The following is a 92,183-nucleotide window of genomic DNA, read 5'->3' as shown; positions in this document are numbered from 1 at the left end:
ACGTATAAATCTCAGACGGAGCCTCACATCGAACGCAATCGCTTCACAGCGAAAGGTCCGGTGAGCTCAAAAGGAGATCCAACAGATCAGCGTCTCGTCTCTCACGATCCAGCAAAAGCCAGATCCGCAAGGACAGTCGAGTACGCCGTCCGCGTCTCCCTTCCTCATATCACAATGTCAAAGAGCCGAAGCCTCACACCCGGTGGCGGAGACCTCATCCTTACGAAACTCACGAACCGACCCACACCCGGCTTAAACCACCGCCAGGCACGTCCCGCTCGATTGTTCGGTAAGGTTGCCTACCTCAGCGCCACATCAGCAGCACCAGCGACAGACCGTTCAGCGTCCGGTTCGCGTCCGCCGCCGGCGCCGATGAACAGGAGTATACCCATCGTCCCCGGCGGCGTCAACCGCCTTTTTCGAGGACCGTCGATTTTTCTGCTAGAAGTCAGTGACGGCCGCGTGACGGCCGTTCCAGCCCCTCAGCGGCCCTTCTTGATGTCGGCCAATGCCCGGCTCAAGCCGTCTGCGATCCGCGCGCGTTCTTCGGGGCCAGCATCGCGGGCGACGGCGACCTCCTGCCGGCGCGACACGAGGGTGAGGCGCTGAAGCCCGAACTCGTCGTCATCGACCGAGACGATTTTGGTCCAGAGGGGATTGAAGCGCCATTCCCGCCGCTCGCCCCGGTGGCTAACGCGGGCGAGCAGGATCTCGATCTGCGAGATCATCACCTCCTCGAAGGAGGCGCCGCGCCGGAAGCTGACCTTGAGGGCGAGGTAGATGCCCAGCATGTCGAGGCCGAAGAAGCCGGCGATTGGCCAGAAGCCCATCCGCCACGCCCAAACCGACACGGCGAACGAGACCAGGCACAGCCCGGCCATGACCACGCGGAAGCCGGTTCGGCTCAGGCTCTGGTGCGGCCGGATGGTCGCCGTGAAGACGGGCCGGTCGAAGCTATCCGGATCGAGCCCGTCCGGATGGACTGAAGGATTGTAGCTCGCCATCCCACAGATATAACGCGCGAATGCCCGCCAGAAAGCCGTCCGCCGCCACCGCACGTGGACGGCTCGCGACCCGCCTCCCCACACCGGCCCTCGACGGCCATGCGGTGGCTGCGCCGGAGCCGGTCGATGCGGCGAGCGTGGAGGAGATCTTCCGGCGCCTCAGAGAGGCGAATCCCGAGCCGAAGAGCGATCTGCGCTACACGAACCCCTACACGCTGCTCGTCGCGGTGGTGCTCTCCGCACAGGCGACCGACAAGGGCGTGAACCTCGCGACCGGGCCGCTCTTCACGGTGGCGGATACGCCCCAGGCGATGCTGGCGCTCGGCGAGGAGAATGTGCGCCATTTCATCCGCACCATCGGCCTGTTCAACACCAAGGCGAAGAACGTCATCGCCCTGTCCCGAATCCTCATCGAGGAGCACGGGGGCGAGGTGCCGGCGAGCCTCGAGGCATTGCAGGTCCTGCCCGGCGTCGGGGCGAAGACGGCGAGCGTCGTGCTGAACGTGGCCTTCGGCGTCCCGCGAATCGCGGTCGACACCCATATCTTCCGCGTCGCCAACCGCATTCCCCTCGCGCTGGCCTCCAACACCGACAAGGTCCAGGCGAAGCTGGAAGCCATCGTCCCGGAGCCCTACCTGCTACACGCGCATCACTGGCTGATCCTGCACGGCCGCTACGTGTGCAAAGCGCGCAAGCCCGATTGCCCCTCCTGCCGGATCCGCGATCTCTGCCGCTATCCGGCCAAGACCGCGTGACAGCCCTGCCGCCGCGCGGCGCGGGGGGCTAACGCGTTGTGCTACCAGTCCGCTTCGGGTAGTTTCGATGTGGCCGCCGGACCCCTCCGAGGGGCCTTCGGCTGCACGACCAAACGTCCGGTCGCCGCGCCGTGGATCCCGCTTCACTCGTCGCGCTACCCAGGAGCCCCGGCCATGGACTTCCTCAAACCACGGTATACGCCCATGAACCGCCGCCGTCGCATCTACGAGGGCAAGGCGAAGGTCCTCTACGAGGGGCCGGAGCCGGGCACCCTCATCCAGCACTTCAAGGATGACGCGACCGCGTTCAACGCGAAGAAGCACGAAGTCATCGACGGCAAGGGCGTTCTGAACAACCGAATCTCGGAATTCGTCTTTCAGAACCTCAATGACATCGGGGTGCCCACGCACTTCATCCGGCGGCTGAACATGCGCGAGCAGCTGATCCGGGAAGTCGAGATCATCCCCCTCGAAGTGGTCGTCCGCAACGTCGCGGCCGGTTCGCTGGCAACCCGCCTCGGCCTCGAGGAAGGCACGCAGCTGCCGCGCTCGATCATCGAATTCTATTACAAGAACGACCAGCTCAACGACCCGATGGTATCGGAGGAGCACATCACCGCGTTCGGCTGGGCGACGCCCCAGGAGATCGACGACATCATGGCGCTGGCGATCCGCGTCAACGACTTCCTGTCCGGCCTCTTCCTCGGCGTCGGCATCCGTCTGGTGGACTTCAAGATGGAGACCGGCCGGCTCTGGGAAGGCGACATGATGCGCATCGTCGTGGCTGACGAGATCTCCCCCGATTCCTGCCGCCTCTGGGACATCAAGTCCTCCGACAAGCTCGACAAGGACCGGTTCCGCAAGGACCTGGGTGGGCTCATCGAAGCCTATACCGAGGTCGCCAAGCGCCTCGGCATCATGGCCGAGAACGAGAAGGTGCAGATGGGCGGCCCGCGCCTCGTGCAGTGAAGGTCAGGCGGGTCGGCGGATCGCGCCGGCCCGCGGGAAGTCCCTGGCGAGCCTCGCATGGGTCGACAGGTAGCGCTCGAAGCCTGCGTTGTAATGGGGGTCCTGCACTAGCAGCGGCCCCCATCGCTTTTTGAAGGCCGCGACCTCACGCTCATGGCGGGCGCGCGCCTCCTCCGTCCAGCGCCGGCTCGCCGCCTCGCGGTGATGGAGCACGGCCTCGGGGGCCATCACCGTCTGGTAGCCGGCCGCGTTGAGACGCAGGCACAGGTCAACGTCGTTGAAGTCGACGGCGAAGGTCTCCGCCTCGAAGCCGCCGACCGCCCTGAACTTTTCGGCCTCGACCATCAGGCAGGCGGCCGTCACCGCCGAGACCCGGTGCGCCGCGCGCAGGGTCGAAAGGTAGCCCGGCGCGTCGCCGGGGAAGTGGCGGTGAGCGTGCGTGACGAGGCCGCCCGTGCCGAGGACGATTCCACCGTGCTGGATGCGGCCCCCCCCATCGAGGAGCTTGGCCCCCACCGCGCCGACACCGGGCCGCAGGGCATGGCGGGCCATCGCCACAAGCCAATCCGCGCGGAACGCCTCGACGTCGTTGTTCATGAAGACGAGGAGTTTGCCGCGCGCCCTAGCCGCCGCCGCGTTGTTCATCGCGGCGAAATTGAACGGGCCGGGACAGGGCACGACAACCCCCCTCCCCTCCCCCGTGAGGGTTTCGAGATAGGCCAGGGTCTCCGGCTCGCGGCTGTCGTTGTCGCAAACGAGGATTTCCAGCCTCGGCCAGACGGTGCGGCAGCGCAGGGCGTCGAGGCAGGGTCGGAGGAGATCGAGCCTGTCGCGGGTCGGGACGATGACGCTGACTAGGGGCGTCTCCGCGAGGGGATGGGTGACGCGGACGATCCCATTCGCGTCCATCATCACGGTCGCGTCTTCGCGGCCGGTGCGGTCGAGGTGCTGGCGTGCGGCGGTTAGGCGGTCGGTGGAGGCGCCGTCGCCGGGGCGACGAATGTAGAGCAGGCCCGGCAGAAGGCCGATCGCTTCGACGCCATACCTCTCCGCGATCGCCAGAGCCGCCGCGATGGGGCTGGACACTGGGTCGAGAGCATTACGGCGCAGGGCCAGCGGGCCGAGATAATCGACCGCCATCAGGAGATCCGGGTCGAAGGCCGGCGGCAAGACGGGATGGGCCGGGCCGCCGGCTCGCCTTTGCACCAGACCGTCACCATAGATCGCCTGAAGCGTCGGGTTTTCCGCGAAGGCGCGGGCGATCCGTTCGGAGGCTCCGCGCAGGAGCGTCCCGCTGCCGACGAGGGTGAAACTCCCCTCCCCCGGCGGCTCTTCGGTCGCGCGATTCATCGCGTAAGACGGGAGGGCGAGGCGATGGTCGATCCCGACGAGCGCCGCGAGGCGCTGGCGCGCGCGCAATCGCTTGCCGGTGAGGCGGGCAGCGAGGATGTCGAGGGTCGCGCGAGGCTGGCGCAGCAATTCGGCTGCGAGGGCGCGGAGCGAAGGCTTGGGGCCGTCCCCGAGGAAGGCGCCGCCTGTCGGATCGGGGCGACTCACTCCAAGTCCTCGCCGAACGTCGTGAGCGACAGAACCGGATGGTAGAAGGGATCGTGCCGGATCACGTCGAGCCATCGGGCGGTGAACAGCGCCGCCTCGCGTTCGAAGCGCTCGCGCTTGACGCCGACCGACGGGCCTCGGCTCACGGACTCGAAGTGGAAGAGCTCCGCCTCCGGCGTCCAGATCGTCTTCCAGCCCTTCGCGCTGAGGCGCAGGCAGAAATCGACGTCATTGAAGTCGATGGGGAAGGCCTCGGCATCGAAGCCGCCCACCGCGAGATACTTGTCGCGGGAGACCACGAGGCAGGCCGCCGTCACCGCCGAGACTTCGTGCGCGACGCGCAGGCGCCCGAGATGCCCCGGCGTGTCGGCCGGACGCCGCCGCAGGATGTGGCCCGCCCGCCCCGCGAGGCCGACTACGACGCCGGCATGTTGCAGCCTGCCGTCGCCGAACAGCAGCTTGGCCCCGACCGCCCCGACCTCCGGCCGGATCGCTTGACGGACCATCGCGTTGAGCCAGCCCGGCCCCCGCACGCCGATGTCGTTGTTGAGCAGCACGACGACCTGTCCCGCGGCAGCCGCCACCCCCGCATTGACCATCGCCGAGAAGTTGAAAGGCTGCGGGAAGCTGACGATCCGCACGCGCGAATCGCGCTTCAGTTCCTCGTAGAAAGCGAGGACGGCGGGATCGGTGGAGCCGTTATCGACCACGATCAGCTCGATGGCGGGATAGTCCGTCGCCTCAAGCAGGCCGCGACTGACCGTGGAGATGAGGTCGAGCCGGTCGCGGGAGGGGATGATCACGCTGGCGAGGGGCGCGGGGTCGGGGAGCGGCCATACCAGTTCGCGCGCGGGATAAGATGGTGAGGCAGCAACGGTCGCTAGAGGGCGTGGGCAATGGACGGCGCGCCGACAGGCTTCAGCCACGAGGCGACCGAGGGTATCCGCTGCCTGCGCGACCGAACCCAGCGGCTCGTTCGGGAGACGTTCGATCAGCGCGCGCGAGACGAGGGCGACGCGACCGACATAGCCCGTCGCCCTGGCAAGGTCGGGGCTCCAATCGGGTTTCAGGCGCGGCGTGCCATCGGCGTCCACCTCGTCGGCGTAGGCGAGATCGGCATCGCCTAAACTCGCAGCAAGAAGGGCGAAGGCCTCCGGTTCGAGGGCGTCGCCGGCATGCAGGACGCAAAGCGCCGCCGCATCCGACAGAAGGTCCGAAGGGCTGCCCACCAACGCATCGGTGAGAACCACCATCTCGGCCGCCAGGGTTTGCGCACGCACCGACGCGAGGGTGCGTTCCACAGCCTCGGGTGCGGCGCCATGCGCGAGAACGATGCAGCGGATCGTGAGACTGGGCACCGGACCTTCGTAGGGCACACGCCGCGTGGCGGCCCAGGCCGCGAAATGCCGTCGCCGGGTCACGGCCACGCCGCCGCGTACAATATCCCGATAACGGCGCGATTGACCCTTCGCCCGGGCCCACAGGGCGGCCAGGGCATTCCCCGGCTTCCTCGCCGCGCAGGCCAGCAGAACGCTCGCCTCGCTGCGACGCTCTACCCGGTCGAGCCTCGCGCCGGGAGCGGCGGCGAGAAGGATTTGCGTCGCGTCCTCCGGGATCAGCCCGATCCACTGCGCGCGGCCCAAGGCCGGGCCGGGACAGACGATCATCTGCTCCTCACCCCCGGCGCAGGTGATGCGCAGCACCGGGCGGCGGGGCGGCGCGAGGGGATCGGCCGAGAAGCTCAAAACGAACCAGCCGCCGGAGCGGCCGGGCAGAATCAGCCGCGAGTCGAAGACAGGATCGCCGCTCGGTTCGAGGCGGAAGGCGACCGGCTGTGCGCGCGGCTCACTGGGCAGCGTCGCCTCCGCCGGCCGGTGCGGCGGCGGCAGCCGGCTTGCGGCGGGGCTTCGCCTTGGCGGTCGTCGCCTTGGCGGCGCCGAGCCCGACCTCGATCTCGTAATCCTGCGACAGGGCGGGCGGAACGACGAGATCGTCGACGACGATCTGCGCGAAGCCCTGCGCCTCACCCTTGCCGATCTCGGCATCGGTGCGGGCGGTGCGGGTCATCACGGTCTTTTCGTCATGCTTGATCGAGAAGCTGACGGGCACGTCGAACCGGCCCGGAGCACCGGCGGGCCCGAGCAACACGCGTGCCTCGACGCCGACCTTCACCACGACCGAGCCGTCTTCCCGGCGGGCGCATTCGCGAGCGAGGCGCCCCAGGCTGATCTGCGTGCGCACGTTGCCGCCGGCCATGATCCGCAGGGCCGCGCCGCCCTCCATCACATCGACGTTCGGGCAATACGCCGCCTCCGTCTCCTTCGGCTGTGACGGGGGAACCGTCGTGCCGCCGTACTTGAAGATGTTCGAGAAGACGTTGCCCTCCTCCTGCGCCGAAGCCGGGGAGACCGCAAAGCCTACCGCGACGAGGAGGCCGAGAAGACGGATCCGATGTCCAACCATGTGTGAGAACCCGGACAGGCGGTTTACTTGAGGCTGTCGAAGCCGGCGGCGAAGCCCTTCATGGAGAGCGGAATGCCGACGCCCTCCTCGGGCGTCTGGAAGACGATGAAGGTCGCCTTCGAGCCGTTCTTGAATTGCTGGATCAGGCCGCCATCCATCACCACCTCGGCGACGCAGCCGGTGGTGAGGCAGCGGACGAAGCCGGCGCGGCCGATATCCGTCTGGTCGATCTTCAGCCCGAGGCCGGAGGGCAGCAGGACGCCGAGCGGCGCCACGACGCGCAGCAGGTAGCCCCTGTTGTCGGCGGTCTTGAGCACGATGACCACCAGGGTCAGGTTCGGACGATCCTCGGCGGCGAGATACTGGACGAGGGCGCATTGCTCGGCCTTGGCGCCAGCCGGCGTCTCGCAGCGCAATTGCCAGTCGTCGAACGTCTTGCGGACGGTCCCCTGCGCGGCGGCGGGCGCGGCGGCCAGGACCGACATCAGGATGAGGAGCCCGGACAGCGCAGCCGCATGCCGGAATCGATCGAGCCTCACGAGGAACGGCACCATCTGACCCTGTCGGAGAGACCGCGCCCTGACGGCGGCGGCCCGGTAAGCGAGGGTGTTCCGACCATGCGGGCACCCGCGCTGTCAAGCGAGCGACCCATGCATGGATGCGGCACCGGCTACCCGGCGGGCCGCTTATGGCCTAGATTGTGGCGAACGCCCCTGCGCCCGCCACAATTCGGAACCCCGTCATGCGTCTTCCCGTCCTCTCGGCCGCCGTCCTCGTCGCCACCCTTGCCCAAGCCGGCGCCCAAAGCCTGCCCGTGGGCGAGACGACCTATGTCGAGCGTTCACTGAATCATTCCGACGCGCTCACCGTCGAGCATCCCCCGGTGGCGGTGAACCCCTATGGCCGTCGCGGCGGCTCGGCCGCCCTGGCGGGCAATTGCCGGGAGGGCGGCATCATCCGGCGTCACGACCAGTTCGGAAACCCGGTGATCCTGCGCCAGCGCGAGATCTGCGACAGCACCGCGCCGCGCACCCTGGATCCCGGCGAGGTCAACCCGCGCCCCGTCTGGCCGGCGGAGGTCGTCACGGCCCGCCGCGTCCTGCGCGTGAAGGGCTGAGCCTCAGCCGAAGCGGTGCAGCTCGGTGCCGTTCCGCTTCAGCCACGCCTCGGCGGCATCGACATGGCCGCAGAGGTGGTGCGCCACGGCCCAGAAGCGCGAGGAATGGTTCATCTCGCGCAGATGCGCCATCTCGTGCGCGACGAGGTAGTCGAGCACCATCGGCGGCGCGAGGATCAAGCGCCACGAGAAGTTCAATTCCCCCCGCGCGGTGCAGGAGCCCCAGCGGCTGCGCGTGTCCCGCAGGGTGATCCGCACGGGGCGCTGGCCGAGGGTCGCGGCATGGCGGTCAATGGCGGCTTCGATGTCGGCGCGGGCCGCGCGCATCAGGGCGTCGCGGACCCGGCGGGGAAAATGGGCCTCGTCGCAGGCGAGGGACAGCACCTTGGCGCCCCCCTCCTCCCCCCAGCGCGCGGTGCCGCCCCGGGCGCCGCGCAGGACGAGCCGGTGCGGCTCGCCCCGGATCGGGATCTCGGCGCCGGGCTCGAAGGAGATGCGCTCCGGCACCCGGGCGAGGCGCGCGGCGATCCAGCCGGCGTGGCTCGCGGCGAAGCGCTGGGCGGTGCTGACCGCCATGCGCGGCGGCAGGGTGATGACGGCCTCCCCGGTCGCGGCGGACACGCGCAGGGTGATGCGGCGGGCGGCGTCCCGCCGACGCAGGGCGACGCGCAGCAGCGCGCCCTCGTGGTGGACGTCGAGGTGATCCGGATCGGGGCGTCGCAGGAATGCGAGGGGCATGGGCCCCTTTTAGCGGTGCCGAGGCGCTGGCTCCAGATCCTTGGCCATTTGCCTCAGGCGCCGGCCAGGGCGGTCCACACCGAGGTCTCGGGCAGGACGAGCAGGGCGGCGGCGGCCAGAGCGATGCCGTAGGGCACACCGGTCTTGCGGTCGTGCAGGTGCAGCGCGAAGGGCAGCCGGGCCAGCGGATTCGGTAGCGGGTGCGAGCGCGCGGCAAGCAAGGCCAGCGTCAGCAAGCCGCCGAGGACGGAGGCCGCCAGGAGATAATCGATCAACCCGTCGAAGCCGAGCCACAGGGCCGTCGCGGCTGCGAGCTTGGCATCCCCGCCGCCGATGATGTTCAGGGCGAAGAGGGTGAAGGTCGCCGTCAGGACGAGGGCGGCGGCGCCGACATGCAGGCCGATCTCGGCGGGGCTCATCAATCCGCTCGCCGCAAGCACGGCGAAGCCGGCGACCAGCGCCAGCGAAATCCGGTTCGGTATGAGCATGGTGAGCAGGTCGCTCGCTGCGGCATAGGCCATCAGGAACGGGAACAGCACCAGCAGGCCGAATTCGGCGATGACGGTTCCGCTCATCATGTACCCCGGTGTCGGTCCGAACGGCTCCGGCACGGTGAGCTCCCGCCCCGTCCCTCTCGGGACGAGACAGTCACTCGCCGTGCCGCGGATCGGAGTAGATCGGTTAACCGATTACTGAAGCTGAGCCGAGATGGAGGTGAACTTCGCGTTCAGCTGCGTGCCGATCACCTTCAGCGTGCCGATGATGACGACGGCGATGAGGGCGGCGATCATGCCGTACTCGATGGCGGTGGCGCCGGATTCGTCGCCGGCGAAGCGCTTGACGATGCTCTTCATGATGAAGGTCCCATTTCGAAAGAAGCGAATTGACCGACGAAGTGTTACGCCTCGATCGGCGGCTCCCTCACACTGGCCAGCACGCCTTGAAATTGAGTTAAACGGATCTCACAACCACGAGAGCAGGTGACACATTTCACACGGCTTCAAGAAAAGTTGATCTGAAAAACAGGCAAAGCTCAGCAGTATAAGCAGGAAGACCGGTATAGCTTTTAGGGAAGTGTTTACCAGTTTCGTGCTTGCTTAAGGGGCTCGGTCTCGCCGCGCGCCTTGTACGGGCATGTTTCTATGCGTCGCACCCCTTCGTCGGCCGGCTTGTTCGGCGTCGCCTTCACCGTGGTGAGCCTTCTGCCGGGCGTCGTCTCCGCCGCCCAGCCCGAGGCGTTGCCGGTGGTGACGGTGATCGTCGACAACGCGAAGGTGATCCGCCTGCCGGAGAAGACGCAGACGGTCGTGGTCGGCAATCCGTTCATCGCCGAGGTGACGCCGCAGAAGAACGGCGTGCTGATCCTCACCGGCAAGAGCTTCGGGTCCACCAACCTCATCGCCCTGGACAGTGCCGGCGCGCTGATCGCCGAAACGATGATCCGCGTCGAGGCGTCCCGCGAGGCGACGATCACCGTCCAGCGCGGGATGGACCGCGAGTCGCTGTCCTGCACGCCGAACTGCCAGCCCTCGGCGCAGCTCGGCGACGCCGCCAAATACTTCGACCCCACCAGCGGGCAGGCCGACAAGCGGCGCGCCCTGGCCTCCAGCGGTGGCGGCGTCGGCGCGACCTCGCAGGGAACCGGCGTGGGCGGCGGCGGCGGCGGCGGCATGGGCGCGATAACGTCCCCCTGAAGCGGACAACTGAGCGCTTCCACCGTCTTGCACAGCGTCCCACGCCCGTGGACAACAGCTGATGCATTCGACGGTTCTCACGTACGCCATCGGCGACATTCACGGGTGTAACGACCTCCTCGACGCGCTTCTCGAACGCATCGAGGCCCATGCGGATGGTCGCGAGCGGCGGCTCGTCTTTCTCGGCGATTACATCGACCGGGGGCCGGACTCGGCGGCGGTGCTGCGCACGATCAGCCGCCTGCAGTGGGCGGAGCCCGATCAGGTCACCTGCCTGATGGGCAATCACGAGCGGATGCTGCTCGACTCCCTCACCACCGAGGACTCCGCGCTGCATTGGCTGGCGAACGGCGGTGAGGCCACGCTCGAATCGTTCGGCGCGCGCGAGGTGGCGGATCTGCCCCGCCCTATCCTGGATTGGATCGAGGGCCTGCCGACCCTGCATTCTGATGCCCGGCACTGGTACGTCCATGCCGGGCTGAGGCCGGGCGTTCCGGCACCGGAGAGCGACCCGCACGACCGCATCTGGATCCGTGACAGCTTCCTCGACGGGGAGCATGATTTCGGCCGGCACGTCGTCCACGGCCACACGCCGCAGCGGAACGGTCGGCCGGAGCAGCGGCGCTACCGCACCAATCTCGACACGGCGGCGGTCTATGGCGGCGCGCTGACGGCTGGCGTCTTCACGGACGCCGCCGGGCCGGCCGAATCCATCCTCCAGGTCCGACCTGATCCCTAGCGCGTCTTCGACCGGAGCGTGTCGAGCATCGTCGCGTCGGCATAGCCATCGGGCGGCAGGCCGGCGGAGGACTGGAAGGCACGCAGGGCCGCCCGCGTGCGGGGCCCGATCTTGCCGTCTACGGTGCCGACCGGGTGGCCCTGCGCCGTCAGGAGCGTCTGGAGATCGCGGCGCTCGTCGGCCCCGAGCATCCTGTCGCCGCGCGGCCAATCACGCCCGAAGCCCGGCAGGCCGCGCAGGCGGTCCGAGAGATGCGCCACCGTGAGCGCGTAGGAGAAGGACGTGTTGTAGCGTAGGATGACCGCGAAGTTCGGCAACAGCAGGAAGGCCGGGCCGCGCGCGCCCGTGGGCAGGAACAGCGTCGCCCTGTTCTCGTCCTTCAGCCCGTCGTCGCGAACCGGGCGCACGCCGAGGTCACGCCATTCCGCCAGGGTGCGGGCCGTGGTCTCGTCCGCCAGGGCAAGATTGAAATCGGGCGGAAGTGTCGCCTCGCTGCCCCAGCGCTCGCCGGTCTTCCAGCCTTCGGCCACCAGGAAGTTCGCCGTCGAGGCCAAGGAATCGGGCACCGAGCCCCAGAGGTCGCGGCGCCCGTCGCCGTCGAAATCCACCGCCCGCGAGAGGAACACGCTCGGCATGAACTGCGTGTTGCCGAGCGCGCCCGCCCAAGAGCCGGTCAGCCGCTCCGGCGTCGCATCGCCGGCCGCGAGGATCTTCAGGGCGGCGATCAACTCGGCCTTCCAATAATCCGGCCGCCCCGGGTCGCCGCAGGCGAGCGTCGCGAGGGAGAGGATCGCCGGGCGGACGACGGTGAGGTCATCGAGCACGGCGCCGTAGCTCGATTCCACGCCCCAGAATGCCACGAGCGTATAGCGATCCACGCCGTAGCGGGCCTCGATGGCATCAAGGGCGCCCGACCATTGCTGCAGCTTGCGCTGGCCCTCGGCGATCTTCTCCGGCGTGACGGAGGCTTCGACATAGGCCCAGACCGGCTTCGTGAACTCGGCCTGGTCTTGCGTCGCCGCCAGCACCGCGGGATCGGGGGTGAGCGTGCCGAGCTGCGCCTGGGCGAGGTCGCGCGGCACGCCGGCCTCCGCCGCCGGCCCGACAAGGGCCTCGATGCAGGGTTCGGCATGGGCCGGGCCCACGAGGAGGAGCGCCGCCAGCAGGGTCGAACGGAACGTCACGGCTGGTCTCATGCCTCTCGTTTGCGCCCGCGCTTCAAACCTGCCGCCGAGCGGGCCAAGTGGGATACGCGCTCGTCCCAGGCCGCGAGCCGCCTGGCGGTTCCGCCCTGCCGCGTCGGGCCGAGGCGGAGGATGCGGACGGGGTGGAAGCCACAGAAGCCGAGGATCTGCCGCCGCCACCGCCGCCCCACCGGATCGCCGTAGACAAGGCGCAGATACCAGGGCGGCGTATCCATCGTGACGATGAGGTCGGCCGACCGCCCGACCATCAGCCGATCCCAGAACGGATCGTCGCGATGGTACCGGAACGCGAAGCCCGGCAACAGCAGCCGGTCGACGAGACCCTTCACCAGGGCTGGCTCGCCGCCCCACCAGAGGGGGAAGGCGACGACCACGTGATCGCATGCGTCCAGCAGCCCGGCGAGCCGCGCCAGATCGGGCTCCCAAGGCTGCTCCTTGGCATAGCCCCGGCGCAGATTCGGCGAGAATGCAAGGTCGCGCAGGGCGACACGCTCGACATGCGCGCCATCGAGGGCGGCTTCGTAGCGATCGAGGAGATGCGTCACCAGTCGCCCGGCGTCCGGGTGCCCGTCGAGGACCAGAACCTGCATCGGCGCAGGGCCCTTCGTCATGGCGAGGGGCGCATGACGCGGAACAGGGCGCCGCCGTCGCCCGTTGAACCGCAAGCTGCGCCGTTTTGGCGCATGATGCGAGAGGACACCCGGATGAGCCTTATCGGACGAATCGTCACCAAGCTCCTCGGCAACGAAGACCGGCAGGTCGTCCGCGATGATCGCAACGCGAGCACCGCGTCGCCCATCGGCCGTCTCGTCACGAAGATCCTGCGGAAGTAAGCCCAGCGCCCGCGCCGGGCACCCTAGCGGTTCAACGTCTGTGCGATCTGCGTCTTCACGATGGGCGCGGCGGGCACGGTGTGTTCCCACAGGTTCCCGGTGCGGGCCTTATCGAACCCGTTCTGGTAGAGGCTGCGCATATAGGCGGTGTTGAAGCCCTGCGCGGTTGGCGCCTTAGGCCCCGACTCATCGACGTAGGTCAGGTTGAAGCCGATGTTGTTGGTGCGGGCCAGGGCATAGGTGGCGGCCAGCGCCGCGCGAGACCGCGCCCGGCTCGCCGTCGTGAAGGACCGGCCGACGATGGCCAGGGTGTTGTCCTGCGTCACCTCGAAATCGGGCTCCAGCCGGCCATTGATCACCACGAAGATCTGGCCCTTACCCGTGGTGGGCAGCTTGCCGTCGCGCAGCAGCAGGCTCTGCGGCAGGGTGAAGACCGGCGTCACCACCGACCCGTCGACATGCATTTCCTTAAACTGCGACGGGCCGGCGCTCACGTCGATGAATTGCGGCGGGAACACCGCCGGGATGCTGGCCGAGGCGGCGAGCACATCGCGGAACAGGTCGAGCCGGTTCGGCACGTTGCTCGATGCGATGGCGCCCATGTTCCAGATCACGGCACGCTGCGAGTCGAGGTTTGTCGTCACCACGAGGAGGCGGCGGCCCTTCGCATGTTCGGCGGCGATGGCGTCGAGCAGGTCGTTCGACACGTAGCGCCCGATCAGGTCGCGCAAGCGCCCGTCACCGAACAGGCCCGAGCCGAACAGTACGCTCGTGATGCTCGGCTGCGCGACCAGGGTCTCGGCCACGCCGCTCGTGTAGAACTCGGTGAGATAGGAATCGTAGGCCGAGCCGAGGAAGGCGAAGGGCGCGATCAGCGCCCCCGTCGACACGCCGGAGACGAGGCTGAACTCGGGCCGGGTGCCGGATGCGGTCCAGCCGTTCAACACACCCGCGCCATAGGCACCGTCCCCACCGCCGCCCGACAGGGCGAGGTAGGTGAAGCGATCCTGCTTCCGCTGCGGAACGCTCGACAGGCGCGCGATCGTGTCGAAGGAGGCATCGGCGAAGACGCGCGCATCGGGGATGCCCGGCACGGTCGCGTCGGCGGCCTCCTGTGCGGTGTAGGCGGTACGTGGCACGGAGCCGCATGCCGCCATCTGCGCCGCCAAACCGAGGGCGGCGGCGATGCGCAGCCCGGTCCGAACCTTACCCATCGTCCTCGTCCCGAACGGCCGGCTCGCTTGCTGAGCGACGCAATCACTATGTGGGAACGAGCTTGGCCGTTTCACGTTCCCGCCGTAAAGGCCAAGTTCGGCTTAAAACACCAATGTTGCAGTGCGGACACGATCCCCCGTGCCCCTGCACTCCGACTGAGTCTTGTCGGTGGACAGCCCCGATGGCGCCCGAAAAGCGTGGGTCCGCCGCCCTTGCAACGGCTGCGAACGGCGTCGTAGGGTCTAGGGGACGGCTCGGAGAGACACGGTGTCGCACTGGCCCGGCTTCCGCTGGCCGGCTCGGACGCGTCGCGTGCGCCGCTGGGCGAGGGGTCGGAGGGGGGACGATGGAAGCGGGCCTTAGCTGGACGGAAGAGCGCGTCGCGCTGCTCCGCCGCCTGTGGGAGGACGGCCAGAGCGCCAGCAAGATCGCTGCGCAGCTTGGCGGGGTGACGCGCAATGCCGTCATCGGAAAAGTCCACCGTCTCGGGCTGGCCGGTCGGGTAAAGTCCGGTGAGGACACGCCCATCGTCGCCCTGAAACCCGCCGAGGCCGAGAAGCCGGCCATCGTGGCGGCCGCGCCCGAGCCAGCCGTCGTCGTCTCGCATCGCCCCGCCCCGGAATTCCCGCAGGCCGCAGCGCCCGTTCCCGTGGCCGCGTCGGCCTCGGAGCCGGCCGCCATCGCCGTGTCCCAGCGGGTCACGATCATGGATCTGCGCGAATCCATGTGCCGCTGGCCGCTCGGCGATCCGACCACGCCGGAATTCCGCTTCTGCGGCGCCCGGTCCATCACCGGCCTGCCCTACTGCACGCACCACGCCGAGATCGCCTACCAGCCGGCGACCGAGCGGAAGCGCGACCGCCGCGCGGCCGGTTTCCGCTAGCGTTCTGACCTCGCCTCGGCGAGGTAGCGGCGCGTCCCCTCGTTGAGCGCGGCCGGCGACACGAGCCCGTCGAGCCCGCGTGGATCGCTCTCGACGCCCTGCGGATGGTGGGAGCGCATCTCGCGGTTGGCCTTCGCCAGGGCGCTGACGATCCGGTAGGCGGTCTCGGGCGGGAAGCCCGGCCGGGCCAGAATGAGACTCCATGACCCGACGGTCGCGACCGGGCTGTCTTGCCCCGGAAAGCTCCCGGCCGGCACGGTGAGGCGACGCAGAGCCGGGTCCTTCGCGATCACTTCCGCCATGGCCTCCTCGGTCGGGCCGATGAAACGCGCGCCGACGGGCGCCTTGGCCACGGCGACGAAGCCCGGCCAGCCGATCCCCCCACCCCAGAGGGCGACACCCGCCCGTCGAGCACCATGGCCGGGCCATCCCCGGCATGGTCGAGGAGGATCGGGCGAATGTCTCGCTCGGGATCGAGGCCGGAGGCGGCGAGTACCGCGCGGCCCATCACCGTAAGCCCCGAATTGTGCGTGCCCAGCGCCACCGGCTTACCCCGCAGGTCGGCGACCGATCGCAACGGGGAATCGGCCCGCAGGACGAACAGGCCGGGGGTCGCGTACATCGGCGCCAGCACGGTTAGGCCGTCGCCCCGGTCGAGGGCGGGATAGGCATAGGCGCCCTGGACCAGGGCGAGATCGACTTCGCCCCGCGAAAGCAGTCCAAGATTCTCGGCCGAGCCGCCACTGGGCCGGGTCTCGATCACGAGGTCGGGCTCCACCGCGTGAAGCGCAGCGGCGAAGGCATCGCCGAAGGCTGGGAAGCCGCCGCCGGGAGTGGCGGTGGCGAGCGTGACGCGCAACACCCCGGCCCGTGCCGGAGACACCGCGAGGGCCGTCAGCAGGGCGAGGCCGGTTCGGCGGGTGGGGTGGATCATGACCAACCTCACAAGAAGGATTTTCTACCGACTCTGCAGCAGCAAAACCGTTTCTTCCATGGCGCCGCGTAATCCGCGGCCAAGATAAAATGATTTGGCGGACAAGACACTTAAGGCGATTGCCCGAACCAAAGCGAGCGTCTATCGCAAGCCCCGGCGCGGATGCGAAAGCTCCTTACCCCTTGGCATGGGGCTTTCGCATCCGACATCGGTAGGAACGCAGACAGGAAGCACGCGATGGCCGATTCCCTCAACGCGCCGGCCAAGGTCGGCCACGGTCGCATCTACGGTTCGATCACCGAGACCATCGGCAACACGCCGCTCGTGAAACTGAACCGCCTGCCCAAGGAGCATGGCGTCGATGCCGAGATTCTCCTGAAGCTCGAATTCTTCAACCCGATCGCGAGCATCAAGGACCGCATCGGGGTCAACATGATCGATGCGCTCGAAGCCTCGGGCAAGCTGCAGCCCGGCGGCACACTAGTGGAGCCGACCTCCGGCAACACCGGCATCGCGCTGGCCTTCACCGCCGCCGCGCGGGGCTACCGGCTGATCCTGGTGATGCCGGAGACGATGTCGATCGAGCGGCGCAAGATGCTCGCCTTCCTCGGCGCCGAGCTCGCCCTCACCCCCGGTGCGCAGGGCATGAAGGGCGCCATCGCCAAGGCCGAGGAGCTTCTGCGCGAGATCCCCGGCGCGGTGATGCCGCAGCAATTCTCGAACCCAGCCAACCCGGACATCCACCGCCGCACCACGGCGGAGGAGATCTGGGTCGACACGAACGGCAAGCTCGATGCCTTCGTGGCCGGCGTCGGCACCGGCGGCACGATCACCGGCGTCTCCGAGGTGCTGAAGCCCCGCCTGCCCGATCTTAAGGTCTTCGCGGTGGAGCCGGTGGATTCGCCGGTCATCTCCGGCGGCCAGCCCGGCCCGCACAAGATCCAGGGCATCGGCGCCGGCTTCATCCCCGAGAACCTGCATATCGACGTCCTCGACGGCGTGCTCAAGGTCTCGAACGACACCGCGTTCGAAACGGCCCGCGCCCTCGCCAAGCTGGAAGGTATCCCCGGCGGCATCTCGACCGGCGGCAACGTCGCGGCGGCCCTCGAACTGGCCAAGCGGCCGGAATTCCGGGGTAAGCGCATCGTGACGATCGCCTGCTCCTTCGCCGAGCGGTACATCTCGTCGGCGCTGTTCGACGGGATCGGCTAGTCCGTCTCTCTGTGGCCCGGTGCTCCGCGCCGGGCCGCAACGATCATCCGCCGGCCCCGTTGTCCCGCATATCAGGAACACGTGAGAGGCCATCATGGCGGACACCAATCAGCGTCAATCGCTCAAGGACTTCGACGCCTACGCCGACCGCAACGGTCAGGATCTGGGGCAGGATTCGCCCCTGGATGTGGGCCTCCCGCAGCGGACGCAGGCCGACCTGAAGAGCGATCCCTCGGGTGAGTCCGAAACCGCCCGCATCGCCTCGGGCACGCCCGGCGAGGACGCCACCGACGCCACCGAAGCGGAGACCCCGCCGGAGAACCTGCGCCGCCTGCGCGGCGAGAGCACGTCCACGTCCGAGGCCATCGACCGGGCGACCGCCTCGGTCGGCCAGGACGACGGGAAGCGTTGATGTCGCGCGAGACCAGCGAGTCCGGCACCGTCACCCGCAAGCCCGACGACAAGGTCGGCTCATCCGGCTCGGCACCGGCCGGTGGCGGCCATCAGGCCGCGCAGCAGGCCGAGATCACCGGCATGGGCAGCGGCGGCAAGGACGAATCGGACCGTCAGAAGGACATGAGCGGCGGCGCGGCGGGTGCGTCCCCGCCGGCCATCGGCGGCTCGTCCGGCGGGCATTCCGATCAGACAGCCTCGCGCGGTCCCGAGGTCGGCGAGAAGGTAGCCGGAGGCCATTCCCGAGCGGAGAGGAGAGACGGCGATGAACAGTGAACGAGAAACGTCGGAAGACCGTCCGAAGAACACCGCCCCCGACGCGGTGAAGGACCCGAACGAGAAGACGAGCGGGAAGCCGGGCGAAGGCCCGAAGGGCCAGAAGGGCGAGACCGACCCCGGCGGCAGCTGATCGAAAAAACCCCCGGAGCGCTCGGCGCTTCGGGGGTTTTTGTCACTCAGGCTTCCTTGGAGCGCTCGGCGCGCTTGCGGTCGTTCGGATCGAGGACCGTCTTGCGCAGACGGATGGACTTCGGCGTGACTTCCATCAGCTCGTCGTCCTGGATCCAGGCGAGCGACTTCTCCAGCGTCATGCGGATCGGCGGGGTCAGGCGCACCGCCTCGTCCTTCGACGTGGTGCGGATGTTGGTGAGCTTCTTGCCCTTGAGCACGTTCACCTCGAGATCGTTCTCGCGGTTGTGCTCGCCGACGATCATGCCCTGATACACCTTGGAGCCGGGCTCGATCATCATCGGGCCGCGATCTTCCAGGTTCCACATGGCGTAGGCAACGGCCTCGCCCTTGTCGTTCGAGATCAGCACGCCGTTGCGGCGGCCGGGGATCTCGCCCTTGAAGGGCTCGTAGGCCTTGAACAGACGGTTCATGATTGCCGTGCCGCGCGTGTCGGTCATCAGCTCGCCCTGGTAGCCGATGAGGCCACGGGTCGGGGCGTGGAAGACGAGGCGCAGGCGATCACCGCCCGACGGCCGCATCTCGATCATCTCGGCCTTCCGCTCGGACATCTTCTGGACGACGACGCCCGAGTGCTCCTCGTCCACGTCGATCACGACTTCCTCGACGGGCTCCAGAAGCTCGCCGGCCTCGTCTTTCTCGAACACCACGCGCGGACGCGACACGGCGATCTCGAAGCCCTCGCGGCGCATGGTCTCGATGAGGATGGCGAGCTGCAATTCGCCGCGGCCGGAGACGTAGAACGAATCCTTGTCGGCGGCTTCCTCGATCTTGAGCGTGACGTTGCCCTCGGCCTCCTTGAACAAGCGGTCGCGGATCATGCGGCTCGTGACCTTGTCACCCTCGGTGCCGGCGAGCGGCGAATCGTTCACGATGAACGACATGGTGACGGTCGGCGGGTCGATCGGCTGGGCCTGGATCGGGTCGCTGATCGACGGATCGCAGAACGTGTCGGCCACGGTGCCCTTCACGAGGCCCGCGATGGAAACGATGTCGCCCGCTTCGCCCACGTCGATGGGGGCGCGCTCCAGGCCGCGGAAGGCCAGGATCTTCGAGACGCGGCCGGTCTCCACGACCTTGCCCTCGCGGTCGAGCACCTTGATCGACTGGTTCGGCTTCACCGTGCCGGAGGCGATGCGTCCGGTGATGATGCGGCCGAGGAACGGGTTGGCTTCGAGCAGGGTGCCGAGCATCCGGAACGGGCCGGGCTCGGTCTTAGCAGGCGGCACATGCTTCAGCACGAGGTCGAACAGCGGGGCGAGGCCCTCGGACGGGTCGGCCTCCGGCGACAGGCCCATCCAGCCGTTGCGGCCGGACCCGTAGAGAATCGGGAAGTCGAGCTGCTCGTCGGTGGCGTCGAGGGCGGCGAAGAGGTCGAACACCTCGTTCACGACCTCGTTGATGCGGGCATCCGGCCGGTCGACCTTGTTCACCGCCACGATGGGGCGCAAGCCGATCTTGAGGGCCTTGCCGACCACGAACTTGGTCTGCGGCATCGGCCCCTCGGCGGCGTCGACCAGCACGATCACGCCGTCGACCATCGAGAGGATGCGCTCCACCTCGCCGCCGAAGTCGGCGTGGCCGGGGGTGTCCACCACGTTGACGCGGGTATCCTTCCAGACGACCGAGGTCGCCTTGGCCAGGATGGTGATGCCCCGTTCCTTCTCCAGGTCGTTCGAATCCATGGCGCGTTCTTCGACGCGCTGGTTTTCGCGGAAGGTGCCGGACTGCTGCAGCAGCTTGTCGACCAGGGTGGTTTTCCCGTGGTCGACGTGGGCGATGATGGCGATGTTGCGCAGGTCCATGGCCGGGTTCACGCTCGGTGGCCCTGGCTGTGACGGAGCACCGGACGACATCATGTCGTCCGCCCCGGGCCATGGGCAGATGTGTGGCGGTTGCGCTGCAATAGAGAGACACACCGCTTACGGCAAGCCCACGCAGCGAAACGGGCGGGTTTTCGCGGGGGAGGCATGCGGTTCGGCACGCGACGACCCGGAGTTGCGCTATAAATAGGGCGCGTCGCGGTCAGCGTACGGGTGTCGCGCAGCCCACCGACGAGAAGGACGTCATGCGCGAGCTCGAGCCGCGGCTGTTCTCCTACATCTGGCGCCATTCGAAGCGGGATCAGATCGCGATCTGCGCGGTCGTGCTGGCGTCGCTGCCGTTCTATTTCGCCTCGCTCGATCTGCCGAAGCGCATCGTCAACGATGCCATCACCGGCCGCGCCTTCGCGCACGGTCAGGACACGGCGACGTTCCTCGAGATCAAGGTCGATTGGCCCGCCATCCTCGGCGGGGGGCGGACGCAGCTGTTCGACGGCTTCCAGGTGGACCGCCTGGAATTGCTGCTCGGCCTGTCGCTGTTGTTCCTCGGCCTCGTGATCGTGAACGGGGCCTTCAAGTTCTGGATCAACCTGCAGAAGGGCATCCTCGGAGAGAGGATGCTGCGCCGACTGCGCTTCCAGCTCTTCGCCCTGATGCTGCGCTTCAGCCCGGAGGCGCAGAGCGAGGTCAAATCCTCCGAGACCGCCACGATCATCCGCGACGAGGTTGAGCCCATCGGCTCCTTCATCGGTGACGCCATCGTGGTGCCGGCCCAACTCGGCACGCAGGCCCTGACCGCGCTGGCCTTCATCCTGATGCAGAACGTCTGGCTCGGCCTCGTGGCCGGGGGGATGGTCGGCGTGCAGATGACGGTGATTCCCCGTCTGCGGCGCCAGATCATCGTGTTGAGCCGCAAGCGGCAGATCGCCTCCCGCGCCTTTGCCGGGCGGGTGGCCGAAGTGCTCGACGGCCTGCCCGCCGTGACGCTGAACAACACTGGCCGGTGGGAGCGGGCCGAGATCGGCGGTCGCCTCTACTCCCTGTACGACCTGCGTCTGCGGATCTACCGGCGCAAGTTCGCGGTGAAGTACCTGAACAACCTGCTCGCGCAGGTGACGCCGTTCCTGTTCTACGCCATCGGCGGCATCTTCGCTTTGAGGGGTGAACTCGACATCGGCCAGCTGGTCGCCGTCCTCGCGGCCTATCGCGATCTGCCCCCTCCCCTGAAGGAGCTGATCGATTGGGATCAGCAGCGCCTGGACGTCGAGGTGAAGTACGAGACGGTCGCCGCGCATTTCGGACCCGACCGCCTCACGCCCTATCAGGACGATGGCGGCCCGAGCCTGACGCTGGGCTCGCCGCTCTCGACCGAAGGTCTCGTCCTGCGCGATCCGCGCGGCGGCCCGGCCGTCGATGTCGGCACCGTCGAGATCGCCCTGCCCGCGAAGGTCGCCCTGGTCCCGCCGGGGCCCATCGCCCAGGAATTCGCCCTGGTGCTCGCGGGGCTCCAGGTCGCGCGCGGGGGGACGATGCGGGTCGGCCCCTACGACCTCGCCACGCTGCCGCGCTCGATCTTTTCGTCGCGGGTCGCCTTCGCCGGCATCACGCCCGTGCTGTTCCCCGGCTCGATCCGCGACAACCTGCTCTACGGGCTGCGCGTGAAACCCCTCTCCAGCCGCCGGCTCGATTTCACGAAGCAGCGGATCCGCGAGGCGATCCAGACCGGCAACCCCCTCGACAGCATCTGCGACCCCTGGATCGACTACGACGCCCTGGGCGTCGGGGATGCGGACGGGCTCGACGCGCGTCTCGTGGACATCCTGACCCGGTTGGGTCTCGGCGACGATCTCTACCGCTACGGGCTCGGCGCCCTGAGTTCGGTGAGCCACGATTCGGAGGTCGGGCAGCGCGTCATCGGCGCCCGCGAGCACCTGCGCGAGCATTTCGAGCGGCAGGGCTTGGCGGGGCTCGTGATCCCGTTTTCGCGCGGCGCCTACAACGAGCAGGCCACCCTCGGCGAGAACCTGCTGTTCGGTGTCCCGCGCGATCCCGCGCTGACCGAGCCGCTGCGGCTGGCGGCGTTGCCGCCCTTCCGCATGGCGCTGGCGCGGGCTCGGCTGCTCGAAGACCTCGACCGGATGGGCGTCGAGATCGCCCGGAACCTCAGCGAGATCTTCAAGGACGTGCCCCCCGGCCATCCGCTGTTCCGGCGCTTCTCCCTCATCACGCCGGAGATGGTGCCGGATTACGACGCCCGGCTCACCCGCCTCGCCGCGACCGGCCGCCTCACCGAGAAGGACAGCGAAGCGTTCCTGGCCCTGGCGCTCGCCTATATCGAGCCGCGCATGCGCTTCGGCCTCCTCGACCCGATCCTCAAGGCGCGGATCGTCGGAGCGCGGGGCATCGTGCAGGACGCGATGAACGGGGAGGAGAATTGCGACATCGAAACCTACGACCCCACCCGCATTAATCCCCGCGCCAGCGTGCTCGACAACGTCCTGTTCGGCCGCATCGACACGGCGCGGATGCACGGCGAGGAGATCATCCAGCGCGAGGTGCTGGCCGTCTGCCGCGAGTTCGACCTTGAGAACGGCATCCGCCGCCGGGGCCTCGAACGGCAGGTCGGCAATCGCGGAATCCTGCTGCCCGAACGGGTGCGGGTGCGCCTCGGCCTGACGCGCGCCTTGCTGCGCCAGCCGGAAATCCTCGTGGTGGACCGCGTTACCGACCATCTCGAAGGCGGGGCCGCCACGCTGTTGAAGGTGGTGGAGGACATCGCGCCGCGCGCGAGCGTCATCGCCTCCGTTTCCGGTGACGCGGAGACGGCCCTGTTCTCCGACACCCTGCGCGTGGAGCAGACGGCCGAGCCGCTGCGAAACGCGGCCGAATGACTCGCGGGCGTTTACTCTCGCGCCCGCCTCAGCCATCACCCTCGCCCTGATGGACACGATGCCGATGGAAGCCGCCCCCACTGGCCGCGAGGCCGCCGAGCGTGCGCCGCGGATGGTGCCACCGCGCCGGGAGCCGCCCGCGCGCGACCTCTCCCTGCCGGCCTATCTGCGCTCGATCCGCGACAACGGCCTGATCGGCTTCCCCAAGGCCGCCTTCGAGGAAACCGTCACCCGTCGCGGGCTGCTCGGCCGCTCCAGCTTCATCTTCAGCGACCCGGATGCGATCCGCCGCGTCCTCGTGGAGAACCAAGCGAATTACGCCCGCACCGTCGGCACCACGCGCATTCTCCGGCCGATCCTCGGCGACGGGCTCCTCATCAGCGAGGGTTCCGCGTGGCGCCACCAGCGGCGGACGCTTGCCCCGGCCTTCACGCCCCGCGCCATCGACGGGCTCGTGCCGCATATCGACCGGGCGGTGATCGACGGGATCGCCGCCCTGCGCCCCCGGGCGGCGGAAGGGCCCATCGACCTGTTCGGTGCCTTCCACAGCCTGGCCCTCGACATCGCCGGCCGCTCGATGTTCTCCGTGGGGATGGACCGGCAGGGGCCGGCCCTGCGCGCCTTCATCGCGGAATACAGCGAGCGGATCGGCCGCCCGCACGTCCTCGACGTGCTGATGCCGCCGGGCTGGCCCGCGCCGCTCGATTGGCCCCGCGCCCGCTTCCGGCGGCGCTGGATCCCGTTCCTCGACTCCCTAATCGCGGCCCGCGCCGAAGAGGCCGCGAACCATAGGGGCGACCTCCTCGACCTGCTGGTCGCCGCGCGCAGCCCGGAGACGGGGGAGCCGTTCACCCTCCGCGAATTGCGCGATCAGGTCGCGACCATGATCCTCGCGGGCCACGAGACCACGGCGGGCACGCTGTTCTGGGCGAGCTACATGCTGGCGCTGTTCCCTGAGGTGCAGGAGCGCGTCGCCGCCGAGGCGCGCGCGGCCGACCTGACCGACCCGACCGGCAGCCATGCGGACGGACGCCTGCAGCTGACCCGCGCGGTGATCGACGAGACGCTGCGGCTCTATCCGGCGGCCTTCGTGGTGGTGCGGCGGGCGCTTGCGGCGGACGTGGCGGCGGGCCATGCGATCCGCAAGGAAGACATCGTCATCGTCAGCCCCTGGGTGCTGCACCGGCACCGCAAGCTCTGGGACGATCCGGATGCGTTCGACCCAAACCGCTTCCTGCCCGGCCGCCCGGCCCCGGCGCGGTTCAGCTACCTGCCGTTCGGCGCGGGTCCGCGCGTCTGCATCGGCGCGCAATTCGCGCTGAGCGAGGCGGTTCTGGCGCTCGCCCGCCTCTGCGCCGCCTTCCGCATCGAGAAGGTCGACGACACGCCGATCCTGCCGGCGGCGGTCGTGACGACGCAGCCCGAAAACCCGGGGGCTTTCAGGCTGCATTCGCGCGATTGACGCCCCTCCCCCGCGAGGGGAGGGGGCGCGGAGGCTTATGCCGCCTTCTTCGTGCTCTGCTTGGCGACTTCGGCGAGCTTGTTCGCGAGCTTCGCGTCGAGCTTGGCCGAGGCACCGAGGGGAAGCTCGATGTCGAGGCCGAGCGTCGAGACACCCGCGCCGCGCTCCAGTGTGACCTTCACCTTGTCGGGCTCCACCGCGACATGGTTGGCGATCACCGCCAGGATCTCCTCGCGGAGCTGGATCACGAGGTCCGGGCGACCGGATTCGGCGCGTTCATGGGCGAGGATCAGCTGGAGCCGGTCGCGAGCGACCGCGCTCGACGTGCGCTTCTGGAAGATCCCAAGGATGCTCATGCCGCCCTCCGCATGAAGAGCTTGTCGAGGAAGGACTTGCGCTCGGTGGGGAGCACCATCGGCACGTCCTCGCCCCGGAGCCGCTTGGCCGCGTCGGCGTAGGCGCGGGCCGGGGCGCAGAGGGGGTTGTTGAGCGTCACAGGGCAGCCGACGTTGGAGGCGCGGAGCACTTCCTGGCTTTCCGGGATGATCGCGAGCAGCGGGATCGAGAGGATCTCGAGCACGTCCTCGGTCTTCAGCATGTCGCCCCGGTCGGCGCGGGTCGGGTCGTAGCGGGTGAGGATCAGGTGCTTCTCCATCTCCTCGCCGCGCTCGGCCTTGGCCGTCTTGGAGTCGAGCAGGCCGATGATCCGGTCGGAGTCGCGCACCGAGGAGACCTCGGGGTTCGTGACGACGATGGCGACGTCGGCATGGTGCATGGCGAGCTGGGCGCCGCGCTCGATGCCGGCCGGCGAGTCGCAGACCACCCAGTCGAACTTCGCGCGAAGCTCGTCCATGACGCGGGCCACGCCCTCGTCGGTCAGGGCATCCTTGTCGCGGGTCTGAGAGGCCGGGAGCAGGTGCAGACCTTCGAGGCGCTTGTCCTTGATGAGGGCCTGCGGGAGCTTGGCGTCCCCGTTCACGACGTTGATGAGATCGTAGACCACCCGGCGCTCGGCCCCCATGACGAGGTCGAGGTTACGCAGGCCGACGTCGAAATCGACGACGCACACGCTCTGGCCACCCTGCGCGAGGGCCGCTCCGAGGGCAGCGGTGGTCGTCGTCTTGCCGACGCCGCCCTTGCCCGATGTGACGACGAGAACCTTTGCCACGCGTCGCTCTCCCTTAATCCAGCTTAGCCAGTTTCATGGTGCCGCCATCGAGCCAGACCTGAGCGGCCATGCCGCGCAGAGCCGATCCCATGTCCTCCGCAGTCCGCACGAGGCGGTCGATCCCCAGCAGCTCGGGCTCGAACTTGCGGCAGTAGATTCGGGCGCGTGGGTTGCGGGCGGCGCCGGCGATGGCGCGCCCCCGCAGGGCGCCGTAAACGTGGATGGAGCCGCCGGCGAGAACCTCGGCCCCGGAGGAGACGTGGCCCATCACGGTCACGTCCCCGGTCGGGTTGACGATGCTCTGCCCGGAGCGGATCGACCCCTCGACGGTGATCGAGGTGACGAGCAGCGGCTCGGGCTCGGCGGGTACGGCCGGAACCTCGATGGAGGCGCCGGGGCGCCCCTGCAGGAGGATTGGCGGCAGGCCCTCGCCCGCTTGGTCCGCCCCCTCGATGCCGAGGACGCGGATGTCGCGACCGCGCAGCTCGTCGAGCAGGCCCTGGAGATCATCCAGGGACGGCTTCAGTTCCGCGAGGTCGAGGATCAGGGCCCGGCCCTTCAACAGGGTCGGCGACCGCTTCAGCGCGAGGTCGAGACCGGCGAGCCAGTCTCCGACCGGGGGCTCCGGCGTCAGCGCCAGAGCCTTGAAGACCCGGCCGCGGAAGCTCAGCGGCCGGAGGGTCACCCGCGGCTCTGCAGCGGCGGGCTCTCGAATGATCGGCTCTGGTGAAGCTGCGCTCATGGCCGCCTGTTAACAGTCCTTACCGGACCATTGACGGCGGGTATGGTTACCGAAGGGTTAAGTTTGTGATCCTCCCGGCAAATTTTGCCGGGATCCTTGGATCGTCCTCCGCCAGCGGCCCATGCCACTTCCTGTTGCATGAACGCGACACGTATTTCCTGCGGCATCCCGTGCCGGAAACGGGCTCGCTCCTTGCTTCGAGGCCGGCGGCGCCTGGCGATCACGGCAGGAGGCGGCCGGTCAGGCCGTCGCTCGGTCACTCCGTCAACGTCGATGGGACCCCGAAGCGCCGCCGATCGCACACGATTTAGTAGGAGACACGATGGCTTACCTGGCACCTTCAGAATTCGCCGTGAAAATGGTCGATGCCGGCGAGGCGAAAGTTTTCATGTCGACGCGCGACACCCTCATCCGCGCGTACATGGCCGGCGCGATCCTGGCGCTCGCCGCCGTCTTCGCCGTGACGATCACCCAGCAGACCGGCCAGCCGATCGTCGGCGCCGCCCTCTTCCCGGTCGGCTTCTGCATGCTCTACCTGCTGGGCTTCGACCTTCTGACCGGCGTGTTCGTGCTGGCGCCGCTGGCTCTCCTCGACAAGCGCCCCGGCGTCACCGTCGGCGGCGTGCTGCGCAACTGGGGTCTCGTCTTCGTCGGCAACTTCCTCGGCGCGCTCACCGTGGCCTTCATGATGGCCTGCGTCTTCACCTACGGCTTCACCAGCCCGCCCGATAAGACCGCCGAGTTTATCTCGAACATCGGCGAGAAGCGCACCCTCGGCTACGCCGCGCACGGCTTCGGCGGCTGGATGACGCTGTTCCTGCGCGGGATGCTCTGCAACTGGATGGTCTCGACCGGCGTCGTCGGCGCGATGATCTCGACCCACGTGAGCGGCAAGGTGATCGCCATGTGGATGCCGATCATGCTGTTCTTCTTCATGACCTTCGAGCACTCGGTCGTGAACATGTTCCTGTTCCCGTCGGGCCTGATGCTCGGCGCGAAGTTTTCCATCATGGACTACTTCCTCTGGAACGAGATCCCGACCGTGCTCGGCAACCTCGTGGGCGGCCTCGCCTTCACCGGCCTGACCCTCTACTCGACCCATGTGCGCACGGCGCCGAAGCGCCCGCTCCCGGCCTCCGCCGAGGGCGTCCGCCGCCTCGCCGCGTAAGGGTTGTCAGCAGTACGGCGCCCCGGACCACTTCCGGGGCGCCGCCTCACGGTCGGGCGATGACGCGGACACTGACGGTCACGATCGGCCAGCACAGCGAGCGCGGCCGCAAGGACGAGAACCAGGACTTCCACGGCGCCCTCGTGCCGGAAGGCCCCGCCCTCAGGCTCAAGGGCATCGCGGCGCTCGTCGCGGACGGCATCAGCAGCAGTGCGCTCGGCGCGATGGCGAGCGAGACCGCCGTCAAGAGCTTCCTCTCCGACTACTACGCCACCCCCGATTCCTGGACCGTGCGCAACGCCGCCAAGCGCGTGCTCGCCGCGACCAATTCCTGGCTCCATGCCGAGACCCGCCGGGCGGCGGCCCCCGGCGATTCCGACCGGGGCTGCGTGACGACGCTCACCGCCCTCGTCCTGCGCTCGCGTACCGCCCACGTCTTCCATTGCGGCGACAGCCGCCTCTGCCGCCTCGCCGGCCGCTCCCTCGAACAGATCACCCAGGACCATAGGGTCGTCATCTCCTCGCAGGAGAGCTACCTCGGCCGGGCGCTCGGGGCCGACGCCCATGTCGAGATCGAGTGCACCACGGTGCCGCTGCAGGCCGGCGACGTCTTCATTCTCACGACCGATGGCGTGCACGAGCACCTTCGGCCGCGCGACATCGCCGAGGCCGTGAACGCGGCCGAAGACGATTTGCAGGGCGCGGCCCGCCGGATCGTGGACGCTGCCTACGAAGCAGGCAGCGGTGACAATCTGACGGCACTGATCGTCCGGGTGGATAGCCTGCCGGACGGAGAGCCCGGTGAGGTCATGGGCGAGGTCGGCGACCTGCCGCCCGCGCCCCTCCTCGACCCGCCGACGCAGTTCGAGGGCTACGACATCCTGCGGCGGCTCCATGCGGGCGGACGGGGCCATGTCTACCTCGCCACCGACCGCGAGAGCGGCGCGCGCGTCGCCCTGAAGGTGCCCGGCCTCGAACTGCGCGGCGACCGCGACTACCTACGCCACTTCATGATGGAGGAGTGGATCGCCCGGCGGCTCGACAGCCCGCACGTCCTCAAGGCACATGAGGGCCGCACCCCGCGCGGGCACCTCTACACGGTGATGCGCTTCGTCGAGGGCAGCACCCTCGCCCAGTGGATGGCCGACCGGAGCGAGCCTGATTTGGAAAGCGTGCGCGGGATCGTGGAGCAGATCGCGCGGGGCCTTCAGGCCTTCCACCGCCGGGAGATGGTCCATGGCGACCTCCGGCCGGAGAACGTGCTGATCGACGCGGCCGGCACGGTGCAGATCATCGATTTCGGCGCGACCCGCGTCGCCGCCCTCGTGGAAGAGGGCGGACGCACGGACGATGCCCTGCCCCAGGGCGCCATCCAATACACCGCGCCGGAATGCTTCCTGGGCTACGCGCCCTCGCCGGGCTCGGACATCTTCGCGCTCGGCATCCTCTCCTACCAGATGCTCACCGGCCGCCTGCCCTATGGTGGCCAAGCCGCCCGCGCCCGCACGGCCGAAAAGCAGAAGCGGTTGCGCTACGTCTCCGCGCGCCACGCCCGGCCCCTCCTGCCGGCCTGGGTCGATGGCGCCTTGCGCCGGGCGACGCATCCCGACCCGCAGCGCCGCTACGAGGTGCTGTCCGAGTTCATCCACGACCTGCGCCACCCGAACCCGGCCTTCACCGAGACGCGGGGCGTGCCGCTGATCGAGCGCGACCCGCTCCTGTTCTGGCGCGGCCTGTCGCTGGTCCTGGGTGTGGCGGTGATCGTGCTGCTGGCTTTGCTGGTCCGCTAGGCCGGATCTAGCGATCGCATCCGACGGGATTAACCGTTCCACCACGGCAATTCAGTTTAACGGCACATATCGTCTCGATATCGTGACCTGAAGGCTGTTCGCCTCGCGTGAAATCAGCTTGAACGAAAGTCCCCGGCACGAGATCAACCGATGAGCCGAACCGGTTCCAGGAACACGACATGAGCAAGCGCCCCGTCCTCGCCGCGATCACTTTGGCTTTCGTGTTCGGAGGATTGACTGCGCCGGCCAGGGCCGGTGAACGCAAGCTCTTCGAGAACGTGCGTGGTTGGGAAATCGAGCGGAATCTCGGCCTGACGGGCCGCGAGACCTGCCAGATGTCGTATTCCTACCGCGACAAGGACGACAACAACGCGGAGAACGCCATCGTCCTCTCGCTGGATGAGGGCAAGGTCAACCTTGTCCTCGGCTACGCGAACTGGACCTGGGACAAGGACGAGGCCGTGAAGGCGTCCTTCTCCATCGACAAGCAGGTGATCTTCCCCAAGCAGGGCTGGACCGGCGAGGCCAACCTCCTGTGGTCGCAGCTGCCGGACAGCGTCCTGCCGAAGCTGGTGAAGGGGAAGCAGATCGTCCTCAAGTTCGATGACGGCGCGGCCGATTTCGCCATTCCCGGTTTCGCTGACGCCTATGACGGCCTGAAGCGCTGCAATGCCGCCGCGTCGCCCGCGCCGCAGGCCTCGGCGGCGCCGGCCGAGAAGCCGAATCAGATCCGCCTCCAGGCCTATTTCATGGGCCTCATCCTGCAGAAGACCGCCGCGAGTTGCGCCGTGAGCACCACCGCCCCGCAGCGGGCGGCGGTCGATGCCAAGGTGACCGCCCTGCGCACTGAATTCGCAGCGATCGACGGGGCGATTCAGGACGAGATCAAGAAGCTGGGCGGGACGCCGGATTGCCCGAAGGACGCGAGCGATGCCGCCACCTTCGACACGGAGTTGAAGTCCTACGTGGATCTCGGGCCGGAGGACTACGTCGCCGCGGCCGACAAGCGCTCCACCGAGCGCGAGGCCGCCAAGAAAGCGGCGGCCGAGGCTCAGGCCAAGGCCGACCTCGAGGCCAAGATGCGCGCTGAGATCGAGTCCAAGATGCGGGCCGAGGCGGACGCCAAGAGCAAGGCCGAAGCCGAAACCAAGGCGCGGGCCGAGATGGAGACCCGGATCCGGGCCGAGGTTGAGGCCAAGCTGAAGGCGGAGGCCGAGGCCAAGGCGGCACAGAAGGTCGAGGCCGACGCCGCGCCGAAGCCGTGAGCGCCTAGCGCGTCTGATCGAACAGCGACAGCCTCAGCGAATCCTCGACCAGCCGCACCTCCACCGGCTGGTTGCGGAAGGCGGGGTCGAGATCGTCGGCGGCCTTGTACAGGCCGTCGATGGCGACGAGCTCCGGCTCGAACCGGCGGCACCAGATCCGCGCGGTGGGGTTGCCCGAGGCGCCCGCCACCGCCCGGCCGCGCAGGGCGCCGTAGACGTGGATCGAGCCCCCGGCGATCACCTCCGAGCCGGAGGCGACCGCGCCGAGCACGGTGACGTCGCCGTCGAGATGCAGGATCGTCTGGCCGGAGCGGACGGGGCTGTCGAGGATGAGCGACCGGGCCGGCATCACGCGGGCGGCGGGCTCCGGCGCGGGGGCGTCGGGCGTCTCCACCTCCCCCGAGGGGCGGCCACCCGAGAGCGAGGGCGGCAGACCGGGACCGAGCATGCCGGGCGGCGCGCCCTCGATGCCATGGATGGGGATGTTGCGGGCGGTGAGGTCCGCCACGAGCCCGTCGAGATCCTCCCGCGTCAGCGACAGGCCGGTGAGATCGAGGATGGTCGGGCGCCCGGCGAAGAAGGCCGGGGCGCGGCGACAGAGGGCGTCGAGGTCGGCGAACCAGTCCGAGACCGGCGGCACGGGAGCCAGCACGGTCGCCATGAAGGAACGGCCGCGAAAGCGGATCGGCGGACGGGCCTCGTTGGAATTGGTCATCGTCACCGGCGGATCGGGTGGTTTCGCAGGCAAACGCCCTCTCCCATCCATGCGGCGGCGCAGGCGCCTCCGCAATCCCGGCGCGTCACGGAGATGGCGCGCGAGGCGAACACCTCGTGTACAAGTCGGGTCTCACGAGGATCGCGCGGACGGACACCTTGGATTCCCCAGCGGGACGGACCCTGCCAGACACTGCCCGGACGATCGTCGTCGATCCGCTGACCCGCGAGAACCAGCGCCGGGCGGCCGATCCGCGCGCCTCGGCCTGGGTCTCGGCCAATGCCGGCGCGGGCAAGACCAAGGTGCTGACCGACCGGGTGGTGCGGCTGCTCCTCGACGGATCGCCCCCCGGCCGCATCCTCTGCCTCACCTTCACCAAGGCCGCCGCCGCCAACATGGCGATCCGCGTGTTCCAGCGCCTCGGCCGCTGGGTGACGCTGGACGATTCCGCCCTCGAGGACGAACTCATCGAACTGACCGGCGAGCGGCCCACGGCCGACCGCCTGCGCATGGCGCGGCGTCTGTTCGCCCGCGCCGTGGAAACGCCGGGCGGCCTGAAGATCGAGACCCTGCACGCTCTCTGCGAGCGGCTGCTGCACATGTTTCCGTTCGAGGCGAATGTCCCGGCCCGCTTCGTGGTGCTGGACGAGACGCAGGCGCAGGAGATGTTCGCCCTGGAGACGGCGAACGTCCTTGCCGACGCGACCCAGGCCGGCGAGAGCCCGTTGGGCGCGGCGCTGGCCCGCGTCACCGCCGAGGCGACGGGCGAGGCCCTGCACGACGCCGTGCGCGCGGCGGTGCGGGCCCATGCCCTGATGGCGAGCCGCAACGGCCTCGACGGCGCCTTCACTCGCCTGCGCGGCGAACTCGGGCTCGCCGTCGGCGAGAGCGCCGAGCGGATCGAGGCCGCGATCCTCGATGACGGGCTCGACGACCTCACCGCCATCTCCGCAGCCCTCCAGACCGGCAAGGCCAGCGACGCCACCCTGGCTGAGACGGTCATGGAGGCCCACGCCGCGCTGAGCCGCCCCGACCGGAGCGAGGCGGTCGAGCTCTACAAGGCGGTCTTCTTCACGCAGAAGGACGAGCCGAAGGCCGACAAGAGCCTCGGCACCAAATCCGTCCCCGAGCCGGTGAAGCTCGCGCTGATCGAGGAGCGGGACCGCCTCGTCCCCCTGTTCGACCGGCTGCGCGCCGCCCGCGCCCATGCGCGGACGGAGGCGCTGTTCACCCTCGCGGCCGAGATCCACCGCCGGGTCGAGGGGCAGAAGGCCCGCCTCGGCGCCCTCGATTTCGACGATCTGATCCGCCGCGCACTCGATCTGTTGTCGCGGGTCGGCGCGGGCTGGGTGCTCTACAAGCTCGACAAGGGCATCGACCACGTTCTCGTGGACGAGGCGCAGGACACGAACCCCGAGCAATGGGCGATCCTGCGCACCCTCACCCAGGAATTCGCCGCCGGGGCCGGCGCGCGGGAGGGCCACCGCACCCGCTTCGCGGTGGGCGACCCGAAGCAGTCGATCTATGGCTTCCAGGGTGCCGACCCGCGCGAGTTCGCGGTGACGCGCAAGGCCTGGATCACCGAATCGCGCGCTGCGAACATCGTCTTCGCGGACGTGCCCCTCACCCTGTCCTTCCGCTCCACCACGATGGTGCTGAAGGCGGTCGATGCGGTCTTCGCCATCGACGCGCACAATGACGGCCTGTCCGAGGAGGACATCCGCAAGCCCGTCCACGCAAGCGCCCGCCCCCAGGCGGCGGGCTCCGTGGAGATGTGGGACATCGCCGAGCCGGAGGCCACCGACGAGGTGAGCGCCTGGACCGCCCCGGTCGATACGCCCGATCCCGGCGCCCCGGCGCTGCGGGTCGCGCGGCGGGTGGCCTCGGCCGTGCAGAGCTGGACCCGCGACGGCGACGCCACCGGCCGGATCTGGCGGCCGGGCGATATCCTGATCCTCGTGCGCAAGCGCGGCCCCGCCTTCGAGGAGGTGATCCGCGCCCTGAAGGGCCTAGGCGTCCCGGTCGCCGGCCAGGACCGGCTGGAGGTCTCGGCCCACATCGCGGTGATGGATCTCGTCGCCATCGGCCGCGCCGGGCTGCTGCCCGCCGACGACCTGACCCTGGCGACCGCCCTCAAGACGCCCCCCGTTGGGCTGACCGACGAAGACCTCGTACGCCTCGCCTCCGGCCGGGACGAATCTGAGACGCTGCAGGACTCCCTCACCCGCCACGCCGAGGCGGGCGACCCCGCAGCGATCACCGCGCGGGACGCCCTCGACACCTGGATCAGCCTCGCCGGTGCGCTGGGGCCGTTCGGCTTCTACGCGCGGCTGCTCGGCCCGATGGAGGGACGGGCAAAGCTCGTGGCGCGGCTCGGCGGCGAGGCGGGCGACGCCATCGACGTGTTCCTGGCGGCGGCGGCGCAATCCGAGGGCAACGACGAGGCGCCGTCGCTCGGCGGGTTCCTGGCGCGCTATGTCGGCGCCGAGGCCGGGCATACGGTGAAGCGCGATCTGGAATCGGGCCGCGACGAGGTGCGCGTGATGACCGTGCACGGCTCGAAGGGGCTGGAAGCGCCAGTCGTCGTCATCCTCGACGGCTGCGAGGCCTTCGCCGGGAAGGACCCGCCGCTGCTGCCGATGCTCGGGCGCGACGTCGTGCTGCCGCCGGTCTGGGCCAGCAAGTCGCAGGATTGCGCGGCGACGGAGCAGGTCCGCGCGGCCCTCTCCGCGCGCTCGCGGCAGGAACACAACCGCCTGCTCTACGTCGCCATGACCCGCGCCGCCGACCGGCTGATCGTCGCCCCCTTCCGGGGCAAGATCCGCGAGACGGACGCGGCGTGGTGCCGGATGATCCGCGCCGGGATGGAAGCCGGCCTCGGCGCGGGCGAGACCGTCGAACTGTCCTACGGCCCGGCGACGCTCTGGCGCGAGGGCGCCACGGCCAGGGGCGAAGCGCCCGCGTCCCACACCCGCGAGGACCGGCCCGAGGCTCCGCCGTGGTTGCGCCGCCGCGTCGAGACGGAGACTGTGGCGGAAGCGCCGCTGCATCCCTCCGGCATGCTCGATGCCGCCGACGGCGCGCGCCTGCCCCCGCCTCGCCTCGCCGACGCCAATGCCCGCCGCCGGGGCCTCCTCGTCCACGCCCTGTTGCAACACCTGCCGCGCGTGGAGCCGCAGACGCGGCGCAAGGCCGGGTTGGCCTATCTGCAATCGCGCGCACCGGGCCTCGGCGAGCCAGCCCTGCGCGGCATCCTCGGGGCGGTGATGCGCCTGATCGAGGATCCCGCCCTCGCGCCGCTCTTCACGGACGACGCCCGCGCGGAGGTGAGCCTGTCCGGCCGCGTCAGCGTCGGCGGGGTGGAGCGCCCGGTGACGGGCCGCATCGACCGGCTTGCCGTCACCGACGACACGGTGACGCTCGCCGACTTCAAGACCGGCCGCCCGCCCGCCGAGGACGCCCCCCTGCCCGAGATGGAGGCGAGCCAGATCGCCCTCTACGCCCGGCTGCTCGCGCGAATCTATCCGGGTAAGCGCATCCTGCCGATGCTGGTCTGGACCTCCGGCCCGGTCATCCGCGAACTGGACGACGCCACCGTCGAGGCCGCGCTGGCGCGGGTGGGGATCGCGGGCTGAGAAAACCGTGCACACAATCGGTTCGGGCATGAATGGCGTGCCCCGCCGTCATGCGTCCCGCGCCGCGCTCCTTGACCACCCGGACGCCCGTCGCCAATTCTGCCTCGACCGTGCGGGCGAGTGTCCGTCCGTGGCCGTCCGGCATCCCCAGCCGGCGGCGTTGCGAAAGGTAGTACGATGGCGACGGTGAAGGTTACCGACGCGAGCTTCGAGCAGGACGTTCTCAAGTCCGCCGAGCCGGTTGTCGTGGATTTCTGGGCCGAATGGTGCGGCCCCTGTCGGCAGATCGGCCCGGCGCTCGAAGAGATCGCAACCGATCTTCAGGGCAAGGTGAAGATCGCCAAGGTCAACGTCGACGAGAACCCGGGGATCGCCTCTCAGTACGGCATCCGCTCGATCCCGACGCTGCTCTTGTTCAAGAACGGTGAGCGGGTCGACCAGAAGGTCGGCGCGGCCCCGAAGGGCGACCTGTCCCGCTGGATCTCGGCTCAGACCGCCTCGGCCTGATCTTGACGAGGCGTCGGGCCCCATGGGCCCGGCGCCCTCACGGCGCGTAGCCAGCGAGGAAGATCCGCACCGCCTCATCGACGCGGTGGTGGAGTTCGCCCTCGTTCTCGATGCCTCCGGCCGAGAACAGCAGCCGCGTGAATAGGCCCGCCTGACACAGGTGCAGGAAGTGCTTGGCGGCGAGCGTCGTGTCCCCCTTGTTCAGGCGCCCCGCCGCGACCTGCGCGTCGAGATAGGCCGCGAGCCGCCCGACCCCGAGCGCCGGCCCCGCCTCGAAGAAGGCCCGCCCCAGATGCGGGAACTTCTCGCAGGCGCCGATCACCATCCGCACCAGCGAGACGTGCTCTGGCTTGCTCATCTCCACGAGATAGATCCGCCCGAGGCGCGTGAGCACGCCGCGCATGTCGGGATCCTCGACATCCAGCGAGAACAAAGCCTCCGCGAGGTCGCGCTTCTGGGCGATGGTCAGCGCTTCGAACAGCGCGTCCTTGCTGTCGAAATAGACGTAGAGCGTCCCCTTCGACACGCCGGCGGCCTTGGCGATCTCGCCCATGCTCGCCCCGTCGAAACCCGACGCCGTGAAGACCTGGCGCGCGCCTTCCAGGATCTGTCGCCGCTTCTCCGTCTCGATCCCGTCGCGCTCGACGGCACTCGTCCCCGCCACCTGCCTTGCCCCCAAGCTTATTGACCGAACGGTTCGGTCAACATATGCTGAGGGAATTCGGGATCGGCGTCAACGTCTGCCCCGCGCATTGACCGAACGGTTCGGTCAAACTGGAGTGTATTCGGATGTCCCTCCGTGAGGATGCCGGGCGGCCGACCGAGGTCGCGGAAGACGAGAGCCTGAGCGCAGCGTCTCCGCCGCGCGCCGATTCCCGTTCGGTGGCCACCGTGCCCGCGCAGGCCCTGGCGCCGGCCGAACTGGTGAAGCGCAAGCGCCCACTCCGCAAGCTCCTGCTCCTCGGCCTGCTGGCGGCGGCTGTCGGCGGGGGCGGCTACGAGGGCTGGCAATGGTGGAGCGTCGGGCGGTTCTTCATCTCGACCGACGACGCCTACGTGCAGGCCGACATCTCGGTGCTGGCCGCCAAGGTCTCTGGCTATCTCGAAGCCGCGCCCGTGGTGAACGGCCAGACCGTCGCGCGCGGCGATGTCATCGCCAAGCTCGATGACGGCGATTACCGCCTCGCCCTGCAATCGGCGCGGGACAAGCTCGCCACCCAGCAGAGCACCATCGAGCGCATCGGCCGGCAGGCGGATGCCGCCGAGGCGCAGGTTGCGCAGGCTTCCGCGCAGGTGGAGGCGAGCCGCGCAGACGCCGTGCGCGCCGATGCCGACTATCGCCGCGCCACGCAGATGCAGGCCGATTACGTCGCCAAGTCGCGCATCGACCAAACGAAGGCCGACCGCGACCGCACCGAGGCGGCGGTGAAGGGCGCCGAAGCCGCCCTGCTCGCCGCCCACGCCAATGTCGACGTGCTCCGCGCCCAGCAGAAGGAGGCCCGGAACCTTTCGGCCGAGCTGAGCACCGCCGTGGACCGCGCCCAGCGCGACCTCGACTTCACGGTGATCCGCGCGCCCTTCGATGGCGTCGTCGGCAACAAGGCGGTGGAGGCAGGCGCCTACGTGGCGCCGGGCACCCGCGTGGCCGCGCTCGTGCCGCTGCAGAGCGTGCGCATCGACGCGAACTTCAAGGAGACGCAGGTCGAGCGGATGCGCCCCGGCCAAGCGGTGATCGTGACCGTCGACGCCTATCCCGACCGGCCGATCCGGGGCGTGGTGGAATCCTTCTCGCCGGCCTCCGGCTCGGTGTTCAGCCTGCTGCCGCCGGACAACGCCACGGGCAACTTCACCAAGATCGTGCAGCGCCTGCCCGTGCGGGTGAAGGTGCCCCTCGACGTCGCCCGCGAGGGCATCCTGCGGCCGGGCCTCTCGGCGGTGGTGAAGGTGGACACCCGCGAGGCGGGCGGGCGCGCGAACGCCCAGGTCGCCGAGGCGCATTGAGCCCCGACGCCATGGCCGCTTCCGCCGCCCTGTCCCCCGCCGCCATCCCGGTGCCGGCCGATCCGCCCCTCGACCGGCGGCGGATGATCGCCTTCCTGTGCATGGTGTTCGGGATGTTCATGGCGATCCTGGATATCCAGATCGTCTCGGCCTCCCTCAACGAGATCCAGGCCGGGCTCTCGGCCTCCGGCGACGAGATCCCCTGGGTCCAGACCAGCTATCTCATCGCGGAGGTCATCTCGATCCCGCTCTCGGGCACCCTCTCGCGGGTGCTCTCGACCCGGTGGATGTTCGCCATCTCGGCGGGCGGCTTCACCGCCATGAGCCTGATGTGCGCCTCCTCCTCGACCATCGGCGAGATGATCGTCTGGCGGGCGCTTCAGGGCTTCATCGGCGGCGGGATGATCCCGACCGTGTTCGCCTCGGCCTTCACGATCTTCCCGCCCTCGAAGCGGACGATCGTCTCGCCGATGATCGGCCTCGTGGCGACGCTCGCGCCGACCATCGGCCCCACGGTCGGCGGCTACCTCACCGACCTCATGTCCTGGCACTGGCTGTTCCTCGTGAACGTCGTGCCCGGCATCCTCGTCACGGTTTCGACCGCGATCCTCGTGGATTTCGACAAGCCGAACCTCTCGCTCCTCGACGATTTCGACTGGTTCGGCCTCGCGGCGATGGCCGCCTTCCTCGGCTGCATGGAATACGTGCTCGAGGAGGGTCCGAACCATGATTGGTTGCAGGACGAGGCCGTCCTCCTCTGCGCCGTCATCTGCGTCGCGAGCGGCCTGCTGTTCTTCTGGCGGGCCTTCACCGCCCGCCAGCCCATCGTGGACCTGCGCGCCTTCTCCGACCGCAACTTTGCCAGCGGCTGCGTGGCGAGCTTCATCATGGGGATCGGCCTCTACGGGCTGACCTACCTCTATCCGGTCTATCTCGCCCGGGTACGCGGCTACTCGGCCCTGATGATCGGCGAGACGATGTTCGTCTCAGGCCTCTGCATGTTCGCCACCGCGCCCATCGCCGGCCGGTTCTCCGGCAAGGTCGATCCGCGCATCCTCATGGCGATCGGCTTCGCCGGCTTCGCGGCAGGCACCTGGATCGTCACCGGCCTGACCAAGGATTGGGACTTCTGGGAACTGCTCTGGCCGCAGGTGCTGCGCGGCTGCTCGCTGATGCTGTGCATGATCCCGATCAACAACATCGCCCTCGGCACCCTGCCCCCGGCGCGGATGAAGAACGCCGCCGGGCTCTACAACCTCACCCGCAACCTCGGCGGCGCGGTGGGGCTCGCGCTCATCAACACCCTGCTGAACGACCGCTGGGACCTGCACCTGACCCGGCTGCACGAGCGCTTCACTTGGTCCCACGCCCCGGCCCTTGAGCGGCTCGACGCCATCCAGCGGGGCTTTTCGGATTACGGCAGCGCCGCCTCGTCCATGGCGCTGAAGGCCATGACCAACACGGTGCGCATCCAGGGACTGGTGATGGCCTTCGAGGACGTGTTCCTCGTCCTCACCGTGCTGTTCCTCGCCATGGCCTGCGCGGTGCCGCTGATCCGCAAGCCGAGGGCCAGCGCGGGCGGGGGCGGCGGCCATTGAGGGGTGGATTGCGGGGTGCGCCGCGGATGCGGCAGGATTGAATAGCCTCCGCCAGTACCGATCTGCTAATGACGGATCACGGGACCGACGGAAGACGGCCCCGCGCCGACGGCCGGGACGGGACGCATGGATTTTCTTAACGCTATGGGCGGCACCGCCGGAAGCTTCTTCGGCGCCGTCATCCCGTTTCTGTTCGTGCTCACGGTCGTCGTATTCGTGCACGAGATGGGCCATTTCCTTGTCGGCCGCTGGTGCGGGGTCGGCGTCCACGCCTTCTCCCTCGGGTTCGGCCCGGAACTGTTCGGCTTCAACGACCGTCGCGGTACCCGCTGGAAGCTCTGCGCCATCCCCCTCGGCGGCTATGTGAAGTTCCACGGCGACGCGAACGGCGCCAGCGTGCCCGCCCCCGAACTGATCGCGCAGATGACCCCGCAGGAGCGGGCGATCAGCTTCCCGACCCAGCCCGTCGCCAAGCGCGCGGCCATCGTCGCCGCCGGGCCGGTGGCGAACTTCATCCTCGCCATCGTGCTCTTCGCCGGGGCGATCTGGCTCGGCGGGCGCTACGAATTGCCGGCCCGCGTCTCCTCCGTAGAGGCGAGCAGCGTCGCCGACCAGGCCGGCTTCAAGCCGGGCGACCTCATCACCGCCATCGACGGCGAGGCGGTCGGCGACTTCAACGCCATGTACCGGACGGTGACGGGCTCGGCCGGCACCCCCCTCACCTTCACCGTCGAGCGGGACGGCCGCACCATCACCATCAACGCGACTCCGGCCACCATCGAGGAGCGCACGCCCTTCGGCCGCCACCGGATCGGCCGGCTCGGCATCCGCTCGCCGAACGGCAGCGAGGCGAAGCTCGTCCAGTACAACATCGCCGACTCCCTCAAGCTCGGGGTGAGCGAAACCTACTTCGTGGTGGAGCGGACCTTCTCCTACCTCGGCAAACTGATCACCGGCCGCGAATCCGCCGACCAGCTCTCCGGCCCCATCGGCATCGCCCGCGTCTCGGGCGAGGTCGCCAAGACCGGCGGCGTCGGCGGGCTGGTCGGGCTCATCGCCCTGCTCTCCGTCTCGATCGGGCTGCTGAACCTCTTCCCCGTGCCGCTGCTCGATGGCGGGCACTTGCTGTTCTACGCCTTCGAGGTGGTGCGCGGCCGCCCCCTCAGCGAGCGCGCGCAGGAGGTCGGCTTCCGCATCGGCCTCGCCCTGGTGCTCATGCTGATGCTGTTCGCCGCCTGGAACGACATCCTCAACCTCGGCGCCTCCCTGCGGAACACCTGATCCGCCCCTGTGGGGGCGGTGGATAGGGTGTAAAAATAAACCCGCCTGCCCCCGCCCCGGCGCCCAGCGAGCGCCACAATCTTGGCCGTACCCTTGCCCCGTGCGCGCTTTCGGGACGGTTCGCAACCGGTGAACGCATCGGCCGGTGCCACCGAAAAGCGGCGCTGGGACAGGCATTTACGCCTCGTTCAGCATGATTGCCGCTTTCGTCGTACGGTGATCGCCGCGTTAAGTGGCGCGAAGGCCACGACGCGGCAAAATCCCCTCCTGAACGGTACGGCCACGTTTGCTTGGCGGGGGAATCCCTTTAAGAGCTTTGCTTGGACCGAAGCCACGCTTGGACCACGGGAATGGGACGATCGACCAACGGTCGCCCGCGCAGGCAAGGCCTGCGACCAGATCAGAAACGGGCGATTGCATGATGTCGTTGACGGGCAAGCATCGGCGTAAGTCGATGCGGAAGACCATCGTCCTGATCTCCGCTGGGGCGGGTATGGTCCTGGGCGGAGCCGCCCAGGCTCAGCAGATTGTCGTGCAGGGCAACCAGCGCGTCGATTCCGACACCATTCGGTCCTACGTCACCGGCACCGCTTCGGGCTCCGCAGAGGAAGCCCGGCGCAACCTGCTCGCCAGCGGCATGTTCTCGGACGTGAAGGTGTCCCAGGGTGGCGGACGCACGGTCGTGACCGTGCGCGAGAACAACCTGATCAACCGGGTGGTCTTCGAGGGCAACAAGAAGGTCGAGAAGGCGACGCTGGAAAGCGTCGTCGAGTCGAAGTCGCGCGGCCCTTACAGCGAGGCCACGATCAACGCCGACCTCGCCCGCATCCGCGACGTCTACAAGCGCTTCGGCCGTGGTCTCGCCAAGGCCACCTACCGCACGGTCACGCTGCCCAACGGCCGCGTCGACGTGATCTACGACATCGACGAAGGCGATAAGACCGGCATCCTGTCCATCAACTTCGTGGGCAATCAGGCCTATTCCGAGCGGACGCTGCGCGGGCTGATGAGCTCGTCGGAGATGAACTTCCTGTCGTTCATCAAGACCTCGGACGTCTACGATCCGGACCGGATCAGCCAGGACCTCGAGCAGGTGCGCCGCTACTACCTGAAGAACGGCTACGCCGACTTCCAGGTGGTGAACGCCGATGCGCGCTACGTCGAGGGTGAGCAGTCCGGCTACGTCATCACCATCACCCTGAACGAAGGCCAGCAATACGCGGTCGGCGCCGTGGCGGTAGATTCGCGCCTGCCCAACCTCGACACCGAGGCCCTGCGCAGCGACATCGCGACGAATGTCGGCGACACCTACAACGCCGACGACGTCGAGCGGACACTCAACACCCTGACCCGCGACGTGAACCGGGCGGGCTACCCCTTCGCCCAGGTCCGCCCGACCGGCCAGCGCGACCCGGCGACCCAGAAGGTCTCCCTCGGCTTCGTGGTCGAGGACGGCCCGCACGTCTACGTCGAGCGCATCAACGTCCGCGGCAACACCCGCACCCGCGATTACGTCATCCGCCGCGAACTCGATTTCTCCGAGGGCGACGCCTACAACCGCGTGCTCACCGACCGCGCCGAGCGCCGCCTGAACGGCCTGGGCTTCTTCAAGAAGGTCCGGTTCTCGAACGAGCCCGGCTCCTCCCCCGACCGCGTCGTCGTGAACATCGACGTTGAGGATCAGCCCACGGGTTCGTTCTCGGTGGCGGGCGGCTACTCCACCCAGGACGGCATCATCGGCGAAGTCTCGGTCTCCGAGTCGAACTTCCTCGGCCGCGGCCAGTACGTGCGCCTCGCCGGTACCGGCGGCCAGTACTCGCGCGGTGTCGATTTCTCGTTCACCGAGCCGTACTTCCTCGGCTACCGCCTCGCGGCCGGCTTCGACGCCTTCTACAAGTACTCGGACCTGACCCGGTACTCGCGCTACGAGACGACCGTCTACGGCGGCCAGCTCCGCATCGGCTTGCCGATCACCGAGGAATTCGGCGTCACCCTTCGCTACTCGCTGTACAATACCGAGCTGAAGGTCCCGAACAGCCTCAAGAAGCCGTACAACGACTGTTCGATCCCGATCCCGGGCTACACGCAGACCTATGCGGCCGGCACGGTCCTGAACGGGCGCGACGTCAGCGGCCAGTCGATCTACCCGAACTGCGCGTATGACGGTGAAGCCTCGATCGCCATCAAGGGCTCGCAGGGCAACACCCTCACCTCGCTGGCCGGTCTGACGCTGGCCTACTCGACCCTCGACGTCATCGGCGCGCCGCATAACGGCATCTACGCCGAGCTGAAGCCGGACGTCGCCGGCCTGGGCGGCGATTCGAAGTTCTTCCGCGTCACGGCGGACGCCCGTTACTACAAGGAACTGTACGAGGACGTCGTCGGCTTCGTCCGCTTCCAGGGTGGTCACGTCGAGGCGCTGGACGGCAAGCCGCTGCGCGTGACCGACGAGTTCTTCCTCGGCCCGTCGCTGGTGCGCGGCTTCGCGCCGAACGGCATCGGCCCCCGCGACGTCGGCATCGCCGACGCCCGGTCCAACGCCATCGGTGGCTCGACCTATGTCGGCGGCACCGTGGAAATCCAGTTCCCGCTCTACGGCGTGCCGCGTGATCTGGGCCTGAAGGGTGCCGTGTTCGCCGATGCCGGTACGCTGTTCGGCTATCACGGCCAGCGCACCTTCGACGTGAACGGCGACCAGTTCATCAACGGCTTCGCCGCCGGTCGATGCAACTTCAACGCCTTCACCATCGGCGTCGAGCCGGAGTGCGTGAACGTCCGCGACAAGGCCGTCATCCGGTCCTCGATCGGCGCGTCCATCCTCTGGAACTCGCCGCTCGGCCCGATCCGGTTCGACTACGCCTACGCCCTGAGCAAGGACGAGGGTGAGAAGGTCATCATCCCGGGCACCGGCAAGATCGGCCATATCGGCCGCGACCAGACCCAGGCGTTCCGCTTCTCCGGCGGCTCGCGCTTCTAAGACCCTGCAGCGATGCTCCGGCCGGGGATGCCCCGGCCGGAGTTTCTCGTTTATAGAGCGCCCTGACGCTCCCCTTCGCCGACCGTCCGCCGCGTGGGGACGTTTCGATTCCGGGAGCCCCCCTCGCCGGACGCGCCGAGCCCGACGACGGGCGTCATCGGCGCGGTTTGGTTCGAGATGTCCGACACAGAGTTCTTCACGCCCTCGGCCGCGATCGCCTACGCCGACATCGCTGCGGCGGCCGGTACCGCCCTTCCCGAGGGTGTCGATCCCGCCCGCACCATCGCCGGGGCCGCCCCGCTGGAAAGCGCCGGACCCTCCGACCTCGCCTACATGGACAATGCCCGCTACGGCGAGGCCCTGGCGCAGACCCGCGCCGGCCTCTGCCTCGTCGGGCCGCGCTTCGCCGCCCGCGTCCCGGCGGAGACGGTCGCCATCGTCTGCCGCGATCCCTACCGGGTCTACGCCGCCCTGCTCGGGCGCCTGCATCCCGACGCCCTGCGCCCGGGGCCGCAATTCGGCGCCAAGGGTCTCGCCTCCGGCGCCCATGTCCATCCGGAGGCGCGGCTTGAGGAAGGCGTGACGGTCGATCCCGGCGCCGTGGTCGGGCCGGGCGCCGAGATCGGGTTGGGCACGGTGATCGGCCCGAACGCGGTGATCGGGCCGGGGGTGCGGATCGGCCGGGATTGCGCCATCGGCGCCGGCACGACGCTAAGCCATGCCCTCGTCGGCAACCGGGTCATCGTCCATCCGGGGGCCCGGATCGGGCAGGACGGGTTCGGTTTCGCCATGGGCGCGACGCACCTGAAGGTACCGCAGGTCGGCCGGGTGATCGTGCAGGACGACGTCGAGATCGGCGCCAACACCACCATCGACCGGGGCGCCTCCCGCGATACCGTGATCGGCGAAGGCACGAAGATCGATAACCTCGTGCAGATTGCCCACAACGTCGTCATCGGGCGCCACTGCGTCATCGTCTCGGGCGTGGGCATCTCCGGCTCCACGACCCTGGAGGATTACGTGGTGCTCGGCGGGCAGGTCGGCGTGGTTGGGCACCTGCGCATCGGGCGCGGCTCGCAGATCGCCGGCTCCTCGAACGTCAACCGCGACGTGCCCCCGGGCTCGCGCTGGGGCGGCACGCCGGCCAAGCCCGTCCGGGCCTGGTTCCGAGAACTGACCACCCTCGCCCGCCTCGCGGAGCGGTCGGGCCAGGATGCCGCCGAGGACGAGAAGTCCTGAGGGGCGCGGGCCCTAAAACGGCGCCCCGCCCTTGCACATCCACGCATTTCTGCAAAAGAGAGGCCGCCGCCGGCACGGCGCCGGCGGACAGCGAGGGCGGCACAACACGATGAGCGAGGCGGATCAGGTTCTCGGGACGGCCGACATCCACAAGTTGCTGGAACTGCTGCCGCACCGCTACCCGTTCCTGATGGTCGACCGCATCGTGGAGATCGACCGGGACGAGTCCTGCGTCGGCATCAAGAACGTGACGGCCAACGAGCCGCAGTTCCAGGGCCATTTCCCCAATCTGCCGGTCTTCCCCGGCGTGCTCATCATCGAGGGCATGGCGCAGACGGCGGGCGCGATCTGCTGCCGCCACATCATGACGGACGAGCTTCGCACGAAGCAGGTGTTCTTCATGACGATCGACAAGTGCAAGTTCCGCAAGCCGGTCATCCCGGGCGACCAGATCCGCTTCGAGATGCGCAAGATCAACCACCGCCGCACCATGTGGTGGTTCCGGGGCGAGGCGAAGGTGGACGGCGTGCTGGTGGCCGAGGCCGAGATCGGCGCCATGCTGGTGACGGAGTGAATTGATGAGCGCACCCGTGATCCACCCGAGCGCCGTGGTCGAGTCCGGCGCCGAGATCGGCGACGGGGTGCGGATCGGCCCATTCTGCCATGTCGGGCCGGATGTGGTGCTCGGCGAGGGCTGCGAGTTGGTGAGCCACGTCGTGGTGGCCGGGCGCACGCGCGTCGGCGCGCGGACGCGGATCTTCCCCTTCGCCTCCATCGGCCATCCGCCGCAGGACCTGAAGTATCGCGGCGAGCCCTCGACGCTGACGATCGGCGAGGAATGCCTGATCCGCGAGGGCGTCACCATGAACCCCGGCACGGCAGGCGGTGGGTTGCAGACCGTGATCGGCGACCGCTGCGCGTTCCTGGCCAACTCCCATGTCGGGCACGATTGCCATGTCGGATCGAACGTCGTCTTCTCGAACAACGTGATGCTCGCCGGCCATTGCTGGGTGGGCGATTACGCGATCCTCGGCGGCGGCGCGGCGGTGATCCAGTTCGCCCGCGTCGGCGCCCATGCCTTCGTCGGCGGCCTCTCGGGCCTTGAGAACGATTGCATCCCCTACGGCATGGTGCTCGGCAACCGGGCCTATCTGTCGGGGCTGAACGTCGTCGGCCTGCAGCGGCGGGGCTTCGCCCGCGAGGACATCCACACCCTGCGGCGAGCCTACCGGCTGCTCTTCGCGCAGGAGGGCACGCTGATGGAGCGGGTGGAGGACGTGGCCACGACCTTCGAATCCCACACGGCGGTGCGCGAGATCATCGAATTCATCCGCGCGGGCGGCAAGCGCTCCATCTGCACGCCCCGCGAGGCCCCCATCCCGGTGGGCGGCGCCTGACACCCTCGCCATGGAGCAGGCCGCTTCGCCCGGCGGGGAAAACCTCGTCCTGATCGCCGGCGCCGGCCGCCTGCCGGAACTCGTCGCCGATTCCCTGGTCCGGGCGGGCAAGCCGTTCCGCATGATCGCCCTGCGCGGGTTCACCGGCCGGCCCCTGCGCGGGCGGGCGGACGCCGTGGTGGACCTCCTCGACCTCGCCGCGACGCTTGCCCACCTCAAGAGCTGGGGACCGGCGGTGGTGGTGCCGGCGGGCAGCGTCGCCCGGCCGAGTGCGGCGGCGATCTTCAATGCCGGCGCGGCTTGGCGCAACCGCGAGGCCCTGCGCGAGATCGCGGGCGGCGGTGATGACCGCCTGCTGCGCGCCGCCGTCTCGCTGGTGGAGGAGAACGGGCACCGGGTGCTCGGCGTCCACGAGGCTGCACCCGATCTGCTCTGCCCGGAAGGCCCCCTCGGTCTCGTGAAGGCCGATAGCGAGGCGATGGCCTCGATCCGCACCGGGCAGGCCGTCCTCTCGGCTTTGGCGCAATTCGATGTCGGGCAGGCGGTGGCGGTGGCCGGGGACAGGGTCCTCGCCGTCGAGGGGCCGGAGGGCACGGACAAGATGCTCGCCCGCGCCCGCGCCCTGGGGCGGAAACCCTTCGGCCGGGGGCGCCCCAATGCCGGGACGGTGCTGGTGAAGGCGCCGAAGCACGGTCAGGACCTGCGCATCGACCTGCCGGCCGTCGGCCCCCGCACGATCCGCAACGCTCATGCGGCCGGCTGCACCGGTCTCGCCCTGAAGGCCGGCGGGACCCTCATCATCGACCGGGTCGCGACGGCGGCCGAGGCGGACAGGCTCGGCCTGTTCGTGATCGGCTTCGGGGGCGGCGCATGAGCGGACCCCGGATCTGGCTGGTGGCGGGCGAGGATTCTGGCGACCAGCTCGGCGCCAAGCTGATGCGGGCCCTGCGCGAGGCGGCGCCGGGCGTCATCTTCGGCGGGGTCGGCGGGGAAGCCATGGCGGAGGCGGGCTTCGCCTCGCTGTTCCCCCTCGATGACGTGGCGGTGATGGGCTACCTGCCAGTGCTCGCCCGCGCGCGGACGCTGCTGCGGCGCATCCGCGAGACGGCCGACGACATCGTCGCCGCCCGGCCGGACGTGCTCGTCATCATCGACAGCCCCGGCTTCACCCATGCGGTCGCCAAGCGGGTGCGCAAGGCAGTGCCCGCCATCCCCATCGTGGATTACGTCTCGCCGAGCGTCTGGGCGTGGCGCCCGTGGCGGGCGAAGGGCATGCGCCCCTTCGTCGACCATGTGCTCGCCCTGCTGCCCTTCGAGCCGGAGGCGCATCGGCGCCTCGGCGGCCCGGCCTGCACCTATGTCGGCCATCCGCTCATCGAACGGCTCGGTGAGTTGCAGCCCGATACGGCGGCGCAAGTGCGCCGCGAGCGGGCCCCCTACCCTCTCGTGGTGCTGCCGGGCTCCCGCCGCTCCGAGATCGAGCGGTTGATGCCGGTCTTCGGGCCGACCCTGGCGCGGGTCGCGCGCGAGGTCGCGGTAGAGGCCGTCCTGCCGGCGGTCTCGCGCCACCGGGAGCGGATCGAGGAACTGGCGAAGGCCTGGGACGTGCCGGTGCGGATCGTGTCGGGCGAAACCGAAAAGTACGCGGCGTTCCGCTCCGGCCGGGCAGCGCTCGCGGCCTCGGGCACCGTGACCCTCGAACTGGCGCTGGCCGGCGTACCGAGCGTCGTGGCCTACAAGGTCTCGCGGGCGGAGGAGTTCATCGCCCGGCGGCTGATCCAGGTCCCGAGCATCGTGCTGCCGAACCTGATCCTGAACCGGAACGCGATGCCGGAATTCGTGCAGGCCGATTGCTCGCCGAGTAACCTCTCGGCCTCGCTGCTGCCGTTGCTGCGCGGCGGGCCGGAGCGGGAGGCGCAGGTCGCGGCCCTCGACCGGATGGACGACCTCACCATCCTGCCGGACGGCGACACCCCGAGCCGGGCGGCGGCGCGGGTGGTGCTCGCGATGCTGCGCTCTCCGGCGGTGGCCAGGGGGACACAGGCCGGGGATGGCGGCGCGGCGTGAGAGCCCGACAGCTTGACCGCGGAGTGGGGCGCGGTTCAATGCGCTCACGGGTGCCCGAGCGGGTCGGGATGGCCCGGTTGAGAGAGGGATGGCGGATCGTGCGGCGGTTTCCGCTCCTCGTCCTGGCGGCCCCGGTGCTGGCGGCGGCGCTCGCCGGCTGCACCGCGACGAGCTTTTCCTACATCTCGAAGACCTATGTCGGCCTGCCGTCGCAGGTCGTGACCATCGGCTGCAAGGAGCCCTACGAGATCTATGACAACCGGCAGCAGCGCCGGATGCTCATCGTCTCGAACGTCCTGCGCGAAGTCACCGGCTGCAACCTGAACGACCTGACCATCGATCCCGACCCGGCCGCGTCCCGCACCGGACGGTTCCGCACGGCCGCCCGCACCTATCTGGACGAGACCGTCCGCGAGGATTGCACGATCACCGGCGAGACGGATTTCGACGCGCTGAAGATCGAGTTCGCCTATTCCTGCGCGGCGCCCATCGAGAAGCGCGGCACCAAGGTTCCGCGTCTGCCGGGCCGCCGCCCCGGCCTCCAGGCTCAGTAAGCGCTCAGAGTTCCGGGCGCGGGAAGGTGCGCTCGGCCGCGTCGCCCGCCGCCGCGAGGAGGGCGCGGGCGAACGCCCTGGCCTCGACCCGGTCGAGGATCACCGCCGCCGTCACCGGCTGGCCGGCGAAATCCGGCAGGGTCAGTTCGAGGCGCACGCCCTCGCTGACGGCGCTGGCTTGAAGGCTCCAGCCTGCCTCTCGTCCCGGCTGCTCGGCCATGGTGCTCCCCCCGTCAGAAATGACGCACCCCGCCGTTGCGCGGAACCGGTGCCGGCACGGCCTGTTCCCGCCCCATGCCGACGCGCCAAGCCTCTACGGCCTCCTCACTGCCCCGCCTGTCGGGTTTCCTCAAGGTCGCCGGGCCCGGCCTTGTGGTGATGCTGGCCGATACGGATGTCGGTAGCCTCATCACGGCGGCGCAAAGCGGCGCGAAATGGGGATACTCGCTGCTCCTGCTGCAGCTTCTGCTGATCCCGATCCTCTACATCGTCCAGGAACTGACCGTTCGCCTCGGGACGGCGACCGGACGCGGCCATGGCGAATTGATCCGCGACCATTACGGGCCGGTGCTGGCCTGGATTTCCTATGCCGGGCTCGTCGTGGCGGGAGTCGGCGCCATCGTCACCGAATTCTCCGGCATCGCCGGGATCGGGGACCTGTTCGGGGTACCGCGCCTCGTCAGCCTCGGGCTTCCGGCCGTCCTCCTGCTGCTTCTCGTCTTCACCGGCAGCTACCGGCGGGTGGAGCGGGTCGCCCTGGTGGTGGGGCTGTTCGAATTGGTTTTCATCGGGCTCGCCATCGCGGCGAAGCCGGACCCCGACGCGATCCTCAAGTCGTTCGCGCACATACCGCTTGGCAACGGCGATTTCCGCGTGCTGATCGCTGCCAACATCGGCGCGGTCATCATGCCGTGGATGATCTTCTACCAGCAATCGGCCATCGTGGACAAAGGCTTGGGCTGGGATCACATGCGCCGCGCGCGGCTCGATACGCTGATCGGCGCGGTGATCTCACAATGCGTGATGGGCGCGATCCTCATCACGGCGGCGGCCACGATCGGCCAATCCGGCCAGGGCACGAAGCAGGGCCTGGAGACGGTGGGCGACCTCGCCAAGGCGTTCACCCCCGCCCTGGGCCCGCTCCTCGGGCAGGCGGTGTTCGGGATCGGAATCATCGCCGCCGCCTTCATTGCCCTGAACGTGGTCACACTGGCGCTGGCCTGGGGCTTCGGCGACGTGATGCAGCGACCGCATTCCCTGGAGAAGTCTCCGCGCGAAGCGCCGGCCTTCTACGCCATCTTCACCATCGCGGTGGTCGCGGGCGCCATCGCCGTGCAACTCGTCTCGAATCTCGTGGCCTTAAACGTCGCCGTCGAGGTGATGAACGCCCTGCTTCTGCCCCTGGCGCTCGGACTGCTCATCCTCCTCGCAACGCGGGCACTTCCCGAGGACAAGCGCGTGAAGGGGGCCTACAAATGAGTCGTCTACGCGGTGTCGGGGGTGACGGTCGCCTTCGCGATGGTGGGTGTCCTCGACGGAATCGGATTGATCTGACGAGTCCCGGTTGACGGCGTGGGAGGGATGATGTCTCCCCGGCGCGACAAGGAGGCGTTTATGTCAGAGATTTGGTTCCGCGCCGGTGAGGCGACCGTGCTGGCCGCCGAGGGCCAGTACACCGACGCCATGCCCGAGGTGCTGATCGGGTCGGTGCGCGGCCCGGTCGGCCAGGCCTTCGCCTCGATGATGGGGCAGGCCCAGGGCCACACCCGCATGTACGTCGTGCGCGACCTCAACCAGCTCGTGCGTCCGGTGACGATGATGACCAGTAAGGTCACCATCCAGAGCGCCGATTACGTCGAGCTTCTGGGCGGCGTCGTCCAGGCCGCGACGGGCGATGCCATCGTGGATTGCATCATCGAGGGCATCCTCCCGAAGGAGGGCCTCGACGACCTCTGCATGATCATCATGATCTGGCTCGATATCCGCTGCGCGGACGACGACAACCTCGACCGGAAGGACCTCTACCGGACCAATTACGAGGCGACCAAGATCGCCATCGCCCGCGCCCTGAAGGGCGAGCCGACGGTGGACGAGCTGATCGCCAATCGGAAGACGGTGAAGCACTACGCGCTGGAAGACCTGATCGAGTACTAAGCCTCTTCCTCCGTCATTGCGAACGCAGTGAAGCAATCTAGGGAAGCGGGACGCCTTAGAACGGTGCGGCTCCTTGGATTGCTTCACTGTCGCTCGCAATGACGGTCACAGCCTTCACCACCCGTTGATCCGCGGCCATTCCGCGTGAAGCCGTCCTTCGCCGTCGAGGACGTGGTAGCGGTCGTATTGCGCGGCGGTGGCGCAGGCGTGGTTCGGCAGGATCCGCACCAGCGTGCCGACGGGCAGGTCGGGGCGCTCGGCGCCGGAGCCTTTCCGCAGGGCGAGCACCCCGTGCTCCTGGTTCGCCTGGGCGACGATCAGGTTCTCGAAGGGACGCCCCGCCCGGTCGCAGACGATCCCATAGCCCTGGTCCACCGGCTGCGCCGCCGTGCCCCGGTCGCGGGACATCGCCATCCAGCCCGCATCGGTGATGATCCAGCCCTTGTCGGGCCGGTGGCCGATGACGCTGGCGAGCACCGAGACCGCGATGTCGTCCACCGCGCAGGAGCCGATCCCGGCCTGGACCAGATCCCCGAACATGTAGACGCCGGCCCGCACCTCGGTGACGCCGTCGAGATGGCGGGCGTGCCGCGCGGTCGGGGTCGAGCCGACGCTCACCACCGGGCAGGTGAGCCCCGCCGCCCGCAGGGTCTCCGCCGCCTGGACCGCCGCCCGGCGCTCGCCTTCGGCCGCCTCCGCCAGCGCCTCGGGATCCGACAGGCCGTAGCTCTCGCCCGCATGGAGCAGCACGCCGCGCAATTCCGCGCCCTCGGCGAGCGTGGCGCCGATGCCGCGCAGGAGGTCGGCATCGCCGGGCTTCACGCCGGAGCGGTGGCCATCGGGATCGACCTCGATGAAGACGGGCAGCCGGTCCCCGGTGGCCCGGCTCCATTGCGCGACGGCCTCGGCCTGTGCCAGCGAATCGAGAGCCACCGCGAGGTCCGCGCCCCACCGGCTGCGGGTCGCGCCGACCCGGTCGAGCTTGTGGGGGGCGATGCCGACCGCATAGGTCAGGTCGCGCACGCCGCGCTCGGCGAAATACTCGGCCTCCTTCAGCGTCGAGACCGTAGCGGGGCCGTCCGGACACGTCATCGCCATACGAGCGACGTCGATGGACTTCGCGGTCTTGAGATGCGGGCGGAAGGTCACGCCGTGCCGCTCGACCTGCGCGCGCATGCTGGCGAGGTTGGCGGACAACTTGCCCTCGTCGAGGAGAAGGCACGGCGTCTGCAGGCCGTCGAGCCCGTCCTGTGATCCTGTCATCGCGTCACCACTCCGAAACCCCCGCCGGACCTTTAAGCCTTCCGGTCAGCCGGCAAAACCGGGACGAGCGTATCAGCGGCCGTGGATTGTTTGTGACGTCTCACCGAATCCGGTGGACGGCGAGAGTCGGCTTCGTCCATAGAGCCCTAAACAACGCGGGGAGGGCCGCTCTTGGGACGGGACGTGATCCTGGCAACTCAAGGGTTGACCATGGAATTCAAGGGATTTCGTGCGGTCAACAATGTTGCGCTGCAAGTCGAACGCGGCACGATCCACGCGTTGATCGGCCCCAACGGGGCCGGCAAGACGACCTGTTTCAATCTTCTCACCAAATTCCTGCAGCCCACCGCAGGCTCGATCCGCTATAAGGATCGCGACATCACGGGCCTGAAACCCGCCGACGTGGCGCGTCTTGGGCTCGTCCGGTCGTTCCAGATCTCGGCCGTGTTCCCGCACTTCACGGTGATGGAGAACGTCCGCATCGCCCTCCAACGGCGGCGGCACGGCGATTCGTTCGATTTCTGGCGCGGGGAGAAGATGCTGCGCGCCTTCGATGCCGAGGCCCTGGAACTCGTCGAGGCGGTCGGCCTCTCCGAGTTCGCCAGGACGCTGGCGGTGGAGCTGTCCTACGGCCGCAAGCGCGCCCTGGAGATCGCCACGACCCTGGCCCTCGACCCGGAGATGCTGCTCCTCGACGAGCCGATGGCCGGCATGGGCCACGAGGACGTGGACCGCACCGCGCAGCTGATCCGCCGCGTCGGCAAGGACCGCACCATCCTTATGGTAGAGCACAACCTGTCGGTGGTGGCCTCCCTGTCGGACCGCATCACCGTCCTGGCGCGCGGCCAAGTGCTCGCCGAGGGCGATTACGCCACCGTCTCGAAGGATCCCCGCGTGATCGAGGCTTACATCGGGGCGGGACATGCCTGAGGCGGCCATGAAGGCATCCCCCGCCGCCGCGGCGGCCTCGCTGCTGACCGTGCGCGGCCTCGAAGGCTGGTACGGCGAGAGCCATGTGCTCCACGGCATCGACATCGACGTAAAGGCCGGCGAGGTCATCACGCTGCTCGGCCGCAACGGCGCGGGCAAGACCACGACGCTGCGTGCGATCATCGGCATCCTCGGGCGCCGCACCGGCTCCATCGTCTACGACGGGGTCGAGACCATCGGCATGGCCTCGCGCAAGATCGCCAAGCTCGGCCTCGGCTACGTGCCGGAGGAGCGCGGCATCTTCTCGAGCCTCACGGTGCACGAGAACCTGATGCTGCCGCCCCGGGTTAAGCCCGGCGGCATGACGGTGGCCGAGATTCACACCCTGTTCCCGAACCTCAAGGAGCGGGCGGGCAGCCAGGGCACCAAGTTGTCGGGCGGCGAACAGCAGATGCTCGCCATCGGGCGCATCTTGCGCACGGGCGCGAAGCTGATCCTGCTCGATGAGCCCACCGAAGGACTGGCTCCGGTGATCGTCCAGCAGATCGGCCGCACGATCCAGAAGCTGAAGGCGGACGGCTATACCATCGTCCTCGTCGAGCAGAACTTCCGCTTCGCGCAGACGCTGGCCGACCGTCACTTCGTGATCGAGCAGGGCCGCGTCGTCGATCAGATCGCCAACGCCGATCTTGACGCGAATATCGACAAACTCCACGCCTATCTCGGCGTGTGAGCATCACTGTTCCTACTTCTATTCTCGACCGGCCGATCCGGCCCCAAGGAGTGACACCGATGAACGGACGCTTCCCGCTCGCCGCGCTCGCGGGCGCCTTCCTCGCGGGTGTCGCCATGGTCGCGCCGGCCTCCGCCCAGACCGCCGTGAAGATCGGCATCCTGGGTGACCGCTCGGGCGCCTATTCCGACATCAGCGGCGAAGGCTCGGTGGTCGCCGCCAAGCTCGCGCTGGAGGACTTCAAGCCCGAGGAGAAGGGTCTGAAGGTCGAGATCGTCTCGGCCGACCACCAGAACAAGCCGGATGTCGGCGCGGCCATCGCCCGCCAGTGGTACGACCGCGATCATGTCGACATGATCACCGACGGCGTCACCTCTTCCGTCGCCCTGGCGATCAGCCAGGTGACGAAGGAGAAGAACAAGGTCTTCATCGACACGGGCGCCGGCACCGCCGACCTCACCGGCCCGCAATGCAGCCCGAACACCATCCACTGGGTCTACGACACGGTGGCGCTCGCCAACGGCACCGGCGGCGCGATGGTGAAGCGCGGCGGCAATACGTGGTTCTTCCTCACGGCCGATTACGTCTTCGGCCAGACGCTCCAGCGCGACACCACCAAGGTCATCGACAAGAACGGCGGCAAGGTCGTCGGCTCGGTGAAGACGCCGTTCCCGACTGCCGACTTCTCGTCCTTCCTGCTTCAGGCGCAGAGCTCCGGCGCCAAGGTGATCGGGCTCGCCAACGCAGGCGCCGACACGATCAACTCCATCAAGCAGGCCGGCGAGTTCGGCATCACCGAGGGCGGGCAGGCGCTTGCCGGCCTCCTCGTCTTCTCGTCGGACGTGCATTCCCTCGGCACGAAGGTCGCGCAGGGCCTCGTGCTCACCGAGCCCTTCTACTGGGACCTCAACGATCAGACCCGCGCCTTCTCCGACCGCTTCGCCAAGCAGATGAAGGGTTCGAAGCCGACCTCGAACCATGCCGGCGTCTATTCGGACGTGCTCCACTACCTGAAGGCGGTGGCCGAGATGAAGTCGACCGCCGATGGCGCCGCCACGGTCGCCAAGATGAAGGCGATGCCGACCGACGACCCGCTGTTCGGCAAGGGCGTGGTGCGGGCCGACGGCCGCAAGATCCACGACATGTACCTGTTCGAGGTCAAGAAGCCCGCCGAGTCGAAGGGGGAGTGGGACCTCTACAAGAAGCTCGAGACGATCCCCGGCGATCAGGTCTTCCGCCCGCTGGGCGAGGGCAACTGCCCGCTGGTGAAGGGCTGAGCGTGTAGGCGTCTGGGAGTTTCGGCGATGATGACGATTTTCGGCGTGCCGACCCAGGCGCTGTTCGGCCAGCTCTTGCTGGGGCTGATCAACGGCTCGTTCTACGCGATCCTGTCGCTCGGGCTGGCGATCATCTTCGGCCTGTTGAACATAATCAACTTCGCCCACGGCGCGCTCTACATGATGGGCGCGTTCGTGGCGTGGATGCTGCTCACTTATTTCGGCCTCGGCTATTGGTGGGCGCTCGGGCTGGCGCCCCTCGTCGTCGGCGTGTTCGGCGTGATCCTCGAACGGGTGCTGATCGCACGGCTCTACAAGCTCGATCACCTCTACGGCCTGCTCCTGACCTTCGGCCTCGCGCTCATCATCCAGGGCCTGTTCCGCAACCAGTACGGCGTGTCGGGCCTGCCCTACGCGATCCCCGCCGAACTGTCGGGCGGGCAGCGCCTGCCCTTCATGTTCCTGCCGAACTACCGGGCCTGGGTGGTGGTGGCCTCGCTCACCGTCTGCATCGCGACCTGGCTCATCATCGAGAAGACCAAGCTCGGCGCCTATCTGCGCGCGGCCACCGAGAATCCGACCCTCGTCCAGGCCTTCGGCGTGAACGTGCCGCTGTTCCTGACGCTGACCTATGGGTTCGGCGTGGCGCTCGCGGGCTTTGCCGGGGTGCTCGCCGCGCCGATCTATTCGGTGAACCCGAACATGGGCGCGGACATCATCATCGTGGTCTTCGCGGTGGTGGTGATCGGCGGCATGGGCTCGATCATCGGCTCGGTGATCACCGGCTTTGCCCTCGGCCTCGTCGAGGGCCTGACCAAGGTGTTCTACCCGGAGGCCTCCTCCACCGTGATCTTCGTCATCATGGTGGTGGTGCTGCTCGTCAAACCCGCCGGCCTGTTCGGGCGCACGGCCTGACCGCGAATCGAGGCTCGACACACATGGCCGACACCGCCGCCCTCGACGCCGCCCCGATCGCCGCCTCCCTGCCGGAGAGCCGGGACGACAAGGCGCTTCAGCGCAAGATCTTCATCGGCCTCGCCGTGCTGCTCGTGGCAGCGCCGATGGTGCTCTACCCCGTCTACCTGATGAAGGTACTGTGCTTCGCGCTGTTCGCCTTGGCCTTCAACCTGCTGCTCGGCTACGGCGGCCTGCTCTCCTTCGGCCACGCCGCCTATTTCGGCATGGCGAGCTACCTCTCGGCCTACAGCGCCAAGATGTGGGGGCTGACCCCGGAACTGGCGATCCTCCTCGGCACGGCCACCGCCGCCCTGCTCGGGCTCGTCTTCGGCTCGCTGGCGATCCGGCGGCAGGGCATCTACTTCTCGATGATCACCCTGGCGCTGGCGCAGATGGCGTTCTTCTTCGCCCTGCAGGCGAAGTTCACCGGCGGCGAGGACGGCATCCAGGCGGTGCCGCGCGGCGCCCTGTTTGGGGTGATCCCCCTCGACGACGACCGGGCGATGTATGCCCTCGTCGCGGTGGTCTTCTTCTTCGGGATGCTCGCGATCTACCGCATCATCCACTCGCCCTTCGGGCAGGTGCTGAAGGCGATCCGCGACAACGAGAATCGGGCCGTCTCCCTGGGCTACCGGGTGATCCAGTACAAGCTCGCGGTCTTCGTCCTCTCGGCGACACTGGCCGGGCTCGCGGGCGCCACCAAGGCCATCGTGTTCCAGCTCGCCTCACTCACCGACGTGCACTGGTCGATGTCGGGCGAGGTGGTGCTGATGACGCTGGTGGGCGGCATGGGCACGGTGTTCGGCCCCATCGTCGGCGCGCTGGTGATCGTCACGATGGAAACCTACCTCGCGCAGTTCGGCGCCTGGGTGACGGTGATCCAGGGCTGCGTCTTCGTCCTCTGCGTGCTGCTGTTCCGCGAGGGCGTGGTGGGGCTCATCGCGCGCCGGCTGCGCAAGCCGCTTTAGGAATCCCGTGCAGATCGCCGATCACGTCTTCCTCGTCACCGGAGCGGCCTCCGGCCTCGGGCGCGGCGTCGCCGAACATCTCGCGGCCGAGGGCGCGAAGCTCGTCCTGGCCGATCTCGACCCGCGCGGCAAAGAGGTCGCACAGGCGCTGGGCGCCACCTTCGTCCGCACGGACGTGGCCGACGAGGCGCAGGGGCGCGCCGCCGTCGAGGCCGCCGTCAGCACGCATGGCGGCCTGCACGGCCTCGTCAATTGCGCGGGCATCGTCTCGGGCGGGCGGGTCGTCGGCCGCGACGGGCCGCACGACCTCGACGCCTTCGCCCGCACCGTGCGGGTCAACCTGATCGGCACGTTCAACATGATCCGCCTCGCCGCCCAGGCGATGGCGGCGGGCACGCCCAACAGCGAGGGCGAGCGCGGGGTCATCGTCTCGACCGCCTCCATCGCCGCCTTCGACGGACAGATCGGCCAAGCGGCCTACGCCGCCTCGAAGGGCGGCGTGGCGAGCCTCACCCTGCCGCTGGCGCGGGAACTGGCCCAGCACGGCATCCGCGTCGTCGCCATCGCCCCCGGCGTGTTCGAGACGCCGATGATGGCGGGCCTGCCCGAGCCGGTGCGCGAGGCGCTCGGCCAATCGGTGCCCTTCCCGCCCCGCCTCGGCCGGCCCGTCGAGTTCGCGGGCCTCGTCGCCCATGCCATCGCGAACCCGATGCTCAACGGCGAGGTGATCCGCCTCGACGGCGCCCTGCGCATGGCGCCGCGCTGAGCGTTTCAGTCACGCACGGTCTAGGGCGCCCAACGTCAAAGCAAATGGCCCACGTCGCCAGAAAGCGCCAAGGCCAAGCTTGTGTTGCATTCGAGCATCGAAAAACAATCAGGCGTCTCGGAAGATCAGAATTTCCGGCCGCAGACACAAGACTTCAGCGACGCGGAAACGGCCACGCTACCCTTCGTTAACCAATCGATCCTCATCATACACTCATCAGCCGATGGGTGAAGCGATGTCCCAGGCCCGCACTCGCAGTTTCGACGACCCGACCCTCGATTGCCCGGTGCCACCCGAAACGGTGGGCCGTCTGGCGAGGGCGACACCGGGCGACTTGCCCGATCTCGTGGAAGGCATTCCGGAATCGACGCGGGCGCGGCTCGCCGTCTGGCTCTATGGGCGCAGCCACACCCACGAGATCGGCGTGCGGATCGCCGCCACCTGCGACGGGTCGAGCCTGCGCCGGGCGGGCGGCCTGATCGGCAACGCCCTCTACGACCTCTCCCGCCGGCCCTACGCGGCGCCGACCCACGGCACCCGCAGCCACGGCGCGGCGCGGATCAGCCTCGGCGGGTCGAGCCGCTTCGTCTGACCGCGACGCGGCCCCTGTCGCCCGGCGCGGCCAGGGGGTATTCTGGCGGGACATGTCCGCTCCCGCCGCACCGATCCGCCGCCTCGACCCCGTCCTCGTGGACCGCATCGCGGCGGGCGAGGTGGTCGAGCGCCCGGCCTCGGCTGTCAAGGAACTGGTCGAGAACGCCATCGACGCGGGCGCCCGCGCCATCGAGGTCACGATCGAGAGCGGCGGCCGCCGCCTGATCCGGGTGGTCGATGACGGGCGGGGCATGTCGCCCGACGACCTTGCCCTCGCGGTCGAGCGGCACGCCACCTCGAAACTGCCCGACGGCGACCTCGGCGCCATCGCCACTCTGGGCTTCCGCGGCGAGGCCCTGCCCTCCATCGGCGCGGTCTCGCGCCTGTCGATCACCACCCGCGCCGAGGGGGCCGAAGCCGGGGCGAGCCTCGTGGTCGATGCCGGCCGCAAGGGCGAGGTTGTCCCGGCGGCGGGCGCGCGGGGCACCCGCATCGAAGTCACAGACCTGTTCGCCGCGACCCCGGCCCGTTTGAAGTTCCTGAAATCCGACCGGGCCGAGAACGCGGCCGTGGGCGAGATCGTCCGTCGCCTTGCCGCCGCCCAGCCCGGCATCCGCTTCACCCTGCGCACGGATTCGGGCCAGCCCCTGGTCCTCCCCGCCGAGACGGGGGACGAGGCGCCCCTCCGGCGTCTGGCGGCCGTGCTGGGGCCGGACTTCCCGGCGAACGCCCTGCCGGTCGGCCTGGAGCGCGAGGGCTTCGCCGTCACCGGCCATGTCGGCCTGCCGACCTTCCACCGGGGCGTGGGAAGCCACATCCACCTCGTGGTGAACGGGCGGCCGGTGCGTGACCGATTGCTGCTCGGCGCGGTGCGCGGCGCCTATGCGGACACCCTGGCCTCCGACCGACACCCGGTGCTCGGCCTCGTCATCGCCTGCGCCACCGATCTCGTGGACGTGAACGTCCACCCGGCCAAGACGGAGGTGCGCTTCCGCGAGCCAGGCCTCGTGCGGGCGCTGATCGTGAGCGCGATCCACGATGCCCTGCGCCGGGGCGGCGCACGCTCCGCGACCACCGGGGGCCAGCGGACCCTGGAGGCCCTGCGCCCGACCCTGCCGCGCATGACGGCGCATACGGGCTATTCCGCCCCGAGCCTGTTCCACAGGGCGACCGCGCCGCTGCCGCGCGGCCTGCCCTCCTTCGCAGCCCCCTCCGGCTACAGCACCCCCGCCTACCGGCCGACGCCCGGCCTCGCGGAATCGGTTCAGGCCCTTCTGGAACCGGCGCCCTCACTGCCCCCGCAGGCGGAGGCCGCGCCGGACAACGAGCCGGCCGGGGAGGACCATCCCCTCGGCGCGGCGCGGGCGCAGATCCACGGCACCTACATCCTCGCCCAGACCCGCGATGGGCTCGTGATCGTGGATCAGCACGCCGCGCACGAACGGCTCGTCTACGAGCGGCTGAAGGCGCAGCGGGCGGCAGGCGGCATCGCCCGGCAGGGGCTGCTGATCCCCGACGTGGTGGAGATGGAGCCGGAGGCGGCGGAACGGCTCTGCGCCTGTGCGGCGGATCTGGAACGGCTGGGCCTCAGCCTCGAACCGTTCGGGCCGGGCGCGGTGTTGATCCGGGAGGTGCCGGCGCTGCTCGTCGGCGCCAGCATCCGCGACCTCGTGACGGACATCCTCGATGCGCTGGACGCGAGCGGCCTCGAAGAGGGCGGCGACCCCGCCACCGAGACGGGCCCGCTCGGGCGGCGCCTCGACGCGGTGCTGTCGCGCATGAGCTGCCACGGTTCGGTGCGGGCCGGGCGGCGCCTCAAGCCGGAGGAGATGAACGCCCTGCTGCGCGAGATGGAGGCGACGCCGAATTCCGGCCAATGCAACCACGGCCGCCCGACCTCGGTGGAGCTGAAGCTCGCCGATATCGAGCGGCTGTTCGGGCGGCGGTGAGCCCGCCTACTTCTCGTACTTGATGTAGGCGAAGCGCGGATCGGTCGGGGTGCCTTCGAGCCCCTGTCCTTCCAGGCCCGGCTGCCAGGAGACGACCTCCTCGATCTTCTTGGCCAGGGCGAAATCCTTGTCGGTGATGCCCTTGGCGGCGTGGTTCATCAGCCGCACCTCGACCCAGGCGTAGGAGGCGGTGATGTCGGGGTGGTGCCACGCGGCCTCGGCGAGATGGCCGACCGTGTTGATCACCATCAGCGTGCTTTTCCATCCGGCCGTCTTGTAGGTGCGGCGGATCCACCCGTCCTCAAGCCGCCAGGACGGCAGCTCGGCCTTCAGCCGCGCTTCTACCGCCGCGTCGTCCATCGCGCCCTCACGCCGCTCGGTCATCGTGTTCGCTCCCTGATCCTTGGCGCGCAACGTGCCTGCCCCTTCGGCGCGGTGCAAGGTCGCCCGCCCGCAGGTGGACGCGGCGGGCGGGCCGCCCTATGACCTTTTGGCAATGGCGTCCGCCCGTGGCGGCGCCCAAGGCTGCATGGCCGGGAAAGCCATCGGACCGGAAAAACCGGAGGAGAAACGGCCCATGCTGTCACGGCGCGCCATGCTCGCCGCCGGCCTGCTCGGCGGCCTCGCGGCCCGCGCCGGGCAAGCGAGCGACCTTCCTTCGATCAAGCTCGGCAGCCTGCCCTTCGGCACCTCCACCTGGGAGGCGGCGGTCATCAAGGCGCGGGGCCTCGACACCGCCAACGGCTTCACCCTGGAACCGACCAAGCTCGCCGGCAACGACGCCGCGCGGATCAGCTTCGTCGGCGGTCAGGTCGATACGATCATCGGCGACCTGCTCTGGGCGGCGCGGCTGAGCAACGAGGGCCAGGCCCTGCGCTTCATCCCCTATTCCACCTCCGAGGGCGCCGTGATGGTGCCGAAGGACAGCCCGATCCAGAGCCTGAAGGACCTCGTCGGCAAGAAGTTCGGCGTGGCGGGCGGGCCCCTCGACAAGAATTGGCTGCTGCTCAAGGCCCAGGCCCGCGACGCGGCCGGGATCGACTTGGAGAAGCAGTGCGAGATCGCCTACGGCGCGCCTCCCCTCATCACCCTCAAGCTCGAACAGGGCGCCCTCGACGCGGCGCTGACCTACTGGACCTACTGCGCGCGCCTCGAACCCAAGGGGTTCCGCCGGCTGATCCGTGCCGAGGACATCATGCGCGCGCTGGGCGCGGGCGGCGACGTTGCCCTGATCGGCTACCTGTTCCACGCCACCACCGTGGCCGAGAAGGCGGCGGCGGTGGGCGGGTTCTACCGCGCCTCGCGGGCGGCGAAGGACATGCTGGCCACCGACCCCTCGACCTGGGACATCGTGCGCCCGCTCATGGACGCGAAGGACGACGCGACCTTCGAGACCCTGAAGCGCGAGTTCCTGGCCGGCACCCCGCGCCGGCCGATCTCGGCCGAGCGCACGGATGCCGCCAAGCTCTACGCGGTGCTGTCGCGCCTCGGCGGCGAGCGCCTTGTTGGGGCAGGCAACGGCCTGCCGCAGGACTTCTACTACGACGGCTCCCGCGATGGCTGACACCAGCGTGGTTCCGCCGGCGTGCTGACCCGCATCGTTTCCCTGGTGATCCTCGTCGCCGCATGGCAGGCCGCCGCGTGGGAGGCTCATTCGCGCCTGCTGCCCGCGCCCCTCGCGGTGCTGGACTTCATCGTCGCGGAAGCCAAGCGCGGCGACCTCGCCCACAACATCGGGATCACCCTGCTGCGGGTGGCCATCGCCTTCGCCATCGCCATGGCGCTCGGCATCGCCCTCGGCGTGGCCCTCGGGCGCTCGCGCAAGGCGGACCTCGCCCTCGATACGCCGCTCCTCGTGCTGCTCAACACGCCCGCCCTCGTCATCACCGTGCTGGCCTATGTCTGGGTCGGGCTCACCGAGACGGCGGCGATCCTCGCCGTGGTGCTGAACAAGCTGCCGAACGTCGCCGTCATCGTCCGCGAGGGCGCGCGCAACCTCGATCCCGGCCTGGAAGAGATGGCCCGCGCCTATCGCTTCGACCGCTGGACGTGGATGCGCGACGTGCTCATCCCACAATTGCAGCCCTACATCGTCACGGCGGCGCGGTCTGGGCTGTCGCTCGCCTGGAAGATCGTCCTCGTGGTGGAATTGCTGGGGCGGCCGGACGGGGTCGGCTTCGCGATCAACTTCTACTTCATCCAGAGCACCGACGTGGCCGCCATCATCGGCTACAGCCTCGTCTTCATGGCGGTGATGATCGGGATCGACGTGCTTCTTCTCCAGCGGCTCGAAGCCTATGTCCGACGCTGGCGCTGAGACCGCGCCGGTCCTGCGGGTCGCGGTCGCGGGGAAGACCTACCGGCCGAAGGGCGCCGAGCCCGTCGAGGCTGTGCGCGACCTCGCCTTCACCATCCGCGAAGGCGAGATCGTCTGCCTGATCGGCCCCTCGGGCGCGGGTAAGACGACGACGCTGCGCATCCTGCTGGGCCTCGACACGGATTTCACCGGGGAGGTCGCGGGGGCGGAACAGGCCGGCATGGTGTTCCAGGAGCCGCGCCTGCTGCCCTGGCGCAGCGTCGAGCACAATGTCCGCCTCGGCCTCTCCAAGGCGGAACGGGGTCGCGACCTCGACGCCCTGTTCGAGAGGCTGGGCCTGACGCCCTGGCGGACCCGCTTTCCCGGCGCGCTCTCCCTCGGGATGCAGCGGCGAGTGGCCCTGGCGCGGGCTCTGGCGGGGGGGCCGCGCGTGCTGGTTCTGGACGAGCCCTTCGTCTCGCTCGACGACAACGCGGCGTCGGAACTGCGCGCGCTCGTAGTCGATACGGTCGATGCGGCCGGAATGAGCGTGCTGATGGTAACGCACAACGTCGCCGAGGCCATCGCCATCGCCGACAGGCTGCTGCTCGTCTCCCGCCGCCCGGCGACGCTCGTCGCCGACATCGCCCTCGACCGCCCCCGCCCGCAGCGGGATAGGGCCTGGGCCGACGCGACGCGGACAAGCCTGTCCGCGCGCCACCCCGAGGTGATCGCGGACTGACGGTCAGTTCGCCTTGGCGTCAACGTCCAGCCGGTCGAGCACGGCGGCGGGGGACGGGGCGGTGCCGAGCTCCACGAAGCCGATGCCGGTGGGCTCCTTCGCCTTGGCGCGAATCGTCAGCTTGCCGGGGTTCATCACGAACTGGCCCATGGCCGCGCCGATATTCTTCGCCGCCGGGCCGTTGCCGAGGATCACCGGCACGCCGAGCACGCTCGCGGTGACGTATTCCTTGCGCAATTCGTCGGGCTTGAGGCTCAGCTCCTTCGCCTGCGCGGCGAGGAAGCGCTCGAACAGGCCGCTGTTCTCCACCGTGAGGTCGAGGGTGCGGGCGTTGCCCGAGAAGAGCAGCATCGTCTGCGCCGGCACGCTGCCGGAGAACAGTTCAGGGCCGATGCCGCCGAACAGGGCCGCGAGCTTCACCGTGCCGATATCCTTGCCGGAGAGCGTCACGTCGCGCAGGGCGACGGTGCGCGCGGCATCGTCCCAGGCGGCGTCGGCCGACATGTCGAAGCTCAGATCGCCGTAGCCGTAAGCCGGCAGGGCGCCCACCAGCGGCAGACCGGCGGCCAGGGAGGCTGGAACGTCGAGCCCGGTGAGGGTCAGCCGCGTCGAGGCCGGAGCCCCCTCCACGACCGGACCCGGCCCGAAGACGCCCCGCCGCAGGACGACGCGGTTCACCTTCGCCGGAATCGGCACCAGGGGATCGCCCGCCTTCGCATCCGGTGCGCGGGCCTCGGCCATCCGCGCGCGGGCGGGCTTGGCGCCCTGCGCCATCTTCTCGCGCGGCGTGTCGAGGGCGCCGCGCTTCTGCACCGGGGTTTCCGGCGGCAGATCGACGGTGAGGTCGGTGAGGGTGAACGTGCCGAGCCCGGTGGCGAGGCGCCGGGCCTCGTCGGCGCCGGGCGTGGTGTCGGGCTTCTCGGCGAGGCGGCGCAGTTCCGCGATGACCGGGCCGAGGCTCGTGCCGGTGAGGGTCAGCCGCCCGAGCCGCGTCCGGGTCGCGCCGTTCGCAAGGGAGAACCCCTCGATGCCGACGCCCGCATCGGGGCCGGTGGAGGCGTAGAACAGGCGCTCGATCTCCGCGAGCAGTGGCTCGGCGGTGGAATCGCTGATGCTCACGCCCCTGATGTCGATGCTGCCCACCGTCTGCGCGCTCAGGACGTCGGCAGCGGCCGAGGCCGAGCGGCGCTGCGTCGCGGGATCGTCGAAGCCCCCCGACAGGGCGTCGAGGGTGCCGTTCCAGCCCCCCGGCACCTGGCGGGCGCCGAGGTCGCGGCCTTCGAGCCGCGTGACCTTCACCGTCGTGCCCTTCTCGCTCGAGATGGCGATGTCGGAGAGTTGCAGGCTGCCATAGACCCGCAGCACCGGCCCCTTGCCGTCCCCCGCCTCGGTGGCGAGGCGCCCGAACGCGGCGAGATCCACATCGGTGGCGCGGAAGGCGCCGTAGGTGCCGGCCGCCCCCGGCGCCGCTTTGGTACCCTTGGACGACAGCGTGACACCCGAGGCGGTGAGTTCCCCGATCTTACCCGCGCGGACATCCTTCGCGACCACGTCGCGATAGGTCGCGCTCTGGCGCAGATCGCCGGGGCCGGCGTGTTCCGAATCGACCACCGGGGCGGTCAAGCTCGCCGCGTCGAGGCGGGCGAGGCGCGTCGCCCACGGCTCCGGCCCGTCCGGCTTGAGGATCGCGGCGAGGTCGTCCTTCGAGAGGCGCGTGCCGCTCGCCGTCAGCTTCGGCACCTTCACGACCGTGGCGCCGAAGGGCAGCATCACGTCGGTGAGGGTCACGTCCTGGACGGCGGCGGCGCCTTCCTGCGCAACCCCCGGCTGCGGGACGACGAGGCCGACCGCCAGCGCGGCAGCGCAGGCCGCAAGAGCCGACCGAAGACGGCGAGCCGCCGGAAAGGTCATGGACAGGTCCGATTTACCGAAGCACGGGCGCGCCTCATCGGGTGGCGCGTTTCACGACGCGACACAATCCCGCGATGGTGGCGTGAGCGTGGCGGACGGGACCTGTCACCCGCCCGCAACGCCGCAAGCCTCGGTTAAAGGGAGAACGAAGTACCGCAACCGCAAGATGCGGTGGCCAACGGGTTCTCGATCTTGAAGGACTGGCCGATCAGATCGTTCACGAAGTCGATCGTCGAGCCGGCCATGTACTGCACCGAGACCGGATCCACGACCACCGTCGCGCCATCGCGCTCGATGGCGATGTCCTGGTCCTGCCGGTCGCGGGCGATGTCGAAGGAATAGGAGAAGCCGGAACAGCCGCCGCCGTTCACGCTGATGCGGAGCAGCGATCCGGGCGGCTCGCCACCCATGATCTCGTTGATGCGCTTGGCGGCGCGGGGCGTCAGGATAATCTCGGACATCGGTTCAGCCACAGGCATTTCCGCGGCGGCGCGGGACGGCGATTGCCCTGCGCCCTCGGACCACCAAGATATGAGCCTCGGGTCCGTGCTGCAATGCGGGCGGATGAGGAGCGACCGTGCAGGATACGAGACGGCCCAACGGCGAGCGGTGGCGCGCGCCCTACGCGACGGATCCGGCTGCGACGCGGGGCCGGCTCATCCCCGAGCCGGGTTCGCCCACCCGCAGCGATTTCCAGCGCGACCGCGACCGGATCATCCATTCCACCGCCTTCCGGCGGCTGAAGCACAAGACGCAGGTCTTCGTGCATCACGAGGGCGACCATTACCGCACGCGGCTGACCCATTCCCTCGAAGTGTCGCAGATCGCCCGCGCGCTCGCCCGAGCGCTGGGGCTCGACGAGGATCTGGCGGAGGCGCTCGCCCTATCGCACGACCTCGGCCACACCTGCTTCGGCCATACCGGCGAGGATGCGCTCGACGCCTGCATGGCGCCGTTCGGCGGGTTCGACCACAACGCCCAGACCCTGCGGATCGTGACCCGGCTTGAGCGCCGCTATGCCGGCTTCGATGGGCTCAACCTCACCTGGGAGACCCTGGAAGGGCTCGTAAAGCACAACGGCCCCCTCCTTACCGCCGAGGGTCGACCGACCCCGCGCTACGCCGAACGCGGCATCCCGGCAGCGATCCTCGAATACGACGCGGTGAATCCCCTCGACATCGCTCTCCATGCCGGGCCGGAGGCGCAGGCCGCCGCGTTGGCCGACGACATCGCCTATGCCGCGCACGATCTCGATGACGGGCTGCGCGCCGGCCTGTTCGACCTCGGCGACCTCCACGCCGTCCCGTTCCTCGCGGGTCTGCTCGACGAGATCGCCACACTGCATCCGGGCCTGGAATCGGCGCGGGTGGTCCACGAACTGGCCCGGCGGGTCATCACCCGCTTCGTGGAGGACGTGATCCGCGAGAGCGAGCGGCGGATCGCGGCCCTGAACCCCAAGATCGTCGCCGACATCCACGCCGCCGGCGCGCCGGTCGTCGCCTTCTCCCCCGCCATCGAGGCAGCGGATGCGGAGGTGATGCGCTTCCTCTGGAAGCGAATGTACCGCGACCCCGGCGTGATGGCCGTGCGCGAGCAGGCCGCCTCCATAGTCTCGGACCTGTTCACCGCCTTCAAGGCCGACCCGTCGCGCATGCCGCCGGAATGGAGCGCCGATCTCGCGCAGGCCTCCGAGCCACGGATCGCGCGCCGCATCGCGGACTATATCGCGGGCATGACCGACACCTACGCCGTGCTCGCCCATCGCAAGCTGTTCGAGGCCACGCCGGAGTTGGAGCGCTCCCCGCCGAGCCGGGGCCTGCCCCTCGCGGAACCCTGAGCGAGACAAGCGCCGACCCCGCCCCGCTTCACGGCAGGGCGGGGATGGTGTAGCGCGATCCGTTCCCCGAAAGCCTTTTGCACCGACCCATGCCGTCTGCCACGCCGAGCCGCATCGACACCGCCTTCGCGAAGGCCCGCTCCGAAAGCCGTGCGGTGCTCGTCACCTACATCATGGGTGGCGATCCCGACCCGGAGACCTCGCTGGAGGTCCTGCGGGCACTGCCCGGCGCGGGGGCGGACATCCTCGAATTCGGCATGCCCTTCACCGATCCCATGGCCGACGGGCCGGCGATCCAGGCCGCGGGCCTACGCGCCCTGAAGGCCGGGCAGGACGTGGCGAAGACGCTGGGTCTCGTCCGCCGCTTCCGCGCCGAGAACGACACCACGCCGATCGTGCTGATGGGCTACTACAACCCGATCCACACCTACGGGGTGGATCGGTTCCTCGCCGATGCGGTCGAAGCCGGGATCGATGGGCTGATCGTGGTCGATTGCCCGCCGGAGGAGGATTCCGAACTCTGCCTGCCGGCGCTGGCGAAGGGCATCGCCTTCATCCGGCTGGCCACCCCCACCACCGACGAGCGCCGCCTGCCGGCCGTGCTCGCGAACACGGCGGGTTTCGTCTACTATGTGTCGATCACCGGCATCACCGGCACGGCGACCCCCGATTTCGGGCGGGTCGCCGAGGCGGTGGGGCGGATCCGCAGGCACACGAATCTGCCGGTGGTGGTCGGCTTCGGCGTGAAGTCCGGCGCCCACGCGGCCGCCATCGCCAAGGGCGCGGACGGGGTCGTCGTCGGGTCGGCCCTGGTCGATGCGCTGCACCGCTCCCTCGACGGCGAGGGCCGCGCCGGACCCGGCACGGTCGAGGCCGTCACCTCCCTGGTGCGCGAACTGGCCGAGGGCGTCCGCTCCGCCGGCCGCAGCGCCTGAACCCTCTTCCCGCATCGAACGACACGGGCGTTTCAGCATGGTCGAACCGATGAACTGGATCTCGGAGGTCGTGCGCCCCCGGATCAAGACGCTGTTCAAGCGCGAGACCCCGGAGAACCTCTGGGTCAAGTGCCCCGACACCGGCCAGATGGTCTTCCACAAGGAGGTGGAGGCCAATCACTGGGTCATTCCCGGCTCCGAGCATCATCTCAAGATGAGCGCCACGGCGCGCCTCAAGATGATGTTCGACGGCGGCACGTGGATCGACGTCGCCCTCCCCGATGTGCCGACCGATCCGCTCAAGTTCCGCGACGAAAAGCGTTACGTCGACCGCCTGAAGGACGCCCGCAGCAAGACCGGCCTGCAGGACGCCTTCAAGATCGGCTTCGGCCGGGTCGGCAGCATCCCGATGACGCTGGCCGTGCAGGAATTCGGCTTCATGGCCGGCTCGCTCGGCATGGCGGCGGGAGAGGCCTTCGTGCGTGGCGCCGAGAAGGCCGTCGAGAAGAAGACCCCCTACGTCCTGTTCTCCGCCTCCGGCGGCGCGCGGATGCAGGAGGGCATCCTCTCGCTCATGCAGATGCCTCGCACCACCGTGGCGGTGCGCCGCCTGCGCGACGCGCGCCTACCCTACATCGTGGTGCTCACCAACCCGACCACGGGCGGTGTCACCGCCTCCTACGCGATGCTGGGTGATGTCCACCTCGCCGAGCCGGGGGCGCTGATCTGCTTCGCCGGCCCGCGCGTGATCGAGCAGACGATTCGCGAAAAGCTGCCGGACGGCTTCCAGCGGGCCGAGTACCTGCGCGACCACGGCATGGTGGATCAGGTGGTGCACCGGCACCAGTTGAAGGACACGATCACCCGCCTCTGCGGCCTGCTGATGAACCTGCCCGCCGCGCAGGCCGAGCCGGCTTCCGAACCCGCCTCTGAAATGGCCTGAGGGCCGATGGATTCCTCCGACGCCCTCCTGGCGCGCTTCCTGGCGCTGCACCCTCGCACCATCGATCTGTCCCTCGGGCGGATCGAGCGGTTGCTCGCGCGGCTGAACCACCCGGAGCGGCGCCTGCCGCCGGTGATCCACGTCGCCGGCACCAACGGCAAGGGCTCGACCATCGCCTTCATGCGGGCGATTCTTGAGGCCGGGGGGCTCGCGGCCCACGTCTACACCTCGCCGCATCTGGTGCGGTTCCACGAGCGCATCCGCCTCGGCGCCATCGGCGGCGGGCGGTTCGTGGACGAGGAGACCCTGGCCGACGCGTTCTCCCGCTGCGAGGCCGCCAACGCGGGTGAGCCGATCACCGTCTTCGAGATCACCACCGCCGCCGCGCTGCTGCTCTTCTCCGAGCACCCGGCCGACGTGCTGCTGCTGGAAGTCGGCCTCGGAGGGCGGGTGGACGCCACCAACGTCATCGACCAGCCCGCCTGCGCGGTGGTGACGCCCATCGGCCGTGACCACGCGGAATATCTTGGGGATACGGTGGAATCGGTCGCCACCGAGAAGGCCGGCATCTTCAAGCGCGGCTGCCCGGCGGTGATCGCGGCCCAGGATTACGCCGAGGCCGATACGGTACTCTGCCGGCAGGCCGAGCGCGTCGGGGCCGACCCGATCATCATCGGCAACCAGGATTTCTCCGTCCACGAGGAGCGCGGGCGGCTCGTCTATCAGGACGAGACCGACCTGTTCGACCTGCCGAGGCCGAAGCTCGCGGGCCGGCACCAGCTCGTGAACGCTAGCACCGCCATCGCGGCCCTTCGCGCGGCCGGGTTCGGCGACATCGGCACCGTTGCCCTGGAGCGCGGCCTGACGGGCGTCGAATGGCCGGGCCGGCTACAGCGCCTCGGCAAGGGGCGCCTCGCCGCCCTCGTCCCCAGCAGCGCGGAACTCTGGCTCGACGGCGGGCACAACATGGATGGCGGGCGCATCCTCGCCGCCGCCATGGGCGATCTCGGCGAGCGCAGCGACGCGCCCCTCGTGCTGATCGTCGGGCTGCTCGGCACCAAGGACGCCGACGGCTTCCTGCGCCATTTCGTCGGGCTCGCCCGCGCGCTGATCGCCGTGCCGATCTCCGGTCAGGTCGCCGCCCGTCCGCCGGAGGAGGTCGCCGAAATCGCCGAGCGCGCCGGCCTGTCGTCGCGGATCGCCCCGAGCGTCGAGGCGGCACTGTCGGCGGTCGGCGACATTGCCTTCGAACGGGCGCCGCGCATCCTCATCTGCGGCTCGCTCTACCTTGCGGGGCAGGTGCTGGCGGCGAACGGCACGCCGCCGACCTGAACCGGACTTAGCCGGCGGCGCGCATCTCCGGCAGCGCCTCGGCGCTCCAGGCGCGCACATGCGCGTCGATCGCCAGCGCCTCTTCGACATCCGCCGGAGCGTGCCGGTAGACCGGCGCGAAATGCGTGCAGGCCCGCTCCACGAGTTCGGCGATGCCGTAGAAGCCGATGCGGCTGGCGATGAAGGCGGCCACCGCCACCTCGTTCGCGGCATTCATCACGGTTGGCGCGGCGCCCCCGTCGGCCATGGCGGCGCGGGCGATCCGCAGGCAGGGGAAGCGCTCCTCGTCCGCCGCCTCGAAGGTCAGGGCGCCGAGCTTCACGAGGTCGAGGGGCCGCCCGCGCTCGATGCTGAGCCGGTCGCCGAGGCCGAGGCAATGCGAGATCGGCACGCGCATGTCCGGCAGGGCCAGTTCCGCCGTCACTGCCCCGTCGATCCAGTAGACCATCCCGTGGATGACCGATTGCGGATGCACCACCACGTCGAGCCGTTCCGGCTCGATGCCGAAGAGGTGGTGCGCCTCGATCAGTTCCAGCCCCTTGTTCATCAGGGAGGCGGAATCGATGTTGATCTTCATGCCCATCGACCAGGTCGGATGGGCGGCGGCCTCGGCGGGCGTCGCGGCGGCAATGCGCTCCCGCGTCCAGGTGCGGAACGGGCCGCCGGACGCGGTGATCATCAGCGTGCGCACGTCGTCCAGGGGCCGCCCGTGCAGGGCCTGCGCGAGGGCGTCGTGCTCGGAATCCATCGGCCAGATGGTGGCGCCGTAGCGCTTGGCGTCGCGCATGAAGGCGTCGCCCGCGCAGACCAAGCTCTCCTTGTTGGCGAGCGCCACCGTGCGCCCGAGGCGCAGGGCGGCGTGCGTCGGCTTGAGGCCGGCGGCTCCGCTCACCGCCGCGACCACGATGTCGGCATCGCGCGCGACGGCCTCCATCACGGCCCCCTCCCCCGCGCCGTTGGCGATGCCGGAGCCCGACAGTGCCTCGGCGAGCGCCGGGCCAGCGGCCGGGTCGGCGAGCGCCGCGAAGCTCGCGTTCAGCTCGCGGGCGACCTTGGCCAGGGCCGCCGCGTCGCGACCGCCCACCACCGCGCCGGTGCGGAAGCGGTCGGGATGCTGCGTCAGCAGGTCGGCGGTGGAACGGCCGATGGAGCCGGTGGCCCCGAGGACGGTGACGGTCTGCGTCACGGGCGGAACTCCTGAGATATTAGCCGATCAGGCCATACCCGCGCAGGGCGAGATAGAGTCCCGCCAGCACGGCCACGGCGAAAAACCCGTCGAGCCGGTCCATCACCCCGCCATGGCCGGGGATGATGCGGCTCGAATCCTTCACGCCGTGGCGGCGCTTCAGCCACGATTCGTAGAGGTCGCCCGCCTGGGACAGGATGGAGGCCAACGCACTCACGCCCGCCACCACCGGCAGGGAGGCGCCGCGCGGCAGGGCCATTCCCATCAGGTCCGCGCCGACGGCGACCAGCGTCCCGGCGGCGACGGCGCCGAGGAGGCCGCCCAGTGCGCCGGACCACGTCTTGTTGGGCGAGACCCGCCGCATCAGCTTCGGCCCGCCGAGGCGACGCCCGACGAAATAGGCGGTGATGTCGGTCGCCCAGACCACGGCGAACATCCAGATCGGCCCGATCAGCGCCAGGGTGGCGTCGTCCCGCAGGGCGGTCGGCACCGCAGCGATCACGCCCGCGCAGAGGAGACCGATCAGCGCCCTCGCCCGCCCCGCGCCGGTGCGCGCCACGGTGGCGCAGGCCGCCGCCCCAAGGACGAGGATCGCGGCGCAGGCGACAGAAGGGGCGTTTTGCTGGAGGGCGAGGACCATCGCGGCGAGGGTCGCGGCGCCCAGCGCGATCAGCACCTCGCGCGGCTCGACGCGGCTCATGACGATCCATTCGCCGTATCCGGCGATGCCGGCCACGAGCCACACGGCCGCGAAAGCCCATCCGCCCTGGATCAGTGCCGCGATGACGGCGGCCCCCAGGACGATACCCGAGGCGACGCGCAGCCACAATTCCCGGCGCGAGCGGCGCGCGGGAGCGAGGGGCGCGGCCGAAACCGCCTCGGCCGGGACCACGGTCACGCCGGCCTCAGACCTGCATGATTTCCTTTTCCTTCGACGACAGCACGCCGTCGATCTCGGCGATGTGGGAATCCGTGACCTTCTGGACGTCGCCGGCCTGACGCTTCTCGTCGTCCTCGGAGATGGCGCTGTCTTTCAGGAGCTTCTTCAGGTGGTCGAGCCCGTCGCGGCGGACGTGGCGCACGGCGACGCGGGCCTCCTCCGCATACTTGTGCGCTACCTTCACCATCTCCTTGCGGCGCTGCTCGTTCATCTCGGGGATGCGCAGGCGGATCGTCTGGCCTTCCGTCTGCGGGTTGAGGCCGAGGTCGGATTCGCGGATCGCCTTCTCGACGGCGGTGACCATGCTGCGGTCCCAGACCGAGATGGACAGGAGGCGCGGCTCCGGCACGCTCACCGTCGCCACCTGAGACATCGGCATCATCGAACCGTAGGCATCGACCTGGATCGGATCGACCAGACCCGGCGTAGCCCGGCCGGTGCGCAGGGAGCCGAGATCCTTCGAGAGGGACGAGACGGCGCCCTGCATACGGCGCTTGATGTCGTTGAGATCGAATTCCGGAGTGGCCATGGCGTCAGGTCCCTACGGGCATGGTGGAAAGGGGGCGCAGCGCAGGGCGCGCGATCGCGGCCTCAATGGACGAATTTTTTCTCGCCCGCAAACGCCGGGTTGCAGCATCCCCAGTGTTAGGGGACCACATGGGTCGAGGGGGCGTCGCCCGACAGGATCGCGGCGATGGAACTCGGCGCGTGGACCGAGCCGACCACGATCGACAGCCGACTCTCGCGGGCAAGCGCGAAGGCGGCGGTGTCCATCACCTTCAGGTCGCGGGCAATGGCTTCGTCATGGGTGATGCGGTCGTAACGGACGGCGTTGGGGTCCTTCTTCGGATCGGCCGAATAGACTCCATCCACCTGCGTCGCCTTCAGCACGGCATCGCAGCGCAGCTCGGCGGCGCGCAGGACGGCGGCGGTGTCGGTGGTGAAATACGGGTTGCCGGTGCCGCCCGCGAGGACCACCACCTGCCCCTTGTCGAGGTGGTGCAGCGCCGGCTGGCGAGCATAGGTCTCACAGATCGTCGGCATCGACACGGCCGACATCGTCCGCGCCTGCACGCCCGCCGCGTTAAGGGCGGTCTCGATGGCCAGCGAGTTCATCACCGTCGCCATCATGCCCAGCGAATCGCCGGTCGCCCGGTCGATCCAGCCGGCGGCCGAGATGCGGGCGCCGCGGATCATGTTGCCGCCGCCGACGACGATGGCGATCTCCAGCCCCTTCTCGATGGACCGGGAGATGTCCTCGGCCAAAGCGGCCAGGGTCGGGGGATGCAGCCAATAGCCGTCAGGGGCTGCCAGGGCTTCGCCGGAGAGCTTCACGAGCACACGACGAAAGGGCGTCGATGCGGGCATCTGGAGTCCTCGTGACAGCCCGAACCGCCGGGCGGCAGCTTCTACGCCAGACCCCGCTCGCGCGTCGAGGGTGACACAGACGAAATCACCGGACTGCCTGAGCAGCCCGGTGATGAAGTGGTGAACCCGTCGAGGGGAAGCCGGCCCTGAGGGGCCGGGTGGTGTCAGTGGCTGGAGACGAAATCCAGCACGCCCGCGGCCGTCATGAAAAGGCCGGAAGCGAAGACACCGATCATGAGGTAGCTGAAGCTCTTTGCCATGAGCCCAAAGTAGGGGTCCCGTCGCCGTCACGCTGTGCGTCCGGGCACGCGGCAGCGCGGATTATTGCACCGCACAAGAACGACGGGCGCGAGTGCGCAGAACAAAGCCCGCCGAGGGCGACCCGGCGGGCTTCGCAACGATCCGCGAGGGATCCGTTCGGATCAGGCGCGACCGGCCTGCTGGGCGACCTCGGTCGCGAAGTCCGGGCCCTCTTCCTTCTCGATGCCCTCGCCCAGCGCGTAGCGGACGAAGCCCTTCAAGGTGACGGGGCCGCCGACCTTGCCGGCCGCTTCCTTCAGCACCTGGGAGACAGTCTTCGAGCCATCGTGCACGAAGGGCTGCTCCAGGAGGGTGACCTCCTTGTAGTAGGACTTCAGGCCGCTCTCGATGATCTTCTGCATGACGTGATCCGGCTTGCCGGCATTCTTCTCACGCAGGATGTTCGACTCACGCTCCACGGTCCCGGCATCGACGCCGGAGGCGTCGAGGGCCACCGGGTTCGTCGCCGCGACGTGCATGGCGATCTGGCGGCCGAGCGTCGAGAGGGCGTCCACGTCCCCCTCGGACTCGAGGGCCACGAGCACGCCGATCTTGCCGAGGCCGTCGGCGATCTGGCTGTGGACGTAGCTGGCGATCACGCCCTTCGTCACGTCGAGCTTGGCGACGCGGCGCAGATTCATGTTCTCGCCGATCGTGGCGATCAGGCTCTGCAGGTGGGCCGCGACAGTCTCGGACGAACCGGGGAAGGTCGCGTTCTGCAGGCCTTCGAGGGTGCCGTCGGTGTTGAGGGCGATCTTGGCGGCCTCGCGGGCGAAGGCCTGGAAGCCGTCGTTGCGGGCCACGAAGTCGGTCTCGGAGTTCACCTCGACGATGGCGGCGTGGTGCCCGGCGGACTCGACGGCCACGAGGCCCTCGGCGGCGACGCGGCCGGCCTTCTTGGCGGCCTTGGCGAGACCCTTCTTGCGCAGCCAATCGACGGCGGCCTCGATGTCACCCTGCGTCTCGGCGAGGGCGCCCTTGCAATCCATCATGCCGGCGCCGGTCTTCTCGCGAAGCTCCTTCACCATCGCGGCAGTGATGTTGGCCATGGCCGGTTCCTTTCGTGCGGTTGAGGGCGGTTCGATGACAGAGGCCCGGCGCTCGGGGCGAGCGGCCGGGCCCGGTAGGCTGGGGTGTGCGACCGGCCGATGACGGCCGGTCCACGCTCCGGTCGGATCAGGCCGCGGCGGCGGCCTCGACGAAGCCGCGGGCCTGCGAGACCCACGAATCGCGGTCGATGCGGCCGTTGAGCTTCAGGTCGGCATCGACCTTGGCGACTTCCTCGGCGGTCATCGCGGCGATCTGCCAGTAATGGTAGATGCCGGCATCGTTGAGCTTCTGGACGATCTGCGGACCGGCGCCGTTCAGCTTGGTCAGGTCGTCGGGGGCGCCGCGAGGGGCGGCGAGAAGCTCGAAATGCTCGGTCGACTCGGCGAGCATCGCCACGTCGGCCGGATCGAGGGAGTCGGTCGCCACGGAGGCCGGGGCGGAGTCGTCGTTGGCCGGCAGCTCTTCGGCCATCGGCTCCTCGGAGGCGCCGAGATCGACGCCCGACGAACCCTGGGCGCGCGAGATGCCGTCGATGGCGGCGCGGGCGATCAGGTCGCAGTACAGCGCGATGGCGCGGCCCGCGTCGTCGTTCGCCGGCACGACGTAGGTGATGCCGTCGGGGTTGCAGTTGGTGTCGACCACGGCGGCGACCGGGATGCCGAGGCGGTTCGCCTCCTTGATCGCCAGCTGCTCCTTGTTGGTGTCGATCACGAACAGCAGGTCCGGCACGCCGCCCATGTCCTTGATACCGCCGAGCGCCTTCTCGAGCTTGTCCTTCTCACGGGACAGCATCAGGCGCTCCTTCTTGGTCAGGCCCGGGCCGCCGGTCTCCAGGGTCTCGGAGACCTTGCGCAGGCGGGAGATCGAGCCCGAAATCGTCTTCCAGTTGGTCAGCGTGCCGCCGAGCCAGCGGGAGTTGACGTAGTACTGGGCCGAACGGCGGGCGGCCTCGGCGATCGTGTCGGCGGCCTGGCGCTTCGTGCCGACGAACAGCACGCGGCCGCCACGGGCGACGGTGTCGCTCACGGCCTGGAGGGCCTGATGCATCGCCGGGACGGTCTGGGCGAGGTCGATGATGTGGATGTTGTTGCGGGTGCCGAAGATGTAGGGCTGCATCTTCGGGTTCCAGCGGTGCGACTGGTGCCCGAAGTGAGCGCCGGCTTCGAGCAGCTGACGCATGGAAAAGTCGACGGCCATCGTAAATCTCTCTCCGGTTAAATCCGCCGCGGAGGGTTGCGACCGGCCTCAAGCCGGCGACCGGAAACGCCCCATTGAATCATGGGGCCGGCTCCGCGTGTGGGATGGGTCGGGCGGTTAGCAGAACCACCCGGCGGTGGCAAGTCTCACGGGGGTTACGCCGCCGCGAACAGCGCGGCGATCTCGGTCTCCCCAAGGACGCGGAATTCTCCCGCCGGCAGGTCGCCGGGCAGGTCGAGGCCACCGACCCGGTCGCGGTGCAACGCCTCCACATGATTGCCGAGCGCCGCGAACATCCGGCGCACCTGATGGTAGCGGCCCTCCGTCAGCGTGACGGCGCAATGGGTCGCGTCCTGCGTCTCCATTACCACCGGCAGGAGGGGCCTGTCCTCCCCGTCGAGCATCAGCGTGCCGGCGGCGAGCGCGGCCTCCTCGTCGCCCCGGAGCGGCCGGGCGAGCGCGACCCGATAGCGCTTGGCGACGTTGGCCTTCGGCGAAATGATCCGGTGCAGCAGGGCGCCGTCGTCTGTGAGCAGCAGCAGGCCGGACGTGTTCTTGTCCAGCCGCCCCACCGTCGAGAGGGGCGGGTCGCGGTGGCGCCAGCGATCCGGCAGCAGCCCGTACACCAGCGGCCCCGCCTCCTTATGCGAGCAGGTGACGCCCACCGGCTTGTGCAGCAGCAGGCAGAGGCCGGGCAGCGGATCGAGGGGTTCGTCCTCCACCGACAAACGGGCCGGCAGGTCCGGCGTCAGGGCGATCCGCGCGCCGGCATCGGACAGGGCCTCGCCATCGAGGCGGATCTCGCCCATCCGCGCGAGGGTCTGGATCTCCCGGCGGGAGCCGTAGCCGAGATTGGCCAGCAGCTTGTCGAGGCGGACGGCCTTGCTCACCGCCGGGCCTCGAACACCTTGTAGCCGCCCTCCTGCGCCACCGTCTCGACGCTGCGGAACCGCTCGCGCAGAGTCGCCTCGTAGGGTAGGTGCGCGTTGGCCACGAGCCACAGCGTCCCGCCCGACCTGAGGGAATCGGCCGCCCGCTGGATGAAGATCTTGCCGAGCGCCTGATCCTCGGCACCGCCGTCGTGGAAGGGCGGGTTGCTCACGGCGAAGTCGAGGCCAGTGGGCAGGGCCGATGCCGCCCGGAGGTCCCCCCAAACGATCTTCGCGCGCGGATCGGAGACGTTGCGCTTGGCCATCTCGATGGCCCGCCGGTCGAGGTCGATCAGGGTGATCTCGGTGACGGCGGAGGAACCCAGCACAGCCCGGCCGAGCAGGCCGAGGCCGCAGCCGAGATCGACGCCGCGCCCCTTGAGCGCCGGCAGGCGGTGCATCAGCAGGGCCGTGCCCGGATCGAGCCTGTCCCAGGAGAAGACCCCTGGCTGCGTGCACAGGGCGAGGTTGTCGATGTGGCGCGGCCCGCCCTCGTCGATGGCAACGCCGAGCCCCGCCGGCTCGGCCGGCCGGGCGACGGTGCAGATGCGGTGGTGCCGCTTCGGCATATCCGACGGGACGCAGCCGAAGCCGGCGAGTTCCTTGGCGAGGCGCGCACCGCCGCGATCCTTCGGCGCCAGCGCCGTCAGCCGTGCGCCGGGCGCGAGGGCGCGGAGCGCATGGGCGAGGACGTAGCGGCGCTCGATCGTGCCGGCCGGCGCGTACACGGTCGCGCCTTCGAGGCTCGCATCCGCGACGTCTTCGAGACGCGACGAACCGACGATGACGGGCGAGACCTGCAGGGCCGTGTCGGGGGTTTCGGCGAGGTCGACGGGAGGCAAGCCGTAGACGGCGTGGGACATGATGCGAGGGCTATCAAGAAAACATTCGGGGAAACATCACCCCCGCACGCAGTCCGTGAGCGCGTTCGCCAGACAGGGAATCGGGGGATGGCTCCCTGATACACCGGGCGCCCCCCGCTGCCCAGCACTGGGGGCGGATCAGCCGCGGGGGAACTCCAGACCCATCTCGCGGTAGCGCGCGGGATCGTCGGCCCAGTTCTCGCGCACCTTCACGTGCAGGAACAGATGGACCGTCGCCTCCGCCGCCTCGGCGATCTCGAGCCGCGCCGCCTGACCGATAGAGCGGATGGTCTGGCCGTTCTTGCCCAACACGATGGAGCGCTGGCTCTCGCGCTCCACGAAGATCGTCTGCTCGATCCGCACCGACCCGTCGGTCTTTACCTGCCACTGGTCGGTCTCGACCGTTGAGCGATACGGCAGCTCTTCGTGCAGCCGGTCGTAGATTTTCTCGCGGGTGATCTCGGCGGCGAGCATCCGCAGGGGCGCGTCGGAAACCTGATCTTCCGGGTAGAGCCACGGGCCGGCGGGCATCCGCGCGGCCAGCGCTTTGCGCAGATCGCCGATGCCGTCGCCCTTCAGAGCCGAGATCATGAAGGTCTCGGCGAAGGGCGCCGCCTCGTTCAGCTGCGCGGCCAACGCCAGCAGTCGCTCGCGCGGGATCAGATCGATCTTGTTGAGGATCAGCAGCTTCTCCCGCTTCACGTCCTTGAGGCGCGAGAGGATGGCCTGCACCTCCTCGTCCACGCCCTTGCGGGCATCGACCAGCAGGCACACCGCGTCGGCATCGGCGGCGCCGCTCCAGGCGGAATGCACCATCGCCCGGTCGAGCCGGCGCTTGGGCGCGAAGATGCCGGGCGTGTCCACGAGGACGATCTGCGCCGCGCCCTCCATCACGATGCCGCGCACCAGGGCGCGGGTGGTCTGCACCTTCCGCGACACGATGGAGACCTTCGTGCCGACGAGGCTGTTCAGCAGCGTCGACTTGCCGGCATTCGGGATGCCGATCAGCGCGACGAAGCCGGCCTTCGAATCGGCCGGCGTGCCGGGCAAGGGCGTGGGCGTGAGGCCGGCGTGGTCTGGGGAATCCTGGTCGGTCATGTCGTCTCCGCGGCGGCTTCACCCACCGCATGGATGCCTTCGCGGGCGAGCAGCGCGCCGGCGGCGGCCTGCTCGGCCACGCGCTTCGAGGTGCCCTCGCCGTAGCCGGGTTCCAGCCCATCGACCTGCACTGCCATGCGGAAATGCGGGGCGTGGTCGGGGCCGGTGCGTTCCACGACGGCATAGGTGGGAATCGGCAGGCTTCGGCTCATGGCCCATTCCTGCAAGGTCGATTTCGCGTCGCGCCCGCGCGGCGCGGTGCCGGGTTCGGCCGGGCGGAAATGCGCTTCCACGATGGCGCGGGCCGCATCGAAGCCGGCATCGAGATAGACGGCGCCGAGGATCGCCTCGCACACGTCGGCCAGGATGGTCTGGTTGCGGCGCCCGCCGCCCATCACCTCGCCCTGGCCGAGAATCAGGTGCGCGCCGACGCCCCAGGTGCCGGCCACGGCGGCGCAGGTCTCCCGCCGCACGAGGCCGGCGAGCTGGCGCGAGAGGTCGCCCTCGTCGGCATCCGGCAGGGCGGCGTAGAGGCCCTCCGCCACCGCCAGCCCGAGCACCCGGTCGCCCAGGAATTCGAGCCGCTGATAGCTGCCGTTGCGGCCGGCGGCCTTGCTGGTGTGGGTCAGCGCGCGGGTCAGGAGTTCCCTGTCCGCGAAAACATGGCCGATCTTCTGCTCGAGTTCGGCGAGCGGCGGGCGCGGCTTGTGCGCTCGCTTGGCCCGCGCCGAGACGCGCGGAAGGGGTGTCGCGTCCGCGCTCAATGGATCGTCGAGAACAGGCGCGTCCAGCGCACGTGGGCGGGCCAGTTCCAGATCTGCCAGGCCGGCGTACCCTCGTCGATGGAGAAGAAGATCATCTCGGCGCGCCCGACGAAGTTGGCGAACGGCACGTAGCCGACATTGGCGAGGTCCCGCGAATCGGTGGAGTTGTCGCGGTTGTCGCCCATCATGAAGTAATGGCCGGCGGGGACGGTGTACAGCTCCGTCCGATCCCAGAAGCCGTTGTCCCCATCCCGCTCGATCACCCGGTGGGCCACGCCGCCGGGCAGGGTCTCCATGTACTGGGGCACCTTGGTCGGCTGGCCGTAGGCGTCGGAAGTCTCGTAGTCGGCGATGCGCTCGCGCTTCACCGCCTGGCCATTGATGTTGAGGACGCCGTCGATCATCTGGATCTTGTCGCCCGGCAGGCCGATCACGCGCTTGATGTAGTCGGTCGCATTGTCCTTCGGCAGCTTGAACACGGCGATGTCGCCGCGCTTCGGCTCCGCCGCCCAGACCCGGCCCTTGGCCTCGATCGGAATGTATTCCGAGAGCGGCAGCGAGAACTTCGAGTAGCCGTAGGAGTATTTCGATACGAACAGGTAGTCGCCGATCAGCAGCGTCGGCACCAGCGAGCCCGAGGGGATGTTGAACGGCTGGAACAGCAGGGTGCGGACCACGAGCGCGATGAGCAGCGCCTGGATGCCGACCTTCAGGGTCTCGCGGATGCTCGCCCAGGTGCCGGTATCCGCCGGCTTGGCGAGCGACTTGCCCTCGTGATTCACGCGCACGTTCCTACTGATCGACCGGGTCCGCCGTCCGGCGCCCGGGAGGTGACGCCGAGGGCGGCTTTTGCGCCATCCATTCGCGAGGATTGCGCCGCCATCGTGTCCGCTGGGTGCGGCGATCTAAACCATGCGAAGCCCCCCGGCAACGCGCGGAGCCCCCATCCTAATCCCGCAGGGCCTCGATGACCACGAAGGCCTGCGCCAGGGGCGGGTCGTCGGTGAGGCTCACATGGATCCGCGCCGCGTGCCCCTCCGGCAGCATCGCCGCCAGCCGCTCGGCCGCGCCGCCGGTGAGGCGCAGGGTCGGCTGGCCGGAGGGGAGGTTGACCACCTCCATGTCCCGCCAGAACACGCCCTCGCTCAGGCCGGTGCCCAACGCCTTGGCGCAGGCCTCCTTGGCGGCGAAGCGCCGGGCGTAGCCCTCCGCGCGGGCCTTGCGGCGGTCGCAGCGGGCGCGCTCGCCCTCCGTGTAGACCCGGTGCGTGAAGCGCTCCCCGTGCCGGGCCAGGGTCTTCTCGATGCGGCGAATGTCGCAGAGGTCGGAGCCAATGCCGAGAATCATCCGCGCGCCCTGTCCATCGCCGCGCGCATGTCGCGGATCGCCTGGGGAAGGCCGACGAAGATCGCGTCGGCGATGAGCGCATGGCCGATGTTGAGTTCGCGGATCTCCGGCACCGCCGCCACCGGCCCGACGCTCTCCGTCGTGAGCCCGTGCCCGGCATGGATCTCCAGCCCGAGGCCCGCGCCGTGCGAGGCCGCACGGCGGATGCGCGCGAGTTCCCGCTCAACCTCCGCTTGGTCGCCCGCCACGGCGGCCTCGCAATAGCTGCCGGTGTGCAGTTCCACGACCGGCGCGCCGAGGGCGTGGGCGGCCTCCATCACCGCCGGCTCCGGCTCCACGAACAACGAGACGCGGATGCCCGCTTCTGCCAGGGCGCGGATGCGGGGGGCAAGGTGCGTGCGCCCGCCGACGATATCGAGCCCGCCCTCGGTGGTGCGCTCTTCGCGCTTCTCCGGCACGAGGCAGGCGGCATGCGGCCGGGTGGCGATGGCGAGGGCGACCATCTCGTCGGTCGCCGCCATCTCGAAGTTCAGCGGCACGGTGAGGGCGGCTTTCAGCGCGGCGATGTCGGCATCGCGGATATGGCGGCGATCCTCGCGCAGGTGGGCGGTGATTCCGTCGGCCCCGGCCTCCACGGCGAGGCGCGCCGCGCGCACCGGATCGGGATAGGTGCCCCCCCGCGCGTTGCGGACGGTGGCCACGTGATCGATGTTGACGCCGAGGCGGAGCGGATGGGCGGGCATGATCGTCTTCGGTCGTTGCGCTGGGGCCTTACCTGTCGGCTTGCGCGCCTCTTCGCAAGGCCGTCCAATAGCGGCCCGGACTTGCGCCATGCGGCCAAACGGTCTAAGGGCGCCCCTCGCGTTCGCTCCGGCCGGGGGCTGAACGGACGGTGCCGTTCGCGGCATAGAGGCTTGCCTCGTCGTCCCGTGTCTCCGCCTTCGATCAACCGCTCGGGCCTTACATCGGCTCGAAGGGCTTGGCGCCGAGCAAACGTGAAAGTGAACCGGCCCGGACATGCCGCGCAAGCGGTCGGGCCTCCTTTGACCATGAAAGGCCCGGAATGCCTCTCTACGAGCACGTGCTCCTGGCGCGCCAGGATGTGACGTCCCAGCAAGTCGAGACGATGATCGACACCTACAAGGGCGTCATCGAGCAGAACGGCGGGCGTCTCGAGAAGATCGAGATGTGGGGCGTGAAGTCCCTCGCCTACCGCATCAAGAAGAACCGGAAGGCGCATTTCGCGCTCCTCAACATCGACGCGCCGCCTGCGGCGATCGCCGAGATGGAGCGCCAGATGCAGATCTCGGAAGACATCCTGCGTTTCATGACGGTGCGGGTCGAGGAACTCGATTCCGAGCCGTCCGCGATGATGCAGAAGCGCGACCGCGACGACCGCAAGGATCGTGAGCGTGGCCGGCGTCGTGACGACGACGGCTTCGGCGGCGGCGGCGGTGGCGGCTTCGGCGGGGAGAACTGATCATGGCTTTCGGTGCTGGTGGTGGCGGCGGTGGCCGTCGTCCGTTCTTCCGTCGTCGCAAGACCTGCCCGTTCTCCGGCGCCAACGCGCCGAAGATCGACTACAAGGACGTGAAGCTCCTCTCCCGCTACGTGTCGGAGCGCGGCAAGATCGTCCCGTCCCGCATCACGGCGGTGTCGGCCAAGAAGCAGCGTGAGCTCGCCCAGGCGATCAAGCGCTCCCGCTTCCTCGGCCTGCTCCCCTACGTGATCAAGTAGGCGACACGAGAACCGCCGGCCCGGCAACACCGGGCCGGCTCCTTCAGAGCGGCGACCCCGCTCGATCGTTGGGGCAGCGTTCTTCCAGCCCCTAACCCCTCCCTCGTGGGCGGGGGGGACAGCGGACCCCATGACCCACAACCTCGTCCTTGGCATCGGCGCGGGCCTCGTCTCCGCACTCCTCTTCGGCGTCCTGCTGAAGGGAACCGGCCTTGCCGTCACCCTCTACCTGCTCGCCCCGCTGCCGATTCTGATCGTCGGCCTGGGCTGGAGCCACCGGGCCGCGCTCGCCGCCGCCGCCACGGGCAGCCTCGTGCTGATGGGGGTGATCCAGCCCTTCATGGGCCTCGCCTTCGCCGCCTACATCGCCCTGCCTGCATGGTGGCTCGCCTACCTCGCGCTCCTCGGCCGCGAGACGCCGGAAGGCCTCGAATGGTACCCGACCGGCCGCCTCCTCGGCTGGATCGCGGCGACCGCCGCCCTCGCCTTCATCTCCATCGCGGTCCTGTCCTCGCCGAACTTCGCGGCCTACGAGGCGCAGCTCCAGAAGCTCTCGCACGCCCTGGTCAAGACGCGCACCGGGACGCCCCGCCCCGCCCCGCAGGCGGACAAGGCGCCCGAGGCGGCGCCGGATGACGCGACGACGGACGAGGCGAGCAAGGTCGACGTCACACGCGACGAGCTGGCCGACGCCTTCGCGACCATCGTGCCGGCACTGGCCGCGCATGGTCTGGCCATGCTCCTCACCTTCTATCTCTGGGCCGCCGCGCGGATCGTGCGCATCTCCGGCCGGCTGATGCGGCCCTGGCCCGATCTACCGTCCACGAAGATGCCGCGCTCGTGCCTCGGCGCGCTGGCCTTGGCCGTGCTCCTGAGCTTCGCGCCGGGCTATGCCGGCGTGCTCGGCGTCGCCCTGGTGGGCGCCTTCACCGCCGTTTTCGCCCTGCAGGGCCTCGCCGCCTTCCACGACCGCTCGCGCGGACGCCCCGGGCGCGGGCTGATGCTCTTCGCGATGTACATGGTCCTGTTCGTGACCCAGGGCATCGCCCTGATCGCCCTCACCCTTTTCGGCCTCGCCGACACCGCCCTCGACCGCCGCCGGCCGAAAGGCCCCGTGGCGCCGTGACCCCGGGGCCGTCCGGCCCCATCCTACCCCCCGAAGGAGACAGACAATGGAAGTGATCCTGCTCGAACGCGTCGCCAAGCTCGGCCAGATGGGCGAGACCGTGAACGTCCGCCCCGGCTTCGCCCGCAACTTCCTACTCGCCCGTGGCAAGGCCCTGCGCGCCACCGAGTCGAACAAGAAGCACTTCGAGACCCAGCGCGCCCAGCTCGAGACCCGCAACCTTGAGCGCAAGAAGGACGCCGAGGCCGTCGCCGAGAAGCTGAACGGCCAGAGCTTCACGCTCATCCGCCAGTCCGGCGAGACCGGCGTGCTCTACGGCTCCGTCTCGACCCGCGACATCGCCGAGATCGTCACCAAGGACGGCTTCTCCGTCGAGCGCGGTCAGATCGTCCTCAACCAGCCGATCAAGACGCTGGGCCTGTTCACCGTGCCGGTGACGCTGCACCCCGAGGTCGAGATCCAGATCACCGTCAACGTCGCCCGGAGCCCGGAAGAGGCCGAGCGTCAGGCTCGCGGCGAGGCGGTCATCGAGCGCGATGCGTTCAACCTCGACGACCTGGGCCTCGAAGTCGGCGCGGCCCTGGCCGATGCGGGCGAGGGTGCGGACGACCGGGGCTGAGCCTCTGCACAGCGGTGATTGCGGGGAGAACCGCCGTCACCGCTTGACACGTTCCGCATTTGTTCCAGCATGGATGCCCGCCCGCTTTCGAGTCGGCGGGCATTCGCGCATCCGGGGTGAGACCCTGGAACGCGGTGATCGGCTAAGCTTCGGTCAACCAGTCGAGGCGATGGTCGGGATGTGAGATGCGCCGCTCGGGCGCCAGACGGGAGACGTTCCGCTGATGGCATTGCCCAACGCAATCACGGCCAAGCTCGAAGCGGTGAAGGCGGAATACCGCGTCGCCCCGCACAACATCGACGCGGAACAAGCGCTGCTCGGCGCCATCCTCGTGAACAACGACGCCTATTACCGCGTGTCGGACTTCCTCCTCTCCGAGCACTTCATGGAGGATGCCCACCAGCAGATCTTCACCGTCGCGGCCTCGCTGATCAAATCCGGCAAGCTGGCGACGCCGATCACCATGAAGACCTATCTGGGCGATGCCGATTTCGGCGGCCAGACGGTGATCCAGTACCTCGCCCGCCTCGCCGCCGACGCCACCACGGTGATCAACGCGGCCGAGTACGGCCGCACCATCTACGACCTCGCCATCCGCCGCCGGCTGATCGCCATCGGCGAGGAGCTTGTGAACGGCGCCTATGAGGCGCCCGTGGAACAGGCCCCGCGCGACCAAATCGAGGAGACGGAGCGGCGGCTCTACGAACTGGCCGAGGCCGGCAAGTACGATGGCGGCTTCCAGAAATTCTCGGACGCCCTCACCGCCGCCGTGGACATGGCCGCCAAGGCCTACCAGCGCGAGGGCAAGCTCTCCGGCATCGCCACCGGGCTCAGCGACCTCGATGCGAAGATGGGCGGGCTGCAATCGTCCGACTTGATCATCCTCGCGGGCCGCCCGGCCATGGGCAAGACCTCGCTCGTCACCAACATCGCCTTCAACGTCGCCAAGGCCTACCGGGGCGAGAAGCACCAGGACGGCACGATCCGCACGGTGAACGGCGGCATCGTCGGGTTCTTCTCGCTGGAAATGTCGGCTGAGCAATTGGCGACGCGTATCATCGCCGAGCAATCGGGCGTGCCGTCCTACAAGATCCGCCGCGGCGACATCCGGCCGGAGGACTTCTACAAGATCACCGATGCGGCCCGGGACATGCAGACCATCCCGTTCTACATCGACCAGACCGGCGGCATCTCCATCGCCCAGTTGTCGGCCCGCGCCCGGCGCCTGAAGCGCCAGAAGGGTCTCGATGTCCTGATCATCGACTACCTGCAATTGCTCTCCGGTTCCGGCAAGCGCAGCGACAACCGCGTGCAGGAGATGACCGAGATCACCACCGGCCTGAAGGCGCTGGCCAAGGAACTGGCGGTGCCGGTGATCGCCCTGTCCCAGCTCTCCCGTCAGGTGGAGAACCGCGACGACAAGCGCCCGCAACTCTCGGACCTGCGCGAATCGGGCTCGATCGAGCAGGACGCCGACGTGGTGATGTTCGTGTTCCGCGAGGAATATTACGTCGGCAACAAGAAGCCGCGCGAGGGGACGGAGGAGTTCTTCGCCTGGGAAGCCGAGATGCAGCGCGTCCACGGCAAGGCCGAGGTGATCATCGGCAAGCAGCGGCACGGCCCGACCGGTACCGTGGAACTGCAGTTCGACGCGAACATCACCCGCTTCTCGAACCTCGCGCAGGACGACCGCCTGCCCGACCGGATGTAAACGCCTCCCTCACGCGTCAGTGCGAGCGGAGGGACCATGTCCGAACACACCGATCGCCTGAACCGCCGCCAAGCTCTCGCCCTCGCGGCGGGGGGCGCAGCCCTGCCCCTCGTGCCGCCCTTTCCTGCGATGGCGGGTGGCAACCCGCCGCCGCGAACGACGTTGCCCGCACGACCGCACGAGGCGGCGCAAGGAGCGACGATGAGCGAGCCGACCCCTCCGACGATGGAATACTGGCACGTCTACACCGACGCGGACGGGATCAGCCGGCAAAAGAAGTGCGAGTTGACGCAATTCAAGTTCGAGGGCGTCGATCCGCAGACCGCGCCGCAATGGAACGACAAGCAGGAGAAGACAGAAGCCGGCGTCACCTTCACCGTGCTGCCGGTCGGCTGGGTCGGCGAGTGGCACGAGAATCCCCGCCCGCAATGGATCGCCATCCTCTCCGGCCGCTGGTTCGTGGAGACCATGGACGGCACCCGCGTCGAGATGGGGCCGGGCGAACTGATGATGGGCGAGGACCAGAACACCAAGGAGCGCGACGGCAAGAAGGGCCATCTCTCCGGCACGGTCGGCGACGAGCCCTGTGCGATGATCGTCACCGGGCTCGAGGTGACGCCGACGGTCAACCAGCCCGGCCGCTTCAAGTAAGCGCCGCGCCATGGAGGGGTACGAACTGACCCAGCCGCGCTTCAAGCGCTGCGTGCTGCCGAACGCGGAACTGGAAAAGCTCGCCGAGGGCTTCCGCTGGACGGAAGGCCCGGTCTGGTTCGGGGACCGGGACGAGTTCCTGTTCTCCGATCTGCCCCACAACCGGGTGATGCGCTGGAGCGAGGGCGGCGGCCTCAGCGTCTTCCGCCGGGACAGCGATTTCGAGAACGGCCACACCCGCGACCGCGAGGGGCGGCTCGTCTCCTGTGCCCACCGGGGCCGGCGCATCCACCGCACCGAGCTCGACGGCAGCATCACGTCGCTGGTCGAGCGCTACGAGGGCAAGCGCCTCAACTCGCCGAACGACATCGTCGTGAAGTCGGACGGGACGGTCTGGTTCAGCGATCCGCATTACGGGATCCAGACCGATTACGAGGGCGGCAAGCAGGAGGCCGAGCTTCCGGCCAACGTCTACCGATTCGACCCGCGCGACGGCTCACTCCGGGTGGTAGCCGACGATTTCCAGGGGCCGAACGGCCTGTGCTTCTCGCCCGACGAGACGCGCCTCTACATCGTGGAGACCGGTCTTCAGTTCGCGGCCGAGCCGGTGCAGCACATCCGCGTCTTCGATGTCGGCGACGACGGGCGGCTTTCCGGGGGACGGGTGTTCTGCACCATCGACCCGGGCAACGCGGACGGCATCCGCTGCGACGAAGACGGCAATCTCTGGTCGAGCGCCGGAGACGGGGTGCATTGCCTCGATCCCGGCGGCGAGTTGCTGGGCAAGATCCTCGTGCCCTCCACCGTGGCGAACTTCACCTTCGGCGGTCGCAACCGCAGCCGCCTGTTCCTGTGCGCGTCGCATACGATCTACGCGATCTACACTAACGTGCGCGGGGCGAGCCGGCCGTGAGCGGCATCCGCGCGATCCTGCGCTTCGACCGCACCGTCGCCGACCTTGACCGGACGGAGCGCTTCTACCGGGACCATCTCGGCTTCGAATCCGAAGCCCCGCCGGAGCCTGTGCCGTCTGCGGAGGCCGAGGCGCTGGGCCTGTCGGGCCGGAGGCTGCGGATGCACCTCGGGGAACAGCACGTCGCCTTCGTGCAGGCCGATCCGCCGGGCGCCCCCTACCCCGCCGGGGCCGATGCGACCGATCCGGTCTTCCAGCACCTCGCCATCGTCGTCCGCGACATGGCGGCGGCGACGCGCGGGCTCGTGGTCGAGCCGATCAGCCAGGGCGGGCCGCAGGTGCTGCCGCCCTCCACCGGGGGCGTCGTCGCCTACAAGTTCCGCGACCCGGACGGGCACCCCCTCGAACTCATCCACTTCCCCGGCGGCAAGCCCGCCGCGCGCTGGGCCGGTGCCCCCGGCCTGTTCCTTGGCCTCGACCATTCGGCCATCACCGTCACCGACCGTGACGCCGCCATCGCCTGCCTCGAAGGGCTCGGCCTTGCGGTCTCGGAGCGGGGCCTGAACCAGGGGCCGGAGCAGGCGCGGCTCGACGGCCTGCCCGATCCGGTCGTGGACGTGATCGCCCTGGCGCCGCCTGTGCCCGCCCCGCATGTGGAGCTTCTGCATTACCGCGCCCCAGCGCGGAGCCGGCCGGCGCAGGCCTATGGACCGTCAGACCGGGCGAGCACGCGGTTCGTGGTCTCGACCGACGATCCGGCCGCTCTCGCGGGATCGTTACGCGGCGCGCGGCTCTCCTCGGACGGCAGCGCCTGCTACGGCACGGGGCCGGACGGACACGGGTTCCTGATCCTGCGCTGGGGTTGACGGCGCGGGCCTGCGGCGCCACTCCCGCCGCGGAGACCCCGCCCATGCCGCTCCTCGCCCTGCCCTTTCCGGCGATCAACCCCGTCGCCATCGCGATCGGGCCGATCACCATCAAGTGGTACGCCCTCGCCTACATCGCCGGCCTGATCGGCGGGTGGTACTACGCGCGCCGCCTCGTGATGGCCGACCGGCTGTGGGGCGTGGTGAAGCGCCCCGTCCCCACCGACATCGACGATCTCGTCGTGTGGGTGGCGCTGGGCGTCGTCCTCGGCGGACGCATCGGCTACGTGCTGTTCTACAATCTGCCGATGTACATGGCCGACCCGTGGGAGATCCTGGCCATCCGCAACGGCGGCATGTCCTTCCACGGCGGCTTCCTCGGCGCGATCCTCGCCTTCCTGCTGTTCGCGCGCTCGCGCGGGCTCAATGGCTATACGCTGCTCGACATCGGCGCGGTGGTGGTGCCCATCGGCCTGTTCTTCGGCCGCATCGCCAACTTCGTGAACGGCGAGCTGTGGGGCCGGATCGCCCCCGACTTCCCCTACGCGATCGTCTTCCCGACCGGCGGGCCGCTGCCGCGCCACCCGAGCCAGCTCTACGAGGCGGCGACGGAGGGCCTGCTGCTCTTCATCGTCATGGCGATCTGCGTGCGGCGCTTCGGCTTCCGCAAGCCGGGGCTTCTCGGCGGCATCTTCGTGCTGGGCTACGCCGTGGCGCGGACGGCCTGCGAGTTCTTCCGCGAGCCCGACGCGCAACTGGGCTTCCTCTTCGGCAACGGCCTCGGCCCGATGGGCGGCGGCGTGACCATGGGGATGCTCCTCTGCATCCCGATGATGCTGGTGGGGCTGACCTACATCGTCCTCGCCGCCACGGGCCGCACCCGGCCGAAGCGGACGGCCGCCGCCGCGACGGGCGAGGAGGCGCCGGCCGCGCGGGCGAAGGCGTGACGCCGCTGGGGCGCGAGATCGCGGCCATTGTCCGCGAGACGGGGCCGATCGGCATCGACCGCTACATGGCCCTGTGCCTCGGCCACCCGGTCCACGGCTATTACCGCACGCGCGATCCCCTCGGGGCGCGGGGTGACTTCACCACCGCCCCCGAGATCACGCAGATGTTCGGCGAACTGATCGGCGCCTGGGCCGCCTATGTCCACCGGGCCATGGGCAGGCCGGACCCGCTCCTCATCGCCGAACTCGGCCCCGGCCGGGGCACGCTGATGGCCGACGCCCTACGGGCTCTAAGCGCCGCCGCGCCGGGGGTCCGCATCGCCCCCCATCTCGTGGAGACGAGCCCCGTGCTGCGGCAGGCGCAGGAGAGCCGTCTCGCGGGGGCCGGCGCCGCGTGGCACGCCTCCCCCGAAAGCCTGCCCGACGGGCCGGCGATCCTCATTGCCAACGAATTCTTCGATTGCCTGCCGGTGCGCCAGTTCGTCCGCACCTCGGACGGCTGGCACGAGCGGCTGGTGGGGCTCGGCGCTGAAGGCAGCCTCGCCTTCGGCCTCGCGCCGGAACCGACGCCGGGCCTCGCCGCGCAAGCGTCGACCGGCGCCGTGGTCTCGGTGCCCGGACCGGGCCTCGATCTCGTGCGCGCCCTCGCCCGCCGCGTCTGCTCGCAGGGTGGCGTGCTCCTTGTCTTCGATTACGGGCATGTCCGCCGCGACTTCGGCGATACGTTGCAGGCGCTGTCGGGCCATGCCTTCGCCGATCCCCTCGCCGCTCCGGGCGAGGCCGATCTGACCTGCCACGTCGATTTCGCAGCGCTCGCACTCGCCTCCCAAGAGGCGGGCGCGGCGGTTCACGGGCCGACCGATCAGGGCGCGTTCCTGGCCGCGCTCGGTCTGCACGAGCGTGCCGCGAAACTCCGGCTGCGGGCGGATGACGCCCAAGCCGAGGCCATCGATGCCGCCGTCGCACGGCTGACGGATGACAGGCCCGAGGGGATGGGACGCTTGTTCAAGGTGATGGCGGTGGCGGCGCCGGATCTCGGGCCGCTGCCGGGCTTCTCGCCGGAGTGAGGCGCCCCCCGCGCATATCGCGGGAGGCGCGTTGGCCAGGGGCTCAGCTCTCGAAGGAGCCGAAGCCGGAGGTGGTGTCCTTCGGAGCCTTCTGGGCCTCGTCGTCCGCGACGTTGGCCTTGGGTTCCGGGAGTTCGTAGCAAGGAACCGGAGCCTGCTGTGCGCCCGCGATCTTGTGCGGCGCGGTCTGCTCGTGACGCTCGTTTTCGTCCGTCTGCCGCATGGCGGTCCTCCATGGAAGTGCCGCCGGCCGTAGCCAGCCATGCCCATATAATGCGGCACTGCAACATCGGTATCACATCGCCACGCGCATCGCCTTGGGCTATCCGGGCGTCAGAGTTGACGTGAGGGCGGGGCTATGAGCGCAGGCCAGTTCATCGAGGCACCGGAATTGTCCTCGCATCCGGTCATCCGCCACGCCTTCTTCACCCGCGTCGGGGGGGTGTCGGGGGGGATCTACGCCTCTCTAAACGGCGGGCTCGGCTCCAATGACCGGCCGGAGGCCGTAGCGGAGAACCGCGAGCGGATGTGCGCCGCCCTCGGGCTGCCTTCGGACCAACTGGTGAGCCTGTATCAAGTCCATTCGGCCGACGTGGTGACGGTCGAGGCGCCCTTCCCCGCCGGCGAGCGCCCGAAGGCCGACGCGATGGTGACGCGGGTGCCCGGCCTCGCGCTGGGCATCGCCACGGCCGATTGTGGCCCGATCCTGTTCGCCGACCCTGAGAACCGCGTGATCGGCGCCGCCCATGCGGGATGGAAGGGTGCGCTGACCGGGGTGATCGCCGCCACCGTCGCGGCCATGGAAGAAATCGGGGCGGAGCGCTCCTCCATCGTCGCCGTGCTCGGCCCGACGATCAGCCAAGCCAACTACGAGGTCGGCCCGGATTTCATCGCCCGGTTCAAGGCCGAGGCGCCCGGTATGGACTCCTTCCTCGGTGAGGGCACGAAGCCCGGCCACGCGCAATTCGATCTGCCCGGGTTCATCCTGTTGCGCCTCAACGAGGCGGGGATCGGCGAGGCCGCCGCCCTCAACCGCTGCACCTATGCCGAGCCCGACCGCTTCTACAGTTTCCGGCGGACGACCCACCGCAGCGAGCCCGATTACGGACGCCTCATATCGGCCATTGCCCTCACCCACTGATGGGGCGAAAAGGGGGGTGCGACAATCTGTCGAGCGGGAAGCCGCAAAAAAATCGTGGCAGCAAGCGAACCTTGACCATTCGGGGGCGTTTAGAGCGTCAAGGTAACGAGGATAAAGGCGGGCCGCCGCAAGGGGCTGCACAAGCAGCTGGTGGCATCGTCGAGCGAAAAGCGACCTCGGAACCGCTGGATCAACCAGTTCGGGCCGGCGCAGCCGGACCACCTTTGAGGACCGTCACCATGAAATTCTTTCTCCGC

Annotated in this window: 94 protein-coding genes; 56 read left to right on the top strand and 38 right to left on the bottom strand. The window is 69.2% G+C overall.

Translation table 11 applies throughout. From position 1 onward, the window contains the following. Positions 1 to 482: 482 nt before the first annotated feature. Positions 483 to 1,004 carry a DUF2244 domain-containing protein gene (locus tag MKK52_RS02005; RefSeq protein ID WP_243952072.1) on the bottom strand — a complete coding sequence of 174 codons (522 nt, stop codon included), beginning with the start codon at positions 1,002 to 1,004 and terminating at the stop codon, positions 483 to 485. 20 nt (positions 1,005 to 1,024) lie between these two features. Between MKK52_RS02005 and nth the strand changes: the two genes are divergently transcribed. Both nth and purC read left to right on the top strand, forming a co-directional pair. Further along, on the top strand, positions 1,025 to 1,759 hold the full coding sequence (gene nth / locus MKK52_RS02000; protein WP_409564604.1) for an endonuclease III: 735 nt from the start codon (positions 1,025 to 1,027) through the stop codon (positions 1,757 to 1,759). A gap of 174 nt (positions 1,760 to 1,933) precedes the next feature. Next, on the top strand, positions 1,934 to 2,728 hold the full coding sequence (gene purC, locus MKK52_RS01995; RefSeq protein WP_238205833.1) for a phosphoribosylaminoimidazolesuccinocarboxamide synthase: 795 nt from the start codon (positions 1,934 to 1,936) through the stop codon (positions 2,726 to 2,728). Positions 2,729 to 2,731: 3 nt separating this feature from the next. Here purC and MKK52_RS27080 read toward each other — a convergent pair whose 3' ends face one another. The 4 genes from MKK52_RS27080 to MKK52_RS01975 form a co-directional block, all read right to left on the bottom strand. After that, complete coding sequence (locus MKK52_RS27080; protein ID WP_243952071.1) at positions 2,732 to 4,285, bottom strand: glycosyltransferase; 1,554 nt, start codon at positions 4,283 to 4,285, stop codon at positions 2,732 to 2,734. After that, positions 4,282 to 6,030 (bottom strand): glycosyltransferase, encoded by a 1,749-nt coding sequence (locus MKK52_RS01985; protein WP_313898721.1) that lies wholly within the window; start codon positions 6,028 to 6,030, stop codon positions 4,282 to 4,284. The genes MKK52_RS27080 and MKK52_RS01985 overlap by 4 nt, the downstream gene beginning before the upstream one ends. 100 nt (positions 6,031 to 6,130) lie before the next feature. Continuing rightward, positions 6,131 to 6,748: a hypothetical protein gene (locus tag MKK52_RS01980; protein WP_243952070.1), complete on the bottom strand. Its 618-nt coding sequence runs from the start codon at positions 6,746 to 6,748 to the stop codon at positions 6,131 to 6,133. A gap of 23 nt (positions 6,749 to 6,771) precedes the next feature. Further along, a complete protein-coding gene (locus MKK52_RS01975) occupies positions 6,772 to 7,233 on the bottom strand; it encodes an invasion associated locus B family protein (RefSeq protein WP_243952077.1) in 462 nt (153 codons plus the stop codon). Between the two features lie 257 nt (positions 7,234 to 7,490). Between MKK52_RS01975 and MKK52_RS01970 the strand changes: the two genes are divergently transcribed. After that, on the top strand, positions 7,491 to 7,865 hold the full coding sequence (locus tag MKK52_RS01970) for a hypothetical protein (protein WP_243952069.1): 375 nt from the start codon (positions 7,491 to 7,493) through the stop codon (positions 7,863 to 7,865). Positions 7,866 to 7,868: 3 nt separating this feature from the next. Here MKK52_RS01970 and MKK52_RS01965 read toward each other — a convergent pair whose 3' ends face one another. The 3 genes from MKK52_RS01965 to MKK52_RS01955 all read right to left on the bottom strand — a co-directional run bounded on the left by MKK52_RS01965 (position 7,869) and on the right by MKK52_RS01955 (position 9,457). Next, positions 7,869 to 8,603 (bottom strand): M48 family metallopeptidase, encoded by a 735-nt coding sequence (locus tag MKK52_RS01965; protein ID WP_243952068.1) that lies wholly within the window; start codon positions 8,601 to 8,603, stop codon positions 7,869 to 7,871. A gap of 53 nt (positions 8,604 to 8,656) precedes the next feature. Next, a complete protein-coding gene (locus MKK52_RS01960; RefSeq protein ID WP_409564603.1) occupies positions 8,657 to 9,181 on the bottom strand; it encodes a prepilin peptidase in 525 nt (174 codons plus the stop codon). A gap of 111 nt (positions 9,182 to 9,292) precedes the next feature. Next, positions 9,293 to 9,457 (bottom strand): Flp family type IVb pilin, encoded by a 165-nt coding sequence (locus MKK52_RS01955; protein ID WP_243952067.1) that lies wholly within the window; start codon positions 9,455 to 9,457, stop codon positions 9,293 to 9,295. 288 nt (positions 9,458 to 9,745) lie between these two features. Here MKK52_RS01955 and MKK52_RS01950 point away from each other — a divergent pair, with 288 nt between their 5' ends. Continuing rightward, entirely contained in the window at positions 9,746 to 10,297 is a 552-nt protein-coding gene (locus tag MKK52_RS01950) for a pilus assembly protein N-terminal domain-containing protein (RefSeq protein ID WP_243952066.1), read from the top strand. Between the two features lie 61 nt (positions 10,298 to 10,358). Beyond that, positions 10,359 to 11,036, top strand: a complete 678-nt coding sequence (locus tag MKK52_RS01945; RefSeq protein WP_243952065.1) for a metallophosphoesterase family protein — start codon at positions 10,359 to 10,361, stop codon at positions 11,034 to 11,036. On the opposite strand, the gene MKK52_RS01940 is transcribed toward MKK52_RS01945, so the two are convergent. Together MKK52_RS01940 and MKK52_RS01935 are read right to left on the bottom strand one after the other, a co-directional pair. Beyond that, positions 11,033 to 12,232 carry a lytic murein transglycosylase gene (locus tag MKK52_RS01940; protein WP_243952064.1) on the bottom strand — a complete coding sequence of 400 codons (1,200 nt, stop codon included), beginning with the start codon at positions 12,230 to 12,232 and terminating at the stop codon, positions 11,033 to 11,035. The genes MKK52_RS01945 and MKK52_RS01940 overlap by 4 nt on opposite strands. Then, on the bottom strand, positions 12,229 to 12,852 hold the full coding sequence (locus MKK52_RS01935) for an NAD(P)H-dependent oxidoreductase (RefSeq protein ID WP_243952063.1): 624 nt from the start codon (positions 12,850 to 12,852) through the stop codon (positions 12,229 to 12,231). Before MKK52_RS01935 ends, MKK52_RS01940 begins: the two co-directional genes overlap by 4 nt. A gap of 93 nt (positions 12,853 to 12,945) precedes the next feature. Between MKK52_RS01935 and MKK52_RS01930 the strand changes: the two genes are divergently transcribed. Further along, positions 12,946 to 13,074 carry a TFIIS helical bundle-like domain containing protein gene (locus MKK52_RS01930; RefSeq protein WP_243952062.1) on the top strand — a complete coding sequence of 43 codons (129 nt, stop codon included), beginning with the start codon at positions 12,946 to 12,948 and terminating at the stop codon, positions 13,072 to 13,074. Positions 13,075 to 13,097: 23 nt separating this feature from the next. Here the strand turns inward: MKK52_RS01930 and MKK52_RS01925 are convergent, their stop codons facing one another. Next, on the bottom strand, positions 13,098 to 14,288 hold the full coding sequence (locus MKK52_RS01925) for a patatin-like phospholipase family protein (protein WP_243952061.1): 1,191 nt from the start codon (positions 14,286 to 14,288) through the stop codon (positions 13,098 to 13,100). Positions 14,289 to 14,635: 347 nt separating this feature from the next. Between MKK52_RS01925 and MKK52_RS01920 the strand changes: the two genes are divergently transcribed. Then, a complete protein-coding gene (locus MKK52_RS01920) occupies positions 14,636 to 15,172 on the top strand; it encodes a GcrA family cell cycle regulator (protein ID WP_243952060.1) in 537 nt (178 codons plus the stop codon). On the opposite strand, the gene MKK52_RS26835 is transcribed toward MKK52_RS01920, so the two are convergent. Then, positions 15,169 to 15,474, bottom strand: a complete 306-nt coding sequence (locus MKK52_RS26835; protein ID WP_279597582.1) for a TAXI family TRAP transporter solute-binding subunit — start codon at positions 15,472 to 15,474, stop codon at positions 15,169 to 15,171. The two genes, MKK52_RS01920 and MKK52_RS26835, sit on opposite strands and share 4 nt — an antisense overlap. Then, complete coding sequence (locus MKK52_RS01915; protein WP_279597581.1) at positions 15,462 to 16,106, bottom strand: TAXI family TRAP transporter solute-binding subunit; 645 nt, start codon at positions 16,104 to 16,106, stop codon at positions 15,462 to 15,464. The genes MKK52_RS26835 and MKK52_RS01915 overlap by 13 nt, the downstream gene beginning before the upstream one ends. A gap of 237 nt (positions 16,107 to 16,343) precedes the next feature. Here MKK52_RS01915 and cysK point away from each other — a divergent pair, with 237 nt between their 5' ends. The 4 genes from cysK (at position 16,344) to MKK52_RS01895 (ending at position 18,180) form a co-directional block, all read left to right on the top strand. Then, the gene (gene cysK, locus MKK52_RS01910; RefSeq protein WP_243952059.1) at positions 16,344 to 17,318 is read left to right on the top strand and encodes a cysteine synthase A; all 975 of its coding nucleotides are present in this window, start codon (positions 16,344 to 16,346) and stop codon (positions 17,316 to 17,318) included. A 94-nt stretch (positions 17,319 to 17,412) separates the two neighbouring features. After that, positions 17,413 to 17,730 (top strand): hypothetical protein, encoded by a 318-nt coding sequence (locus MKK52_RS01905; RefSeq protein ID WP_243952058.1) that lies wholly within the window; start codon positions 17,413 to 17,415, stop codon positions 17,728 to 17,730. Beyond that, positions 17,730 to 18,047: a hypothetical protein gene (locus MKK52_RS01900; RefSeq protein ID WP_243952057.1), complete on the top strand. Its 318-nt coding sequence runs from the start codon at positions 17,730 to 17,732 to the stop codon at positions 18,045 to 18,047. The genes MKK52_RS01905 and MKK52_RS01900 overlap by 1 nt, the downstream gene beginning before the upstream one ends. Continuing rightward, positions 18,037 to 18,180, top strand: coding sequence for a hypothetical protein (locus MKK52_RS01895; protein WP_243952056.1), 144 nt, complete (start codon positions 18,037 to 18,039; stop codon positions 18,178 to 18,180). Before MKK52_RS01900 ends, MKK52_RS01895 begins: the two co-directional genes overlap by 11 nt. A 46-nt stretch (positions 18,181 to 18,226) precedes the next feature. Here the strand turns inward: MKK52_RS01895 and typA are convergent, their stop codons facing one another. Further along, a complete protein-coding gene (gene typA / locus MKK52_RS01890) occupies positions 18,227 to 20,044 on the bottom strand; it encodes a translational GTPase TypA (protein WP_243952055.1) in 1,818 nt (605 codons plus the stop codon). A gap of 263 nt (positions 20,045 to 20,307) precedes the next feature. Here typA and MKK52_RS01885 point away from each other — a divergent pair, with 263 nt between their 5' ends. Then, a complete protein-coding gene (locus MKK52_RS01885) occupies positions 20,308 to 22,953 on the top strand; it encodes an ABC transporter ATP-binding protein (protein WP_243952054.1) in 2,646 nt (881 codons plus the stop codon). A gap of 58 nt (positions 22,954 to 23,011) precedes the next feature. Further along, complete coding sequence (locus MKK52_RS01880) at positions 23,012 to 24,415, top strand: cytochrome P450 (RefSeq protein ID WP_243952053.1); 1,404 nt, start codon at positions 23,012 to 23,014, stop codon at positions 24,413 to 24,415. 35 nt (positions 24,416 to 24,450) lie between these two features. Here the strand turns inward: MKK52_RS01880 and minE are convergent, their stop codons facing one another. From minE to minC (MKK52_RS01865), 3 genes are read right to left on the bottom strand one after another with little or no spacing between them, the layout of a single operon-like run. Next, on the bottom strand, positions 24,451 to 24,771 hold the full coding sequence (gene minE, locus MKK52_RS01875) for a cell division topological specificity factor MinE (RefSeq protein ID WP_243952052.1): 321 nt from the start codon (positions 24,769 to 24,771) through the stop codon (positions 24,451 to 24,453). Continuing rightward, positions 24,768 to 25,583: a septum site-determining protein MinD gene (minD, locus tag MKK52_RS01870; protein WP_243952051.1), complete on the bottom strand. Its 816-nt coding sequence runs from the start codon at positions 25,581 to 25,583 to the stop codon at positions 24,768 to 24,770. Before minD ends, minE begins: the two co-directional genes overlap by 4 nt. 13 nt (positions 25,584 to 25,596) lie before the next feature. Continuing rightward, positions 25,597 to 26,325 carry a septum site-determining protein MinC gene (gene minC / locus MKK52_RS01865; RefSeq protein ID WP_409564602.1) on the bottom strand — a complete coding sequence of 243 codons (729 nt, stop codon included), beginning with the start codon at positions 26,323 to 26,325 and terminating at the stop codon, positions 25,597 to 25,599. 322 nt (positions 26,326 to 26,647) lie between these two features. Here minC (MKK52_RS01865) and MKK52_RS01860 point away from each other — a divergent pair, with 322 nt between their 5' ends. The 3 genes from MKK52_RS01860 to MKK52_RS01850 all read left to right on the top strand — a co-directional run bounded on the left by MKK52_RS01860 (position 26,648) and on the right by MKK52_RS01850 (position 30,548). Further along, a complete protein-coding gene (locus tag MKK52_RS01860) occupies positions 26,648 to 27,493 on the top strand; it encodes a formate/nitrite transporter family protein (protein ID WP_243952049.1) in 846 nt (281 codons plus the stop codon). 59 nt (positions 27,494 to 27,552) lie between these two features. Further along, complete coding sequence (locus tag MKK52_RS01855; RefSeq protein WP_243952048.1) at positions 27,553 to 29,283, top strand: bifunctional protein-serine/threonine kinase/phosphatase; 1,731 nt, start codon at positions 27,553 to 27,555, stop codon at positions 29,281 to 29,283. Between the two features lie 179 nt (positions 29,284 to 29,462). Next, complete coding sequence (locus MKK52_RS01850) at positions 29,463 to 30,548, top strand: hypothetical protein (RefSeq protein ID WP_243952047.1); 1,086 nt, start codon at positions 29,463 to 29,465, stop codon at positions 30,546 to 30,548. Positions 30,549 to 30,552: 4 nt separating this feature from the next. Here the strand turns inward: MKK52_RS01850 and minC (MKK52_RS01845) are convergent, their stop codons facing one another. Then, entirely contained in the window at positions 30,553 to 31,263 is a 711-nt protein-coding gene (gene minC, locus MKK52_RS01845; RefSeq protein ID WP_243952075.1) for a septum site-determining protein MinC, read from the bottom strand. A 158-nt stretch (positions 31,264 to 31,421) separates the two neighbouring features. On the opposite strand from minC (MKK52_RS01845), the gene addA reads away from it, so the two are divergent. Both addA and trxA read left to right on the top strand, forming a co-directional pair. Further along, complete coding sequence (gene addA / locus MKK52_RS01840; RefSeq protein ID WP_243952046.1) at positions 31,422 to 34,898, top strand: double-strand break repair helicase AddA; 3,477 nt, start codon at positions 31,422 to 31,424, stop codon at positions 34,896 to 34,898. 177 nt (positions 34,899 to 35,075) lie between these two features. Continuing rightward, positions 35,076 to 35,405, top strand: a complete 330-nt coding sequence (gene trxA / locus MKK52_RS01835; RefSeq protein WP_243952045.1) for a thioredoxin — start codon at positions 35,076 to 35,078, stop codon at positions 35,403 to 35,405. A gap of 37 nt (positions 35,406 to 35,442) precedes the next feature. Here the strand turns inward: trxA and MKK52_RS01830 are convergent, their stop codons facing one another. Beyond that, positions 35,443 to 36,069 carry a TetR/AcrR family transcriptional regulator gene (locus MKK52_RS01830; RefSeq protein ID WP_243952044.1) on the bottom strand — a complete coding sequence of 209 codons (627 nt, stop codon included), beginning with the start codon at positions 36,067 to 36,069 and terminating at the stop codon, positions 35,443 to 35,445. Between the two features lie 125 nt (positions 36,070 to 36,194). On the opposite strand from MKK52_RS01830, the gene MKK52_RS01825 reads away from it, so the two are divergent. The 10 genes from MKK52_RS01825 (at position 36,195) to MKK52_RS01780 (ending at position 48,519) form a co-directional block, all read left to right on the top strand. Further along, positions 36,195 to 37,406: an HlyD family secretion protein gene (locus MKK52_RS01825; protein WP_243952043.1), complete on the top strand. Its 1,212-nt coding sequence runs from the start codon at positions 36,195 to 36,197 to the stop codon at positions 37,404 to 37,406. Positions 37,407 to 37,417: 11 nt separating this feature from the next. After that, positions 37,418 to 39,004, top strand: a complete 1,587-nt coding sequence (locus MKK52_RS01820; RefSeq protein WP_243952042.1) for a DHA2 family efflux MFS transporter permease subunit — start codon at positions 37,418 to 37,420, stop codon at positions 39,002 to 39,004. Between the two features lie 126 nt (positions 39,005 to 39,130). Continuing rightward, positions 39,131 to 40,285 (top strand): RIP metalloprotease RseP, encoded by a 1,155-nt coding sequence (gene rseP / locus MKK52_RS01815; RefSeq protein ID WP_243952041.1) that lies wholly within the window; start codon positions 39,131 to 39,133, stop codon positions 40,283 to 40,285. Between the two features lie 418 nt (positions 40,286 to 40,703). Next, the gene (gene bamA / locus MKK52_RS01810) at positions 40,704 to 43,262 is read left to right on the top strand and encodes an outer membrane protein assembly factor BamA (protein ID WP_243952040.1); all 2,559 of its coding nucleotides are present in this window, start codon (positions 40,704 to 40,706) and stop codon (positions 43,260 to 43,262) included. A gap of 177 nt (positions 43,263 to 43,439) precedes the next feature. Further along, complete coding sequence (lpxD, locus tag MKK52_RS01805) at positions 43,440 to 44,501, top strand: UDP-3-O-(3-hydroxymyristoyl)glucosamine N-acyltransferase (protein WP_243952039.1); 1,062 nt, start codon at positions 43,440 to 43,442, stop codon at positions 44,499 to 44,501. A 109-nt stretch (positions 44,502 to 44,610) separates the two neighbouring features. After that, entirely contained in the window at positions 44,611 to 45,075 is a 465-nt protein-coding gene (fabZ, locus tag MKK52_RS01800) for a 3-hydroxyacyl-ACP dehydratase FabZ (RefSeq protein WP_243952038.1), read from the top strand. A 4-nt stretch (positions 45,076 to 45,079) separates the two neighbouring features. Continuing rightward, a complete protein-coding gene (gene lpxA, locus MKK52_RS01795; RefSeq protein WP_243952037.1) occupies positions 45,080 to 45,898 on the top strand; it encodes an acyl-ACP--UDP-N-acetylglucosamine O-acyltransferase in 819 nt (272 codons plus the stop codon). A gap of 10 nt (positions 45,899 to 45,908) precedes the next feature. Beyond that, positions 45,909 to 46,772: an LpxI family protein gene (locus tag MKK52_RS01790; protein WP_243952036.1), complete on the top strand. Its 864-nt coding sequence runs from the start codon at positions 45,909 to 45,911 to the stop codon at positions 46,770 to 46,772. Further along, positions 46,769 to 47,965, top strand: a complete 1,197-nt coding sequence (gene lpxB / locus MKK52_RS01785) for a lipid-A-disaccharide synthase (RefSeq protein WP_243952035.1) — start codon at positions 46,769 to 46,771, stop codon at positions 47,963 to 47,965. Before MKK52_RS01790 ends, lpxB begins: the two co-directional genes overlap by 4 nt. Positions 47,966 to 48,033: 68 nt before the next feature. After that, positions 48,034 to 48,519 (top strand): hypothetical protein, encoded by a 486-nt coding sequence (locus MKK52_RS01780; protein ID WP_243952034.1) that lies wholly within the window; start codon positions 48,034 to 48,036, stop codon positions 48,517 to 48,519. A gap of 4 nt (positions 48,520 to 48,523) precedes the next feature. Here MKK52_RS01780 and MKK52_RS01775 read toward each other — a convergent pair whose 3' ends face one another. Continuing rightward, positions 48,524 to 48,739: a hypothetical protein gene (locus MKK52_RS01775; protein WP_243952033.1), complete on the bottom strand. Its 216-nt coding sequence runs from the start codon at positions 48,737 to 48,739 to the stop codon at positions 48,524 to 48,526. 74 nt (positions 48,740 to 48,813) lie between these two features. Between MKK52_RS01775 and MKK52_RS01770 the strand changes: the two genes are divergently transcribed. Together MKK52_RS01770 and fae are read left to right on the top strand one after the other, a co-directional pair. Next, entirely contained in the window at positions 48,814 to 49,998 is a 1,185-nt protein-coding gene (locus MKK52_RS01770; protein ID WP_243952032.1) for an NRAMP family divalent metal transporter, read from the top strand. 135 nt (positions 49,999 to 50,133) lie between these two features. Beyond that, positions 50,134 to 50,673 (top strand): formaldehyde-activating enzyme, encoded by a 540-nt coding sequence (gene fae, locus MKK52_RS01765; RefSeq protein WP_243952031.1) that lies wholly within the window; start codon positions 50,134 to 50,136, stop codon positions 50,671 to 50,673. 114 nt (positions 50,674 to 50,787) lie between these two features. On the opposite strand, the gene MKK52_RS01760 is transcribed toward fae, so the two are convergent. Beyond that, the gene (locus MKK52_RS01760) at positions 50,788 to 51,936 is read right to left on the bottom strand and encodes a DSD1 family PLP-dependent enzyme (protein ID WP_243952030.1); all 1,149 of its coding nucleotides are present in this window, start codon (positions 51,934 to 51,936) and stop codon (positions 50,788 to 50,790) included. Between the two features lie 210 nt (positions 51,937 to 52,146). On the opposite strand from MKK52_RS01760, the gene MKK52_RS01755 reads away from it, so the two are divergent. From MKK52_RS01755 to mutL, 8 genes are all read left to right on the top strand, one after another. Beyond that, a complete protein-coding gene (locus tag MKK52_RS01755; protein WP_409564601.1) occupies positions 52,147 to 52,866 on the top strand; it encodes an ABC transporter ATP-binding protein in 720 nt (239 codons plus the stop codon). Further along, complete coding sequence (locus MKK52_RS01750) at positions 52,859 to 53,599, top strand: ABC transporter ATP-binding protein (protein ID WP_243952028.1); 741 nt, start codon at positions 52,859 to 52,861, stop codon at positions 53,597 to 53,599. The genes MKK52_RS01755 and MKK52_RS01750 overlap by 8 nt, the downstream gene beginning before the upstream one ends. A gap of 59 nt (positions 53,600 to 53,658) precedes the next feature. After that, positions 53,659 to 54,876 (top strand): ABC transporter substrate-binding protein, encoded by a 1,218-nt coding sequence (locus tag MKK52_RS01745; RefSeq protein WP_409564600.1) that lies wholly within the window; start codon positions 53,659 to 53,661, stop codon positions 54,874 to 54,876. Positions 54,877 to 54,903: 27 nt separating this feature from the next. Beyond that, the gene (locus MKK52_RS01740) at positions 54,904 to 55,791 is read left to right on the top strand and encodes a branched-chain amino acid ABC transporter permease (RefSeq protein WP_243952027.1); all 888 of its coding nucleotides are present in this window, start codon (positions 54,904 to 54,906) and stop codon (positions 55,789 to 55,791) included. Positions 55,792 to 55,814: 23 nt separating this feature from the next. Further along, on the top strand, positions 55,815 to 56,801 hold the full coding sequence (locus MKK52_RS01735; RefSeq protein WP_243952026.1) for a branched-chain amino acid ABC transporter permease: 987 nt from the start codon (positions 55,815 to 55,817) through the stop codon (positions 56,799 to 56,801). 7 nt (positions 56,802 to 56,808) lie between these two features. Then, positions 56,809 to 57,567: an SDR family NAD(P)-dependent oxidoreductase gene (locus tag MKK52_RS01730; protein ID WP_243952025.1), complete on the top strand. Its 759-nt coding sequence runs from the start codon at positions 56,809 to 56,811 to the stop codon at positions 57,565 to 57,567. Positions 57,568 to 57,802: 235 nt separating this feature from the next. Beyond that, on the top strand, positions 57,803 to 58,159 hold the full coding sequence (locus MKK52_RS01725; protein WP_243952024.1) for a hypothetical protein: 357 nt from the start codon (positions 57,803 to 57,805) through the stop codon (positions 58,157 to 58,159). Between the two features lie 52 nt (positions 58,160 to 58,211). After that, complete coding sequence (gene mutL, locus MKK52_RS01720; RefSeq protein WP_243952023.1) at positions 58,212 to 60,110, top strand: DNA mismatch repair endonuclease MutL; 1,899 nt, start codon at positions 58,212 to 58,214, stop codon at positions 60,108 to 60,110. A 6-nt stretch (positions 60,111 to 60,116) separates the two neighbouring features. On the opposite strand, the gene MKK52_RS01715 is transcribed toward mutL, so the two are convergent. After that, a complete protein-coding gene (locus tag MKK52_RS01715; protein ID WP_243952022.1) occupies positions 60,117 to 60,494 on the bottom strand; it encodes a 4a-hydroxytetrahydrobiopterin dehydratase in 378 nt (125 codons plus the stop codon). Between the two features lie 193 nt (positions 60,495 to 60,687). On the opposite strand from MKK52_RS01715, the gene MKK52_RS01710 reads away from it, so the two are divergent. Genes MKK52_RS01710 through MKK52_RS01700 form a run of 3 tightly spaced genes read left to right on the top strand, consistent with a single transcriptional unit; the run spans position 60,688 to position 63,148 of the window. Then, positions 60,688 to 61,674, top strand: coding sequence for an ABC transporter substrate-binding protein (locus tag MKK52_RS01710; RefSeq protein WP_243952021.1), 987 nt, complete (start codon positions 60,688 to 60,690; stop codon positions 61,672 to 61,674). A gap of 21 nt (positions 61,675 to 61,695) precedes the next feature. Then, positions 61,696 to 62,427 (top strand): ABC transporter permease, encoded by a 732-nt coding sequence (locus MKK52_RS01705; protein ID WP_243952020.1) that lies wholly within the window; start codon positions 61,696 to 61,698, stop codon positions 62,425 to 62,427. After that, complete coding sequence (locus tag MKK52_RS01700) at positions 62,408 to 63,148, top strand: ABC transporter ATP-binding protein (RefSeq protein ID WP_243952019.1); 741 nt, start codon at positions 62,408 to 62,410, stop codon at positions 63,146 to 63,148. The genes MKK52_RS01705 and MKK52_RS01700 overlap by 20 nt, the downstream gene beginning before the upstream one ends. Before the next feature lie 3 nt (positions 63,149 to 63,151). On the opposite strand, the gene MKK52_RS01695 is transcribed toward MKK52_RS01700, so the two are convergent. Continuing rightward, positions 63,152 to 65,059, bottom strand: a complete 1,908-nt coding sequence (locus MKK52_RS01695) for a hypothetical protein (RefSeq protein WP_243952018.1) — start codon at positions 65,057 to 65,059, stop codon at positions 63,152 to 63,154. Between the two features lie 134 nt (positions 65,060 to 65,193). Then, complete coding sequence (locus MKK52_RS01690; RefSeq protein ID WP_243952017.1) at positions 65,194 to 65,520, bottom strand: HesB/IscA family protein; 327 nt, start codon at positions 65,518 to 65,520, stop codon at positions 65,194 to 65,196. Between the two features lie 116 nt (positions 65,521 to 65,636). On the opposite strand from MKK52_RS01690, the gene MKK52_RS01685 reads away from it, so the two are divergent. The 4 genes from MKK52_RS01685 (at position 65,637) to MKK52_RS01670 (ending at position 70,106) form a co-directional block, all read left to right on the top strand. Then, entirely contained in the window at positions 65,637 to 66,896 is a 1,260-nt protein-coding gene (locus tag MKK52_RS01685) for a deoxyguanosinetriphosphate triphosphohydrolase (protein WP_243952016.1), read from the top strand. 89 nt (positions 66,897 to 66,985) lie between these two features. Further along, complete coding sequence (gene trpA, locus MKK52_RS01680) at positions 66,986 to 67,831, top strand: tryptophan synthase subunit alpha (protein WP_243952015.1); 846 nt, start codon at positions 66,986 to 66,988, stop codon at positions 67,829 to 67,831. Between the two features lie 37 nt (positions 67,832 to 67,868). Beyond that, a complete protein-coding gene (accD, locus tag MKK52_RS01675) occupies positions 67,869 to 68,774 on the top strand; it encodes an acetyl-CoA carboxylase, carboxyltransferase subunit beta (RefSeq protein WP_243952014.1) in 906 nt (301 codons plus the stop codon). 6 nt (positions 68,775 to 68,780) lie between these two features. Then, entirely contained in the window at positions 68,781 to 70,106 is a 1,326-nt protein-coding gene (locus MKK52_RS01670) for a bifunctional folylpolyglutamate synthase/dihydrofolate synthase (protein WP_243952013.1), read from the top strand. A gap of 7 nt (positions 70,107 to 70,113) precedes the next feature. Here the strand turns inward: MKK52_RS01670 and dxr are convergent, their stop codons facing one another. From dxr to MKK52_RS01605, 13 genes are all read right to left on the bottom strand, one after another. Beyond that, positions 70,114 to 71,292 carry a 1-deoxy-D-xylulose-5-phosphate reductoisomerase gene (dxr, locus tag MKK52_RS01665; RefSeq protein ID WP_243952012.1) on the bottom strand — a complete coding sequence of 393 codons (1,179 nt, stop codon included), beginning with the start codon at positions 71,290 to 71,292 and terminating at the stop codon, positions 70,114 to 70,116. Positions 71,293 to 71,311: 19 nt separating this feature from the next. Continuing rightward, positions 71,312 to 72,184 (bottom strand): phosphatidate cytidylyltransferase, encoded by an 873-nt coding sequence (locus MKK52_RS01660; RefSeq protein ID WP_243952073.1) that lies wholly within the window; start codon positions 72,182 to 72,184, stop codon positions 71,312 to 71,314. A gap of 13 nt (positions 72,185 to 72,197) precedes the next feature. Beyond that, the gene (gene frr / locus MKK52_RS01655; protein ID WP_243952011.1) at positions 72,198 to 72,761 is read right to left on the bottom strand and encodes a ribosome recycling factor; all 564 of its coding nucleotides are present in this window, start codon (positions 72,759 to 72,761) and stop codon (positions 72,198 to 72,200) included. 116 nt (positions 72,762 to 72,877) lie between these two features. Next, complete coding sequence (gene pyrH / locus MKK52_RS01650; protein WP_243952010.1) at positions 72,878 to 73,600, bottom strand: UMP kinase; 723 nt, start codon at positions 73,598 to 73,600, stop codon at positions 72,878 to 72,880. A 422-nt stretch (positions 73,601 to 74,022) separates the two neighbouring features. Further along, entirely contained in the window at positions 74,023 to 74,949 is a 927-nt protein-coding gene (tsf, locus tag MKK52_RS01645; RefSeq protein WP_243952009.1) for a translation elongation factor Ts, read from the bottom strand. Positions 74,950 to 75,076: 127 nt separating this feature from the next. Beyond that, positions 75,077 to 76,147 carry a 30S ribosomal protein S2 gene (locus MKK52_RS01640; RefSeq protein ID WP_243952008.1) on the bottom strand — a complete coding sequence of 357 codons (1,071 nt, stop codon included), beginning with the start codon at positions 76,145 to 76,147 and terminating at the stop codon, positions 75,077 to 75,079. Positions 76,148 to 76,302: 155 nt separating this feature from the next. Beyond that, on the bottom strand, positions 76,303 to 77,037 hold the full coding sequence (locus tag MKK52_RS01635; RefSeq protein ID WP_243952007.1) for a pseudouridine synthase: 735 nt from the start codon (positions 77,035 to 77,037) through the stop codon (positions 76,303 to 76,305). Continuing rightward, positions 77,034 to 77,939, bottom strand: a complete 906-nt coding sequence (locus MKK52_RS01630; protein WP_243952006.1) for a class I SAM-dependent methyltransferase — start codon at positions 77,937 to 77,939, stop codon at positions 77,034 to 77,036. The genes MKK52_RS01635 and MKK52_RS01630 overlap by 4 nt, the downstream gene beginning before the upstream one ends. Positions 77,940 to 78,077: 138 nt before the next feature. Next, the gene (gene era / locus MKK52_RS01625; protein WP_243952005.1) at positions 78,078 to 79,037 is read right to left on the bottom strand and encodes a GTPase Era; all 960 of its coding nucleotides are present in this window, start codon (positions 79,035 to 79,037) and stop codon (positions 78,078 to 78,080) included. After that, positions 79,034 to 79,828: a ribonuclease III gene (rnc, locus tag MKK52_RS01620; protein WP_409564605.1), complete on the bottom strand. Its 795-nt coding sequence runs from the start codon at positions 79,826 to 79,828 to the stop codon at positions 79,034 to 79,036. The genes era and rnc overlap by 4 nt, the downstream gene beginning before the upstream one ends. After that, the gene (lepB, locus tag MKK52_RS01615; protein ID WP_243952003.1) at positions 79,798 to 80,583 is read right to left on the bottom strand and encodes a signal peptidase I; all 786 of its coding nucleotides are present in this window, start codon (positions 80,581 to 80,583) and stop codon (positions 79,798 to 79,800) included. The genes rnc and lepB overlap by 31 nt, the downstream gene beginning before the upstream one ends. A 166-nt stretch (positions 80,584 to 80,749) precedes the next feature. Then, complete coding sequence (acpS, locus tag MKK52_RS01610; protein ID WP_243952002.1) at positions 80,750 to 81,148, bottom strand: holo-ACP synthase; 399 nt, start codon at positions 81,146 to 81,148, stop codon at positions 80,750 to 80,752. Next, on the bottom strand, positions 81,145 to 81,891 hold the full coding sequence (locus MKK52_RS01605) for a pyridoxine 5'-phosphate synthase (protein ID WP_243952001.1): 747 nt from the start codon (positions 81,889 to 81,891) through the stop codon (positions 81,145 to 81,147). Before MKK52_RS01605 ends, acpS begins: the two co-directional genes overlap by 4 nt. A gap of 320 nt (positions 81,892 to 82,211) precedes the next feature. Here MKK52_RS01605 and rpsF point away from each other — a divergent pair, with 320 nt between their 5' ends. The 10 genes from rpsF (at position 82,212) to MKK52_RS01555 (ending at position 90,785) form a co-directional block, all read left to right on the top strand. Then, positions 82,212 to 82,628: a 30S ribosomal protein S6 gene (gene rpsF, locus MKK52_RS01600; RefSeq protein ID WP_243952000.1), complete on the top strand. Its 417-nt coding sequence runs from the start codon at positions 82,212 to 82,214 to the stop codon at positions 82,626 to 82,628. A gap of 2 nt (positions 82,629 to 82,630) precedes the next feature. Beyond that, complete coding sequence (rpsR, locus tag MKK52_RS01595; protein ID WP_091948993.1) at positions 82,631 to 82,885, top strand: 30S ribosomal protein S18; 255 nt, start codon at positions 82,631 to 82,633, stop codon at positions 82,883 to 82,885. 130 nt (positions 82,886 to 83,015) lie between these two features. Then, complete coding sequence (locus MKK52_RS01590; RefSeq protein WP_243951999.1) at positions 83,016 to 84,011, top strand: DUF2232 domain-containing protein; 996 nt, start codon at positions 83,016 to 83,018, stop codon at positions 84,009 to 84,011. A gap of 46 nt (positions 84,012 to 84,057) precedes the next feature. Then, the gene (gene rplI, locus MKK52_RS01585; protein WP_243951998.1) at positions 84,058 to 84,630 is read left to right on the top strand and encodes a 50S ribosomal protein L9; all 573 of its coding nucleotides are present in this window, start codon (positions 84,058 to 84,060) and stop codon (positions 84,628 to 84,630) included. Between the two features lie 223 nt (positions 84,631 to 84,853). Next, positions 84,854 to 86,341 (top strand): replicative DNA helicase, encoded by a 1,488-nt coding sequence (locus tag MKK52_RS01580; RefSeq protein ID WP_243951997.1) that lies wholly within the window; start codon positions 84,854 to 84,856, stop codon positions 86,339 to 86,341. Between the two features lie 36 nt (positions 86,342 to 86,377). After that, positions 86,378 to 86,992, top strand: a complete 615-nt coding sequence (locus tag MKK52_RS01575; RefSeq protein WP_243951996.1) for a cupin domain-containing protein — start codon at positions 86,378 to 86,380, stop codon at positions 86,990 to 86,992. A 10-nt stretch (positions 86,993 to 87,002) separates the two neighbouring features. Further along, positions 87,003 to 87,905 carry an SMP-30/gluconolactonase/LRE family protein gene (locus tag MKK52_RS01570; protein ID WP_243951995.1) on the top strand — a complete coding sequence of 301 codons (903 nt, stop codon included), beginning with the start codon at positions 87,003 to 87,005 and terminating at the stop codon, positions 87,903 to 87,905. After that, positions 87,902 to 88,771, top strand: coding sequence for a VOC family protein (locus MKK52_RS01565; RefSeq protein ID WP_243951994.1), 870 nt, complete (start codon positions 87,902 to 87,904; stop codon positions 88,769 to 88,771). The genes MKK52_RS01570 and MKK52_RS01565 overlap by 4 nt, the downstream gene beginning before the upstream one ends. 44 nt (positions 88,772 to 88,815) lie before the next feature. Further along, positions 88,816 to 89,718 (top strand): prolipoprotein diacylglyceryl transferase, encoded by a 903-nt coding sequence (lgt, locus tag MKK52_RS01560; protein ID WP_243951993.1) that lies wholly within the window; start codon positions 88,816 to 88,818, stop codon positions 89,716 to 89,718. Then, positions 89,715 to 90,785: a class I SAM-dependent methyltransferase gene (locus MKK52_RS01555; protein WP_243951992.1), complete on the top strand. Its 1,071-nt coding sequence runs from the start codon at positions 89,715 to 89,717 to the stop codon at positions 90,783 to 90,785. The genes lgt and MKK52_RS01555 overlap by 4 nt, the downstream gene beginning before the upstream one ends. A 43-nt stretch (positions 90,786 to 90,828) precedes the next feature. Here MKK52_RS01555 and MKK52_RS01550 read toward each other — a convergent pair whose 3' ends face one another. Then, the gene (locus tag MKK52_RS01550) at positions 90,829 to 91,008 is read right to left on the bottom strand and encodes a hypothetical protein (RefSeq protein WP_243951991.1); all 180 of its coding nucleotides are present in this window, start codon (positions 91,006 to 91,008) and stop codon (positions 90,829 to 90,831) included. 135 nt (positions 91,009 to 91,143) lie between these two features. Between MKK52_RS01550 and pgeF the strand changes: the two genes are divergently transcribed. Continuing rightward, entirely contained in the window at positions 91,144 to 91,926 is a 783-nt protein-coding gene (gene pgeF / locus MKK52_RS01545; protein WP_243951990.1) for a peptidoglycan editing factor PgeF, read from the top strand. Positions 91,927 to 92,183: the final 257 nt, after the last annotated feature.

The sequence above is a fragment of the Methylobacterium sp. J-067 genome, from assembly GCF_022829465.1.
Lineage (GTDB): Bacteria > Pseudomonadota > Alphaproteobacteria > Rhizobiales > Beijerinckiaceae > Methylobacterium > Methylobacterium litchii.
Note: the sequence above shows the minus strand (reverse complement) of the source record. Positions and strands in the feature narration are given on the sequence as shown.

Coding starts and splice junctions, on each gene's coding strand:
- lgt (WP_243951993.1), top strand. CDS start 88,816: ATGCCGCTCCTCGCCCTGCCCTTTCCGGCGATCAACCCCGTCGCCATC.
- lpxB (WP_243952035.1), top strand. CDS start 46,769: ATGAGCGGACCCCGGATCTGGCTGGTGGCGGGCGAGGATTCTGGCGAC.
- MKK52_RS01760 (WP_243952030.1), bottom strand. CDS start 51,936: ATGACAGGATCACAGGACGGGCTCGACGGCCTGCAGACGCCGTGCCTT.
- MKK52_RS01700 (WP_243952019.1), top strand. CDS start 62,408: ATGTCCGACGCTGGCGCTGAGACCGCGCCGGTCCTGCGGGTCGCGGTC.
- MKK52_RS01735 (WP_243952026.1), top strand. CDS start 55,815: ATGGCCGACACCGCCGCCCTCGACGCCGCCCCGATCGCCGCCTCCCTG.
- MKK52_RS01630 (WP_243952006.1), bottom strand. CDS start 77,939: ATGTCCCACGCCGTCTACGGCTTGCCTCCCGTCGACCTCGCCGAAACC.
- MKK52_RS01750 (WP_243952028.1), top strand. CDS start 52,859: ATGCCTGAGGCGGCCATGAAGGCATCCCCCGCCGCCGCGGCGGCCTCG.
- MKK52_RS01710 (WP_243952021.1), top strand. CDS start 60,688: ATGCTGTCACGGCGCGCCATGCTCGCCGCCGGCCTGCTCGGCGGCCTC.
- MKK52_RS01590 (WP_243951999.1), top strand. CDS start 83,016: ATGACCCACAACCTCGTCCTTGGCATCGGCGCGGGCCTCGTCTCCGCA.
- MKK52_RS01975 (WP_243952077.1), bottom strand. CDS start 7,233: ATGTCGGTCCTGGCCGCCGCGCCCGCCGCCGCGCAGGGGACCGTCCGC.
- MKK52_RS01825 (WP_243952043.1), top strand. CDS start 36,195: ATGTCCCTCCGTGAGGATGCCGGGCGGCCGACCGAGGTCGCGGAAGAC.
- MKK52_RS02005 (WP_243952072.1), bottom strand. CDS start 1,004: ATGGCGAGCTACAATCCTTCAGTCCATCCGGACGGGCTCGATCCGGAT.
- rplI (WP_243951998.1), top strand. CDS start 84,058: ATGGAAGTGATCCTGCTCGAACGCGTCGCCAAGCTCGGCCAGATGGGC.
- MKK52_RS01885 (WP_243952054.1), top strand. CDS start 20,308: ATGCGCGAGCTCGAGCCGCGGCTGTTCTCCTACATCTGGCGCCATTCG.
- MKK52_RS01920 (WP_243952060.1), top strand. CDS start 14,636: ATGGAAGCGGGCCTTAGCTGGACGGAAGAGCGCGTCGCGCTGCTCCGC.
- nth (WP_409564604.1), top strand. CDS start 1,025: ATGCCCGCCAGAAAGCCGTCCGCCGCCACCGCACGTGGACGGCTCGCG.
- trpA (WP_243952015.1), top strand. CDS start 66,986: ATGCCGTCTGCCACGCCGAGCCGCATCGACACCGCCTTCGCGAAGGCC.
- tsf (WP_243952009.1), bottom strand. CDS start 74,949: ATGGCCAACATCACTGCCGCGATGGTGAAGGAGCTTCGCGAGAAGACC.
- minC (WP_409564602.1), bottom strand. CDS start 26,325: ATGAGCGCAGCTTCACCAGAGCCGATCATTCGAGAGCCCGCCGCTGCA.
- MKK52_RS01950 (WP_243952066.1), top strand. CDS start 9,746: ATGCGTCGCACCCCTTCGTCGGCCGGCTTGTTCGGCGTCGCCTTCACC.
- MKK52_RS01940 (WP_243952064.1), bottom strand. CDS start 12,232: ATGAGACCAGCCGTGACGTTCCGTTCGACCCTGCTGGCGGCGCTCCTC.
- MKK52_RS01930 (WP_243952062.1), top strand. CDS start 12,946: ATGAGCCTTATCGGACGAATCGTCACCAAGCTCCTCGGCAACGAAGAC.
- MKK52_RS01740 (WP_243952027.1), top strand. CDS start 54,904: ATGATGACGATTTTCGGCGTGCCGACCCAGGCGCTGTTCGGCCAGCTC.
- MKK52_RS01640 (WP_243952008.1), bottom strand. CDS start 76,147: ATGGCCGTCGACTTTTCCATGCGTCAGCTGCTCGAAGCCGGCGCTCAC.
- rpsR (WP_091948993.1), top strand. CDS start 82,631: ATGGCTTTCGGTGCTGGTGGTGGCGGCGGTGGCCGTCGTCCGTTCTTC.
- MKK52_RS01775 (WP_243952033.1), bottom strand. CDS start 48,739: ATGGCCGAGCAGCCGGGACGAGAGGCAGGCTGGAGCCTTCAAGCCAGC.
- MKK52_RS01955 (WP_243952067.1), bottom strand. CDS start 9,457: ATGAAGAGCATCGTCAAGCGCTTCGCCGGCGACGAATCCGGCGCCACC.
- MKK52_RS01925 (WP_243952061.1), bottom strand. CDS start 14,288: ATGGGTAAGGTTCGGACCGGGCTGCGCATCGCCGCCGCCCTCGGTTTG.
- MKK52_RS01790 (WP_243952036.1), top strand. CDS start 45,909: ATGGAGCAGGCCGCTTCGCCCGGCGGGGAAAACCTCGTCCTGATCGCC.
- rseP (WP_243952041.1), top strand. CDS start 39,131: ATGGATTTTCTTAACGCTATGGGCGGCACCGCCGGAAGCTTCTTCGGC.
- MKK52_RS01570 (WP_243951995.1), top strand. CDS start 87,003: ATGGAGGGGTACGAACTGACCCAGCCGCGCTTCAAGCGCTGCGTGCTG.
- MKK52_RS01695 (WP_243952018.1), bottom strand. CDS start 65,059: ATGACCTTTCCGGCGGCTCGCCGTCTTCGGTCGGCTCTTGCGGCCTGC.
- MKK52_RS01905 (WP_243952058.1), top strand. CDS start 17,413: ATGGCGGACACCAATCAGCGTCAATCGCTCAAGGACTTCGACGCCTAC.
- MKK52_RS01605 (WP_243952001.1), bottom strand. CDS start 81,891: ATGCCCGCCCATCCGCTCCGCCTCGGCGTCAACATCGATCACGTGGCC.
- MKK52_RS01900 (WP_243952057.1), top strand. CDS start 17,730: ATGTCGCGCGAGACCAGCGAGTCCGGCACCGTCACCCGCAAGCCCGAC.
- MKK52_RS01970 (WP_243952069.1), top strand. CDS start 7,491: ATGCGTCTTCCCGTCCTCTCGGCCGCCGTCCTCGTCGCCACCCTTGCC.
- minE (WP_243952052.1), bottom strand. CDS start 24,771: ATGAGCATCCTTGGGATCTTCCAGAAGCGCACGTCGAGCGCGGTCGCT.
- MKK52_RS01860 (WP_243952049.1), top strand. CDS start 26,648: ATGGCTTACCTGGCACCTTCAGAATTCGCCGTGAAAATGGTCGATGCC.
- pgeF (WP_243951990.1), top strand. CDS start 91,144: ATGAGCGCAGGCCAGTTCATCGAGGCACCGGAATTGTCCTCGCATCCG.
- MKK52_RS26835 (WP_279597582.1), bottom strand. CDS start 15,474: ATGGCGGAAGTGATCGCGAAGGACCCGGCTCTGCGTCGCCTCACCGTG.
- lpxD (WP_243952039.1), top strand. CDS start 43,440: ATGTCCGACACAGAGTTCTTCACGCCCTCGGCCGCGATCGCCTACGCC.
- MKK52_RS01850 (WP_243952047.1), top strand. CDS start 29,463: ATGAGCAAGCGCCCCGTCCTCGCCGCGATCACTTTGGCTTTCGTGTTC.
- MKK52_RS01960 (WP_409564603.1), bottom strand. CDS start 9,181: ATGATGAGCGGAACCGTCATCGCCGAATTCGGCCTGCTGGTGCTGTTC.
- typA (WP_243952055.1), bottom strand. CDS start 20,044: ATGGACCTGCGCAACATCGCCATCATCGCCCACGTCGACCACGGGAAA.
- MKK52_RS01780 (WP_243952034.1), top strand. CDS start 48,034: ATGGCCCGGTTGAGAGAGGGATGGCGGATCGTGCGGCGGTTTCCGCTC.
- lpxA (WP_243952037.1), top strand. CDS start 45,080: ATGAGCGCACCCGTGATCCACCCGAGCGCCGTGGTCGAGTCCGGCGCC.
- MKK52_RS01980 (WP_243952070.1), bottom strand. CDS start 6,748: ATGGTTGGACATCGGATCCGTCTTCTCGGCCTCCTCGTCGCGGTAGGC.
- pyrH (WP_243952010.1), bottom strand. CDS start 73,600: ATGCCCGCATCGACGCCCTTTCGTCGTGTGCTCGTGAAGCTCTCCGGC.
- MKK52_RS01725 (WP_243952024.1), top strand. CDS start 57,803: ATGTCCCAGGCCCGCACTCGCAGTTTCGACGACCCGACCCTCGATTGC.
- MKK52_RS01690 (WP_243952017.1), bottom strand. CDS start 65,520: ATGTCCGAGATTATCCTGACGCCCCGCGCCGCCAAGCGCATCAACGAG.
- rpsF (WP_243952000.1), top strand. CDS start 82,212: ATGCCTCTCTACGAGCACGTGCTCCTGGCGCGCCAGGATGTGACGTCC.
- MKK52_RS01715 (WP_243952022.1), bottom strand. CDS start 60,494: ATGACCGAGCGGCGTGAGGGCGCGATGGACGACGCGGCGGTAGAAGCG.
- MKK52_RS01770 (WP_243952032.1), top strand. CDS start 48,814: ATGCCGACGCGCCAAGCCTCTACGGCCTCCTCACTGCCCCGCCTGTCG.
- MKK52_RS01945 (WP_243952065.1), top strand. CDS start 10,359: ATGCATTCGACGGTTCTCACGTACGCCATCGGCGACATTCACGGGTGT.
- fae (WP_243952031.1), top strand. CDS start 50,134: ATGTCAGAGATTTGGTTCCGCGCCGGTGAGGCGACCGTGCTGGCCGCC.
- bamA (WP_243952040.1), top strand. CDS start 40,704: ATGATGTCGTTGACGGGCAAGCATCGGCGTAAGTCGATGCGGAAGACC.
- cysK (WP_243952059.1), top strand. CDS start 16,344: ATGGCCGATTCCCTCAACGCGCCGGCCAAGGTCGGCCACGGTCGCATC.
- MKK52_RS01895 (WP_243952056.1), top strand. CDS start 18,037: ATGAACAGTGAACGAGAAACGTCGGAAGACCGTCCGAAGAACACCGCC.
- MKK52_RS01880 (WP_243952053.1), top strand. CDS start 23,012: ATGCCGATGGAAGCCGCCCCCACTGGCCGCGAGGCCGCCGAGCGTGCG.
- MKK52_RS01935 (WP_243952063.1), bottom strand. CDS start 12,852: ATGACGAAGGGCCCTGCGCCGATGCAGGTTCTGGTCCTCGACGGGCAC.
- MKK52_RS01550 (WP_243951991.1), bottom strand. CDS start 91,008: ATGCGGCAGACGGACGAAAACGAGCGTCACGAGCAGACCGCGCCGCAC.
- MKK52_RS01820 (WP_243952042.1), top strand. CDS start 37,418: ATGGCCGCTTCCGCCGCCCTGTCCCCCGCCGCCATCCCGGTGCCGGCC.
- MKK52_RS01855 (WP_243952048.1), top strand. CDS start 27,553: ATGACGCGGACACTGACGGTCACGATCGGCCAGCACAGCGAGCGCGGC.
- trxA (WP_243952045.1), top strand. CDS start 35,076: ATGGCGACGGTGAAGGTTACCGACGCGAGCTTCGAGCAGGACGTTCTC.
- fabZ (WP_243952038.1), top strand. CDS start 44,611: ATGAGCGAGGCGGATCAGGTTCTCGGGACGGCCGACATCCACAAGTTG.
- MKK52_RS01755 (WP_409564601.1), top strand. CDS start 52,147: ATGGAATTCAAGGGATTTCGTGCGGTCAACAATGTTGCGCTGCAAGTC.
- MKK52_RS01915 (WP_279597581.1), bottom strand. CDS start 16,106: ATGATCCACCCCACCCGCCGAACCGGCCTCGCCCTGCTGACGGCCCTC.
- MKK52_RS01575 (WP_243951996.1), top strand. CDS start 86,378: ATGTCCGAACACACCGATCGCCTGAACCGCCGCCAAGCTCTCGCCCTC.
- minC (WP_243952075.1), bottom strand. CDS start 31,263: ATGACCAATTCCAACGAGGCCCGTCCGCCGATCCGCTTTCGCGGCCGT.
- MKK52_RS01965 (WP_243952068.1), bottom strand. CDS start 8,603: ATGCCCCTCGCATTCCTGCGACGCCCCGATCCGGATCACCTCGACGTC.
- accD (WP_243952014.1), top strand. CDS start 67,869: ATGGTCGAACCGATGAACTGGATCTCGGAGGTCGTGCGCCCCCGGATC.
- frr (WP_243952011.1), bottom strand. CDS start 72,761: ATGGCCACTCCGGAATTCGATCTCAACGACATCAAGCGCCGTATGCAG.
- MKK52_RS01745 (WP_409564600.1), top strand. CDS start 53,659: ATGAACGGACGCTTCCCGCTCGCCGCGCTCGCGGGCGCCTTCCTCGCG.
- MKK52_RS01580 (WP_243951997.1), top strand. CDS start 84,854: ATGGCATTGCCCAACGCAATCACGGCCAAGCTCGAAGCGGTGAAGGCG.
- acpS (WP_243952002.1), bottom strand. CDS start 81,148: ATGATTCTCGGCATTGGCTCCGACCTCTGCGACATTCGCCGCATCGAG.
- era (WP_243952005.1), bottom strand. CDS start 79,037: ATGACCGACCAGGATTCCCCAGACCACGCCGGCCTCACGCCCACGCCC.
- purC (WP_238205833.1), top strand. CDS start 1,934: ATGGACTTCCTCAAACCACGGTATACGCCCATGAACCGCCGCCGTCGC.
- mutL (WP_243952023.1), top strand. CDS start 58,212: ATGTCCGCTCCCGCCGCACCGATCCGCCGCCTCGACCCCGTCCTCGTG.
- MKK52_RS01670 (WP_243952013.1), top strand. CDS start 68,781: ATGGATTCCTCCGACGCCCTCCTGGCGCGCTTCCTGGCGCTGCACCCT.